Consider the following 88,185-nt stretch of genomic DNA (forward strand, 5'->3'; position numbering starts at 1 on the left):
AGGTGTTGCACTTCAATTTTAAATCGAGGAAATTGATTTAATCATCTCAACGCAACCAAAGTACCCCAACGCCATTTAATTCAGGAATAGCAAGAAGGGCTAATTTATTAGTTATCAGCTAACTTCTGCAATCACTGTTTCACAGCCGCTACCTCTAGCTGAGTTGTGAACTGAAGTCTTGAACGATATCTATTTTCACGGCTTCGTGACTTCCTTACACCATGAACAAGCCCAACAAAAAAGCTGAATCAATCCATCTACGTATGAGTAGTGATTGATCCAGTATTTTAGTTAAAATTAAGTTTTTCATTTGATAATCGCCACAAACTTGTTAATCGCATCTTGGGCTTCAGGAATTGGAAACAGTGGAAAAACACGGTTCATTTTGGCGTAATTATAAGTCGTGACATCCCAAGCAAATTAACGTAACTAAACGAATAAATTTCCTTAAAGCAAAAAATGAAGGTCAAATCCAAAGTGGACTTGACCTTCATTTTTCGAATGTGAGTGTATTTATTCGCTGGGGTGCAAATCAAATAGTCACAAAGTATTGTTACAAAGCTTTATAGAATTCTGACACCTCCTTTTTTGTGCAGTGATAAAGGTACCATTTGTCAACTGTAATCGGGTAGTTTGCCCACTCTTAACAACTGCTTTGATCTTAACGATTGTTCCCTTTTTGAGATATTTCATCCGCTTGGCATTGCTAAAAGTCGGCTTGTTGTATTCGTACAAACCTTTTTTCACAACAGCCTTGTTAGTCGCGTGGTCATAGAACGTCTTGCTAATCTTAACTGACTTCGTAGCCGCTTTCAAACCGGTGATATATTTGCCGTCATTTAGCTGAATTCTTGTTATATTATCCCGCTTAACAACTTTTACGACTTTTAGAACCGTTCCCTTGCGAAGATAGTTGATGCGATTATCTTTTGTAAACACACCATTTTTGTATACGTACAGGCCTTTTTTATTAGTAACGGCTATTGTATTTCCTTTCTTCAAATTAGAACTTGTATAGTACTTATTTGAAGTAGTTGAAACAGATGTTATTGGCTTAACAGACGTATTCGGTTTACTTGGCGTAGCTGGAGCTGTAGTTGAAGGGCTACTTTGTGTCGGAGTTGTGGGTTGAACTGGCGTTACACTGCCACCATTATTATCAGGGACAGGCGTTGGCGTCGGATTTGGTGTAGGGGTTGGTTGTGGGGTCACAGCCTTATCTCCCACATCAATCGTTTCAACCCGAATTGAATTAGCCTTGCCAAAACCACCGCCGTTAGCAATTAACAACATCCCATTTGAGAGTGGTAAGAGTTGACGATTATAAGCTTGACCCGTTTTGGTATCAAAACTTTTACCAGCCCCAATACCTTTAAGCAAATCATCTTGACCATTGAATACAGTGACCCGACCATTATTACTATAGTTGTTAAATGCTAATTGGCCATCATTTAGAGTAACAATATATGGGGAACCACCATTTGTAATTTTTGTTCCAACATCCTTTGAATTCCAGACTTCAGGATTATCACTAATTTTTACGGCAGCACTCCCACCACCATTTTGCTCATATGTCATTGCATATTTGCCGTTGCTCATTTTAGCAACAATCGGCATTCCCGGTCGTTTATCGCCACCATCTTTGGCAAAATCAGCATCAACAAATACCGGATTCCAGCTGACACCATCGTTTGTAGTCTGATGAACGATGGTTTGAGATCCTGGAACGGTATTATCTCTTTCATCCGAATAGAAACAAATAAGTTTACCATTGTTTACCATGAAGAATGGCTCCCAAATCGGATCATCGTTAATCTCGTTTGTAGGATTATTGCCACCCACTGCAATCGTGCTCTTGTAATTCCACGTACTCCCAACATTTGTGCTGGTATACATCTGCAATTCCGTGTTGCTTAAGTCGTTGGGAGTTGCGTCACCTGCAATTAAGATTGTTCCCTTTGGCATATCACCAACCTGTTGGGGCAACTCATACAATTGTGGACAGTTGGCCATTCCCCAACCTTGATATTTAGTTTCAGTAACATTGCTCTTCCAGTTCCAAGTTGCGCCATTATCATCACTCTCATATATTGGAAATACCGGAGTTTGCCCATTTGCTGGTATTTGTTCGAAGGTTAAGAGCAGTTTACCATTATCATTAGGATTTGACTGATGCTCCAATTGAATTACCCGGGGTGACCTTGCCCCATAATCACGATTATTCAATAAGTGGCCACTACTTGGGAGCACTGTTTGATAAACAGTTACTGGTGAAATGGGTTGTGGCTTATCTGCTGCATTTACAGACACAGCGCCTGCAAATGTGATTCCAACAGAGAAACAAATCCCAACAACAATCTTTTTAACTAAGTTCGTCATCTAAAGTTATTCTCCTTTACTAAGACATCACAATAAATGTAACCGGATACATTTATTACATAGAAACAGGGAAATGAATTAGTCTTATTGGTTTATTCATTCCCCCGAATTTTGATACATTTTTCAATTTACATTCTAAAAATAAATCTGAATGAAACTATTGTCATTAATAATTACGCTTCGTCTTTCCCACCAATCTTGGCACGGTCTTCCTTGATGCAAAGAACAAGCAATGCACCAGCAAGAGCGATAACTGAAAGGATTGGTAAGATTGGCATGTATTCCTTTCCAACCATGTCGAACAGGATAGCACCCAAAACAGGGGCTAAAATCTGCGCACCAGTGTTGGCAAAGTTCAAGATACCAAGGTCTTTAGCAGAGTTCTCAGCACTTGGCAAAACTTCAAGGTTCAAAGCTTGGTCAACTGAGAAGAAGATTCCGGCACCGGTACCGGCGATAATGCCGTACCAGATCATTGATGAAGGTACTCGCCATACGAATGGCAAAATTGTACCAATGGCAGTTAACAATGCTGAGAAAGCAACTGGCCATTTACGAGTTTTGATTTTATCTGAAATTCCACCGGCAGTTGATGAGAACACGATGGCGGTAATCATTGTTGCGGTACCCATCCATGAAATGTATTGACCAGCTTCACTACTTGCAAGACCCATTCCACTTGTCAACACGAACACTTGATAAGTACCAAAGGCAGTAACAGTAATGTTGATCATCATCTTACCAAAGAGGGCAAGGTAGAAGTTACGAACATGATGAATCGGGAAGATAAATGCTTGAACAAAGCCACTCCAGTCAAGCTTTTGTTTAGGCATCCCCAAGCTTGATGGCTCACGCATAATGATTGCGGCAACTGGGCCAGAAATTAACATCAGGATAGCAAGTACATAGTAACCAGTGTTAACAAGACCGGGGTTAGCAGTGCTTAAGAAACGGCCACCAATAACTGGACCACCATATTGACCAATAACATAACCAATAGCGTAAATGGATGAAATCGTTCCACGGTGACTAGGAGCAACCCGGTCAGCGATAACAGCGATCAATGGTGCAACAATCATGTTAATGAATGTTTGAATCAAGCACCATAATACGATGAAGATTGGGAGTTGTGATTTGTCATTAACTAATCCAAGACCAACCATAACGGCTGCGGTTAATACAGAACCAACCACGATCCAAGGTGCCCGCCGACCCCAACGTGAACGGGTCAAATCAGATAAAGCACCAATGATGATAGTAGTAATTGTTGATGTAACAGCTCCTAACGTACCAAGTAAAGCAAGGAAGTTGTTAACTTGGCTACCAGGACCGCCAAAAATGTTAGCTAACTTTTGTGGGTTCAAGACTGAGTTCAAACCCATGAATGGTGCTAGCCAGAGTAAAGCACCAAGTCCTACGGCAATACCAATGTATACTGGTGTTTTGGGCTGCTCGGCATTAGTTGTACCTGCATGCCAGGCAACAGCCCCATTATTATTTTCTTTCAATGTTCAATACCTCTTTTTTATTTTTGATTATTACTTTGTAGATTTGAAAATCTTAACAGACCAAGGATCTAACTCAAAGGTGTCTCCAGATGATAACTGCGTACTATCTTCAAGCTCTTTACCAGAATCAGACTTGAAGGTTACTTGTTGCTTTTCTTGTGAGTAATTGAAGTAGAAGTCTAACGTATCGTTATCCTTCGTGACCAATTGCTTGTTGATGATTGGGAAAGTTTGTTCTTGGCGAGCAGTCCACAAGTTGGTGTCCTTTAAAATGTACTTGTAGAGTTCTGTAATTGACTTTTCGTTTAGATATGAACCAGCATAGAAGGCCTTACCCTTACCAAATTGATTTTCAGTAATGGCAGCATACTTACCCCAATATGGATGGTCGTACGTTGCGAGTGCCTTACCAGTGGTTGGGGTTAATAATTCAGCCCAATACTTAACTGGTTGTGCGTCGATTCCCTTCAGTTCGTCAGTTCCGGTAATGGTCATTTCCTTTGCGGGTTTGCCAGTACCGTAATTGCGATCTGGTTCAACAAAAAGCTCATATTCTGTGCCAACTGCTTTTGAAATAATGGCTGGTTGCGTTTCAGTTCGCACTTTAACATCTTGGTTTGAAAATCCAGAACGGAATGAGTAAACGATGTTACCGCCGTTCTTAACAAAATCATTGAGTTGCTCGAGCTGTTCGTCAGTTGCTGAATAAAGCATCGGCACAATTAATAAATCATAATTATCATTGCTAATTCTTGGATCACCAATTTGGCGAATATCTGCTTCAACGTTCAACTTATACAGTGGATCATAGTATGAACGTAAAACATCGTTATATTGGTGTTCCCCAGTTTTATCAAAGATGGTATTTTTGTACGGGAACCAATCAACGGCACTCAGGGCTTGATTGCTGACAACGAATGCTACCCGGTTATTCTTGTGAGTTTCTAGGAAGTTATCACCAATCTTGCTGAGTTCCTTACCAATTGTCTTAGCTTCGTTGTAAACGGGATTGGGTTTGTAATCATGGCCCAGCAAACCTTTCCAATATGTCTCAAAACCATTGGAAGTTGAAGCCCAATGCCAATAGCTAACCATGTTGGCGCCAGAAGCAATGTGTGAAAATGCCTGAAGTTTAAGCTGACCTGGATACGGAACCCAGTGACGGAATGCTTGGGCTTCAGTCTCCATGACGATGTAATTTTTATCTTTCGTTGAGCGGGCAACATCACCAACAAAGGCAATTTCAATTCCTGTCAAGTTATCTTGCGTCGGATGGTAAATATCAACCGCAGTGACATCGAAGGCCTTAGATACTTCAAAATGATTGGAATCGGCATTAAGCCCATATGATTGTTTCCGCCATTCCATGTCAAAGTTGTTGGTAACAAATTGATCGTCACGCTTATAATCGTTGACAATGTTAACCTGCCAATTCAAGAAATCGGTTACAAGAGTTCGTTTAAAAGCTTCAAATGCGGTCCCAAGGCTCCCGTTAATGGTTGAATTGATTGGTGGAAAATCTTCCCAACTATTAATCCGGTTACTCCAGTAATCCAAACCATAAGCATGGTTCAATTTATCAAGGTCACCGTTAAACTTCTTTTTCAACCATTTCTGGAAGGCAATGTATACGTTATTGCTACTCGTATCAAAATGTTTAGTTTCGTTATCAACTTGGAAACCGATTACATTTGGTTTGTTAGCAGTGCGTTCAACCATCTTCCGAATGATTCGTTCAGAAAGCACTCTAAAGGTTGGATTGCTGATATCGAAGACTTGTCGTGGGCCATACTCATGCTTGCCAGTCTTGTCGGTCAACATCACTTCTGGATACTTCTTAGCCATCCAAGTTGGAATGGCGTAAGTAGGCGTGCCAATGATGACATTAATGCCAGCTTTTTGCATGGCATCAACAACCTTGTCCAACTTGGTAAAATCAAAGATCCCTTCTTGAGGCTCATAGGTGCTCCAAGTACTCTCGCCAATTCGAACAACGTTGAGGTTGGCATCCTTCATCATTTGAATATCTTTATCGAGTCGCTCGTATGGCAGATATTCGTAGTAGTATGCGGAACCATACAAAAAGTTTTTGAAATTCATTTAGTGATCCTCCTAAAAATAAGTGAGCAGATCCAGGCGATTAGAAACCGGAGCGTAAGTCTCCTTGGAGAGAAATTCCTGGGTTTGGAATTTTTCTCCAAGGTGCTTACGTGTAGGTTTTTGCCTGGAGGAGCTGTCCTAATAAAGTGAGCGGAGTCAGATTTCTGTCTGACGCAGCTGTCCTGAAATAAAGTGAGCGGAGCAAAGCGGTTAGAAGCTGGAGTCTAAGCTTGCTTTGCCGAAAATCCTGGGTTTGGATTTTGGGTCAGGTAGGCTTAGGTGCAAGCTTCTGCTTTGCACAGCTGTCCTAAATAATGCTTGATGCGGAAAGCGCTTTCTCATCGGTTTTTATTATTGCATTTTCTCTAGCAGTCTGTATATTACCCCATCGACTTTAAATTTATCCAAATATGACATATAATGACTACAAGTGATTGTTTGAACTTACTGTCGCGGCATTGGAGGGCTATCCATGGATTTCTTAAAAAACGCAAAAAGATTGCCAGTCATTGACTGGAATCTGACATTTTTTGGTGCTCATGAACAGAAAGTCGGTGAGGATTGGGTTGTTCCGGTTGAAAAGCACTATGCATTTGAATGTATTTTTGTCTTAAACGGCGAAGAATACGCTAATATTCACTCTGAAGACTATACACTAAAGCAAGGAGACTTTTTTATTATCCCACCTGAGTTTCTTCACCAAGTCTCGGCAGGCAAGGAGCTTAAATACTTTTGTTTTCATTTTGATATTGATGATCCTAATCTAAAGGTTCAATTAATCAATGGTCTAAAGTACTACTACCCCGCGACTTCTAAGTTATGTAAGCAAGTGACCCCACACTTGTTAAAAATGGACTCCCTCATAGCAGATGGCGAATTCAGCTTTGATACCAAGATGATTATTCAAATTGAGCTTTCAAAAATTCTTCAATTTTTCTACCATGCTGCTAGGAAACAAATTGGTAAAAGTACATCCACGCAAGCCGAATATTCAAGAATGATTGCTGACTATATGAAGGGAAAACTGACTAGCCAAGTTCTCGGATATATTAAGAATGGCTATCTACCAGAAGAAAAGCCGGTGATTGTTGAAGACGCCATCAATAGTGTGGGAATTAGCAGTGGCTATGGCTTTAGAATATTTAAGGAAACATATGGTATATCACCAAGAGATTACCTATCCAAGCTAAAAATCAATGAAGCCAAGAAGTTACTCATGAAGCCCCGTTATTCCATCAGTGAAATCGGCTCGTCACTTGGCTACAGTAATCTTGCAAACTTTAGCCGCCAGTTTAAGCGCTGGACCGAAATATCCCCTCATGCATTTAGAAAAAAAGCAAAAGTCGCGATTCGAACCCATTAGATTGAGGTCGGATAAGGATAAATTTATATCATGTCTTGCCTATCAACGCTTGGATTGACGTATATAATCGGCTAAATAATGTATATTTATTAAAGCCCAAGTTAGTCTATAATTTATGCACAAAACAAGGGCCAATATTCCACTCAATTCGACAAGCGCTTACATTTCCTTTAGAATTAAATTATTAAACAAATTATTGGAGGATTATCATGACTGCAACTGAAAAAATGCTCAGCGGTAAAATCTACGATACCAGCGATCCAAAATTAGCTGACGAACGGGTGGCTGCCCATCGGCTCTGTCAACAATATAATAATTTAGGCGAAGAAGAAGTTGATCAGCGCAACGCCATTTTAAATGAGCTGTTACCCAACCATCAAGAAGGAACCTTTATTCAGGGGCCTATGTACTTTGACTACGGGAAATACACTGCGACCGGCAAAAACTTTTACGCCAACTTTAATTTTACCGTCCTAGATTCAGGCCCGATTAAAATTGGCGATGATGTCCTCATTGGTCCTAACGTGACGCTGGTGACCCCCGTTCACCCCTTACGATTCCAAGAACGGAATATAAAAGTCAATGCAAACGGTACCCAGTATGATGACGAATACGCCAAGCCCATCACGATTGGCAACAACTGCTGGCTCGCTAGCAACGTGACCGTCGTCGGTGGCGTGACAATTGGGGACGGCTGCGTGATTGGTGCTGGCAGTGTCGTTACCCGTGATATTCCAGCAAACTCACTCGCCGTTGGTAATCCCTGCAAGGTGATTCGAGCGATTACTGAAAAAGATGATATTCACCTAAAAAAAGACCTCTTTTAAAATAAAGTACCAAGCAAAATTGAGGAAATTTCCTTAATCTTGCTTGGCACTTATTTGGTTTTATCCTAAATTCAATAGACGACCTATTTTTCTATATGTCGTGTGTATCAATTACTTAACTAAATTAGCGATACAATTCCGGTCGCCGATCTTCAAATACCGGCATGAAGCCACGGGCATCATCAGTTTCGTTAGTATCAATCGTTACCGTTTTGAGTTGTGGCCGATCGTCTAACGTCACGATTTCATCGCCCATTGGGTTATAAATGCCTGAATGCCCACCAAATGGATTATCTGGATCACTACCAACGCGGTTCACCGCAACGACAAAGCTTTGATTTTCGATTGCCCGGGCTGCTAACAATCGCCGCCACTGATTCATTCGACTGGTTGGCCATTCAGCGGGAACAAAAATGATCCGACTGTTGTCCAAGCTCAGCGTCCGCAGCCATTCTGGAAACCGAATGTCGTAACAGATCACACTGGTGGCGTCGATTCCTTTTAATTGAAAGTGATCTTCTTGGTGGCCGGCAGCCAGGTACTTATCCTCATTCATTAAACCGAACAGATGTACCTTATCGTATGTCGTCAGTAAATGCCCATCCGAACCAAAAATATAGGTCGTATTGTAAAAGGCCCCATTCTTAGCGGTTGATACTGACCCACCATGAACGGTAATTTGATATTTCCGTGACAGCTTCGCTAATAATGCTTGGGTCCGATCACCATTCTTGTCCGCAACTTTTTCCAGCCGCGTTAAATCATAGCCGGTGTTCCACATTTCAGGAAAGACGACAATATCTGCCCCCGCTTCAGCAGCTTGTTTAACCGCTGGTTCGATTTGGGCAAAATTTTGATCCGGATCACCAAAAAACACATTTAGTTGCGCAAGTGAAATGGTTATTTTCATGTACTGGCCTCCTACTGCTTTTGCAGTATTATAGCACTCATTTCGAATCCATCGTATTCAAGGCCATCACATAATCACCGTAAGCGCTGTCAAAATGCCAAAAATAATTCCCGGAAAGTTAGCAATAATTACCCGCCAATCTTTATGAGGCTTTAACCAACCATACCCCACCCATAGCGCCGCGTTCAGTGATGCGAATAGCGGTTGCATCGGCGACACTGGGTTTCCGTTTAAGTTAGCGATTATTTGACCAATATAGGATACATACATAATTAAGCAGGCAACGGTCGCAAAATCACCCACAAATTTAACTTCTTCTAATCGATTAACTTCCCTTTTAGCTCTCATTAAGCTCACTCCCCGTTATTATTTAGCGGTACTAAGTTTCTACTTGGCGCTGCTGTTTTATTTTGATTGGTTACAATGACTATCGAATAATCAGTATCATAGCAGTAATCAGCTTATATGACCCATCCTCAGTATCTTTGGCGATCAACTACCAGCTGTTATTATTTGTGTTGACAAAGTAATGGAAACGGATACAATACAAGTTGAGTAAACGCTTACGCACATCATACCAATTACCGGATTTTTTGTCAAAATATCAATTAGGGAGTGCAGTCACATGAGAAAATGGTGGGAAAAAGCAGTTATCTATCAAGTTTATCCAAGAAGCTTTCAGGACAGCGATAACGATGGTATTGGGGACCTCGAAGGAATTATTCAGCGGCTACCCTACATCAAAAAGTTAGGAGCAGATGTTATCTGGATGAACCCCATTTACAAATCACCTGACCGCGATAACGGCTACGACGTCAGTGATTATGAGGATATTCAACCCGTATTTGGTGATATGGCTACCTTTGATACGTTACTGACAGCCGCCCATAAGCTGGGAATTAAGATCGTCATGGATCTGGTGGTAAACCACAGCTCCAATCAACAGAAGTGGTTCGTTGAAGCAAAGAAGGCCAAGGATAACCCCTACCACGATTACTATATTTGGGTTGATGGTAAACCAGATAAATACCCCAACAACTGGGGTTCCTACTTTAGTGGCCCAGCTTGGACCTACGATCAAAAATTTGGTCAATACTATATGCACCTCTTCGCCAAAGAACAGCCAGAACTCAACTGGCGTAATCACAATATGCGCCAAGACGTTTATAAAATGATGCGTTGGTGGCTTGATAAGGGGATCGATGGCTTTCGGATGGATTCGGTTAGTTTACTGGATAAACCGGATGGCTATCCAGATGCACCTAATCCTGGTCATGCATTGTACGCAGATGCCCAATCAACGGTCGCTGACGGCAAACGGCTCGGTGACTATTTTAAGGAAATGAATAAGGAAGTCCTTAGTAAGTATGACATGGTGTCGATCGGTGAAATGGACGGCTCCAAGATTGAGGATGCCAAAGAATACACTGACCGTGACAATCATGAATTAGATATGATTTTTCAATTTGAACACGTCACCTTGTCACCAAACAAGGATCCTCGGTTTGGTAAGTGGAACGACGAACCCGTCAAGCTAACCGATCTAAAGGCTTCTCTTTCTAAATGGCAAACTGGGTTAAACAAAACTGGGTGGAATAGCCTCTACTGGAATAACCACGACCAGCCCCGCGCCGTTTCGAGATTTGGCAATGATTCAACGGACTACCGGGCCCTTTCTGCCAAGATGCTGGGATTGACGCTTCACATGATGAAAGGGACACCCTACATTTACCAGGGTGAAGAACTAGGCATGACAAATTGCCACTACACGGCTATTTCACAATACCAAGATCTTGAGTCCGTCAATGCGTACAACGAGCTGGTCAGAAAAGAAAAGATTATTGATAAAAATACGATGATGAAGTATCTTGCAACCATGTCTCGGGATAATGCCAGAACACCGATGCAATGGGATACTTCTGAGAATGCTGGTTTCAGTAAAGGAACCCCTTGGATGGCAGTTAACCCTAATTATCGAACCATTAACGCTGCCAGCCAAGTGGCCGATCCCCATTCAGTCTTTGCCTTCTATCAAAAACTGATCAAGCTCCGCCACACATCCGACCTAGTCGTTTATGGTGATTACAAGGAACTAGATCCCGACGATAGCCAGGTGTTCGCTTATTTGCGGGAATACCAAGGGCAAAAAATGTTAGTTATTAGCAACTTTACAGCCGATACGGTTAACCGTGACTACGGACAAACTCGGGATGATCAGTTGGTTATTTCTAATTACCAGGACGACCAATTAACTGAATTGCGGCCATATGAGGCAAAGACCTATCTTTTGAGCTAACGGGCTTTAGGAATTAATTTCTAAAAATAGGCATCGACCGGAAAAATCCGACCGATGCCTATTGACTGTATCCTAACTTCTCTTAGTCTTGTTTTGTCGTGTTACGCGTCTCTATCTCAAATGGAATCGTAACCGTCTCAATCTTATTATGACTATCTTCAAGCGCCATAAACTCACGCACCGCCCGTGTCCCCATCAACTGAAAGTTCTGGGTGACGCTGGTCATCTTGGGGCGGCTCTGCTCACATAGTTCAGTTCCATCAATGCTAATTAAACCGACTTGCTTAGGAACCTGAACCCCTAAGTCATGAAAGCCATTTAGTAATCCCAACGAGACCTCGTCGCTCGCACCAATGACGGCATCAACTGATTGTTCATTAGTGTAATACGTTGCAGCAGTTATTCCTGAATGATAACTAAAATTACCGGAATGGACGAGTCCTTCAGCTGCTTTCATATTAGCCTCTTTCAATGCTTGGCGGTATCCTTGATATCTTTGCAGGCCGACATAATCACGCTGAACATCCATCCCGGCCAAGCCAATTCTTTGATAGCCCTTATCAATCAAAAACTGAGTTGCTTGATAGCCAATCTGGAAATCATCAGACGAAATATAAGAAACGTCGTGTTCCGTGGCAGAACCAACTACCAGTGCACGAATATTAGCGTGATTTAGAATGTCGATAATTGATTGGCTGGGTTGAATCGACAAGAACAACAGGCCAAAGACCCGCCGCTCAATCATATCCTGAACGATCTTAGTCAAACCCTGTTCATCATCACGCTTACCAATCATGATAATCACGTCCAGCTTATCAGTGGCCGCTTGCCCCATAATCCCTTTAATTAATGGTTCGCTAAAATGGGTCTCTGAATTCGTATAAACCACGCCAAACGTATTATTACTCTGACGGGCAAGGTCTGAAGCCGATCGATTTTTATAATAGCCGATGTCATCAGCGATTTGCCTAACCCGTTTGGCGGTTTCCTCACTGTAGCGGCCCCGGCCGTTTAAAATTCTCGAAACCGAAGCCACTGATAAACCGGCAATTTTTGCGATGTCAGCAATTTTTGCTTTCAATGTCATTGCTCCAATATAATTATTTTGATCCACTCACGATAATTATAGGATAGCAGTAATTGCCGCCACAAACCCAAATATTACTCCGGGAATGTCAGCAATAATTAAGATCCAATCCTTCTTGGGCTTAACCCAGCCATAGGCAACCCAAAGTAACGCGTTGATTGCCGCGCAAAACGGCTGAATAAACGAGGACGGTTGCCCGTTCAGGTTCCCCATTATTTCTCCTATGTATGAAATGTACATGATCATATTGGCGACGGTCGCAATGTCACCAACAATTTTATCCTCACTAAAAACTTGTTTACTTCGATGTAACGAATGGCCGCCTGGGTGGCTCAGTTGATTTTGCACGAAATTCCTCCCTGGATTCTTTCGGGATATTTTCTCCCTTATCCCGTGATAACATTTCTATTAACGAAATACTAGGGAAGATCCAAATTAAATCTAACAATTTGGCGAATCAGACTTTCTGGAAGCGGCTTATCAACTGGTAGTTGAATGGTGCCCTTGCTCGTTTTGTAATCAGCCAGTTGACCAGCAAATTGAATAATCGCCTCAGCCCCTGGGTAAATGCCAATATGATGTTTAAAATTAGCAAAATGGATAATGTTTCTGTGAAAATAGAAGGTTGGCATACCATACGAAATCTTTTCAATTGAACCTGCTGGCATTTCAGCTGTAATTATTTGATAAAGTCTAATCAGCTGTGAACGCCGTTCTACTGGTTGCTTATCAATATAGTCTCCAATTACTTTTTCCATTCGGAGCGCTCCTTTGTTTTGGTTATTCAAATTATTTAATTAAAATCTGTTGACATTTTTATTATAAAGCTCTAATATACAAAGCAACAATTAATTCGTCCATAAAACCGATGAAGTGGAGATCAAGATTATTGTGCACGCACAGAGAGCTGCCGTTGATGAGAGTGCAGCCGGACGCAGATAATTAAATGGACCACTGAGGGTTTTCCCGAAAATTAACGAGTACGGAAAAACGTGTTGGCATACGTCAGTTGCCGGAGGGATGTTAGTCCCTTGCTAAGCGTAATTAATTGGGGAACTTAATAGATGAAGACAACTTTATTTATCTACCCTGATTAATTGAACTAAGGTGGCACCGCGGAATAATCCGTCCTTAACTTGTATCAAGTTATGGGCGGATTTTTTTGTAGAAAAAGTGAGCGGAGCAGTCCTAATCTAGGTTGCCGAGTCGTTCATAATTTTATTAAACACTAACCAACTACTCTTGGAGGTCCCCTAACATGACAAAAGAAATTAAACGATGGCAATTCATATTCTAAACTTCAACCAATCGATAACTAGACACTTACTAGGACAGCTGCGTAAAGCAACAATCTGCGCGTAAGCACCACCAACAAAAATCCCCAAACCAGGATTTCTGTTGGTGGAGACTTACACTCCGATTGTTACCCGCTTTACTCCGCTCACTTATATTTGGAGGAATTTACCATGATAAAACAAGCCATTGAAAAAGTTGTCAACCACGAAAACCTAACCTTTGATGAAAGCCAAACCGTTCTCGATGAAATTATGAACGGCCAAACATCTGAAATTGAAACTGCCAGCCTCTTGACCGCCTTAACTGCCAAGAACCCAACCATTGATGAAATTGCAGGAGCCGCTTCATCAATACGAAACCATGCTTTGAAGTTCCCAGCTGCTAAAGACGTCTTAGAGATCGTTGGAACCGGTGGCGACCACGCCAACACGTTTAATATTTCAACCACGAGTGCAATCGTAGTTGCCGCAACCGGCACCAAAGTTGCCAAACATGGTAACCGCGCCGCATCATCCAAAAGTGGTGCCGCTGACGTCTTTGAAGCCCTTGGATTGGACATTAATGAAAATCCTGAAACGAGCTTTGAAAGCCTGAAAGAAAACAACCTCTGCTTCTTATTTGCCCAAGAGTACCACAAATCAATGAAGTACGTTGCCCCAGTTAGAAAGCAATTAGGCATCCGAACCATCTTCAACATCTTAGGGCCTTTGGCAAATCCTGCGCGCCCAACCCAGCAATTACTTGGGGTTTATGATGAGAATCTCCTCGAACCACTTGCCAACGTCCTGAAAAAATTAGGTGTTAAAAACGCCATGGTGATCCACGGCCGGGATGGTTTGGATGAAATGACGGTTGCCGATGAAACGGCTGTCGTTGAATTAAAGGACGGCAAGCTAACAAAATACATCCTAACACCGGAACAATTTGGTTTTAACCGTGCTAACCGTGATGACCTCGTTGGCGGTACCCCTGAAGAAAATGGTCAAATTACCCGTGATATCCTCGCTGGCAAGAAGGGCCCCAGACGTGACATCGTGCTACTAAATGCCGGTTCAGCCTTACACCTTGCCCACCCAGAATTATCAATTCAACATGGAATTGTCTTAGCAGCCAAGGCCATTGATACCGGCAAAGCCCAGGCAGAATTGAACCGCCTAATCGCCTTTTCAGACAATCGCAAGGACGTGGTCGCATGATCTTAGATGATTTAGTTGCTGCAACCAGGATTCGACTAAAAAGGCACCAAGAAAAGGTTTCGCTAGCCCAGTTAAAGCGACGGGTTGAGCAACAGTCAGCCGATGAGAATCCTGATTTTCTTTCTATACTAAATAATCCAGGATTACACGTGATTGCCGAAGTTAAAAAGTCATCCCCCTCCAAGGGAACGATCGTCAGTAATTTCCCCTACTTACAAATTGCAGAAACTTATGACAAGGCTGGAACGGATGCCATCTCGGTGTTGACAGAACCTGATTACTTTAACGGCCATCTCAATTATTTAAAAGAAATCAGCCATAAGGTAACAGCACCAATCCTACGTAAAGATTTTACGATCGACCCTTATATGATCTACGAAGCCAAAGCCAATGGCGCCTCAATCGTCTTATTAATTGTCGCTATTCTCACTGATCACCAGCTTAGGGAATACAGAGAGCTTGCTGAAGAATTAGGCATGCAAGCAATTGTCGAGGCTTACACAGAAGATGAAGTTAACCGGGCATTGCAATCAGACGCCAAAATCATCGGCATCAACAATCGCAACCTCAAAGATTTTCACGTTGATTTCAATAATAGTTTAAAGCTCAAATCCTTGGTGCCAGCCAACATTCCGGTAATTGCCGAAAGTGGGATTCAAACCCAAGCGGATGTTGCCAAGTTAGCTGGTGCTGGGTTCAAAGGTGTTTTAATTGGGGAAACCCTAATGCGAGCAGCCGACAAACAAGCACTGATTCAAGCATTTAAGGCATCCACTGCTGTGACTGACTCTAAAGCAACTAAATAATGAATCAGAATCATTTGCATCCAAACAGTGAGCTCATTTAATTCCATATAGAAAGCAGGCATGGAAATGGTCAAAGTTAAAATTTGTGGCTTAATGCGGCACCAAGATGTTGAAGCCGTTAACGCAGCCAGGGCCGACTTTGCCGGATTTGTCTTCGCACCCAGCCGCCATCAAGTCACCCTAGCAACAGCATTAGAACTCCGGGCGCATTTAAACCCTGACATTCCAGCTGTTGGTGTCTTCGTTAATGAATCCGTAACCGATATTTTAGCAACCTATCGCGCTGGGGCTATCGACATCGCCCAGCTTCACGGCAAAGGTACGCCAGCAGAAATTGCCAGGCTGCAGGCAGCGGGGTTAAACGTTATCCAAGTGTTTGAACGCCAAGCAATCGATACCACTTCTAAGGCAGACTATCTGATGGTTGATAGTGGCAAAGGCAGTGGTCAGGTCCTCGATTGGCAGCCAATCCCACCGTTAGCCCAGCCACTGATTTTAGCAGGTGGCTTGACCCCCACAAACGTCGGTCGAGCTAGTCGCATCGTCAACCCAGATATCGTTGATGTCTCCAGCGGCGTTGAAACCGACCAAATTAAAGACCCAGTTAAAATAAACGCATTCATTAAAAACGCAAGAGAGGAAGTTGTCCTATGACAAAATTAAAAGAAGAAACCCAAAAGGCCCGCGCTGGCATCTACGCTGGTACATATGGCGGCCAGTATATCCCAGAAACGTTAATGACCGAACTTGAAAAAGTTGATAAGGCATTCCATACATTAAAGGACGATCCTGACTTTAAAGCCGAATTACATGACCTGCTTGTTAACTACGCCAACCGTCCATCCTTGCTCTACTATGCTAAGAACATGACAGAAGATCTCGGCGGTGCCAAAATTTACCTCAAACGCGAGGACTTAAACCATACTGGCGCGCATAAGATTAATAACGTCATTGGTCAAGCCCTCCTCGCCAAACACCTGGGCAAGAAACGACTGATTGCTGAAACCGGAGCTGGCCAACATGGAGTTGCCACCGCCACTATCGCCGCACTATTCGGAATGGAATGCGAAATTTTCATGGGCAAGGAAGATACCGACCGCCAAAAGTTAAACGTTTATCGCATGGAACTCCTTGGCGCTAAAGTTCACCCCGTAACCACCGGCACAATGGTTCTAAAGGACGCCATCAACGCAGCGTTGCAGGAGTGGGCTACCCGTTCCGAAGATACCTTCTACGTGATGGGTTCCGCTGTTGGTCCTTACCCGTTCCCAGAAATGGTCAAACATTTCCAAAGCGTCATCAGCAAGGAATCCAAGATTCAACTTAAAGCCAAGGAAAATACCTTGCCTGACATGGTCGTCGCCTGTGTCGGCGGCGGCAGTAACGCCATCGGCAGCTTCGCCGATTACATTGATGACCCAAGTGTCAAATTAGTTGGGGTTGAGGCAGCTGGCAAAGGGGTTAACACCGATAAAACCGCTGCAACCATTGAACGGGGCTCGGTTGGCATTTTCCATGGGATGAAATCCTTATTCCTCCAAAATGAAGACGGCCAGATCAATCCGGTTTATTCAATTTCAGCCGGGTTAGATTACCCTGGTGTTGGCCCCGAACACGCTGCGCTGGCTAAAGAAGGCCGTGCCCAGTACGTTGGCATCACCGATGATGAATCCGTCCAAGCATTTGAGTACATTGCCAAAGAAGAAGGCATCGTTGCCGCGATTGAAAGCTGCCACGCCATTGCCTACGTCGAAAAAGTGGCGCCAACTATGTCTAAGGATCAGATTATCGTTTGCACCCTTTCTGGCCGAGGAGACAAAGACGTTGCCAGCATCGCTAAATATAAAGGAGTCGATATTGATGAGTAATCTGACAGAAATATTTAAAAATCATAAAGCCTTTATTCCGTTTGTCGTTGCTGACGACCCGGACTTTGATACAACCGTAGCTAATATCGTTGCTCTGGCTGACGGTGGCGCCGACATCGTTGAAGTTGGCATCCCATTTTCAGATCCAATCGCTGATGGAGCCGTCATTCAAGCAGCTGATTTGCGTGCATTTGCGTCAGGGGTCCGTACCAAAACCGTTTTTGACATCATCGCAGAAGCCCGCAAGCAAACAACTGTCCCAATCGTTTTTCTGACCTATTTGAATATCGTCTTCAAGTATGGCTACGACGCGTTTTGTCAAAAGTGTCAGGCGTTAGGGGTTTCTGGCCTGGTCATCCCCGACATGCCATACGAAAGTAAAGCTGAAATCATGCCTGCTGCCAACAAGTACGGCATCGATATCATCCCACTCATCACCCCTACTTCTGGTCACCGAATTGAAAAGATTGCCAAAAACGCCACTGGCTTTATCTACGTTGTGTCATCATTGGGAATTACTGGTGAACGCAACGAATTTTTCAACGGCTTAAAAGACCTGGTAAGTGAAATCAAGAACTATACAGACGTGCCAACCGCAATTGGCTTTGGGGTTTATACACCAGAACAGGCAAAGACGATGGCCAGTATCGCTGATGGGGTTATCATTGGCAGTGCCATCGTGGATATTGTTGCTCGGGAAAAACAGGCGGCACCAAAAGCTGTCGAAGCATTTACCAAGGCCATTCGAAGTGCCATGGATGAAGGTACTAAAGCGAGCGTTTGATGTTGGCCTCCTTAATAGCGTCATTGCACATCACTCATTAACTTCCAAAAACGAAGAGAACCAGACAGCCATTCCTAAGATGGGAATGATTGTGTGATTCTCTTCGTTTTTGCAAGCCTATTGATTCTCCTACCCCTTAGTTCCACTATCAGCTATGATATTGCGCTGAGCCTGCGCCATCTGTAGTAATAGTTTGGCTTCACTTGGATTATTGGTCCTAGCCGCAAATTGCCGTAACAGGCCATCATTAACGTGGGCATCAGTAATTCGCCCCGACTCATCCTGAATTGCTTTGGCCTTCTTGCCAACCTTATTAGCAAGTTTAGGGGCAAAGTCAGCGAAAGTCGTTGCAGCGTACCTTACCGTCTTCGCCTTCTTGCGGATTTGATGAACCCGGCCATAATTGTTAAAATCCAATCGGTCATAATTCCGAATAACCTTATCAGTACGGCGTTTCAGTTCTCGAACAATATATTTATGCCAATCAGTTGTTTTGTCAAACGCGAGTGTTTTTAGATGTTCCTCAATGTTATCTAGGTCCGCCATTAACTGCTGCTGACTTGCTGCCGCCAGCACCTGGTGCATTGCCGCCTCACGTTTATCATGAAAGTCTTGAAATAGACTCTGGTAATCACTTTGACTATCGGGGTGAGCATACGCAAAACTACTAGCTTGTGAAATTAGCACATCGAGTTCACGAAGTGGTCCAAATATCATTGCGGCATCACTCAGCGTTTGGTCAATATCTTCAAAGGTGGTTTGTGGGATTTCCTGCTTTAAAAACTTAAATAGCCCGCGCAATGTTCGAATTGACACTCGCAAATCATGCACCCGGTCAATGGAATATGGATTGTTTTGAAAACGGATAAGTTCAGTTTGAATTAGATTGAATTTTTCAGCTAAAACTTGTTGAACTGATTTCATTTCTTTGCCTCTTCTCATTAACAAACTGTGGCCATAATATCGAATCGAGTCTCTTTAACTACTATTATATATTGGTTAACCGCCCCTATGTATAAACACGTGAATTTTTCTGTTGATTAGTTCATAATGGATTCTAACAGTTTGCTAAATTATCCCAATTTATGCTTGTCTTTTTTGGTATCACGCAGTAATATAGTTCGGTACCTAAATAAGCAAACAATTATCACTTAAAAAGAACCTGGAAGGAGTCGCAACATGCTAAAAATTGCCAAGAACCGGATCTCGTATCTGGCAGTCCTTGGAGCGGTGTTATTCATGGCCGTCCAAGTAATTGCCAACCTAAACCTCCCCAGCTTAACCTCAGACATCGTTAACAACGGGGTAGCCAAGGGCGACATTCCGTGTATTTGGAAGGTCGGAGCCGAGATGGCCGGCTTCTCATTAATCAGTATTTTTGCGGCAATCTGCAACGTCTTTTTGGCGGCCAGAACGTCGCAAAAGTTGGGGCAGAATCTGCGAAGTGACGTTTACCGGAAAGTCATTAATTTTACAAAGGATGAATATGATCAGATTGAAACGTCCTCTTTGATTACCCGGACAACTAACGACGTGGTTCAGATCCAAAACGTTGCCATCATCATGTTACGGATGATGCTAATGGCGCCAATTATGTTAATCGGGGCCAGCTTTCTGGCATATACCAAAGATCACCAGTTAACGATGATCTTCTTAATTGTGCTGCCAATCATGATTGTCTTTGTCGGGCTGCTCCTGTACTTCTCCGTGCCACTCTTTAGAGCCATGCAGACAAAAACCGACAAGATTAACCGAATTTTTCGAGAAGGTCTGACAGGTGTCCGGGTTATTCGAGCATTCCGCCAAGATCAATTTGAGCAAGACCGCTTTGAAGATGCCAACAAAGACTATACCGATAATGCCATCAAGGTTAACACCATTATTGCCTTAGCCTTTCCCGTTATGACGTTAATCATGAGTGGAACCAACGTTGCCATCGTCTGGTTTGGCGCCAAGTTAATCGGCAGCCAAGCCATGCAGGTTGGTAACCTAATTGCATTCATGAGTTATGCAATGCAAATTTTGATGAGCTTCATGATGCTCTCAATGGTCTTTGTCTTCATCCCCAGAGCTCAGGCATCTGCCAAACGAATTCAAACGGTTCTAGCTTTAAAATCAACCATGAAACAGGCACCCAAACCAGCTGTGCTTGACCCCCATGCTAAAAATCACACTTTAAAATTTGCCGACGTCGGCTACCGCTATCATAGCGCCGAGCAGCCAGCGTTAAGCGACATTGATTTTGAAGCTCATAGTGGCCAAACAGTGGCTATTATTGGTGGAACTGGTTCCGGAAAGACGACCCTGGTCAGTCTGATCCCCCGTTTTTATGACGTTGGTAAAGGTAAAATCGAATTAGACGGGCACAACATTAATGACCTTTCAATGGTTGCCCTTCGAGACCAAATTTCATTAGTTCCCCAAAAAGCGACGTTATTTACCGGTACTGTGCGGAATAATTTGAAATACGGAAATGACAACGCCACTGACGATCAAATTTGGCATGCCCTAGAAATCGCTCGGGCAAAGGACTTCATTGAGGAAGATCCAAAGGGCCTAGATCTTCAGGTAGAACAAGGCGGTGACAACTTCTCAGGTGGTCAAAAGCAACGGTTAGCAATTGCCCGGGCCCTCGTTAAAAAGTCCTCCGTTTACGTTTTCGATGATTCGTTTTCTGCGTTAGACTTTAAGACCGATGCCGACTTACGAGCAGCTTTGCGAGCCGATAAGCATATCCAACAAAGCATCACCGTTATCGTTGCGCAACGAATCGCAACGGTTGCTGACGCTGATTTAATTTTGGTGTTAGATAACGGTAAGTTAGTTGGCAAGGGCACTCATGATGAGTTACGGAAAACTAACAAGGTTTACCAAGAAATCATTCATTCACAACTACGAGAGGAGGATGAAAAATAATGGCTGAAAAAGATACAACCTCACAAGCCTCGGCTAATCAAAGTCATGGCGGCCCTGGTCGACCAGGCGGCAGTTTCCAGGGCGTCGTCCAAAAGCCCCATAACTTCTGGGGAACCACTCGACGACTACTGGATTATATGCAAGATCGCCTGATTGGCCTAATCTTGGTAATGGTTTTCGCCATTATCAGTGTCATCTTCCAGATCAGAACCCCCAAGATTCTTGGTGAAGCAACCACTGAAATTTTTAAGGGCTTGATGAAGGGTAACGCCCAACAAAAAGCCGGCTTCAATATTGGTTCACTTCCCATCAACTACGAGAAAATTTTCCAAATTATTCTCATTGTCATCGTGATGTATCTGGCAGCGGCCATCTTCAGCTTCTTACAGCAATACATCATGACCCGAATTTCTCAAAATACCGTCTATAAATTGCGGCGCCAAATGAAGCAAAAAATGCGTCTGGTGCCAATTAAGTATTACGATACCCACAGCAACGGTGATGTTATGAGCCGGGCTGTCAACGATATGGATAACATCGCCAGCACCCTCCAGCAAAGCTTAACCCAGGCGGTTACTAGTTTTGTGACCTTCATTGGAACTTTGTGGATGATGTTTACCATCAGCTGGAAGTTAACCCTCATTGCGCTGGTAACCATCCCGCTTAGCTTAGTTATCGTTGGTATTGTTGCCCCTCGGTCACAAAAATATTTTGCGGCCCAGCAGAAGAGCCTCGGGCTATTAAATAACCAAGTGGAAGAGAATTATGCTGGTCAAATCGTTTTAAAGAGTTTCAATAAGGAAAAAGACACAATTGATAAGTTCGAAGTTCAAAACAAGAAGTACTATCAAGCTGCCTGGAAAGCACAATTTATTTCTGGGATTATCATGCCGTTAATGATCTTCTTGAATAACATTGGCTACGTCTTCGTTGCTGTGGTTGGTGGCATTCAGGTTGCGAACGGGACGGTGACGCTTGGAAATGTTCAGGCCTTTCTCCAATATACGAACCAGTTCTCCCAACCAATTTCACAACTCGCCAACTTGATGAATACCATCCAGTCAACCATTGCTTCAGCCGAACGAGTATTTGAAGTGATTGATGAAGAAGAGATGAAAAATACCAAGGCAAATCGGCCAGTTAAAGAAAATACGGATAACCTAGTTGAATTGGAATACGTCCAGTTTGGTTATGAAGATGAACTATTGATGAAAGATTACAATTTAGCAGTTAAACCAGGCCAACAGGTGGCCATCGTTGGGCCTACTGGTGCTGGGAAGACGACTATCATTAATTTGTTAGAGCGCTTTTACGATGTTAAGGGTGGCAGTATTCGCCTTAAGGGTGTTGATACCCGCGACTTAGACCGCGAAGAATTAAGATCTCATTTTGCAATGGTGCTTCAAGATACCTGGCTATTTACCGGCTCAATCTACGACAACATTAAATATGGTAGAGAAGATGCCACTAAGGATGAGATTATCGATGCAGCTAAAGCAGCTCACGTGGATGAATTTGTCCGTAAATTACCTAAGGGCTATGATACGGTGCTAAACGAATCCGCCTCGAATATTTCTCAAGGTCAGCGCCAATTGGTCACCATCGCCAGAGCATTTGTGGCCAATCCAGAGATCCTAATCTTGGATGAGGCCACCAGTTCGGTTGATACCCGGACCGAAGTTCAAATCCAGCACGCAATGAGTCAATTACTGGAGAACCGGACGAGCTTTGTGGTTGCCCATCGACTATCAACGATTCAAAACGCCGATAACATCATTGTGATGAATCACGGCGCTGTCGTTGAAACCGGAACGCATCATGAGTTGCTAGCAAAGAACGGCTTTTACGCCAACCTTTACAACAGTCAATTCTCAGACGACGTGTCGTTTGACTAGGAGGGGAGAAGCTACCAATGAAAAAAATCATCAGTTTATTATTCGCAGCTGCTTCACTAACACTGTTTCTGAGTGGCTGTGGCAAACCAACTTTGACCGTTTCAGATCATCATTTGAGTGCCAATGCCCTCGCTGTTACTGTTAAGGGCAAGAGTAACCAGGACAAAGTTCACTATGCCATTAATGGTGGCCCTAAGAAATCAGCCAAAACCCAAAACGGCGCCTTTGTCATCAGCGTGCCAACCAAGGATTATCGACAGACTGTCAAGCTAACGGCTGACGGCAAGCATCAAACTGTTCAAGTGGCAAGAGCCAAGGTGATCGCCAGTTACAGCAAAGTCCGAGCTTCGTATAACCAAGCACTGACTGGATCAGCCCTCTCCAAGAAAGACCAAAAGCTAGCGATGGGACTGGCAAAACAAGGTGCTCAATTAAAGAAAGAATCACAGGCATTGAAAGCCAACAAGTCAACGAGCATGGCCGCTATGCAGCAAAAGGCCAAGCAAGCTGCCGCCCTTCAGCAGCAAGCCCAGCAGCTTAAGCAAACCCAGGCCCAATTGGCACCGGCAATGAAACGGGCAAAGGCCAGCGTGGCCGATCAGCTACTGCCAGCCAAGCCAAAGAATGGCATTAGCAATTTAATTTCAAGCCATAAAATGACGTTAAGAGCTAATTTGCACGATGGAAAGACATTGGGAATTGCCATGATGGTTCCCGTATCCAGCTTAAAACATAAGAGGGATCTCAAGCCATTCATCATGTCGTTCTCGATCCTAGCTGACAGCGTTGGTGCAAATGCCAAGCACGTTTTAAAGGATTTCCAAAAATCCGCTAAGGCCAAGAAATCAAGTTCAACGACCGCGCCAACGTTCCATTCAAACGGCATCCAGTTTAGCTTAGGGTACTCGACCACGACACTGTATGTCTTTATTACTAAATAACCCTAATGAAAAGGATCGTCTTATGCCAAATCGGCATGGACGATCCTTTTAAACTATTCACATAAAATTACAACACAAACATCATCGCATCCCACACACAATGCAAAATCGTGCTCGGCCACAAATTCTTCGAGCGGTAAAAGACCCAGCCAAAGATCAATCCAAGCGGCAGAACTGTCAAGGCATTATTCAACCACCCCATCGCTGACAAGTGACCAACAAAATAAATTGGCAAGTGGATGCCTAAAAATAGAAGGGCTTGAATGATGTTCGCGGTCATAAAGTCGTAGCGGTGTAGTAGCCGGTTCATAAAATATCCTCTAAATATGAATTCTTCGGCCACCCCCGCAATTAGTGCAACCCCAATGAAACCGTGACGCTCACGGGTAAACAAATCTGGCATAATGGTTAGCGAATGTTGTTCATAGATGGCCGTCACCAAAAGATACCCGACAAATAAAATGAGCAATATCCAAAACAAGGTTGGAAAGTGACGATTGTACAATTTTTTACTCAACCACAGTTGAGCTTGATCTGAATGAAGCCACCAAATTCCCAGCCCAAGCCAAAGGATGGATTTGATTACCGTATTTACAATGAAGTCAGCATAATTTGCAGTAGCTGGCAGTCTGACGAGTTCATCGTATAAGTAATCTTGAACACCTAACCAAATGAGCCAGAAGATGGCGTATTTGATGGACAGATCTATGAGCCAATTAGTTTGTTTCAATATTTTCTCCCTTAACAATCATTTATTTTGTTGCTGATGGGCTAATCGACTTCACAACGCAAACTTGTCCGTTTACAGAAACAATCGACCCCGTTCTCAGTCACCTGCTTCCAATCATCTATCAGTCTATCGATTGACTTCATCTTACTCCGATTGATTTTAAATGGCGACCCTCCTTCCCAGAAGCATGCTGCCGTGAAAAAAGTTTGGATTAAACTATCAATTATCAAACTAATACTATTGAATTTTAGTACTATGCGTTGTATAGCATTCTCGAAAGGAGGGATAGTGATGAATCCACAGTTAAAAAAAGGCTTTTTGGAATATTGTATTCTGGCAGTCTTAAACAAAGGCGACTCATATGGATACAAGATCATCAAAGATGTGGAAGCAACTTTCCCAATTTCAGAATCAACGCTATATCCAATACTAAAGAGGCTAGAGAAGAACGAATACATTACCAGTCATAACGAAATATATAACAATCGTGTCCGTCGCTACTATCATTTGACGTCACAAGGCATCACCCGGACCAAAGAATTTTTAGCAGAACAAGGTCAGATCGAAGGTATTTATCAATTCGTTAGAGAGGCGTTCGAAAATGAATAAAGCTGAGTTTTTAGACAAATTACAAACTAATTTGAAACGATCGCACGTTGTGGATATCAACCGCTATCTCCAAGATTACCGCGAACTCATTGCGGATGAATCAGAAGCTCGTTCCGTTAGTGAAGATCAAGTTGTGAATGGATTGGATGATCCTAAGACAATTGTCAGGAATATCATGACTGAAGATCATCCCAAGACTCATTTTCCGACCGCGTGGTTAGTGTTACTTATTCTTGCACTAGTTATTGGCTCACCACTCTGGTGTTCCTTACTGCTACTCGGCATTATCCTCATCTTACTTGGATACTTACTGGTTTGGCTAATTCCAGCTGGGCTAATTGTCTTCTCCCTGTCAGCTTTAGTTATCGGCGCTTATGGGCTGCCAGCGGGGATTGTTTCCCTATTTAAAGTTGGCGTGGCAATTGGGGCCGCTGAGCTTGGTACTTCTTTGATTGGGTTCAGCTTGGCACTGTTAGTCGGCGCCATCTCCTGGTGGAGCATTAAGTACTTTTCAATCGCCTCAATTGCTTTTTCAAAGTGGCTCATTAGTAAATTCAAGGAGGCTTATTAAAATGTTATTGATTTGGTTAAAAGAAAACTATTGGTGAATCGCTGGTTTGTTACTGATCTTGGGTTTGGTATTATTTGTTGCTGGACTTGCATTTGGTGGCTTTAGTTTCAATATGTTTAATTATCCTGGAAATATTGATTATCGGCCTTGGTACTGGTTCTTGGGATTTTAATAAGATAAGTAAACCTTAGAAACAAAATGAGGAAAACTTCAAGATAGGTAATTCTAAAAGAAGTGATCCTCATTTTTTATTCTGATATTCAAAAGTCATTGCCACTTTAAAGGAGATAATCATGCCTGGTAGAACTCACAACCTTATTATTAATATTTTGAAATTAATTAGCTGGCTATTTTTTCATAAATTTTGCCGCCATTATTTGGGAGATCTAACCAGTTTGAATTCATCCCCCACCATTAGCAGTGTATACTTGAGTCACAATTTTATCATTAAGGAGCCTTCTATATGAAAAATACGGCACTACTAGTCATCGACCTTCAAAACGGTCTTCGAAACACGTTTAACTTTTCAAACCTTATCGACAAAATCAATCAAAAAATTGATACTTATCATAACGAAGACGCACCCGTTATCTTTATGCAACATGTCGATTCAGACTTAACATATGGATCTACCGATTGGCAAATCGTTAGCGCTGCTCATTGGTCGGCTAGTGATCGCGTCTTTTTAAAATATCATAGTGATTCCTTCTACGAAACCGGCCTGGAATCCTATTTGCATCACCTTGGTGTCACCACCATTGATGTCTGTGGTTTGCAGACAGAATACTGTATCGACACCGCAATCCGAGTCGGCCACGACCGGGGCTTTAAAATGGTCACCACGACTGGTTTGAATTCAACCTTTGATACGAACGATTTGAGTGCCCAGCAGATCATTAAGCATCACGAAGGAATTTGGAATGGGGCGTTTGCGGAGGTTGTGGGGCGTAACAATTGACGCTAATAGGCTAATTTTAAAGAATTAGATATAATAAACCTATAGGTGGTGATAATTATGATTGTCAAAACTAAAAAATATGGGAATTCAATCATGATTCCTATTCCCAAAGGTTTTGGAGTTAGCCAAGGTGCTGAATTCATAGCAGTTCAAGATGATGATGGTGCCATTTCATTCATCCCAGCTCATCACAATATTTTTGAACAGAATCCAGAATACAATGTTCGAGCTGCGCTTCAGGAAATGGCAATTCCAGATAACGGAAATAATACCGGAAAAGAAGACATTTGGTAGCCAATAAGTTCCCAACTTATGAGCTAAAACACCAAAAGCCTTTAGCATTGAGATTTGCTTCTTCAAATACTAAGGCTTTTTGTTAATTTATATGATACTATTTCACTTTTTTAAAGATTGTTCCTACTGGAATGGGCCCAATTCCAGCCCAAAAGCCCCAATAACACCACCGGTCCCAACAGTCCATAAATCACCGCCATCGCAATCTTGAGCACAGCACCATATTGGTCATCATGCATCTTAGAATAAAAAACAGTCCGATCCGCCTGAACGGCTCTTGGATTAGCGATACTCCAATCATTCTTGGCAGCTTGTTTAACGCCAAATTGCTTGATATCCTCACCGTATTGCTTAAGTCCCTGAGTCGCCAACGAATGATATGCTGGGTACAATTGCTTTCGAATACATAGCGACAGCTGGCAAATCCACGAAAGGATCAACCAAATATTAAACCCGTTCCAGTTAAAATCGAACTGGGCATTTTTGTTCAAATTGAAGAAATAACCCAGTATCAGGATAATGGCAGTTTGAAAAATAAATCGAATCGCGATTTTAAGCTTCATGATGCACCACCTCACCGCTAGTAGACTTTCCCATCTCATCGAAATATCATTTATTTCTAATTTTGAGTTACATTTAATATAAAGACCGCCACTATGAATGTCAATATATTTTGGTTTGATGATCATTATATTTTCTGTTACCATTATCTAACCGATTTGACTATGCGCTAATCACTAAATCAAAAACGAGGGATCTCAAATGACAAATAATAACCGCAGTACAAAATTAGAAAATAATCATGCTCACTCTTTGAACCCAGAAAATCAACCAACACCAAATAGCGGCCTCAAGGAAGAAACACTATCCGAAAAATACGCATCCTACAAGAGACACCCTGATGATTACCAACAACCCAACGATCTAAAAGAATGGCTAAATCGGAAGTCAACTGGTAAAGAATTATGGTAACGCAAGTTAGATCTAATGTTGATCGTATTTCCCAACAAAAACTTTGACTAATTTTCAAAATCCCCTTTGGCTACTTTAATAGCCAAGGGGATTTTAACGTAACAAAAACCATTTATTCTCACTGATCATCAAGACTTTTGGGTTCGTAAGATCAAGGCAGCCACGGCCGCTACGAAGCTAATCCAAATCATCAGCCAACTAGCAAGGATTTGAGGCAACCATGAGGCCTATTCAATAACTTATTTAGAAATATTCACTAGTCATTTTGTCGCCTCTTTGTGCCTCAACGAACTAACCAAACAATCCATTCAATCACCACAATCATTGCAACAAAGATAGCCCAAATAAGCAATGCCATTAACTTCATCTTAGGTGTTTGAACAATTCCCGCACCATCGACGCCACGAAGCCAAATCCAGCCGCTAACTCCGATGAAAATAATTGCTAACCATAAGTTTGAAATCCACCATCCTGAATGCTTCATATTGCCCACCTCCAAACTAACAATTGCTAATCTGACATTAAATTCATCCTCATAATACACCCCTCATAAGGCTTTTACCTTCAATGACATTTTTACTTTACCGTGATGTGTTACATAACAGAAAAACCGCTTATGTGCCAATAACCATTCAACACGTAAGCGGATTTTTCGAATTAATATTAAATTGGGGTAACTTATTTGGCTTCCAGCCGATGCTTTTCAATGAACTCACTAAGCCTAAACACATCTGCATCACTTAAAGTTCCGATTTTGACAACTTTTATTTTTTCACTGTTAATCGTAATTGTTTGGCCAACATCAATCCATGATGGCTTTCGTAAATTTGCTTGTTGCCAATCAACGATGTGACAATAAGCCTTCTGAATCCGCGGTGATTTACTTTGATACTTAGAGGTAATTCGAAAGACACTTAACTGCCGGCCCCTTTTAGAAATCAGAAGAACAGGTCGCGTCTTACCACCAGTCTTTTCCTTATAGGCAATGAACGCAACCAAGACATCATTAGTATCCATCATCGTCGTCATATAATCTATCCAATTCTTGAGAGTTATTGATCTTCACATTCGGAAGTGACTTGCTCATTTCCTTTATCTTAAGATTAGCTTGTTCTCGCGGAGTTAGCTTCAAGTCAAAGGGCATCCCACCAACCGCAACAATTCGCTTATAAAATGCAGTTAACGCGGTCGTTTGGTTGATCCCCAAACCATCTAATACTTCTTCAGCTTCATCCGCAAGCTGCCGATCGAGTTGAACCTGAATCCTTTTCTTATTCTTTTCGCTCACAGCCATGAGATTTCTCCACCCTTCTATTCAAGTATATCTACACCCATATTATACTACATTATGAGTTTCCATTTAATATAAATATCATTCAAATGATTTCCTTGTGAGGGATTTGACCAGATCATTGTTAAGACAGAAACACATTTCAAATTGCAATATAAAGAATTTACTTTAAATATGTTCTAAGTGTTCTCTACCCCTTCTCCCTATTACACCCACACGCCATTAAAATAGCAATTTACCCCACTTACTGCTGTTAAGAAGAAAATCCCCCTTTAAATAGTATGTTCGCTATAATGTAAGTGAAACCATTTAAACGTATGATTGGTTACCATATTTTAAGGGAGTGCGATCATTTTGAATAAATCCATTAACTGGAAAGCAGCAATCATTGCAGGCGGTGTCGCTGGTGTTGTTTCAGGGCTCGTTAAATTGGGCTGGGAAAACGTGTTACCACCACGGACACCCGCTCGGAATAAAACCAATCCACCACAGCGACTGTTGGAACAATTTGGTATTCCGGCAACAATCACGCATTCAACTTACACGTATTCAGAACAACAATTGCCTTGGGTAAGTTACATGATTCATTTTGGCTTCTCAACTTCGTTTGCCGTTTTCTACACCGTTGCTGGCCGTTACGTACCATTTATTCGATTAGGTCAAGGGACCTTATTCGGGCTTGGCATCTGGGGCGCATTTCACCTTGGCGTGATGCCCGCAATGGGAACCGTACCCGCACCCAAAGACCAGCCAGCTGAAGAACACGTTTCAGAAGCACTCGGCCACATAGCTTGGATGTGGACTAACCACATTATTAGCGACGCCCTGTATCAACAGCTCACATCAAAGCACAAACAGTAAATTTAATATTTTGGAGGCAGGATTCAATGGTAAAAATTGGCGTTATTTTAGGATCAGTTAGAAGCAAGCTTGGCGAATCGATCTTTAATTACTTACAATCAATGTATTCAGACACTGCAGACGTTCAGTTTGACTGGATTAAGTTAGATGACTTTCCATTAGAACCCTATCATCACGATGAGACACCGTTATCTGAAGGGATTCAAGACTTAAAGGTTAACGAAAAGCGTTGGCTTAATCAATTAAATCATGAGGATGGCTACGTGATCGTGACACCGGAATATGACCATGCCATCCCTGGCACTTTAAAGAATGCCCTGGATTATGTCGGTCCAGAAGTTGATCGCAAACCTGTTCAAATTATTTCCTATTCTTACTATAGCGATGGTGGCATGCTAGCAGCGGAATCGTTTGTAGAAATCCTACAAATGTTGAAAATGATCGTGTTGCCAACGCCAGTTTTACTGTGGAACGCCAATGATAACTTTACGCCAGCCGGCCATTTAATTTTGGATGCCAAAAACAGTGATCATTTTGCTGACCGATTAGATGACGCCTTTCATGAGATTAGTTTTTACACGAAGCTGTTGCATGAGCATCCGTTTAAGTGAGCACTTCGCATATGCAAACAAATCTACCCAACAAAACCACCTTCATCCCCAGCCCACCAGTCAACGAACACGAGATTTTCCGGGCAATGCAGCTCTATCCAGATAACGCCAAGGTCTACCATCCTCACGGAACAATTGACGCCACATCAGTCTTCTGGTTAAATAAACTTCACCCTAACGCCTTAAACTTTGCGGCATTTGTGGATCCTAAGGCCAGTGAACCGTTGGTATTATCAAAACGAATTCTCGGCGATATTCAAAAGCTAGCATGGAAATTTGATGTCAACCGCATCATCACCAGCGACTATGCACCTCAGCACACATTTAATCAGTGGTTAACTCACCAGGGGTTCAGATTGACCGAAAAAGCCGTTCAACCAACGCTAAGGCTTTCTGAAGTGACCATTCCAGAGCCTGATAAGCCTTTGGATGGCCAGCTATTAACAGCTGCCCAGCTTTTGACCCAAGAAAACTTATGGCAGCAGATTGCACAATCTAGTTTAAGTCATTATCAAGCCCAACACCCAAATAATCCGGTCGCTAACATTTCGCTTAATGACTGGCAGCAACTACTATCCGCAAATTTAATCCCCCAAGCACCCGTTGTCCTTCTCGACGCGGATAACCATTTTGAAAGCACTTGTTTTCTCTATCAGCAAGCAAAGGGGCAAGCCATGCTTAATTATCCAGCTGAAGCTAATAATGGCAAACTAATGGTCCTGGTTAATGCGCAACTCCACTGGTTAAAGTCCCATTACCAGGCAGTCACGCTTAGCCTAAGCTCAAATGATCATTTGGGATTGCAGATCTATCATGAATTTCTCTTTGAAAATTCACCGGTTTACGAGACTTATATGAAAATTGTGCAGCATTAGTTAGTTGTTATTGAACCTATCCATGGGTGGTTAACTATCTCAACCCCGTTATAAAGTTTATATTGATTTTGATTCTCAAATTACTCACAAGGGAGGCCTTAGCGATGGGTTCAAGTGGAAACGTCTTTAGCAGTGGTGTCATTGGATCACCAGGCTTTGACGTCACTAAATGGTTTACCAATTCAAATCGCCACGAGTTTATCTTACAATCAACCAAGTCATTTAAAGCCAGGCCATATCATACTGGTGATTCCCCCGTAACCTATTATGTTGCCATGATCAATGGCGATCGCGTGATGCTCACCAAACAGGGCGTGCTTGCGCCAAACACTCATTATGATTTAACTAAATCAATCACTGTAAAAATTCCAGTAACTGGTAAGAGCCAAACTTTTTCATATGTCAGTGATTACGGCTGGATTAACACAACGAAGTGATTCTGAATTTCCAGTCTATTCATGTGACAGCAACCTACTAAGGGGCCCTTGTTCTGTGTTATTTCACACAACAAGAGCCCCTTGTCTATTTTATTCAACATGGCTGAACGTCTCTCTCACTACAACGTAACTTCCAGCAATCATAATCAACGTCGCCACAACTAGTTGTAAAGTAACGCTCTCTCGTAAAAAAATGACCGCGATAAGCGTTGATAAGAATGGTGAAACCGCGTAATAAGCACTGGTTCTGGCAGCACCAATATAACGCTGCGCTAATATATAAAAGAAGATACTGATCCCAAAGGAAAGAAAGCCTAAGACCAGTGCAACAACCATGACGGATAGTGCTGGCCAATTTTCGTGGTCAATAAACGCCACAATTAAAGTTCCAATACCAACTCCAAGCCCTTTGACGATCACAATTTGAATTGGGTTCTTATCAGATAATACCCGGGTAAAATTATTCTCCAACCCCCAGCAAAAGGTTGCGAGAATTACTAAAATGGATCCCCAATTAATTGCTAAGTCACCTACACCACTGATACTTAGAACACAGCTGGCAACAAATACCAATAAAACGCCTAGCCACAGCCGGCCACCTACTTTTTCATGAAAGAACAAAAACGCCAGAATCGTCGTTGCGACCACTTCGAAATTTCCAAGTAGTGAAGCACTTGCCGCGGTGGATAAGTCGATCCCAACGTTCATGAAAATCCCGGCTAAAATGTTCACGATGATCACTGCAATCAACGTGGGAATATCCTTGTTCACTAATGATTTTTCAGCTTTCATATCCGGCAACAACCAATATAGCATTGGTAAGATGAGCACCATTCCCACACCAGTCCCGATATACAACAACGCTGATAGCATGATTGGCGGGCAACTATGCAAAACAACTTTGGCAATTGGGGGATATAAAGCGTATAGGAGAGCGGAAAGCAATGCGATGCCAACCGCTCTTTTAGATTGAGAAGCAGTTAAGGACTTCAAGTTAAGATCTCCAGTTTAATGATATTAATATCTGAATAGCACAGTTTCATCATACCCAAAAGAACTTATATTATCTTGTTAGCCTTAAGCAATTATGAACTGTCCGTTACTACTTTGCCGAAATGTGAAATTGACCTTTTCTGAGGGGCTGAATTGTATATGGCTTACCAAACACCGCCATTGCTCTTTGCAAAGCATTCAGGCTAACGTTTAATTGGCCACTTTCAATCTTAGCAAGCTGACTTTGCCTCATACCAATTTTCCCAGCCAATTCCTTTTGGGTCATATTCATGTGCTGTCTTTGAAGCCTAATCGTATAAGCGGCATCAGCATTTGCTGGCAAAGTAATCGCTTCGTTAAGGGGCGTTCCCTTTTCCTCAGCCTCGATTAAATCTGCAATTTCTTCATTGGTTAATGGTCGTTCAAGTGCTTTTCCAAAAAAATCAACTTCTCGGATACCGATTTTATCCAAAATCATGTGCTGTAATTCTATCGAGGCGTATTGATAACTTTCTGAATCGACCGGATTACTTTGAATTTGATTGTCTAAATAGTCTATTCTTGCAAGAACTTTACGCTTCGTCATTTAAAAATCCCTCCGTTAGGTAAATATTTACTAACCACATACTGGCTAGCTTCTGTATCAAAGATCATCAATTGCTTAGTCCGCTGCTTTGCTCCTAAATGAAGATAAAAGTTTTCTGTGCCATCACTCTTGCTAGTCAAAGCGACAAAACCTTCAAACCCATCATTAGAAAATGAATCCATCATGACAAATGCCATTAACATTGCACCATAACCCTGTCCTTGATATTCTTTCATAACCTCAATACTTTCAATCCGATTATATCGACTACTGAATTCACGAGAAAATTTTACCAAGCCGACTACTTTCCCGTCTATCAATAGTCCAACAATCCGTTCACGCGGATCATTAACTTGCCATTCAAAAATAAATCCATCTGTTGTGACGGTGTCTAGCTGATTCGTAAATTCCTTAAAAGCGGGTGCTTTCATAGTGATATTATAGCAAAATATTCCATATTTGAATATTAATGTGATGTTCTTAGACAATGTGAATAATCTTGCTTCCTCCTCAATCTATACATACGAAAAAAGCGGCCGATTTATTGGCTGCTTACTGGAAATGCTTATATCGAAAGTACTTATACCCAATTTTACGATCAAAAATAATTCCCGACAAACCACTGTGATTTGCCATGAACAGATAAATCAACAATGCCACTAGGCCAAAGACACAGCAGAATACAAAAGCCGTAATCAAGCCAGCTGGCACATACAGTTGGTGAATTCCCATTGCTAATGCGATGACAATCGCAAAGAAAATAATATTAACTAGAACCGTTACCCTCAACTTTCCAAACGGTACATGGAACTCACGACGAACCTCGCCATAACTTAGCAAAATAACGAAGCCAAAACCAATTGCCGTTGATAAAATGGCGCCGAATCCCTGCATCAAAATAACCAGTGGTGGCTGGAACAAAAGTTTGGCGACCAGGCCAACACACAAATAGTACATGGCTTTTTTACTGTAATGAAGTGCTTGAAGTAAGGTTAACCCATTGATTGCAAGCCCGAGAATCAAGCTCTGAACAATATTCCAGAAGAGATAATCGCCACCTAGTGTGCTAAAGCTGAAGAAGATCCCGTTAATTTCATAGGATAGCGCGCCTAAGATCGCAACGATCGGTAATAGCGTGAATAGTAACATATTGATATTTTGAAAGATAAGCTTGCCAATGTCAGTATCCCTAGCAGCCAAACTATGTGCTAACAGCGGCAAAGTGGTCTCGGCAACTGCCAACGCCAGCGAAACAACAACCGTCGTAATCTTCGTTGGATTGGCTGAAAACAACGTATAGATATATTGGGTGTACACAGCAGAATAGTGCTGGACGCCCTCCATAACCTGCTTAAAAAATAACTGGTCAATTAATTGACTAAGCGTAATGCCTGAACCAACGATCACAAACGGAATTGACTCATAAGCAATCATCTTAAAAATGCTTTGAATGCTTGATAGGTCATAAGGCTTACTTTTCGCAGCCATTTTCGCATAGGTGGCCGATTGCTTTTTATAGTAGATTCCTAAATAGAGATAACTGGCTACCGCACCAACAAAAGCTGCCATAACGCTAAGGTACACCGCCTCAACGTAGCTGCGGTGGAGCACATAAATGACCACGTAAGTCGATACCAGAATGAAAACAATCCGAATAAATTGTTCCCAAAGTTGGGATACCCCATAGGGCTTCAAATCTTGATTACCTTGAAACCAACCTCTAATACTGCTCATTGAAGGTAAAATGACGATTGCTGGAACTAGTACCCGAATGGAAGTGACAGCACTACTAGTGGAAACAACCGGACTATTTTTGGCAATAATTGGGGCAATCACCCACAAAATTGCGCCACAAAGGATCCCGGACATGAGCATCACAAGGGATCCCACTTTCGCTAATTGTTTAGAATCCAAAAACTTATTTTCACCATTATAAATAGCCACTCGCCGAGCAATGGCGGAAGGAAAGCCAGCCGTGCCAAGCGCAATAAACAGGCCATATGGATTGTACGATGCATTAAATAGCGCCATCGCAACGCTCTTATGTGCCGGTGAGCCAATCATATATAGCCATGGAATTAGATAAACAATCCCAAGTACCCGTGAAAAGATACTGCCAAAGGACAGCCAGAAGGACCCGGACATGATTTTCTTGTTCATAAGTTGAGATACACACTTTCTAAATAAGGATAACTGTTTACTTTGATTATAGTGTAAATGTCTTTAGTTTACCCTGTATTATTAGAGTAAAGTTATTAATCATAAAAACGTTGTTCTGTAAAATAAAAAGAGACAATTAAACATTAATTATAGCAGGAATCATTTATTGTTGGGCAACTTTTGGGGATTAATATTTTTCTTATCCTATCTCACTTAAAAAATAGTTAAGTATCCAATTTGTTGTAAACCCCAATAATACTTCCCTTGTTACTACAAAACAACAATAATAGTCCGTAGAATCAGCTTTGGTCACGGAACGCTTGAATATGATGATATGAAACAACCGATAGCAGGATCTATCCCTACGTATGTGGGGAATACCCAAAAATAATTCCCTTTACACTACAAGCCACAGGATCACCCCTACATACGTGGGGAATACATCGCCCTTGCTGCTGTGGCAACCTTAGTAAGAGGATCACCCCTACATACGTGGGGAATACAACCTTCCACTGCCCCCGCCGTCATCCGCCCGAGGATCACCCCTACATACGTGGGGAATACGTCATTGGCTTGGTACGTGAGGGTTAACGTTTAGGATCACCCCTACATACGTGGGGAATACTTGCAATAATGACACAAAGCCTTTGCAGTTTCGGGATCACCCCTACATACGTGGGGAATACATGATCCTGGAAGATCCAGAGGACATCGAGATGGGATCACCCCTACATACGTGGGGAATACCCTTGTAAATACGATTTACATTCCGTGCATTGAGGATCACCCCTACATACGTGGGGAATACGCCCATGTCATCATCTTGGTGCAGCCGCAGTTGGGATCACCCCTACATACGTGGGGAATACTAATCGTGAAGCAAACGAGCTACTAACGGGCTAGGATCACCCCTACATACGTGGGGAATACTTTTGAGCCTTTGTGTACTCTTGCTTTGCCATAGGATCACCCCTACATACGTGGGGAATACTCTAACTTCTTTTCAGCATAGGGTGCTGGACTAGGATCACCCCTACATACGTGGGGAATACCGTTGCTGTCCAGGCGCTAATGTCGCGGCAAAAGGATCACCCCTACATACGTGGGGAATACTTTTGGTCTGCTTACTTCAAGTCGGCATACCAGGGATCACCCCTACATACGTGGGGAATACATTTCCAACGCCAAGGCTTCCAAAGTGCTAGCGGGATCACCCCTACATACGTGGGGAATACTTTGATGATTGCTGGTTTTGTCGCTTTGCTTTGGGATCACCCCTACATACGTGGGGAATACGATAATCTTTCAGTGATGGTAGGTCGCCTAAAAGGATCACCCCTACATACGTGGGGAATACTGAAAAGGCAGACGACTCTATCAAAGCCAAAGGGGATCACCCCTACATACGTGGGGAATACCTGGTACAAAAGCATTCTGCTTCCCTATAAGTAGGATCACCCCTACATACGTGGGGAATACATTCGGCGAAAGTTTTAGCTGGCATCCCCAATAGGATCACCCCTACATACGTGGGGAATACACTAAACAAATCCCGCCATTACACCATTCTCAAATCCACAAATAACCATTTTTCATCAACTTCGATTTAACTCAGATAGCATTTAAAAAATAGCACAATCCCTTCAACTGATCAATCAACATAAATAGGCCGCGGAAATTCATTCCCAATTAAGTGATTAGACTAACCAGAAATTTTCTCCACGACCTACATCAATTTATTCTTCGCTCACATTTGCGCTTTTTTGAATCTCTGGCGACAAGTCGTACATCTTTGCCGCTTCTGTCAATAAGGCGTGGTATGCATACGCGCCATCTCGATATGGTTCAACGACCACTTCATCAGCAATCTTTGAGAACGGCTTTTTGCCATCCTGCTTTTGAACAGCGTCCAAATCCGCTATAATTTTCTTCTCAACATCGGAATAACTACCTACGATTTGTTTCGTTTGCAAACTGCCACGAATAGAAATTTTGTTCATATAAATTCCTCACAATCTGTCGGTTTTATTTGATGCGCGTATATTGCCTTAACACTTCTCACGCAATATATCTAACTCTATCATACCAAATTATTCCATCCAAATATCATCTAGTTTTTCAAATGCTATAAAATTCATTCGCTTATTTTTTAAACAGCTAAATAGTGTTAATAACATAGCAAAAAATCGTCTCTTGAACCACCAAATAACATCATTATTTTGTAAGTAATGTCACTATCTTGCATGGTGCCGGGTACATATTTACCCCCATATTTACAGATGGTATACTGTTGGAAGGGCTTACGATAGCCTAGAAAGAGGCTTCTTCTCATGAAACGGTTACCATTACAAATGACATTTTTTTCACAGGTCCATCCTGTAGCCTCAACCATTTATTTTACCGAATTAATCGTCTGCTTACTCCTATTCAATCACGTTATTGTTGCCCTGGCAGAAATCGTCAGCTTGATTATTTGCGGATTCTATTATCTAGGAGTCAAGTCAATGACCCAACAATTAAAGTTCGGCGGTTCTTTTCTAATCATGATCCTGTTCTTTAATACGTTACTTAACCAAAAATTCCAACCAATCCTGTGGCACTTTCACTGGGGCGTAATAACCTATAAATTCTCATACCCCGCATTTTTATATGGAATGGCAATGGCCATCGTGCTAATTTCGATGCTTTTTATTTTTGCTCTCCTAAACAAGATTCTAACCCCTAACCGGTTAATCTATGTATTCTCCCCAATTGCGCCCAGGCTGGCAATGCTTGTTTCCATTTCATTTAGCCTGGTTGCCAATTTCATCATTAAATTCAGGCGACTAATAACTTTGCAAAAAACGCGAAATGTCGATACTACCAGTGGTTCATTGATCATCCGTACCAAAAAAGTTCTCCACATATTTGAAATTATGCTCCAAGATTCTCTGGCTTCAGCAATGGAGACCGCTAACTTGATGGATGCCCGAGGCTTTGGGTCAACTAAGCGGACGCACTATCGGTCGTATCATTGGCAGGTTGCGGATATCTTTTTCATTTCAACTTCAACATTACTATTACTAGTTACCGTCTATATCCGGTGGTTGAAGATTGGCTGGAGTGGCTCAGTGGCTAACTTTACGACTATCTTCCAGCCTACCGACGTGCTGCCAATTGGCTTTTTACTCGTTCTATTTTTATTACCAATAATTTCTGAAGGGATCTACCGCGCATGCACAAATTAGTTTCCATTAAGAACCTTTCATTCGCATATCCCGATCAACCTGACAAGGTCTTGGATAACATCAATTTAACCATTTATCCTGGTGATTTTTTGATGATTGCTGGTAATACTGGCAGCGGCAAAACAACCCTCCTTAATCACCTAAAAAAGGAACTGATGCCGCTTGGCAACCGTCAGGGACAAATTCTCATCAACGATACCCCAATTGACAATCTATCTAAATTAGAAAGTGCCCAAACCGTTGGCTACGTTGCTCAGGATCCTCAACTCCAGCCAGTCATGTCAAAAGCCATTGATGAATTAGCCTTTCCACTTGAAAACATTGGCTGTCCCAGCAATGAAATTGAACGCCGAATTACTGAGTTAACAAATTTCCTAGCGCTAGACCAATCATTAAATCGCGCTATCAACGAGCTTTCTGGTGGTCAGCTGCAACTCGTTAACTTGGCATCCGTGCTGATTTTACGACCCAAATTAATTTTGTTAGATGAACCTACTTCTCAACTAGATCCCCTAACTGCTCAGACCTTTCTTAACGTATTAAGTCGAATTCAACAAGAGCTTGGAATTACGATCGTGATCACGGAGCACCGACTGAGTACCATTTCTGGATTAGCGAACCGAATGATCTTACTTCAAGACCATACCATTAGCTTTGATGGTTCCCCAACCAAGGGAATTGAAAAGATGTTCCAAGATGAGCGGTTGAGATACTTTATCCCCTCAATTCCAAAACTCTTTTTAACTAATCACATCCCGATTTCGACCTTACCAATTTCAGTTTCTCAAGGGCAAGCGGCGATTCAAACAGATCACTTAAAGTTTACGGCTGCAAAACCCAAACAATCCCTTTTAAGTGAGACAAGCAAACCACTATTGCAAGCTAAGAACATTTCCTTCACATTCGATCAAACTAGAAACGTCATCGATCACCTTAACTTAACGGTTAACCGTGGTGATTGGCTGTCAATTATCGGCAAAAACGGTTCCGGTAAATCTACCTTATTATCCTTACTAATTGGCCTAACAACGCCACAACACGGCAAAATCCGTTTTGAAAACCAACTTGTCTGGAAATTGAAAACTGTCGATCGAATTAAAAAGATTTCGTTTCTTTCACAAACCCCGAGTCTCCAGTTCACCGCAGACAGCGTTCGCCAAGAACTGGTAGTTCAAGCAGATCAACTGCAGTTATCCGACCCGGCTTCAGCAATCAAGCGGGTTACTAAGCAATTTAATCTCACTAAGATCCTGGATCACAATCCATTTGACATCAGTGGCGGCCAGCAGCAATTACTTGGACTGGCAATCGCCTTAATGGCAACCCCTGATCTCCTTATTTTAGACGAAGCAACTAAGGGACTCGACCCCTACACCAAAGTCTTTATTGGCAAAATTCTAAAGCAATACCAACAAGACGGGGTTACAATAGTGATGGCCAGTCACGATATGGAGTTTTGCGCCGAATTTTCAGATCATTGTGCGTTTATGTTCGATGGTCACCTTAACACATTACTGTCGACCACGGCGTTCTTTGCGAATAACTTTTTCTTTACAACCCCAATCAATCGAATTGTCCACGATCAGGTTCCCAGCGCCTTGTTATTTGACGATATCAACCTGGCATCTGAAGGGAGGTGATCATGAGTTGAAAAAAATCATGGATTTTACCTATGTTTACCGGCTACTTATCGCTGTTGTAATCATGGCAGCCTTTCTTGCCTTAGTTTTATTATTGAAGGGTCAGCACTACTTATTATTTAGCTTTATGATTTTAATCTGCAGTATTTTACCGGCCTACTGGCAATTCGAGCGCGATACCGTCAGTACCCAAACGTTGATGTTCATCGCCGTCCTGATTGCGTTAGCAGTTGCCGGCAGAGTCCCACTCGCTGCAATCCCTAGTGTTCAAGCAGCCAGCTTTGTCATTATTTTAAGTGGCATTAGCTTAGGGCCTGAACTGGGATTTATCACCGGGTCAACCACCGCCCTGGTTTCAAACATGTTTCTCGGCCAGGGACCGTGGACACCTTGGCAGATGGTTGCTTGGGGGTTAATGGGATTAACTGCTGGTTTGCTTACAAATACTAAAATCAGTCGAAGCTTAATCTTTATGATCGTTTTCTCGTTTGCCTGGGGATTTGTATTTGGCTGGATCATGGATCTCTGGTACGCCCTAGCCTACGTATCACCATTAACAATTAAAAGCTTCCTATTAGCTTATGCATCAAGTTTTCCATTTGACCTTAACCATGCGTTGTCAAACGCCGTGTTAATTGCCCTATTTTACAAAGGGTGGCTGAAACTATTTAGTCGCTTAGTCAAAAAATATCGAATATTACCTACCAAATAATTTAAATAAAGGAATGACTCATTCATGAAGTTTACAAGTAAGTTACTATTAATTTCTGCTTCTACGCTATTAACTTTTGGTGCCGTTAGTCCGGCCATTACTGCTGGGGCTGCCAGTGTCAAAACTGCTAGCCGTAGTTACCAAAATACCAAAATTAAGGCCAGCTATCGTTATGCTAAAAAGATGTTAGCTGAAAATAAAACTGGTTTGTCTGGCAAAACTGCCTATATCTTCAATAAAAAAGCATATCCAACAACTGGGGCTGCCGGCGGTTACGCTGACTTCTTACTCAGCTTAAAGGGCTGGGGCTACAAATTTACAACTAATCAAAAGAAGCGCGTGGCCTCAAGCCTGGTTCTTAACAGTAAGAGTACGCCCGCTGATTTAGCCAATGCCATTGAAGGCCTCAAGTCGATCGGTATGAACCCAACTAATTTCCGGCGTTCAGGAACCAAGAAAGCCGTTAACTTAGTTTCTGTTTTATATCGCAAATCAATGAACAAGCAAACGGTTAACGTTCAAAGCCAAGTTTTACTTGCCCTCACGATGAGCTCATCATTTAAACGACCAGCAAACGCAAAGTTCTCAACCACTAGTTTAAGTAATGCGATTGTTAAGAACCAACAGAGCAACAATGGCTGGGCATATAATAACCAGGTTGCGAGCGTTGATTCAGACACAACTGCAATGGCCGTTACTGCTTTAGCCCGTGGCAAGGCCAACACAAGTGCCACGACCAGTGCCATCACCAAGGGGCAATCATACTTGAAAGACGCTGTTTATCCTTCAGGCGCCTATGGCTACACCTTCAATGGTAAGAATATTCCAAATGGTAACTCAACCGCTGAAGCGATCATCGCCTTATCAACTAAACAAAATACATTGAAATACGTTAACGGTACCAGTAAAACTGGCCAAACAGCTTCACCACTAGCCGCAATGTTCACTTATGTTAATAAGACTGGCTCAGTTAAAGGTGCAGTTAGCCAAGTAATCGGCGTTGGCCAAATCAACTTAGCAACTGCTGCATACCGGCAAGCATTAAACCACAAATCTGTTTATACCATCAAATAATTTACGCAGGACAGCTCCTCTAGGCAGAAGTCTGCGCGTAAGCACCTCAGAAACAAATTCCAAACCCAGGAATTTCTTCCTGAGGAGACTTACACTCCGACTTCTAACCGCCTGGATCCGCTCACTCAACTAAGGGGGAAGGGCTTCTATGAAAAAGGGACGCATCGTTGGCATTATTTTGGCTTTTATTTTAGTAGTCGGAATTGGCTTTGGTGTTCAGCAGGTCATGTCAACCAGAGCTGATCACAAACCGGTTTCTGCCATCTCACCCAAGTCGGCTGCTTCATCATCAAGTCAAGCAGCCAGCAAAAGCTCAAATGTCAAACCAAATTCTAAACAACATCATGCCAAGAAACAGTCACATCAGCCTAAGACCTCTTCAACAACTCATCATTCAAATAGTACCAACAGTACCAATAACAGTTCTGTCGTGAAGTCCGCAGCGAGTTCAAACCAGCCTACTCAGGATAAAGTAACTACTTCAACTAAATTCCAGGCAGCTCAGACTACCAAACGGTCAAATACAAGTCCTGCTAGGAAAAATCACCGTGCTAAAAAAGCCGCTGCCAAAGATAATTCGATTGGCACCGCTTATATCAAAGTCTCTGGTTACAAAAAAACGTTATACGCTGGCCATGTGAAGATTAGTAAGTCTGCCACTGCATTTTCTGTGCTTCAACAGACCCATTTAAAGCTTGTTTACCAAAGCAGTCCCCACGTTTATGTCAGCTCAATCAATGGTTTGAAGCAAAATGATATTAAGGTCGGCAGCGGCTGGATGTACTCAGTTAACAGCAAATTTGTCGACAAGGGCGCTGATCAGAAGCGAATTACCCCTGGTGATAAAGTTCACTGGTACTTCTCAGTTAACGGCCTCAATGGCAAATAATGAATGAAAAGGTGAGTTCTTGTGAAAAAGGCAATTTTTATCGGCGCAATCGGTTGTGGCAAAACCACGCTCATTCAACGGATGGATAAGTTAAAGATTAAATACAATAAAACGCAAACACTTGAGTTTCACTCAAACATTATTGATACGCCCGGTGAATACGTAGAGCATCGTGCGATGTATTCAAATTTAATGACTTCAGCAATTGATGCCGATGTGGTTGTTCTCATGCAAAGTGCCACCGATCCCCGAATTGTTCTACCAACTGGGTTTAGTACCATGTTCACCAAGCCAACCGTTGGAATCGTGACAAAGATCGACGCTGCCACGCCTCACCAAGTTAAGCTAGTTAAGGACCGGCTAATTGATGCCGGCGCCAACAAGGTGTTTGAAATATCCGCGGTGACCGGGAAGAACGTCGATGCAGTTACCGACTATCTAAATAATTAGCAACCCTGAATCGGGGTAAATGACGTTATGATTCTGAACAAGGTCCCGATCCAACTGCTACTCAGGGCTAACCTGAATTTCAACCAAAAATGCGTTGAATCAGAAATTGATTTTCTGACTCAACGCATTTTTGTTATGCATAAACAATTATTATTCAAGATAAATCTTTCTCAGTCTTTCACAATCTATATCTGACAGGCCAACAACATCCCTTAAGTACGCCTGAATACCACCAAATTCGTAGTTAATAATCGCCATCGCCTGATCCAAATAATCAATTGAAACTGACGACAAATCTTTAAGCGACGCAATGAATGAACGATTCATATGCGCTTTTTTTGCTAACTCGATCCGGTGGTTAATCCGGGGAACCGAAAACTTATTCGTTAACAAGTAGTCTGTCCGGATAATTTCAGGGCTAACCCCAAGGGCACTCAACAGCAGTACCGTCAGCATCCCCGTTCGATCCTTCCCTGCTGAACAGTGATATAAAATCGTTTCATTTACCCCACTATTGATCAAGCATGAAAAGAATTGTTGGTAGGCACGCTGCGGTTGCTCATTAACAACCAGCCGGCGATAGGCATAAAGCATTCTTAAATAACCGCTATGCGGATCCTTAGAGTACGCCTTCTGCAGTCGCTGGTTAGTTGTCCGGCTCTCAGTTTCATCGTTATCAAATAACGGTAAAGCAACGAATTTCATCCCATCAGGAATTCTGTCTGGAAATTCTTTGCTCTCTGCTTTTGAACGGAGATCAACGTCAACCGTAATACCATAATCTAGAAGGGTCTGCTGATCACCTTCAGAAAGTTCTGAAAGATCACCAGCCCGGATTAGTTTATGCCACTTCGTCATTCGGCCATCAAGGGTTGGGTAGCCACCAAGATCGCGAATATTGACGCTATGAGAAACTTCAATATGTCGATTAGCCACCACCATTTTTAGCCCTCCACGAAATTTAACTTACTTTGGCCAAATATTGCTGTATGGAACTCCACCAGTAATTGGTGCCCCTAAATGGGATTTACCTGTAGCGAGTTCCTCTGGCCACATCGGATCCACAAAAAGCTTACTGCCAACAGCCATTAAATCAGCGTGAACATCTTCCAAGCTAGCTTTAGAATTAATGGCGCCAGACGCCATCAATGGTAGTGACTGTCCAACTGCTTTTCGGAAAACATCCGGCATTGAAAATGCTTGCAACTTATCACTCGTCAACGGTAATTGATTATACTGATGAAGCGACAAGCTGAGGTAATCAATGCCAACTTCCTTGAGAACCATTGCCAACATCAAGTTATCCTTGATCTTCAAGCCACCAGCTTCAACTTCTTCTGGTGACATGCGATAACCGATAATAAATGGCTTCGGTGCCAATTGTTTAGCGACCGCCTTCACTTGATTTACGAGGAAAATTGGAAACTTCATTCGCTTAGCAAGTGACCCACCAAACGAATCTTGACGTTGATTCGATAACGGTGACATAAACTGTTGAATCAAGAAGGTATTAGCACCATGGAGCTCGATGCCGTCAAACCCAGCCTTGATTGCCCGTCTAGTTGCAGCCGCAAAATCATCAATGATATCGCTGATCTGCTCAGTTGTTAATTCTGTCGGGGTATCAACATTTCCATGAGTAGCTTTAATGGCACTTGGCGCCACAACGGGGTGGCCCTGAGTAATGTGCCCATTTGTCATTCGACCAGCGTGAACCAATTGAAGGATTGCCTTGCTGCCGCTGCTATGAATTGCCTTGGCTAGTTGCGTAAGACCAGGAATCTTTTTGTCATCAGCAACACTAATTGAACCATAGTCTGTGTTCCCCGACGGTGAAACATAAGCGGACCCAACAATGTCCATGCCAACTTTTGATGCATGCTGTTGATGAAAAACAATATCATTAATGCTGACACTGCCATCAAATAGAGACGATTGGATATTCAACGGGGCGAGAACGATTCGATTATTCAATCGGCAATCTTTCTTGATTTGATAATCATTCAAAATTTGTTCTAATTGCATAATACAGTTCTCCACCTTTACGTTCTTGTGATTTTTGGAATATCAAAATCCAACAGATCGTGAAGCTTTTCAATTACTGCTTTGAGTGCTGATTCTACTTCTGAAACTTCGCCGATTATGACCACTGAACCACTAAACCGATCAATAAACCCTAGGGTTACATTACTTGACTTAGTGGCAATATCACCCGCAATAATTGATGCTTCACTTGGCGTAATTGTCAAAATTCCAATGGCATTCTTATCAGCTTGCAGGCCAAGCTTTTCATAAATATCAGATGTAGGGTTGGCAACGATGTGAGCCAGCGTAACCTGTTTACCAGGAACGTATTCTTGAATGCTCCGTTCAATATCTCTAGCCATTTTTACCACCCCATCCTGTTTTTCATCAGTTCAACCGATTACTTTTGCCGTCTCACGAGCAATAATTAATTCTTCATCAGTTGGAATCACAACAACTTTCACTTTACTATCTGAAGCTTGAATTTCGATATCATTTGCTTGATTCTTTGCTTCGTCTATCTTAATGCCTAAATATTCAAGTCCCTGACAAACCCGGGCCCTGATTGGTGCTGAATGTTCACCGACACCCGCTGTAAAGGCTAATACCTTCAAACCACCAAGGTCAGTCGTGTAAGCACCAATGAATTGCTGGATTTGATGTGCGTAGACATCAAGTGCCAGCTTGGCTCGTTTATTGCCGTCAGCCTCTGCTTTTAAGACATCCCGAATATCATTTGAAACCCCAGAGATCCCTAACACACCAGACTCATGGTTAAGCATGCTTCTGATATCTTCAGAATCCAAGTGTTCTTTTTCTTCGAGAAACGGTAGAATTTCTGGATCAATATCACCAGATCGGGTTCCCATCACTAGCCCAGCTAGCGGGGTAAATCCCATTGAGGTATTGACCGATTTACCATCCTTAATTGCACAGATACTACAGCCATTCCCTAAGTGACAAGAAATGAGCTTGTCAGCTTCCTGCTCACCAAACCGATCAGCAACAACGCTATAAATATATTGGTGTGATTGGCCGTGGAATCCATAACGGCGAATATGATACTTTTCAATATACTTGTACGGTAAGGCGTATGTGTATGCCTTTGGTGGCATTGTGCTATGAAACGACGTATCAAAGACAGCAACTTCTCGCGCTTCTGGCAACAACTTCTCAAAGGCTTCAATTCCTAATAAATTAGCTGGATTATGCAAGGGAGAAAGCACTGATAATTCAGAAATTCGTTTGGCAACGTCATCGTTTATCTCAACGGACTGCGTATAATAGTTTCCACCATGGGATACTCGGTGGCCAATCCCAACAATTTCTGATTTATCCTTAATAACACCACTTTCGTTCAACGCTTTGATAACCAGTTCAGTTGCTTCGGTATGATCCTTAACGGACTCGGTAGTGTCATGTTTAGCACCATCTTCTGTCTGATAGGTAAATACAGCGTCTGAATGACCAATTCGATCGACCATTCCGTGAATCATAACCTGCTCATCAGGCATCAAATATAGTTTAAACTTCAGCGATGAACTCCCAGCGTTGATTGCAAGAATTTTCTCTACCATACTGTGCTTCCTCTCCGTCTTTAATTTAATTATTTGATGACTTTATCATAAATTGCTTTCAAATCATCATCAGTTGGTACGACAGGATTTCCTGGGAAAGTACCATCCTTCTTTGCATCAGCAACCACAACGTCAGTCTTCTTTTCAGCTTCGGCAGGATCGATACCAAATGCTCGTAACGTTTGTGGGCAATCCATTTGAACCATCATTTGACGAATCTTAGCTGCAATTCGTTGAACGGCGATTCGGTCACTCATTCCCTGTGATACCAAGCCAGTCTTCTTAATTGCTGCACCGTACTTGTGTAAAGCAGTCTCTGAATGACTTGCATTGTATTCAACAACGTGTGGCAAAAGCATTGCGCAAGCCAATCCATGCGGAACATGGAAGTTAGCGCCCAACTGGTGGGCAAGTGAATGGCAAATTCCCAGACCAGCATTGTTAAACGCAATTCCGGCAGCACATGATGCTTCGTGAACCACTTTACGAGCTGCTTCATTATCACCATGTTTGTAGCATTCTACCAAGCAGTGGGTAATAACATCAATTCCCTTTTCAGCCAAAGCATCAGTGATGGTATTGGCATCCCGTGAAACTAATGACTCAAGTGAGTGGGTTAAGACGTCCAAGCCAGAGAATGCCGTGACACTCTTTGGGGCAGTCATAACCAACTGAGGATCAAGTAACGCAATATCTGGGGTTAGATAATCCTTCATGATGGGCATCTTAGTATGATTCTTAGTATCTGAAACCACACTGGTGTTGGTAACTTCTGAACCAGTTCCACTGGTAGTTGGAATTGCAACAAAGGTTTCAATCTTATGTTGATAAACTTTTTCACCAAAGAACCGGATGGCTTTTCCAGTATCAATGGCAGAACCGCCACCGATACCGACAATAACGTTTGGTTGAATCTTACCAAACTGTTCAACACCCTCCATGATATTAGTCAATGGTGGATCAGGCTTAACGTCTGAGAAAATTGAAACGTCATTATTGCCGTCAACTTCACCCTTAATCTTATCTAATGTCGGGGTATTCGGTAGGAAGGCATCACAAACCATTAAAATCTTTTTACCTTTTAAGGTTTGTAACCAGTCTAGGCTATCATTACCCGAAAAAATTTTAGTTGGAATTCGAATTTGTTCCATATTCTACTAAACCTCCCATGAACGTAATGAGAATCCTTCTGGGCAATTGAAGCGACGACGACGGGTAAATGTCTTGGCAGTTGTTGTTCCTTCACCGGTTGGGGTAGCAATCGTCAGTGCAGCGTCTCCACTCCAATAACCGTTATCACCAACACCTGTCGCAGCAAATGTTGGGCCATTGGCAACAAAAATTGAAGTATTCATCCGATGAGCCGCCTTGTTGATGTGAGGAATGTTTTCTGAGTGAATTGAAGCTGTGTGGTGATTGCCGCCTTCAACTTCAACCGCTGTCTTCAAAACATCTTCAAACGTTGGGCAAGAAACAATCGGCAATAATGGCATTAACATTTCGGTTGTTACTAATGGGTGATCCTTCTTGGCTTCAAAGATAACAACTGTTGGGTGACCCGTGTATGAAACACCAGCTTCATCCAAAATGAAGGTTGCATCCTTACCAACAAATTTACGATCAGGGGTACCATTTTCTTGGATGGTCATGTGAGCAATCTCATCAATTTTACTTTGATCTTTCAATAAGAAGGCACCATCTTGTTGCATCTTTTCAATGAGTTGATCCTTAACGTCGTCTTGAACAACAACTTCCTTTTCAGCCGTACATAAGATGTTGTTATCAAAGCCACAAGAAGTGACAATATCATGAGCAGCTAAATCAATATTGGCTGTGTCGTCAACCATTGCAGGTGGGTTACCAGCACCAGCACCAACAGCTTTTTTACCACTAATTAATGCTTGGTGAACAACAGCGGGACCACCAGTTACGGCTAACATGGCGATATCTGGATGATGCATCATCTGTTGAACGGATTCAATGGATGGTGTTGCCAGTGACACAACCAAGTTACGAAGACCCGTTGCTTTGTATACAAATTCGTTCAAATGTTCAATCATCCAACGGGTAATATTCTTTGCACCTGGATGAGCACCAAAGAACAATGCGTTCCCGCCAGCAAGCATCATAATTGAATTGTTGATAACAGTTTCACCAGGGTTTGTACTTGGGCCAACGCCACCAATAACACCAAATGGCGTATATTCATACATAACCATGCCGCCATCACCAGTTTCAACGTCTGGCTTCAGGCTATCTGGACCAGCAGTGTTGTAAAGAGCATTTTTCAGCTTTGTTTCCTTAGCTTCAACAGTTCCCATGCCGATTTCATCACGAGTGGCTTGGGCAATATAATGAATCTTTGGGCCAAAACCATCTTGAATTGCTTTAATAACTTTCTTACGGAATGCCATAGGCTTGTCAGCGTAAATTTCTTGAGCTTGTTTTGCAGCTGCAACGGCTTCATCAACAGTTTCAAAAATTCCGTTTCCTAGACCTGTAGGTTGTGCTTCACTATTATTATCGGAACCAGATTGCGATTGTCCGCTTAATTCTTCTTTTAGAATTCTTCTGATTGCTTCTTCAATATTCTGTTCTTGCATATCTCACATACGCTCCTTAGAAAATTCTTGAACGGCTGCTTCACAGATAGCTTGATCTTCTTCAATTAAGCCACCACTGCAACCAATAGCACCAATCATCTGTCCATCCTCGATAAGTGGAATGCCCCCTGGAAATGATACGAGCTTTCCATCAAGCATTGTCTCCATCTGGTATAAAGGACCACCAGGTTGAATATCTTTACTAATATCTTTCGTTGGTTCCTTCATCGCAATGGCAGACCATGCTTTCTTTGGTGCTAATGTGGAGCTAACAAGGTTTGCATTTGGCATGTGGTACAACATCTGAACCGTGGTTGTAATATCCATAATGCAAATCGTCACCCCAACGTGTAACTCGTCTGCCTTGGCAACAGCTGCATCAATCACTTTTTCCATCTTATGCCGATCAAATGTATTTGAAGCGGTTGCATTTGATCCCTTAGATAAAACTTCTTTTACGATTTGATTGATTTGTTCTTTATCCATGGTCATTTACCCTTCTATCGCTTTACAGTATCGTTGAACAACTTTCTCGATAACCTTTTCCAGATAGTCCTCATGGTCTTCAGAACGCGCCATGATATACATGAAATCTGAAAGTCGATTGACGTATCTTTCAATTTCAGGTCTCACAGGATTAACCTTCATAAACGATACCAATTGCCGTTCAGCTCTTCTACATACTGTTCGGCATACATGAAGTTGCGCACCGGCAAGGCTTGAACCTGGCAAAATGAAACTATTAACTTTTGGCAATGTTGTCGTATATTCGTCAATGATTGACTCAAGATAATGGACATCATCATCCGTAATAATTCTACTCTTGGATCGGAACTTCTCGCCATCTTGAGAAGCAATTTCCCCTTGAAGGAAAAACATCCGATATTCAATTCGCTGCAATATCTGTTTGTTTCGGTCACTGATACAAAACTTTTCAGCAAGCGAAACATTGGCATTGAGTTCATCAAACGTGCCGTAGGTTGATACCCGCAAAGAATCTTTAGATACGCGCTTACCGTCAAAAAGACTCGTCGTCCCTTTATCGCCGCCCTTTGTGTAAATGGCCATTTAAAATCCCTTCTTTTTCATTTATCGAATCGATCAATAATTCCTACAATCGAACAATCATTCACATCGTTTTGGACTTGACTGACCGTTGCTCTTCGGGCACCAGCACCACGCACCAAGAGTACGTATTCGCCGATCCCCGCACCAACTGTATCAGCAGCAACTTCTTCGGACCTTGTTGGTTTACCTTCAGAATCTACTGGCTGAACAATCATTAGCTTCCGGCCAATCAGTGAACGATCTTTTTGGGTTGCAACAACGCTTCCCATCACTCGTGCCATATACAATTTCCATCACTCCTCATCTGTATTATCATTTGCTTAAGCTGGCTAATTTGCTTAGCCTCATCTGTAATCTTTTGATTTGGAGTTACAACAATAATTGATTTATCCGGCAGTATAGCAAGATCTGAACGACTGATTGCCTTCTGATAAAATGCAGTGACAGACCGTTTTTGATCAACTACAAATGATACAGGCCAGTCAAGCAACATTTTTTTCGGAATAAAGTTGACCATTGATGAACTAATCTGAAAAGTAAAGTTTACTTGAAAACTAATACCCTGTAATACCCACTTTGTCCAAGGATCATTGAGATTCAAGCGATAAATATTTGCCAGTAGCGGAATTGTCACATTATCAATTGTGACATTCGCATAATCCGTATAAACACTTTTGTCAGGTACTGATTCCTCACTGGAATAATCAACTTCGTAAGATTGGTGTTCGCGCTGCCTTATTTTAGCCAGTACTTGCTCAACTATATGATCCATTTTGGCCACCAACCTTCATTGTTTGTTCAAAACCTTAATTTTCCTTTGGGAGAATGATGTGACCAAACGTATCATCACGAACATTGGCCGCACTTGCTTCATCAGTATCGAGATGCATTTCCAAAACAAAGTCTTTTCTTGGCCGGCAAACAACATCATCATAAGTTGTTCGGCGATCCTGAGATTCGATTTGAACGGAAACAACATCTCCCATTTTGACACCAAACCGTTTACCATCTTCCAAACTCATGTGAATATGTCGTTTGGCAACGATAACGCCTTGAACACTAATTTCGGCATCAGGTGTTTGAATCTTAATTGAAGGCGTGCCGTCTAAATGACCTGACAAACGAATTGGAGCATCAATTCCAAGACCGAAACATTCTGAACGGGCAATTTCAACCTGTGAATGTGAACGAACAGGTCCGAGAACTCGAACGTGTTCAATTTTGCCAGCAGGGCCAATAATATTTGCTGTCTGCTCTGTCGCAAACTCACCAGGTTGTTTTAATTGCTTCTTAATCTTCATCTTCTGACCAGGATAAAGTTTATCAAAATCTTCTTGGCTCAGGTGAATATGATGATTTGATACACCAATTGGTACCCGATACGGATCTGATTGTTCAGTGATCACTTGACGGATTAATTGCCGGATCTTATCTTCACTAATTTCCATAAATCGCTAACCGTCCTTATATTGAATTTGAATTACTTTTTGTCAATATCTGGCAAGATACCTTCAACTTCTGAATGTGGACGAGGAATTACGAATGAAGTTAATACTTCACCAACGTTTTCTGCGGCAGAAACACCTGCATCAACGGCAGCTTTAACGGCACCAACATCACCACGAACCATGACAGTTACCAATCCACTACCAATCTTTTCTTGACCAATTAAAACAACGTTGGCTGCTTTAACCATTGCATCGGCTGCTTCAATAGAACCAACTAATCCCTTTGTTTCGATCATTCCAAGTGCGTTATTCATAATTAATTCCTCCTAATTTGTTTACTTCTTAGTTTGTTTTCTAGGTGTTCGTCGAGTATTTGACCGCTTAGTACGTGCTGCCTGACTCGTAGACTTACTAGTTGTTTTAGAACTAGTGGACTTCGTGGTGGCAGCTTTAGTAGTTGTTGGCTTACTATCTAACTTATCGGCAGGCTTCGTTGCCGCTTGAGCTGTCGGCTTTGTTTCAGGCTTTGACTCATCCTTCTTAGTAGAAGAAGCATTAGGCGTGGTACTTGACCCACCGTTAGAACCGCCATCTTTTGGTCCATTATCTTTCGGACCTTCACTAGCAGCACCGCCATCTGGTCCATCATCGTCTGGTCCGTCATCATTAGAATCATCATATTCGGTTGCGGCATCAAATTTACTCTTAATGGCATCATTTTTGCCCAACTCACTAATTCCAGGTGCCGGATTGGCAATAACCATTGAGCCGGCAACACGGTCTCCCATTTCACCTTTCCCAGCGTCAATTGCTGCTTCAACAGCGGCAACATCGCCAGTAACCGAAACGGTAATCCAACCATTACCCTTTGTATTCTCAAGAACCTTCAATTGAACTTGAGCAGTTTTAAGCATTCTATCAGCAGCAACGATCGCACCAGACAGACCCTCGACTTCTAGATATCCAATTGATTCCATAAATCACTCACCTGTCCTTATTTCTTAAATGGTACTCCTTTGACCAACCTTGCAGCATTGGCGCCTATCTTTCTAATATTTGTCGGATTGTCGATAGGAACCACAAAAAGTGGCTCATTTGGTTTTAAATTTTTGTAATGAACCACAATTTGTTGATCGTCAAACGAGATGCCAACCGATAAACGTGAGGCCACTGCCGCTTGATAGGCTCGATCTATAGCTGAGCTACCATCCGATTCAATCATCTTAAACGGAATTTGTTCTTCTTCAATTCCATTTAGGATAGGTGTTAAATTTTCAGGAAGCTGCTTATTTAGTTTCTCTGGCATTCCTATACAAATTGCCGGCCTTTCGTCGTAGATTGACATAAGTTAACCTCTTTTCTCGCTGGCATATGAAAGTATCAAGCCAGTGGCAACCGCATTTCTAGGTCCTTCGACTGCTCGAACATTTCCTCGCCCAGCAACCAAATTGTAATGAGATAATGCATCGGTTACTAATTGCGGAATTTCAAAGTCGAGTGCTGACCCACCGACTAAGACAACAAACGGAATATCTCGAATGTTTCCAGTTGGGCTAACATGTTTTAATGCCCGAATAGCATTTGTAACAAACACTCGTTTCTTAGCGGTTTGCCGAACCAGCTTGACTTTTTCAATACTTAAATTGCCAGGCAACGGCTCGTAACCTTTTGGTTTAATTGCCACAACTCTTGCAAACAATTCAGCAGGAAGTGGTTTGTCGAAGAATTGAACAGATCCATCTTCATGACGCAACTGGAACAGATTGTCCACCTTGGCAAGTGGATATCTCTTAATATCCTCTGCTAAATAAATATCAGATAACCCAAGTTCCGAATTGATAATCATTGAAACCATGTCGCCTGCACCCGCTAGATGAATTGCAACCTTTTGATCTTCTTTGTTAATAATTGACGCATCGGTCGAACCAGCACCAAGATCCAGAATCGCCATCGGCTTATTCGTCCCCGGAGTCGTTAATGCTCCTAAGATTGCCGCTTCTGCTTCTGCACCACCAATTTCAACCGGAACATGAAGCTGTTCCTCAATAAGGTTTGCAATCAATTGCATTTGGAGATGATCTGATTTAACCATCGCCGCAATTCCAACCGCTTGCTCCATTGAAAACTCACCCGCTAGACCGCCGGTAACTTTGACTGGAACTGAGGTGTCGACCGCCAGTAAATCTTGAATGGCAATGTCTTTATTGTGTTTATCAGTTAAATCCGCCATTGTCTGACGAACTTTCTCTAACATACCACCAACATTGGTCCCTGATTTCCCAGTAATATCATCAATTGAATCAAATTCATTAACGGCCTTCATAATGGCCTGAGCACCCGCAGATACATTAACTTGAGCTTTCCCTTTATTGCCTTGAATATATATTGTTCCAGCAGGAATTACTCGCGCCTTAACGTCACCTTTAGGTGTTTTGATAACAACCGCAGAACGATTTCCAATCAATGCTCGGGAAACAGGAACGATATTCTTGGTCTCATCAGAAGTCAACCCGAATAACGTTGCAATGCCATATGGGTTTGATAATTGAGAAATTACTCGTCCTTGTGGTGCAACTTCGACAGCTGCCAACATTCCAACTGGAACCTTATCAATTCCAGCAACCTCATCAACAATTGGAATCTTGTGATTTAACCGGTTATCAACTAAAACACCATCATCGCTCTGCAAAATAGCTGCAGTAATCTTATAACCTGATTCCGAATAAGCATCGATTAACTTTGCTGCATCAGCAAAGTCAACCCCTTTCGGAATTAGAACGATATAATTTTTCGAACGGTCATTTTGTTTGAGCAAATCCAACAGTTCAACTGTATAACCAGTACCAGTTCCAACACCACCTGGAGTACCTGGGTTATGTCCAATCATCGTAGATTCAGTGATAATCGTCTCTGTAATGGTTTCCATTGCAACATCGCCAATAACTGGTGTTGCTTCGTTGATTCTGATCAAATCAATCGACGACAGTTCGGTGTTAGTAGACTTCAAAACGGAATTGATTGAGTTTTTAACCCCAACAAGATTTCGCTTCGTTCCTTTAATTCCTGTGGTTTCAGCAATTCCTGATCCTATGAAGTTGACTTCACCTGTATCAGATACATCAGCCAACGCAACTTCAGTTGAGGAATTACCAATATCAACACCAATTACACGTGTCATACTAAAACCCCTTACTCGTTTTTAATTATCACCCTTTAACTTCTTGTGCTTTTCATAATTGGTGGCAGCTTCTTTGAACCAATTGGAGCAAATAGGTGCGTTATATTTGGTCTTCAATTCTTCTGAAATATCCAATAACTCCTGTTTAGTTGAACGGAATGGTCGCAGTGCACCATACATTTCAAGAACCCGGTCATCAGGAACTTGGGTTAATTCAGCAGCACGCTGGAAGTTCTTTTGAATTTGAGTTCGCCCAGCTTCAGCAGCAAGCTTACCTTGTAGCCGAAGTGTCGACGGTGCAATTCGTAATTCTTTAGAATCAATTTTATTATCAACAATATCTTGAAATGTAATGTCTTTGACAGGCTTGCCACCTGGTGATTTGATCATTTCAGGATGATTTTTGAACAATGGAAAGTCTTTTGCTGTTAAATCGGGATCAGAGCTGTTAGAACTTGTAGCAGTGGCGCTACTAGAAGTATTACTGCTACTATCCCCAGTCTTAAGCTGTGACATGATTTTCGCAACTAAATCGTCTACTTCGCTCATCAATAATGCCTCCTATCTTTCTAATTAAAGTTAACTTCAATTTCTTCCGCGGGTTTACCAGTTACAACTTGCTTAGTTTCCTTAATGTGCATTAAAGCTGCAAGTGCCTGATAAGTTGGTCGTGACATTTGATCATTCACCGTTGGAACAGGATTAGGAGACATCCCCTTAGCATACTGCGCAGCATTCTTACCAACTGCTCGGTACGTGTCAAGTGTCATTACAGGTGCTTGTGGGAACAGTTCAAGGTTATTTAAAGGATCTTGATCCTTTTGGTGAATAATAGTTGTTCCTTTGGATTGAATTCCAATCGCAACTCCTGATCCTGATAATTGATCAGCTTCAGCTGCCATGAATGAAACATCTGAGGTTCGATAAACTTTGATGACTCGAGCCTTAAGACCTTCTTCTTCAATACCAGCAATAACTTGTCGTAAAACATCTTTATGTGAAAGCTTGATCATCGTCTGTGTCATAATCTCAGCAAATGCTGGTCCAACAGCAACAATAACTTCGTCCTTCGAAGTACCTGGTTTAGCAATCCCGACATGCTTAAACCAATCGACAGGGTGAACTGCATCACTTTGAGATGATGTTGATGAAGCCGATGGCGTTGCTGTGGCAGTTGAACTACCGCCAAACGATACGGGCTTTTCAGCTCCTTGAACTTCGTTTAAAACGTCTCGAATGATACCTTTGAGTAGCGTCTCATCTATTTCTTGACTCACTGCGCTTACCTCCTTTTTAAATAACTAGAACTCAACCTTTTGAGGATCCAAAGCCCATGGAATATTCTTAATCTTGTCCCATTGCTCTTTGTGCTCCCATACACGGTAACCGGTACCTGGTCCTTGATAATCATTCCTATCATTAATTGCAGAAATGCAGTTCCAATCTTTATCAAAGATAGCTGATGTCTGTAGATAATCACCACAGATCTTTTGTTGAGCAAGTTTGAAGACGGCTTGAGCAGTGTCATCAATTCCGTGTTCGGCAAGTGCACGAATAACATCAGAAACAGTAATACCACGATCCATTAAGTCTTGAGCGGCTTTCATATCTTGGATCATATCTCGTTTTGGCATGTCGCCTGAAGTGCTACCATATGTTGCGGCTTCAACTTCTTCATCAGAAATTGCCGGTAATCCTAACCCATCAAATACCGCTTGGATTGCTTTAGCACCCTTGTTACGAATCTTAATTGATTGCTCTTCAGTGATTGGCAGAATACTACCATTAACACAAAGGTCACGTTCCAGTGTCTCGTAATCATCGTAATCCAATACATCCATATTTGATCCAGCAAATGTGTTATCTGAGTTTTCCTCGGCAGCATATCCAGATGAAATGTAATCAGTACCGGCAATGAATTGTCCAAGCATACGAGCAGTACGACGAATGTCTGAATGAGAGAATGTTTGGTCATTACTTGATGCACATTCAAGGTCCATCATCATGCACATTAAGTTTTCGCCAAGAACTTCACGAATACCACTTGGAACAGCACCGGGAATACCAATACAACTTACAGAACCATTTTGAAGTCCTTGAACACCAGAGGCTTTGGTAATGTAAATGCAACGTGATTCAAGGTAAAGCATTGATTTACCTTCAGTGTAGCCCATCAGAACTTCAGAACCTGAACCTGAACTGAATCGCATCTTTAAGCCACGAGAAGCGTAACATGATGCTAAGAATCCTTTGGACCAAGGCGTATCATCACCATCGGTAAAGACTTTATCAGTCCCATAAACTGAAATGGTTTCGGCATATGCGGTGAATCCTCGCATCCCTAATCCTAATTCAACGGCTTCCTCAACAGAACATTGGGTAATAACACCTGGACGTCCTGCTTGTGATCCAACCATAATTGAAATGGCATTCATAGGGGCATACCGAGCAACAGCGGTGGTTGTTTCCAACTCAGGGAATCCACGCAATGCAGCTTCAGCAGCATCAGCAGCAATTTCAACTGGGTTATCAAGTGTGTTCGTGACATGAGCCTGAGTAAACGGTGTTCGACGTGGACGCATTTTTTGAACCGCTTGAATCATTTCACCGAAGTTTAATTTGTTAATAACATCGGAAGCCTTCATAGGAGTTAAAGCAGTTGTAACTTTAACAACATCAGTCCGTGATACATTTGGATCAATTAGCATCTTCGCAATTTCATTAGAATCCATTGCATTTGCTTTTTCGGCATTATCAACATTGATCCCATATTCTGCGATGTATTGATCAATTAAATCAAAGTCAGCTTTTTGCTTACCATCAAGTTCAGTAATTTCCCCATTTTCAACCTTAACGCTTGGCTCTGGGTCGTTCTTACTGTGCATGGCGACTAAACCTTCGTCGTCCCACTCTTGAACAAAACCATCTTTATGAACTGGACGCTTTTCCAGTTTTTCAAATCTCTTTTGACGTTTCAATTGTGTTCCTCCTTCCGACTACTTAATGTATGATGGAAAATCATTAACCGGTTTCTCACCCATATCGCCAAGTAACTTCAGTCCAACTTCTCGACCGGCCTTGACGGCTTGTCTAACAGCACCAGAATCACCACTAATATGAACCATACCTTCGTTTGAGAAGCTGGTTCCATGTGCAGGTGATGCAAACGACAAGACATTAACACTAGCTGTTTTAATCGCAGTATCGGCCATCACAACACCAATTCCGGCAGGAGCGCCACAAATTAATCCGTATGCCTTTCCTTCTGGGGCACCAAATGCTGCATGACAGGCACCGGCTGCACGGGCAGTGAATTGTAATTCCAAATGCCCAGCAGCTGAATTATAAACGTCACCAAACGTTGTGCTTAACGTATCAAGCGCAACGTTAATTGCTGAACGTACATCTGATGGGTCGTACCCACCAATTAAAATCAAAGAACCATGTCCAGCACCGCCCTTAGTATCACGGGGAAGTTCAATATCGATGACTTCTGTATTTGTTGCTTTAACAGCTTCATCCATTGCCATAATATGTGGACCAGCACCAGAACGAGCACTTAATACACCCAGTACTGAATATCTCTTGGTTACATGAAGTTGATCTAACAGCAAAGAATCAACGCTTGGAATACACATTCCAATTGTGTCACCGATTTTCCTAGTCCCAACTAATTCAGGAACGGCACTAGTAGAGTTTAAGAAATCATTCATTTGTAATCCTCCCGACGACTTTGACTGATCCTCGCCTTTAACAGAGATGCCTTTTTTCATCATTTCGTTAAGGACTTTCTCAACTAACGCATCATTATTTTTATCCATAATTATTACCTACGATAATCATAAAATTTTTCCTAAATTAACGGCTTATTTTGAAGCAGCTTTCTTCAAGTCATCTGGATTTGGGAGAATCTTCTCAACATCCGTATGTGGACGTGGGATTACATAGTTGGAAACAACTTCGCCAATGTTTTCAGCAGCTGAAACTCCTGCGTCAACAGCAGCCTTAACAGCACCAACATCTCCACGAACCATAACCGTTACCAATCCGTGACCGATTTTTTCTTGACCAACTAAGTTCACATTTGCTGCTTTAACCATTGCATCGGCAGCTTCAATGGATGCTACAAGACCTTGAGTCTCAATTAAACCTAAAGCTTCTTGTTCCATGTGAAATTCCTCCTAAGTGTGTTGAACCAATCCCTCGGCCCGCGAAATTGTGAACAAACGGACTAATTCAATTGTTTTTGAAAACACTTTCAGTATAAGGAATTTGCATTATGCTATCTTAATCAAGTTGAATTTAAAACCGCAATATTTGAAAACGTTTACACAACAAAAGATAAAATAACAAGAAAGTATCAATTATTTTTCAAATTTATCTTGTAATCGTGAATTGATTATCATAAAATTAGCTGTAGGTGGAAGCGGTTCCACTATACAATTGTAATTAGCTTCATCTATGACTGGAGGAACGGTAATGATCACGTATTCTCTCGAACAAAAGGGCTATCAGACACTCGCTGAAGCAATCAATACTTTCTCAGGTATCACCCAAATTGATACAGCGTTCTATACTTTGGATGGTCAACTTTTGAAAAATGGTAGTATTTTTCAAAAACCAGAGGAAGTTCAGCACAGCCTCAGTGGCTACTCTGATGAAATCTTTTCGATCTTTCCGGTAACCATGAATTACAAACTTTGGGGGCTCGTTATTTGTAATTCGGTAAATGTTTCACAACAACGTATCTCGTTATCAAGAAACTACTTAGAAAACATTATTGGTCAAATATTTGAATCTGACAGCGATGTTAAGATCGTCGTTTGGGACGCGCTTGGCAGTGAGGGACTATCCGCGATTCGTAACTTTGATACGTATCTTCGAAATGAAACCAGCAAAAAGATTTCTTCAGCACCAATTGAGTCCATGCCCGCAATTGACGGCCATGAACGATCACATTCGACGTCTCTCAATGATGATACTTCAGGCAACATTTACCATAGTTTGCAAGCCTGTCTCAATTACATTAAAAACAATATTGATCAAACCATCTCTTTGGATGAGGTTGCACAACATGTCTTTTTATCGCCATCTTATTTAAGCAGGATCTTTAAAAAAACAATGCATGTCAACTTTATCGATTACATTAACAATCAAAAAATTGCTATCGCAGGTGAACAGCTTTGCTTAACCGAATCACCAGTAAGCCACATCGCTAAGCAGATTGGTTTTGCTCAAACCAGCTACTTCACAAAGATCTTCAAACAGCATACTGGCCTAACTCCTTCTGAATTCAGACAGCGTAACGCTTCTATCCAAAAAATTGTCACCATTCATCGTGACCTCACTTGGAACGACAGTGACAGTGTTTACGATATCTCAAAGCAATATTTCCAAGATCATGACATTAGCTATTATTCACAACCCGTTAACGGTTTCCCATACATCAATAGTATTGCTGGACTGGCCGATTCTTCTGGACAACGCGGTTGGATCTTTACCGTTGATTGCAAACAACCTAACGCTTCATCCATGCTTGTGCCCATCAAAGGTAAGTCCGTTATTCAATGGATTTATACGGAATACCCGGGCGATTAAAAATAATTTACTGATATCAAAAAATCCTTCAACCGCATTTTACGACGCGTTGAGGGATTTTTAATTGACATTTTCCGTTGCGAAAACGTGCCTCGACCAACTGATGCTTAACATGCAAGAAAGGCCCCGCCTATAACTTCAAAAACCGGCTGCTTTCTTGGCTGCCGTTGCGAAAAAACGTGCCTCAACCAACTGATGCTTAACATATAAGAAAGACACCCTCTATAATCCCAAAAACCAGCTGCTTTCTTGGCTGCCATTGCGAAAACGTGCCTCGACCTACTGATGCTTAACATATAAGAAAAGCCTCTCCTATAATTCCAAAAACCAGCTGCTTTCTTGGCTGCCGTTGCGAAAACGTGCCTCAACCAACTGATGCTTAACATGTAAGAAAGGCCCCGCCTATAACTTCAAAAACCGGCTGCTTTCTTGGCTGCCGTTGCGAAAAAACGTGCCTCAACCAACTGATGCTTAACATATAAGAAAGACACCCTCTATAATCCCAAAAACCAGCTGCTTTCTTGGCTGCCATTGCGAAAACGTGCCTCGACCTACTGATGCTTAACATATAAGAAAAGCCTCTCCTATAATTCCAAAAACCAGCTGCTTTCTTGGCTGCCGTTGCGAAAACGTGCCTCAACCAACTGATGCTTAACATGTAAGAAAGGCCCCGCCTATAACTTCAAAAACCGGCTGCTTTCTTGGCTGCCGTTGCGAAAAAACGTGCCTTAACCAACTGATGCTTAACATATAAGAAAGACACCCTCTATAATCCCAAAAACCAGGATTATAGAGGGTGTCTTTCTTATATGAACGCATCAACCCGTTGGTCTCGGCACTCTAACCCTTTAATGCGAACTGAATCGCTGCCGCTAAGATACCGCCGGCTAATGGGCCACACATTGGTACCCACGCATAATTCCAATAAGCATTTCCCTTATTTGGAACTGGCAAGATTGTGTATGCCAAACGAGGACCCCAATCCCGGGCTGGATTGATCGCGAACCCCGTGGTCGTACCTAATCCAGTACCAACAACGAAGATTAACGCACCAACAATAAATGGCTTAAGCCCTAAAGTAAAGTTACCTAAGTTCAATAGAATAAAAATAAATGCAAACGTTGCAAATAATTCTGAGATAAAGTTGAATAATGGTGATTTGATTGCTGGCCTAGTTGCAAAGATACCAACTTGGTTTCCTGATGCTTCATCAGGCGTTGCCTTGAAATGCGGTGCAAATTGTATGATAACCAATGCTGCACCAACAAAAGCCCCTAAGAATTGACCGGCAAGATATGGCAATACTTGACTCCATGGGAAGAATCCAAAGCATGCAAATCCAATTGTGACAGCGGGATTTAAATGCCCCATTGATCCAAGTGATCCGGCAACATAAACCCCCATGGTAACGGCCATACCCCATGACAAGCAGACAAACGTCCAGTTGGCACCCTTGGCGTAAGCCTTGTTTAAATTAAATCCGGCACCGGTACCGGCACCAAGCATAATCAAAATCATTGTGCCAAAAAATTCACCAATAAAACCATCCATAAATATACACCTACCCTTGTATTTGATAAGCCATAATCGACGCATTAAGAATAGCATATGTTCAAGTGAAAATATTCACCTATTTGTTTTTCTCTTTGACATCAAATTGGTTGTTTGGTGCAAAATAGTGTAATTGGTCAAAATGTTATAAGTGGATTTTCGAATAAATATCGTTTAAATCCGATATTAGTTGCTTAAATTTCCACTTTTGAGATAAAAATCGAGGGATAAAAATAAAGTTACAATCCTGAATTGAATTCAAAATTGTAACAGTCGAGGCTTGCAAACATAATTTTAATATTTCAAACTATTCCGAAAACGTTATCAAACGTTTAACTTAATTAGCTTAACTTTGGCACCAGTTGCTTCATACAATGAATAGTCCCCAGCATTAAACTTTACTGACCACCAGTCAACATCCGGATACCAATGATGATGAAGCGTTCGGAGAACTCCCAAATGCGCAACCAGCAATATGGTTCCATCACTAGGCAGGCTCATTAAGTAGTGGTCAATCGCTTTAATAACCCGCTTTTCGAAATCATGAAAGGGTTCAGCCCCTTCAGGCGTTACATCAAACGGTGCTTTAAGCCACTTCTCCCAAACATCTGGATAAGCTGCTTCGACTTCATTAGCGTTTTTACCTTCCCAATTACCAAACGGCATTTCGTCAAATTCCTTGTCAACGATCACCTTCATTACAGAATGATTTCTTTCAACCGCTTTTAATGTTTGCTCAGTCCTTTTCAAATCACTCCGGATAGCAAAGTTAATTGGGACCGTCTTCAACTTTTCTGCCAATTGGTCTGCTTGCTGCAAACCGGTATCATCTAACTCAACATCGGTTTTCCCGTAATATTTCTTTTCTCGGTTATACGTGGTTTCGCCATGTCGGCTGAGTAGTAATTTCATCAGATCACCTTCACTAATGCTGCTAATACTAACAGAAAGACAATTTGGCCAAGTTCGCCATAGGCCCCAATCGTATCACCGGTAAAACCACCAAGTTTACGGTTAATGTAGTGCCGATAAATCCAGGCACAAGCAATTAACGCAACGTAAGCAATTAACCCACTAACGCCTAAAATCAAGCCAATCACAACGATCGCAAATAACTGTGAAATGGCAATTCGCCACGGCGAAACCCCAGTCCATAGCGCACCCAAGCCTTTTGTCTTGCCTGCATAGACCATTTTATAGAACAAGAGAACCATGCCAGTCTTAGCAACCATTGTGGTGACAGCAGCCAACCCAACCATCTGCCATAACTTTAAATAAGGAGCCGTCACAATTCCGGCGCCCATTACAATCGCATAAAAATACGTTAATGCTAAGCTACCCATGGTTCCAATTCGACTATCCTTCATGATCTCCTTAATTCGATCAATGGTTCTAGAAGAATATAAGCCATCAGCCGTGTCCGCAAGGGAATCCAAATGAAAGCCACCAGTGATCAGCCCGTCAGAAATCCAATACAAAATCCAGGCAAACCAAACCGGAAAGATCATGGTCATTAACCAAAAAAAGAGCGCCTCAATGCAACCGATTAAAAATCCAAACAACGTAAAATATTGAATGCTCTTTTTAAATCGGCTCGTGGCATCTTTTATTTCAAACGGAACTGGAATTCTTGTAAAAAATTGTGTCAATAAAATCAACGACTTAAACATTAACTATCATCCTTAGTAATTAGAATTTATATTTATGAGACTCGCAACTTGGCAAGTAATGTCATTTTCGGAAACGCCTGCTCAAATTGCTTCTGTTTTGACTCGATAATCGCAACTAAGACAACCGTTGCCGGCCCTGCCGACTGATTTTTATCAGCAGTACCTAAATCAGCAATTTCTTCGATTTTAGCCCGATGAGTTTCAGCCATCTGAACCATTTCGTAACGCACTCCTCGTGACCCAACTGGCAGCATGTCCACCACGGCCCTATTTCGGCGAATTTTGCAGACAACGTCGTATGAAAAAATGGTTGCTAAGTGCTTTTTGACTTCCTCACCAACGTATGGTTTGCCCAGCTGGTAAACCAACAACGTGCCCGTTACTTTGGTTGTCGCGGCGTTAGTTTGATGGGCTTTGCCGATTACCGTCACACCAACTGAAGTCGTCTTTGTTGGCATATTGTCTTCCGTACTGCCATTCAAAGGGATATCGGCCACCCCAGCTTTTTCGAGTTCTTTTTAAATCCCCCAAATCACGCGCTCAGCTGTTGGCGTCATTTCATTACCAATTGTGTCGACCACCGTTAGCGGGTCAGCCCCAAAACACAGCAGCTCCAGTAACGGTGCCCGAACAGAATATGCCGCTGATATTGCGGGGTCAATCAAAACCGTATCAAGTTCTTTTTCACCAATTCCAGCACTGCAATCACAGGCAATTACCAACGTATTGTGAGCATCTAACTCAACGATTGAAAGATCACGGAATCGTTTACCAGCCATAGAAACATGCCTCTTTTCATACTACCTTTTCCAATATGAATTCACTTCAAAATTAATGTTTGCTGAATAACCATTCTGTATTTATGAATGAAGTCTTAAGAATGGGGCTTCCTTTACCCGCTTTGGTAAGGCCGCGTAGATAATTTCACAAACAATTAGGTTCAAAACTGTCGCAATCGTTAACGGGACAAAATAGACGTACACCGCTTGTTTCAGCAATGGATACATGAACACCAATTCAATCGGTACGTTAATAGCATAACCCACGATATCCGCAATAATGACGCCCTTAATGGTTCCCTTGCCAAGTCGTTGTCGAAGCCATCCAAACACAAGCATGCAGACCCCCATTGCCACCGCAATAATGAGATGAATTGGCAGTGTCAACGGAAATCCTGCTAAGGCAGCAGATACCAAATGGCCAAACACGCCAAGAAAGCCACCAAAAATCGGTCCTAATAGGATCGCTCCCAGAAAAGCTGGTGCGGAGTCAAAAGCAATTGACCCCATAATCTTAACGTTAGCCCCACTCACACAAAGCGCCAGCAACATGGCGGCCAACACCACCCGCTTCAAACTATTTGAACTATTCATAAAATCCGCTTCCCATCTTAACAATCGTATAATTTCAAATTCAAGAAAATCATAACATTAATTGTGAACCATTCAACATGATTAATAAGATCGGTAAAGAATGTCGTATAAAAGAACAAAAGTGAGCGGAACAAAGCGCTTAGAAACCGGAGCATAAGTCGGCCTATTCAGAAATTCCCGAGCTTGGAATTTTTGAATAGGTTGCTTATGCGCAGGCTTTTGCTTTGTGGAGCGGTCCTAAAATCAGTGAGCGGAGCAAAGCTCACCCACAAATGCTTCTCGGTACAACCCGGTTTTAGCTAGCACATCCAAAACAAAAAAGGCTAAGACAAAACCACTACTTTGCCTTAGCCTTTATCCTAAATTTCGTATTAATCACTTATTCTGATAGTAATAATTAATTTGTGCTTTTTTGCCAGCACCATCCGTATTGAGATACGAATACATTTTCAACGCGGTCTTACCATTATGGTTAACTTTCTTAAAGTATAGTGGGTTATTTACATCAATCAGAGTCAACTTCCAATACCCGTTTCGATTAACCTTACTAGCTACCTTAAACAAATACTCACTATCCTTAGTATTAGTGTATTTATCAACGTTATCATAGAAAGTAATTGCCTGATAGTTATTGCCAGCTATTTTGGCTGCTCCCTGCTTAAAGGTATACTTTGTCAACTGATATTTAACGGCATTTTTACCAGTTATGCCATCAGAATAACTGCCGTACCAAGTCCCTTGTAGTGCCTTTGGAATTGGGTTGGCGGCTGCCTTAGCATTGGCCGTAGCGGCTGGTAAAATTGCTGCTAAAGAAGCAGCGGTAGCGAGAACGGTTAGTGTCTTACGAATGTGCATTAATCTATCCTTTCTTTTCCGTAAAAAACAATTGAGGGTAGTCTAACAGAAATCAATGCACTATGCAAAGCAACCCTATTTAGCTTGATTGTTCTTCTGCATAAAATCGGCCCGCTGCAGTGCTTCATCCTTCTCTTTAAGTGCCTCGTCCTTTTCATTCAAGTTAAATACCTTCCAGCAAATCAGCGCAACACTCCACGTGATAATGAATAGACCAACTAGCATGATCCCTAGAATATTAAAATTCAATGCCTGCGCCCATTTGATGATGAAAAAGTGGGAATGAATATCAGATCCAAAGGCCTGCAAAACGTCAACGATTCCCACAAAGAAAGCGGCGGTTACCGACAAGCCAGTTAACGCCAAATTATAATAAACCTTGCGATAAGGTGATGAGAACACCCAACTGTATGCCGTGCTCATGAACAGACCATCGCTTGAATCCATTAAGCACATCCCTGCGGTAAATAATAATGGAAATGAGAAAACGGCAAACCAGGGAATTCCCTTGCTGGTGGCAACGGCTGAGGTTGCCAGAACAGCAATTTGCGTGGCAGTATCAAATCCCAGTCCAAACAAGAAGCCAACACAGATAACTTGCCAGTTGTGATTAATCAAATTAACACTCTTTTTAAAGAATCTGAAGATCCTGGTATCAGTTGATTTGTCAGCCTGCTCAGTATTACCAGCATTAATTGCCTTAAATGACTTCCAAATACCAACCAAAATAACTAGATTAATGGTCCCTAAGAGAATTAACATGAACCCAGCAAATAACGTTCCAAAAATCCCCCCAACGTTTTGTAAAGCTGGTAATTTAGTTTTTGACCACTCGACAAAGAAAATAGTAATTAACGCCATGATAATGACAACCAGCGAATGCCCTAGTGAGAAGTAAAAACCAACACCATGGGTATTTTTGCCATCGTTTACCAGTTTTCGGGTCATGTTATCAATCGCTGAAATGTGATCAACGTCAAACGCATGCTGAAGGCCAAACGTAAACGATAAAAACGCCATCCCTAATAACGCGGGATATTTATTAAGATAAGAAAATACCAGAACCCATCCAATCACAAAGATTGATAATACATAACCGCCAAACTTAGCAATGTCTGGCTTAAGTGCGTAATGAACCATTGGCCCATTTGTTGAACTTTCCAAAACGACCCCTCCTTGAAATAAGTGAGCGGATCCAGGCGGTTAGAAACTGGTGCATAAGTCTCCCTGAACGTGAATTCCTGGTTTTGGAATTTGTGTTTAGGGTGCTTATGCTCTGATTCCTGATCTGCGCAGCTGTCCTTGATTCCGCTATATTATCAAGATAAGCAATATTCAATTATGAAACGAAACGATTAGTTATTGTTTATGGTGATTGTGTATACTTTTACAAGCGCACAAAGTATAGCACCAGGGAGACCCATTTTATTAGTAAATTTTCGTGATGTTAGTTTGGTGTTGCGGGAAATTGTAACTATTTAGAGTGAGCGGCGTAAAGCGGTTAAAAGCCGGAACATAAGTCGACCTATTCGGAAATTCCCGGGCTTGGAATTTTTGAAGAGGTTGCTTATGTACAGGCTTTTGCTTTACAGAGCTGTCCTAAAATCAGTGAGCGGCATAAAGCGATTAAAAGCCGGAACATAAGTCGGCCTATTCGGAAATTCCCGGGCTTGGAATTTTTGAATAGGTTGCTTATGTTCCGGCTTTTGCTTTACAGAGGCTGTCCTAAGACAAAGTGAGCGTAGCAGAGCGATTAACAATCGGAGTGTAAGTCTCCTCTACCGAAAATCCCTGGTTCTGGGATTTTTGGTAGAGGTGCTTACGCGCAGATTGTTGCTCTGCGGAGCTGTCCTAAAATCAGTGAGCGCCATAAAGCACTTAGGAACTAAACCAGCCATCGCTTAATGCTTGGCCAACTGCTCGTATTCACAATTACTCTAGGTGTTTGTTTTAAGTTACTGTGGCTAGTCACAATACCATCGTTCAAAGTTAAAACGACTTTTAATCGGCGCTGTTCGTCCAAGAACTTTTGAATCTGCGGGGTTCCACTTCCGTATGGGTACGTAAAGATTGGTGACTGATAACCAATCTTTTCTTTCAACACTTCTTGGCTAGTGGCGTAATCGTGTTTGAATCTCGTATAGTTTCGTGGCAGGTTGAACACAGGCGTGCCATTATCTACTAAGTAATGCATCCGGTTTGTATGAACCCCAAAGGTCACTAAGTTGCCCGCTTGTTTCTTCATTTTTAGAATTGCCGGCCAGGTTGCCAACTTCGTCCCCTGCTTGTACCAACCAGTATTACCTGTGATAATCGAATCGGTAAATGGATAGTGATGCTTTAATAATACCGGAAAGGCATTATCGATCATGGTTCGATCAATATCGTCAAAGGTAATCACAACTGATTTTCCACGAATCGGTTCATGATCGTTAACCTTCTCAATCAATTCAGGCATTGAGATAACTTTGATATGGTGAGCCTGAAGGTAATTCATCTGTTTTTTAAACTCCGGCAAATTGACATTAAAGTCATGAAATTGGCTATTTGGTGAAACATTTTCATCAAATCTCACCATTTGATTGCTACTCAAAATTCGGTGGTAGCAAAGGACCATCACCCCATTTTTAATGTGATCATCATGGCTTGAAATGGCGTAGCTAGGGCGATTACCAAGTTCGTATTCAATGTTGTGATGGGTACTAATTGCGAGTAGCGCTAAAAAGACGGTGATCAAACCAGTTAAAATCCATTTGCGACTTGTCTTACTCATGGTCCTTCGCCCTCTTTTCTAATTGATGAATCCGCCACCAGCCAAAAACAATCATAATGATCGCAACAGCTAAGACTAACAGTGCAAAGATGGCGTACGAGTGAAAGGAAAGGTTCAAAACCAAGTAATCTGAAACCAGGGCATCTGAGTAAACGTTAAACAAAAAGCAGACATTGATATAAATGACATAGCCGGCAACTACCCATAACGCAATTAAAATAAGTGCTCGTCGTAAATTTGTTAATAACGAGGAACGTCTTCGAATAATCAACCTCGAAAAACGATTTTTCTTCTTCATGGTCAAAGCCCCCTATCCGGACTGCGCCAGCTGCCAACATGGGTAGGATCCAGGAAGAATGAGCCAAGCGCGGTCAAACAGCTTACCAAGTTAATGAACCAATAAAAAATAACGTATAGCGGTAATAGAAGAAGATCATGCCAGCTAATAAAATCAGATTGCTTTGAATCAGCATACCCGATTAAAAATTGAACCAAACTAATTAATAATAGAAGAAACAGGATAACGCCATCCATAATGAGATCACCAGTAAACAGCACGGTAATCAGATAAAATAAGGTCACAAACGCGCAGCTAATTGCCCAAAGATCACTTAATACCATGTCCATCAGTAACCACTGTTCACTCAGTGTCCCGGTGACAAACATTTTTCGATTCCGAAATAGAACTTCAAATCCGCCACGGGCCCACCGACGACGCTGATGAATTAAATCCTTAATCCGCTCCGGAACGAGAATCCAGGCAACTGACTGCGGACAATATGCGACCTGCCAACCGTGATGATAAAGTCGCCAGGTCACATCAATGTCTTCAGTAATCGCGTCAGCATTCCACCAACCAGCATCCGCCAAGGCTTTCTTTCGATAAGCCACGACAACGCCGGAAACCGTTGTAATGTGACCAGTCACAAACGCCTGACCACGCTTAATAATGTCAATAACCCCCACGTATTCAAGCAGTTCAAGCCGACCAAGAATGCTCGTTCGGTTACGAACAATCGGTTTGCCAGCAACGGCGCCAACACGGGGGTCATTGTAGAACTGAGTCAGCATCGATCCCAAAACATTTTTATCGACGTAACAATCAGCATCTAAGCACAGTAGAAACTTGCCCTCAGCTAACTTTGCGCCATTATTAAGGGCATTGGCCTTCCCCTGGTTTTTTTGAATATTAATGATCTTCACTGGGAAACGTTGCGCATATTTATCAGCTAACTGGTGCATAACTCTCAGCGTATCATCCTGGCTACCATCGTTGATCAAAATTAGCTCGATTTTGGCATACCTAATGTTGGCAACCGATTCAACGACATTTTCAAGAGTATCCGCTTCATTATGAGCCGGAATGAGTACGGATACCAAGTCAGTTGGCTTACCATGATGCAAATCTTTTAATGGGACACGGTGCTGTTGAATTGAGAAAAATACTGATCCAATTATCCAGACCGTTGACACGATGACCGGATACAAAATAACAAACGAGCTAAGTGTATTCATCGCCTTTCCCCCCTATGCTGGCTTTCTAGCCAGTACGAAAAATTCTTTGACAAATTTTTGACCCGCCGAATAAATTTGGTTGTCAGAAATTCCCCCGGCAGAATCCGCCCAGAACGATGCGCTACTGCCAACAATGCCATGAAGCGATTTAAGCTTAGTAACGTGATCCGTGTGCCATAAAGTTGGCTTCCAGTATTGCTTCATATCCTTGATCATGTAAGACACGTTATGGGCTTTAAGATTATCCTTAGAAATATTGAAGTATAAATAATAATCGTTGTAGTTAAACACCTTGAAATGGTTACGAATCAATCTAGGCATTGAAGCCCAGGCTTTCTTTCGTTGAGCACCTAACTGACCTGACTGATCGGCTGTCCAATTCCAATAGGTCACTTGAATATGATGATTTAATTGGCTTAATTCACTGTTCAAAAAGCCATCGTTCCAGGCTTCAGGAGTAAATCCCTGATTTTCAACGTTTTTACTAGTAGCGTTCAAGTAATTAATGTACGCTGTGTTTTTGCTGAGCTTATCGGTAAATTCATCGCCCCCCAAGTGGAAGCGGGCATTGGGCTGATTAGCAAACTGCTTGCCAATTTCGTTATCCATTTTTTCAACAAACGCAATGCTAGCTTGATTAAGATGTAATTCACCACCGTAGCTCTTTGACTGCCAGCTAAGTTGGCTCGCTAGTTTACTTTTACCGTTAGCCTTCATTGTGTTCACCAAGCCGGTAACGTGAGCAGGCGTATCAACTTCCGGGATCAAAGTAACACGGTGTTTCTTGGCATCATTTAGTAAGTATTGAATCTGGCCCTTACTATAGAAAGCTTGGTGGGTCTTTTTATTTCGCCAGATCCCGTTTTTCTTAGTGGCATTTTGAATTGTTTGACCGACTGTCTGGCTTTCGATTGCAAAGTCCTTGTCATCCGTTAAGTGCAGCTGAATAAAGTTACCATGATTAGCCGCAACCAAGTCAACAAATTTCACTAAGGTCGAAACATGGTAATGGTGCCGAGAAAGATCTAGCGTTACCCCGTTGAACTTGCCGTCATTTTCCTGATGAGTTGTCTGAGCCGGCTTAGCTTCTGAACTGCATCCCATTAATAGCAACAGTAACGGTAATAAAAATAACCAACGTTTATCCCCCATTAAATCATCCCCTATGTAAAGTGAGCGGATCCAGGAGGTTAGAAGGCGGAGTATAAGTCTCCGTTAACGAAAATCCCTGGTTCTGGGATTTTGGTTAACGGTGCTTATACGTAGACTTCTGCCTGGAGGAGCTGTCCTAAAAAACAAGTGAGCGGAACAAAACGGTTAGAAAGCGGAGCCTAAGTTAGGCCGTTCAGAAATCCTGGGCTTGGATTTTTGAACGGAGTGGCTTAGGTGCAGCTTTCTGCTTTGTGCAGCTGTCCTATGTAAAGCGAGCGGCGTCAGGCGTTTAGAAGCCGGAGTGTAAGTCTCCTCTGAGAGAAATTCCTGGTTTTGGAATTTTTCTCGGAGGTGCTTACATGTAGGTTTCTGCCTGACATAGCTGTCCTAACATAGTGAGCAGAGCAGAGCGGTTAGGAATCGGAGCGTAAGTCTCCACTACCGGGAATCCCTGGTTCTGGGATTTTTGGTAGTGGTGCTTACGCGCAGGTTCCTGCTCTGCGCAGCTGTCCTAAAAACTGTTACAGTTTTGAAATCTATTTGTAACATTTAGGTAGGTCTATCCTAACAAATTTCTTCGAAAATGCCATCAACATTTACGCGATTGTTAGAAATATTAGAATGTCTTAATAATTAATTAGAAAGACTATTAAACCAAATACGATTTAGAAAAGTGATTAATGACACAATAATAACTAGTACTCTTTTCGTATTTACTATTGTAGGAACATGGATTTATTAGAAAAAAGCAACACCTTTCATGACACTCAATAATGGATAACCCTGAAACCAATGTCACTGTGCCGATACCCATTTACACAGAGAAATTAAAAAGAAGATCCCATGGTTCAATTCCAGAATAATTGGTAAAAACGGAAAAAGGCCAAAATATTAACTTTTCTGAGGGATTAACCCGAGCTTTGGCGGAAAAACTGCTAAAATGATTAATGTGTATCATCATTAATAAAGGAGAACATGCAAATGCCAACGCTGAATCAACCAAAAATCAATTCGCAACTTCTGACCCCTGCTGAAACAAAAGTAGCCGAAGTCTTAACTTCCCTGCGTTCAGAACGAATTAAACGGGGAATTTCCCAAACTGATCTCGCCGACCAAATTGGTATGAAACAACCCCAATTAGCTAGAATTGAGCGCCTTGACTCAACCCCGTCACTTACGACCATCGACCGCTACGCCCGCGGACTGGGCTTTGAGATTGGGCTATCATTGATTACAAGGGGTTAGAAAAACCAATGAAAGACTATTGCAGGTGCTCATAAGTAATTCCCAGATTAATCATCAAGTTGGTAAAAATAAACAGCCTAGAAAAGAGCCATTCAAAAACATTGAGAATTTTTTGAATGGCCCTTTTTTAGATTGTTATCCTCTGTCAGTGTTTAATTTAGGCGCGATGATCATTTTATGGCATTACAACGCATCAACTATCTATTCTTAATTTCTCGTTAACCTCACCACGTCAATCATCATTCTAGCACCATCCAAAATCGACTCACGTTCAAACGTCATCCCAGGAATGTGCAAGCCAGGATTCAAGTTGCACCCCAACCCTAACATCGTCGTCTCATCCGCAATCCCATCATAAGCATAAAAGTGAAAATCATCGCCACCGGGTGTATCAAGAGCATCTATCAAACCGGCTGGCCCCAAAACATCCGTGATCGCTGAACTCATATTGGCAATTGCTTTTTGGCTTGGAATAGCTGCTGGTGAAAAATCATTACCATCCAGCGTAACCTTAATGTCGTCGGTTTGGACACTATCCATTGCCTCGAACGCCCGTTGTTGTAACTCATCCATCAAGTCGTTTGTCCGCGCCCGCAAATCAATCGCGAAAGTGCCGTAATCTGGAATAATGTTAGAGGATTTGCCAGCCTGAAACATCGTCGTGGTGACCGAGTAGGGCAATTTAGTATCCAGGTTAATTCGCCGCAATTTTTCATTCAACTCACTAAACGCGTCAATAACATTAGCCCCTAACTCGGGAGTTCCGGCGTGGGCTGTCTTGCCCTTAATCGTTACCCAGTATGTTCTAGTAGCGGCAGCTGGAATAATTGGCTCCGCTTGCTTGGCCCTCACCTGGACTTCTGGGCAAACGTGGAGACCATACAAATAGTTCATGTGAGGCAGCCTACCGCTTTTAATGACCTTTTCCGCTCCAGTAACCGTTTCTTCGGCTGGCTGAAAAATCAATTTCAACGTCCCAGTGAGGTCCGCAGGGTTATCAACGTAATATTGGGCAACTGCCAGTACAATTGCCATATGCGCATCGTGACCGCAGGAATGAAAGACACCTTCCTTACCTTGATAAGTCTGCCTCAAGGCGTCAATATCGGTTCGCATTCCAATTACTGGCGACCCGCTCCCCAACGTGGCAATTAAACCGGTCATATTCTCGAACTGCTCATATGGGATACCCATCTCATCGAGTCGCTTCGCTAGATATGCTGTTGTGTTAACCTCTTTGAAGGCCGTTTCACCATGTTCGTGTAACCAATCAAAGTCTGTGAAAATTTGCTTGTCATTTAACGTGATTGTATTTTGCATATTAGATATCCTCCTAGTCCCTGAGACGACTTCACTTTAAAATTTGCTGCATACGTATTTATCATAAACACCAAAAATCTCAACCCGGGGATTTCTGCTGCTGAAGACTTTTGCTCCGATTCCTAATCGCTTTGATACGCTCACTATTTTAGGACAGCTTCTCAAAGCAGAAATCTGCGTGTAAGCACCTATCGAAAAAATTCCAAGCCCGGGAATTTCCCCGATAGGAGACTTACACTCCGATTTCTAACCGCTTTGCTCCGCTCACTATTTTAGGACAGCTATGTCAGGCAGAAACCTGTATGTAAGCACCTCCGAGAAAAATTCCAAAACCGGGAATTTCCCTCGGAGGAGACTTACACTCCGGTTTCTAAACGCCTGACTTCGCTCACTACTTTACCTTATACGCATTCTTCAACGTAATTCCCTGTGCTGCCGCGTAGGTAATTCCCTTCAACTTAGGATTATTTAACCGGGCAATCTGTCCCTGGTTGACCGCTAAAATTGCCTGATCCTTCATTGCAATCTGCTGGGCCTTTTGAAAATCAGCGTACCGTTTGGCTGCATTTCTAGAGTCAACGCCATTTGCCTTAGTGTAATAGTAATCGTATTGCTTGTTGCTATAATTACCAGCATTATTAGCGTTGTCGGTATTTAACAGCTGGAAGAATTCGTTTAAATCAGGGTGAGATGCGATCCAGTTGCTAAAGCCGAGATCATAGCCGGTCTTATTTTGCATCGTCGTAATCGCTTGAACCTTAGGCTGAACATCAATGTTAATGGTGAGTCCCTTAAGGTTCTTCTCTGCGGACGATTGAACGAACTCGGCTGAATTTCTAAATGAATCTACGTCGTAGCATACCAAGCTCAAGTTGAGCTTCTTAATTCCTAACTGCTTCAACCCTCTTTGCCAGTATTCTTTAGCAAGCGTTGGGTTATAGGCAACACTTTGAGCAACCTCAGAATCCTTTGCGAAATCTTTACCCGTCCTTGGATTCTTAGAAATTGCTTCTGGGGCAACCCCATAAGGTGCCTTGGCGCCGTTTTTCAAAACGTTGTTCACTAACGCTTTGCGGTTAATTGTCAGTGAGATGGCTTTCCGAATATTGAGATTCCGTAATGCCTTTGTCTTGAAATTATAAGCAATGTAGTCCGTTTCACCACTTGGATAACTTAAGTACCCCTTGTTATTCCTTTCGTGGGCGGCTTGTTGGCCAGCTAAGGTAATATTATCGAGCTTTCCAGATTGATATAATGACAGCGCCGTTTGGGCATTTTTAGTAGTCACAAATTTAACCTGATCCAATTTAACGGCTTTCTTATCCCAGTAGTTTGGATTTTTCTTAAGCGTCCAACTTCCCTTGGCAGCTGACCAACCGCTAACGGTGAATGGCCCATCGTAGACCATTTTGGTTGATGACGTCCCATAAGCCTTACCGTACTTTTCAATTGCGTTTCGATTTTGTGGCAAAAACGGGACTAACGCACATAAATATTTAAACGATGGAGTCGGTTCAGCTAACGTCACTTGGAAAGTGTTTCGGTCAAGTGCCTTAACACCTAACTTGTTGACGGCCATTTTCCCCTTTTCAATCTCCTGTGCGTTTTTAATTGGTAAATACATATATGAATCAGCAGCCTTGGTAGCTGGGTTAACCGTGCGACGCCAGGAATAGACAAAATCATTGGCGGTAATTGGATCACCATTGCTCCACTTCAGGTTCTTTCGTAGCTTGAATGTATACACCGTGCCGTTAGCAGTTGGCTTGACTACCTTCTCCGCTAACCCTGGTTCAACCTGAGTACTGTTCTTCATGCGATACAGGCCCTCTTCGGAATTATTAACCGTCCCTAACGCGCCCACGTCGGTGATCATTGATGGATCTAATGACGAGATATCGGCCTGCTCCATGATGGTTGCGACCCTTGGCTTTTCTTTAGCACTTCCGTTAGAACAACCAGCTAACCCTAACCCCAATATTCCGATAGTAATCGTGATAATTTCTAATCTTAATTTCATCTAGATACACCCCTTGATTTCCCAATAAACGCTACGATATAAAAAAAACCCTCTCAAAGCACAATGCTTTGAGAGGGCGAAGAAACGCTGTTCCACCTCTGATTTACAATAGCCTCACGACTACTGCCTCAGTAAGTTCAATGACTTATCATGATAACGGCATGATCCGTGCCAACCTACTAAACGAGAGTCGTTCCGCTGGCCTGCGATTAGCTGTGGTTCGTTTCTCTATTCATTCTTTCAGCCAAATGAATGATCTCTGTAAATTAGAAACTACTTAGACTAATCCCTGCTTTTTAATGTGGCTATAATTTATCTCGTTTAATTAAAAATGTCAAGCTATCTTTTTGTCATCTCAAAAATTCTGTAATCCGATGCCGTAACTCACCGTCTCGTTCAGGGTTATAAGCGTATCGCTCATTAACCCAATGATCAGGACTATACAGCCATACCGGTTTCTGTAGTCTTTTGGCCGGTTCAGTTTGATAGCGTGGAAATACATGGGCGTGCAAAAAGTTATCCGTGTTACCTAAAATATCATAATTAATTCTCAAAGCACGGGTCGCATCAAGAACCGCGTCACCTAAGATACTCATATCAAGCAGGAAAGCCTTCCGTTCGGAAATTGAGAGATCATTAAGGGACGACACCTGTCGCTTGGGCAATAAAACAGAATATCCTGGCAAAAACTGAGTGTCACCAAAAACAGCAAAGCCACCTAGGAGTTCTGCCATCACCATTGGATTAGTCCCGTTAATAGCTGATTTAATGCGATTATCTTGCCAATTTATCATGCCACTCTCCTTAATTTGAAAATTACTTAATTATAAAAACCACTGTCGCAATTATGATCTCACCCTGCTTGATACCTAAACGTTAACATCACCACAAAATAACCATCCTCGTGTTGAATACGAAACCTGCCACCCAAAGTTGTGATTAACGACCGCACGATGTCCAATCCGAGCCCAACACTTTGATTTGTTTGGGTAACATCTTCCGTCACAAACCGATTGGTTGATTGGCGATTTGCCAACAGTGGCCTGGCCGTCTGATTTTTAAATGTAATCTGAAAATGGGTTGCATCCTTCTCTTGCAGTGAAATCACCACCTGCCCATCCGCATATTTCAGTAAATTGCTAATCAAGTTCTGAAACACCCGCTCCAACAACGTCTTATCCGTTTGAATGGTAACCGCTGGCTTAATATTAATTGTCATTTCCAACCCTTTGGCCGTTAAGTCATCATAGTAGTTAAATAGTTCCCCTTCCAGGGCTTTTGAAACGTCCACCTCAGAAAGTGATAACTGGGCGTTTTTTTCTTGAAGTAAATTAAAATCCATCAAATAATGCAAATAGTAATTCACTTCCAACAAATTGTTCTCAATTCGCTGATACTGATGGTGGTTGTCATTATTCTGACGATTCTTATCCAGCAACTGAATATAGCCGATTGCCACGGTTAACGGTGTCTTAATATCATGGGTCAAATTGGTTAGCATCTGCTTAATTTGTTTTTCCTGCTCAACCTGCTTTAATCTGGCCGCCCGGGTTTTAATCAGACTAAAATTAACCGACTGCGCCAACCGACTAAACAGCGGCCATCACGTATTGGTTGTCACTTCAGCGTTGGTATCATGGGCATTGATATAGTTGAGCTCCCGATTAATCCGCCGAACCTCAGTTATCATAATCCCGATGATTCCCATCAAGACGATACATATCATGATCAATACAACTGTCATTTCCTCAACTCCTGACTAAACCAAGCGAACCCCAATCCCCCAAATCGAAATGATGTACTTATTTGGGGTTCCTGCTAAATCGTTCACCTTATTTCGGAGGTTACTAATATGGACGTTCAAGGTGTTTTCGGCGTTTAAATATGGTTCACCCCACACCGTTTCGTACAGATTTTCTTTTGTAAATACCTGCTTTGGATGTGCTAATAGTAACTGCAGGATTGCGAATTCCTTTTTGGGTAAGGGCAGCTTCTGACCATTGATCACGACTTGATGATCGCTGGGATTCAGCACAATTGCGCCATAGGTTAACTTGTTTTGTTCATTGAGTGGCTTCGTTCGTTGCCGTAATTGCACTTGTACCCGAGCAAGAAGTTCATCAATATCAAATGGCTTGGTAAGATAATCGTTGGCCCCCTCTTCCAGCAAGGCGACAACCTTTTGCTTATCCTGAATTGCCGTCAACACCAGCACTGGTACGGCTGACGTCTTACGAATTGTTTTCAGCACACTTTCACCGGTTACCTGAGGCAACATCAAATCCAAAATGATGAGATCAGGCGCTTCCGTGTTAAATTTGGCTAGCGCACTGACGCCATCAACAGCTTCAACAACCTGATAATCATTGGCAAGAACATCCCTTAGTAAGTCGCGGACATCTCGATGATCTTCCACAATTAAGATTTTAGTATTTGTCATCAGTTTTACCCCTTGTCTGTAAGTATGCGGAGCCAGGTTTCTACCTGACACGGCTATCTTATTACTGTTAAGTTTAACTTTAATTATCTCTCACCACAATTTAGGATTAATTAAGGTTTTGTTATTCCCTGACTTAATATCTGCAGGTTATGATTAATTTATCAATTAAATCAAGGAGGCATAACCAAATGCCAGAGGCTATTTTAAATTTTCAAAACGTTAGTAAAAAGTTTGGCCACTTCCAAGCCCTAGATTCAGTGTCATTTCAAATTAACCGAGGTGACATCTACGGCTTGATCGGTGAAAACGGTGCCGGTAAAACCACCATTATGAAGCTCATCACCAAATTATCACCACTACGGAAGGGATCAATTTCATTATTTGGTGAAACAAGTTCCCACTATCAGCAGGCGCTTAAGCGAACCGGGGCCATGATTGAATCCCCAGCCGCTTTCAAAAATCTAACCGTCGTTGAGAATTTAAAAATTATCGCAAAGCAAAATGGCCTACAGTCAAAAAAGGCTATCGATGACGCCATTGATTTTGTCGGCTTGACTGCAAAGAAGAAGACTAAAGCCAGACACCTTTCATTAGGCCAGCGACAACGACTTGGGCTCGCAATGGCCGTCTTGCCCCATCCCGACTTTTTGATTTTGGATGAGCCAATCAACGGTCTGGATCCAGCTGGCATTATTGAAATTCGGCATTTACTTTACAAATTAAATCATGAGCAGCAGACCACCATTTTGATTTCCAGCCATATCTTGTCAGAGCTTTATCAAGTTGCCACTAAATTTGGCTTTATCCATCATGGCAAGTTTATTAAAGAGGTAACTAAAGAGGAACTCGATAAAGAAAAAACGGCCGGGATTACGCTTGAAGTCAACGACGTTTCCAAGGCCGCCGAAGTCCTTGATTCTTCAAATATCAAACCTTTCTCAGTTCCAAACGACCACAGCATCTTCATTCAAAAGGCTGATTTAGATACTGGTCATCTCAGTCAACTATTAGTTATGAATGGCGTTGTCTTGAATGGGCTAAGTAAGCAAGAAGGGTCATTAGAACAATATTACACGCAATTAATGAAAAAAACGGATGAAGGTGACCAACGTGATTAATCAATTAAGGGCAGACGCTTATCGCCTTACCCGTTCAACGGGCTTTTACATCATGCTAGTGTTAGTGGTTAGTTATAACGCGTTGATTACTAAAACTAAGTGGTTTGGAGGCATTGTAGGTAACGTTAGCGAAAAAGCATCGGATCACTTAACCCACACAAGTTGGTCAATGATTGACGGTGTTCAAGGTTCAACAATATCAGCAGGTTTACTGATGTATGTCCTTATGGGATTATTTGTGATCATCATTGGCTATGAATTTAGCCAGCAAACTTACAAAAATACACTGATCTCTGGTATCTCAAGGCTTCAATTCATTTTATCTAAGTATGTTGCCATGCTCATTAGTATCCTTATGACCATTGCGGTCTATTTTATAACCACTATCGTCACAAGCTTAATTTTTGGCAGACGAGTTGGTACTTCGTGGATCCATTTATTAAGTGTTGGCTCATCAGCAACCATCGCCATTACTTTTTTCATTAGTATTGTATTTAGCATGGCAATTTTGCTACTAATGTTCACAAATTCAGTTATTATTAGTTCGTTTTTTATCGTTATTTTTCCAGTTGCAGTTATGATTCTTCATACACGAGCTAATTGGAAGTGGTTAAAATACATCGATTTCTTTAGTGCCAGTAATAGAATTAGTCTTGGTAATATGTCCATTGTGGAGTTTAGCCCCTATGTCCTAACTTGTGGCATTATTTTAATTGTTTGCATCGGACTGTCGTTACTTATAATTAGAGAGAAGGAGCTTTAAAGTGACGTTTAGGTATACCAAACAAATTTTATATAGAAAAAACTATTGGAGCAATTTTATACACAATCAATTAATGAAGAGGTGATTAGCATGATCAATCAATTAAGGGCAGACGCCTTTCGCCTTACCCGTTTAACTGGTTTCTACCTAACGTTATTATTGGTGATCGGCTACAGTGCGCTAATTACCAAGACTAAGTCCGTCGGTGGGATTATGGCAGACGCCAACGAAAATGTCTTGCATCATCTTGCTCACAGTAATTGGTCGATCATTGACGGTATTCGTGGCTTAACAATGTCGGCCAGTGTCTTAATGTACGTCCTCATGGGGTTATTTGTAATCATCATCGGTTACGAGTTTAGCCAACAAACTTACAAGAATACGTTGATCTCCGGAATTTCTCGCTTCCAATTTATCCTGGCGAAATATGTGATGTTATTACTCACCATTTTGGTCAACATTACGATATACTTCCTCACCGTGATCGTTACCAGCCTCGTTCTCAATCGAAAGTTGGGAACCTCTTGGGGCCACTTATTGCAAACTGCTTCCATAACCACCGTCACAGTTGCTTTCTTTATCAGCATTGTATTTAGTATTGCCATTTTAATACTAATGTTAACGAGTTCCGTTATCATCAGTTCTATTTTTATCGTGATTTTCCCGCTAGCCATTTCTATGTTTCACGTCGATGCAAATTGGAACTGGTTAACCTACGTTGATTTCTTTGGTGCCAGTAATAAAGTCGCTATGGGAACCCTTAGTCCCTCACAATTTGGTCCCTACATTCTAACTTGCGGCATCATTTTAGTTATTTGTATTGGCTTTTCATTGCTTGCAATTCAGGAAAAAGAACTCTAACGCTTCAGTCAGGAAACATTTCTGCTTAGCTCATCTCGGCTTGTAGAGCCCCAGCCTCCTCGTTATAATAGCTACTAGAAAGAAGGCCAGGTAACATGATTGATCAAACTGAATTGATGAAGCAATTACGGGCTGCCTTTGAAGACTATAATCAAGTGATCGCCAAACAGCACCAGGCAACTTACCAGGTGAAAAGCCAGAATGATGCCGTTATGGTATCTGCCGGTAACTCCCAAGCTCACTGGGAAATTCCTGGTGACCTCTTCGACTTAATGACCCATCTAAAAAAAAGCGCGCAAAGCAACGAATGTACCATTGGGACGTTGGCTGATTTAGAGAAAATCGAAGTGGAAATGAATGCTACCAAGGGTAATTCATTTTAGCTATTACTGTAATTGCCCATTACAGGTTTCAACTAAAAAGCGGCCATCTTAACCTTGAATGTCAAAGTTAAGATAGCCGCTTTTCAATCTCATGTTACTCAATAAGTCTTACTGCTAAATTCTATCTCACTAGTTCTAAAACAACTCACTATGTGTTCCAATTTCCAGTAAGTAAACAAGCTTAGCAACCGTGTTTTTAGCATAGATTAACAGATGGTCACCATTATGACCGTCAAAATGCAACTCTAAACACTCAATCTTAGTGTATGTATCCCCAAAAGTTGATTTTAATCTTTGAATCATCTTTTTGGGAAGTGTTATCGGATGGGCATAGAAATATTTTGGAATGGTAATATCTTTTTCAAGACAGGTAATAACGAAATCAAAAGAGATGAATTCTTGTTTTGTCCATGTAATTTCTATTGATATTTTATCATGAAAAACTTTTCGCCACCCTGGGTCTTTTGAAACACGCTTATAATGCCGTTTAAACTTTGAGGAATATCTAATAATATTAGTCATCGTCATTTAACCGCTCTTTCAGTTCCTTCAAACTATGGGCTTCAGGCATCCGCTTCTTTCCTGTTGCATCATCAATCATTTCACCAACTGCATCTAGAACATCCGCATTTGGAATACCAAAATACTTTGGCAGGCCGTCATTAGCAACGCTCGTAATAGCAATCCGGGTATAGTCAGATAATGATAATCCCGATTTTGCCAATCGCTCGATTGCTCGCTTTTTGATATCGGGATTGATTCGAACAGACACAGTCGCAGGCTTTAAATCAGTTTTTGACATTTTATCACCTCATGTATGACAAGTGTAATACAGTTCAAATATAGAATACCAAATTCCCATTAAAAGTCAATGATTATCCCTCAATCTAAGCTTTGTCGAATCACTTTTTCTTGTTTCATCATCTGAAATGTACCCAAATCCTCAAAAGCATTCCTGCCAAGAAATATCGTGCTAAATATTCTCTATCTATATAGACGAGTAGTGCTCCGCGAAGTAGCTGTTAGCACTGTACAAGACCCATCCTAAAATCCTGGGTTTAGTTTTTAGGATGGGTCTTGTACATTACCACAGCTAAATAATTCTTTCTGCACACTTATTCATCAAACCGCTTTTTCAGCTTCTCCTCACTAAACGCCATCAAACTATCCGGATCCACATCGTACTTGTCACAAAGGATAAGCACTTGATCCATCACGTCAGCCAATTCTTCATGAAGATTATAGTTGCGGTCCTTGGTCGAAGTGCTTTCACCCGGATGATCCCGGCCAATTTCAATTGCTCGAATGGCCCTAGAAAGTTCCCCCACTTCTTCGGTCAAAAAGTTAAGTCGAATAATGATGAATATTGGTACCAGCCACGAGATTTATAAAAATCGACCAGCCAATCCTGATGTTGTTTTAAAGCCATTTTCTCATTCTCCATTTCATTGAAAGTCAGTCAACAGCTGCTTGGTGGGTTGCCCGCTGATTGTACAGATTACCCCAAGTTTCCATCGCGGTAATAACTGGGCGCAAAGTTTGACCAAAGTCAGTCAGTGAATATTCAGTCTTAACTGGAATGACTGGATAAACTTTCTTTTGAATCACCCCATCTACCTGGAGTTCGTGAAGCTGCAGCGCCAGCATTCGTCTTGAACAATCAGGCATCTGTTTTTGTAAGTCATTAAACCGTTGGGTGCCAGCCATCAAATGATAAATGATGACGCTTTTCCATTTACCGGCAATGATTTGCAAGGTGCTTTCAACCGGGCACCCATTTTGACAATCGTAAACGTGTCTTTTCACAAGTATCAGCCTTCTTTAAAATCCCTTTTCTCTATGATAAGCCTTTCAAATCAGCGTTTCAATCAATTCACTAGGTGAATAATTTGTAACCTTGTTATTAAAAATTCACGTCTTGTTATTGTAAAATCAACGCCCTACACTGAAATTGAAGTTGAAAGGAGAAAAATAAAATGTCGCAAATGAAAATAATTGGTTTCACCAAACATTTACCAATCACTGACCCAAGTAGTCTTGAAGAATTCACCGAGGAAATCCCAACTCCCAAGGGACATGACTTACTCGTAAAAATCATCGCTACCTCGGTTAACCCCGTCGACGTTGGTGTTCGTGGGCATGGCCGTGGAACGCTAAAACAACCGAAAGTGATTGGTTGGGATGCTTACGGAACCGTCATCCAAATTGGCAATCAGGTATCATTATTTAAGCCAGGTGATCAAGTGTTTTACGCGGGTTCCTTTATCCGGCCGGGTTCTGACAGCGACTATCAGCTCGTTGACGAACGCATTGTCGGTCACGCCCCCACCAAGCTAAGCGCCGCCGAAATCGGCGTCATGCCTCTCACCAGCTTAACGGCATGGGAAGCTTTGTTTGAACGCCTTCGGATTGACCCACAAGCTGACAACTCAGATCAGACCATCCTCATTATTAACGGCTCAGGTGGTGTAGGCTCAATTGCTACCCAGCTAGCTCACATGGCTGGACTCAAAGTCATCGCCAGTGCCTCTCGCTCAGAAACAATCGCCTGGGTTAAGAAAAACGGCGCTGATTACACCGTAAACCATCGCGAAAACTTAGTTACTGAAGTTCGCAAACTTGGTTTCCATTATGTCGATTATATTTTAAACTTGAACGACTTAGATGGCCACTGGAATGAGATTGCTGAGCTTATCAAACCAGAAGGTACGGTTTGCGCAATCACCGAAAACAAACTCGGAATCAATTTGCAAAAGCTCACCAAAAAAGCAGCGTCATTTAACTGGGAATGGATGTACACCAAATCCTATTATCACACTGACGACATGATCACTCAGCATCAAATCTTAGATAAAGTCGCTGATCTTTTGGACAACGGTGATATTCACTCAACCGTTACAAAAGTATTACGACCAATTAATGTTGCCAACCTTAAACAAGCCCATGCATTGGTCGAAACCAATCACGAAATCGGCAAAGTTGCCATTTCAAATGAATGAATCGAGTTTGACAATTTCAAGTTCTAGCCGTATGTTAGTTCTATGGATATCGAACAAAGCAAAAAAGATAATCAGTTATCGGCAATCTTTAAGACATTGAGTGAACCCAATCGAATCAGGATTTTACGGATCCTATACCATTCGGGTCGAGAATTAACCTGTTCTGAAATTAGCGATCAGCTAAATATCAGCAAGTCCACCGTCTCGTATCACTTCAAAGCCCTTCGCCATGCTGGATTAACCACAACCCGTCAGGTGGCCCAAACAAAGTATTTGTCAATTAACCAGAAAACCTTCAAGGAATATCTTCCTGCGTTTCTAGATTCCTTGTAGGCTTTTCTTTTTGAATTGTATTTCGATAACAATCGAACAAGGAGTGATTACAATGCTGAACTTATTTTATGCATCAGGAACCAGTGCCATGGCACCCCATATTTTATTACAGGCTAGCGGTTTACCATTCACTATCGAAAAAGTTAATTTGGATCAAAAGACATGGGCAAATGGTGACTATAATCGAATTAATGAGAAGTCTTACGTACCAACACTTCAAACCAGTCCTAATACATATCTCACAGAATGCGCGGTAATTTTGGAAGTCATCGACTCGTTGGCAGACAATCAATACGCATTTAACTATGGCACGGATGCCTACTGGCAACTTAGAACTTGGGTTAACTACATCGCCACCGAATTGCATAAGAACTTTATTTCTCCATTCCGGAAGGGTAATTGGCTGCCGAATACTGATGAATCTAAACAATTGGTTTGGCAACGAGTTGCGCCTCGATTAAAATTCGTTGAAGCTCATTTTGCTGGTCCTTGGTTACTGGGGCAGAAGTTCACGTTTGCCGATCCCTACTTGTTCGTCATGACCAACTGGATGAAGCGGCTCGATTACCCCCTTGCTCAGTTTCCTAAGCTAGCTATATTCGATGCTCAAATGCGACAATTACAAAGTGTCAGTGAGGTCCTTCAAATTGAAGGTGCGCCCCACTCACTAACGGACAAGTAACCCCGAAAATTCACCCCCCCATTGAAAGGAAACCAACTATGATTAAATACAAATACGATACTCAGTTACTAATAGAAGGCTGTACAGTTAGCGAAGACGATCTTAATGACCAAATTCTCGCCAAATTTGAAGGCGATTCTTTGTTGGTTGTTGGCGATGAGTCGCTCATGAAAATCCACTTCCATACCAACTACCCATGGAAAATCCTGGAATACTGTTCTACTCTGGGCTCAATTTTTGACATCGTGGTTGAAGATATGGACCGGCAAGCACGGGGATTGAAGGGGTAACTAACTTTTCTAATTAAAATTAACCCTCTAAGTCAGTCTAATTCTCTGGCTTAGAGGGTTAATTATTTAAAGTTGCTTTTTAGTTTTTCTTTTCAGCATCAACTTTTCAGGTAATAACACAATAATTAGCCCCGCCAACGTCAACACAGAAATCATCGCCGTCAGCAAGCCATTATGATAACTCACCCGAACCGTATGCTTACCCACTGCTAAGTTGTTAACGGTCAACACATGATCCTTATTGGACTTGAGTGGATAATTTTTACCATCCACCTTCACGGTATAGTGGTTATCGTACACCACCATTGGCAAAGCTAACCGGTTTAACGGGGCGCCAACTTCTACCGTCATTTGCTTGCCATCTGGCAAAGCTTTGCTGGTTACTGGAATATTAACGGCTGGTTTATCATCTACAATCGCCCGTTGCATCGACAGCGTATGGAACGTGTCATCACTCATCTTAGGGAGATAGTCGGCGGTATCAATGTACGTCATTAAATGGCGGTACTGCTTCAAATTAGTTACCCGGTACCAAACCATCCCCTGAACAAACGGGATCTGATTACTATTAGGATAAAGGTCGGCTTTCATTTCTGGCGACTTTAATTCGAAGTTAACCCGCCCCGACTGCGAATTAAGCGATAATCCTAAGACAATCAGGGTAAAGACGCCGACAATTCCCAATTTGTAATAATTCTGTGGAACTTTTTTCAATAGGGTCGATCCTAATACACTAAACAAGTACGTAAACCCAAGCTGTGGCAAAATTAGAAATCGCCATGGGAACTGTAGGAGAACAATCGGGGTATTTTGAAACAAATGCCAAGGAAATAGGCTGCTACTCAAAATCACAAACCCAATCCCGATCCAAAAGATCTCCTTACTAAAATGCGATAACTGACGGTACATGATAATCGCCATCACAAACCCAACCAACGCCACAATCGTAAAGCCATAAGCAATACTGTTGCTAAGTGCCGCAGTCGTGTACTGTAATAAGCTAATGCCATTTAATTGAAACGTGAACGGCTTCGTCATTTCAACACTCGTTCCAAAGTGTAATGCGGGCAGCCAAAAAGTACTACTCAATAACACGGTAATCCCAACAGCCTTGCCAAGGTTGACCCACTTTCGACCTGTCACTTTCTTGATATCAACTAACAGAAAAACGATAAGGGCAATCAAAGTGACGATGATATTTAAAAACAATCTAAGATTAGATCCAGTTAGAAA

At 42.1% G+C, this 88,185-nt stretch carries 95 protein-coding genes, 3 pseudogenes, 1 CRISPR repeat array and 1 other annotated feature; of the genes and pseudogenes, 37 read left to right on the forward strand and 61 right to left on the reverse strand.

Going from position 1 to position 88,185, the window contains the following annotated elements; translation table 11 throughout:
* Positions 1 to 540: 540 nt before the first annotated feature.
* The 3 genes from FC98_RS05970 to FC98_RS05980 all read right to left on the reverse strand — a co-directional run bounded on the left by FC98_RS05970 (position 541) and on the right by FC98_RS05980 (position 5,987).
* On the reverse strand, positions 541 to 2,379 hold the full coding sequence (locus FC98_RS05970) for a DUF5776 domain-containing protein (RefSeq protein WP_056949317.1): 1,839 nt from the start codon (positions 2,377 to 2,379) through the stop codon (positions 541 to 543).
* 173 nt (positions 2,380 to 2,552) lie between these two features.
* Positions 2,553 to 3,887: an MFS transporter gene (locus tag FC98_RS05975; RefSeq protein WP_008857539.1), complete on the reverse strand. Its 1,335-nt coding sequence runs from the start codon at positions 3,885 to 3,887 to the stop codon at positions 2,553 to 2,555.
* 30 nt (positions 3,888 to 3,917) lie between these two features.
* A complete protein-coding gene (locus tag FC98_RS05980; protein ID WP_008857538.1) occupies positions 3,918 to 5,987 on the reverse strand; it encodes a beta-galactosidase in 2,070 nt (689 codons plus the stop codon).
* A 472-nt stretch (positions 5,988 to 6,459) separates the two neighbouring features.
* Between FC98_RS05980 and FC98_RS05985 the strand changes: the two genes are divergently transcribed.
* Positions 6,460 to 7,350: a helix-turn-helix domain-containing protein gene (locus tag FC98_RS05985; RefSeq protein WP_008857497.1), complete on the forward strand. Its 891-nt coding sequence runs from the start codon at positions 6,460 to 6,462 to the stop codon at positions 7,348 to 7,350.
* Between the two features lie 209 nt (positions 7,351 to 7,559).
* Positions 7,560 to 8,177 carry a sugar O-acetyltransferase gene (locus FC98_RS05990; RefSeq protein WP_008857496.1) on the forward strand — a complete coding sequence of 206 codons (618 nt, stop codon included), beginning with the start codon at positions 7,560 to 7,562 and terminating at the stop codon, positions 8,175 to 8,177.
* A 124-nt stretch (positions 8,178 to 8,301) separates the two neighbouring features.
* Here FC98_RS05990 and FC98_RS05995 read toward each other — a convergent pair whose 3' ends face one another.
* Positions 8,302 to 9,087, reverse strand: a complete 786-nt coding sequence (locus FC98_RS05995; protein WP_008857495.1) for a carbon-nitrogen family hydrolase — start codon at positions 9,085 to 9,087, stop codon at positions 8,302 to 8,304.
* A 66-nt stretch (positions 9,088 to 9,153) separates the two neighbouring features.
* Complete coding sequence (locus FC98_RS06000) at positions 9,154 to 9,435, reverse strand: SemiSWEET family transporter (RefSeq protein ID WP_054655635.1); 282 nt, start codon at positions 9,433 to 9,435, stop codon at positions 9,154 to 9,156.
* Positions 9,436 to 9,712: 277 nt separating this feature from the next.
* On the opposite strand from FC98_RS06000, the gene FC98_RS06005 reads away from it, so the two are divergent.
* On the forward strand, positions 9,713 to 11,383 hold the full coding sequence (locus tag FC98_RS06005) for a glycoside hydrolase family 13 protein (protein ID WP_056949318.1): 1,671 nt from the start codon (positions 9,713 to 9,715) through the stop codon (positions 11,381 to 11,383).
* Between the two features lie 82 nt (positions 11,384 to 11,465).
* On the opposite strand, the gene FC98_RS06010 is transcribed toward FC98_RS06005, so the two are convergent.
* The 3 genes from FC98_RS06010 to FC98_RS06020 form a co-directional block, all read right to left on the reverse strand.
* Positions 11,466 to 12,470: a LacI family DNA-binding transcriptional regulator gene (locus FC98_RS06010; RefSeq protein ID WP_373878905.1), complete on the reverse strand. Its 1,005-nt coding sequence runs from the start codon at positions 12,468 to 12,470 to the stop codon at positions 11,466 to 11,468.
* A gap of 36 nt (positions 12,471 to 12,506) precedes the next feature.
* Positions 12,507 to 12,818, reverse strand: coding sequence for a SemiSWEET family transporter (locus FC98_RS06015; protein ID WP_008857489.1), 312 nt, complete (start codon positions 12,816 to 12,818; stop codon positions 12,507 to 12,509).
* A 71-nt stretch (positions 12,819 to 12,889) separates the two neighbouring features.
* The gene (locus FC98_RS06020; protein WP_054655633.1) at positions 12,890 to 13,228 is read right to left on the reverse strand and encodes an iron chaperone; all 339 of its coding nucleotides are present in this window, start codon (positions 13,226 to 13,228) and stop codon (positions 12,890 to 12,892) included.
* Between the two features lie 101 nt (positions 13,229 to 13,329).
* Positions 13,330 to 13,606: a binding site (T-box leader), on the forward strand.
* 330 nt (positions 13,607 to 13,936) lie between these two features.
* Between FC98_RS06020 and trpD the strand changes: the two genes are divergently transcribed.
* The 6 genes from trpD (at position 13,937) to FC98_RS15330 (ending at position 18,517) form a co-directional block, all read left to right on the forward strand.
* Positions 13,937 to 14,962 carry an anthranilate phosphoribosyltransferase gene (gene trpD, locus FC98_RS06025; protein WP_056949319.1) on the forward strand — a complete coding sequence of 342 codons (1,026 nt, stop codon included), beginning with the start codon at positions 13,937 to 13,939 and terminating at the stop codon, positions 14,960 to 14,962.
* On the forward strand, positions 14,959 to 15,768 hold the full coding sequence (gene trpC / locus FC98_RS06030) for an indole-3-glycerol phosphate synthase TrpC (RefSeq protein WP_008857486.1): 810 nt from the start codon (positions 14,959 to 14,961) through the stop codon (positions 15,766 to 15,768). Before trpD ends, trpC begins: the two co-directional genes overlap by 4 nt.
* Positions 15,769 to 15,834: 66 nt before the next feature.
* Positions 15,835 to 16,422, forward strand: coding sequence for a phosphoribosylanthranilate isomerase (locus FC98_RS06035; protein ID WP_040471730.1), 588 nt, complete (start codon positions 15,835 to 15,837; stop codon positions 16,420 to 16,422).
* Entirely contained in the window at positions 16,419 to 17,636 is a 1,218-nt protein-coding gene (trpB, locus tag FC98_RS06040; RefSeq protein ID WP_054655631.1) for a tryptophan synthase subunit beta, read from the forward strand. The genes FC98_RS06035 and trpB overlap by 4 nt, the downstream gene beginning before the upstream one ends.
* On the forward strand, positions 17,629 to 18,420 hold the full coding sequence (gene trpA / locus FC98_RS06045) for a tryptophan synthase subunit alpha (RefSeq protein ID WP_056949320.1): 792 nt from the start codon (positions 17,629 to 17,631) through the stop codon (positions 18,418 to 18,420). Before trpB ends, trpA begins: the two co-directional genes overlap by 8 nt.
* Positions 18,395 to 18,517 (forward strand): hypothetical protein, encoded by a 123-nt coding sequence (locus tag FC98_RS15330; RefSeq protein WP_008857481.1) that lies wholly within the window; start codon positions 18,395 to 18,397, stop codon positions 18,515 to 18,517. Before trpA ends, FC98_RS15330 begins: the two co-directional genes overlap by 26 nt.
* A gap of 32 nt (positions 18,518 to 18,549) precedes the next feature.
* On the opposite strand, the gene FC98_RS06050 is transcribed toward FC98_RS15330, so the two are convergent.
* Positions 18,550 to 19,344 (reverse strand): CHAD domain-containing protein, encoded by a 795-nt coding sequence (locus tag FC98_RS06050; RefSeq protein WP_040471729.1) that lies wholly within the window; start codon positions 19,342 to 19,344, stop codon positions 18,550 to 18,552.
* A 255-nt stretch (positions 19,345 to 19,599) separates the two neighbouring features.
* Between FC98_RS06050 and FC98_RS06055 the strand changes: the two genes are divergently transcribed.
* The 3 genes from FC98_RS06055 to FC98_RS06065 are packed head-to-tail and all read left to right on the forward strand — an operon-like array spanning position 19,600 to position 24,172.
* Positions 19,600 to 21,336 (forward strand): ABC transporter ATP-binding protein, encoded by a 1,737-nt coding sequence (locus tag FC98_RS06055; protein ID WP_056949321.1) that lies wholly within the window; start codon positions 19,600 to 19,602, stop codon positions 21,334 to 21,336.
* A complete protein-coding gene (locus tag FC98_RS06060) occupies positions 21,336 to 23,231 on the forward strand; it encodes an ABC transporter ATP-binding protein (RefSeq protein WP_056949322.1) in 1,896 nt (631 codons plus the stop codon). The genes FC98_RS06055 and FC98_RS06060 overlap by 1 nt, the downstream gene beginning before the upstream one ends.
* A gap of 17 nt (positions 23,232 to 23,248) precedes the next feature.
* Positions 23,249 to 24,172, forward strand: coding sequence for a hypothetical protein (locus FC98_RS06065; protein ID WP_054655629.1), 924 nt, complete (start codon positions 23,249 to 23,251; stop codon positions 24,170 to 24,172).
* Positions 24,173 to 24,239: 67 nt separating this feature from the next.
* Here the strand turns inward: FC98_RS06065 and FC98_RS06070 are convergent, their stop codons facing one another.
* The gene (locus FC98_RS06070; RefSeq protein WP_050806284.1) at positions 24,240 to 24,902 is read right to left on the reverse strand and encodes a CPBP family intramembrane glutamic endopeptidase; all 663 of its coding nucleotides are present in this window, start codon (positions 24,900 to 24,902) and stop codon (positions 24,240 to 24,242) included.
* 291 nt (positions 24,903 to 25,193) lie between these two features.
* Here FC98_RS06070 and FC98_RS06075 point away from each other — a divergent pair, with 291 nt between their 5' ends.
* The 4 genes from FC98_RS06075 (at position 25,194) to mazE (ending at position 27,334) form a co-directional block, all read left to right on the forward strand.
* Positions 25,194 to 25,511: a PadR family transcriptional regulator gene (locus FC98_RS06075; RefSeq protein WP_040471727.1), complete on the forward strand. Its 318-nt coding sequence runs from the start codon at positions 25,194 to 25,196 to the stop codon at positions 25,509 to 25,511.
* Positions 25,504 to 26,082: a DUF1700 domain-containing protein gene (locus FC98_RS06080; protein ID WP_054655627.1), complete on the forward strand. Its 579-nt coding sequence runs from the start codon at positions 25,504 to 25,506 to the stop codon at positions 26,080 to 26,082. Before FC98_RS06075 ends, FC98_RS06080 begins: the two co-directional genes overlap by 8 nt.
* A gap of 463 nt (positions 26,083 to 26,545) precedes the next feature.
* Entirely contained in the window at positions 26,546 to 27,040 is a 495-nt protein-coding gene (locus FC98_RS06085) for an isochorismatase family protein (RefSeq protein ID WP_008857472.1), read from the forward strand.
* Positions 27,041 to 27,097: 57 nt separating this feature from the next.
* Positions 27,098 to 27,334: a type II toxin-antitoxin system PemI/MazE family antitoxin gene (gene mazE, locus FC98_RS06090; protein WP_008857471.1), complete on the forward strand. Its 237-nt coding sequence runs from the start codon at positions 27,098 to 27,100 to the stop codon at positions 27,332 to 27,334.
* A 110-nt stretch (positions 27,335 to 27,444) separates the two neighbouring features.
* On the opposite strand, the gene FC98_RS06095 is transcribed toward mazE, so the two are convergent.
* Positions 27,445 to 27,897, reverse strand: a complete 453-nt coding sequence (locus FC98_RS06095; protein ID WP_050806283.1) for a hypothetical protein — start codon at positions 27,895 to 27,897, stop codon at positions 27,445 to 27,447.
* Between the two features lie 199 nt (positions 27,898 to 28,096).
* Here FC98_RS06095 and FC98_RS06100 point away from each other — a divergent pair, with 199 nt between their 5' ends.
* The gene (locus FC98_RS06100; RefSeq protein ID WP_054655623.1) at positions 28,097 to 28,306 is read left to right on the forward strand and encodes a hypothetical protein; all 210 of its coding nucleotides are present in this window, start codon (positions 28,097 to 28,099) and stop codon (positions 28,304 to 28,306) included.
* A 283-nt stretch (positions 28,307 to 28,589) separates the two neighbouring features.
* Here the strand turns inward: FC98_RS06100 and FC98_RS06105 are convergent, their stop codons facing one another.
* The 3 genes from FC98_RS06105 to FC98_RS06115 all read right to left on the reverse strand — a co-directional run bounded on the left by FC98_RS06105 (position 28,590) and on the right by FC98_RS06115 (position 29,600).
* Positions 28,590 to 28,790: a DUF3923 family protein gene (locus tag FC98_RS06105; RefSeq protein ID WP_040471725.1), complete on the reverse strand. Its 201-nt coding sequence runs from the start codon at positions 28,788 to 28,790 to the stop codon at positions 28,590 to 28,592.
* Between the two features lie 194 nt (positions 28,791 to 28,984).
* Positions 28,985 to 29,335, reverse strand: coding sequence for a type II toxin-antitoxin system PemK/MazF family toxin (locus FC98_RS06110; RefSeq protein WP_081467828.1), 351 nt, complete (start codon positions 29,333 to 29,335; stop codon positions 28,985 to 28,987).
* Positions 29,313 to 29,600 carry a type II toxin-antitoxin system RelB/DinJ family antitoxin gene (locus FC98_RS06115; RefSeq protein ID WP_008857466.1) on the reverse strand — a complete coding sequence of 96 codons (288 nt, stop codon included), beginning with the start codon at positions 29,598 to 29,600 and terminating at the stop codon, positions 29,313 to 29,315. The genes FC98_RS06110 and FC98_RS06115 overlap by 23 nt, the downstream gene beginning before the upstream one ends.
* Before the next feature lie 351 nt (positions 29,601 to 29,951).
* On the opposite strand from FC98_RS06115, the gene FC98_RS06120 reads away from it, so the two are divergent.
* The 4 genes from FC98_RS06120 to FC98_RS06135 all read left to right on the forward strand — a co-directional run bounded on the left by FC98_RS06120 (position 29,952) and on the right by FC98_RS06135 (position 32,381).
* On the forward strand, positions 29,952 to 30,458 hold the full coding sequence (locus FC98_RS06120) for a DUF1440 domain-containing protein (RefSeq protein ID WP_008857465.1): 507 nt from the start codon (positions 29,952 to 29,954) through the stop codon (positions 30,456 to 30,458).
* A gap of 26 nt (positions 30,459 to 30,484) precedes the next feature.
* Positions 30,485 to 31,069 carry an NADPH-dependent FMN reductase gene (locus tag FC98_RS06125; RefSeq protein ID WP_008857464.1) on the forward strand — a complete coding sequence of 195 codons (585 nt, stop codon included), beginning with the start codon at positions 30,485 to 30,487 and terminating at the stop codon, positions 31,067 to 31,069.
* 11 nt (positions 31,070 to 31,080) lie between these two features.
* Entirely contained in the window at positions 31,081 to 31,944 is an 864-nt protein-coding gene (locus tag FC98_RS06130; protein ID WP_008857463.1) for a hypothetical protein, read from the forward strand.
* A gap of 104 nt (positions 31,945 to 32,048) precedes the next feature.
* The gene (locus tag FC98_RS06135) at positions 32,049 to 32,381 is read left to right on the forward strand and encodes a hypothetical protein (RefSeq protein ID WP_050806282.1); all 333 of its coding nucleotides are present in this window, start codon (positions 32,049 to 32,051) and stop codon (positions 32,379 to 32,381) included.
* Positions 32,382 to 32,471: 90 nt separating this feature from the next.
* Here the strand turns inward: FC98_RS06135 and FC98_RS06140 are convergent, their stop codons facing one another.
* The 5 genes from FC98_RS06140 to FC98_RS06160 form a co-directional block, all read right to left on the reverse strand.
* On the reverse strand, positions 32,472 to 33,374 hold the full coding sequence (locus FC98_RS06140; RefSeq protein WP_235803589.1) for a DMT family transporter: 903 nt from the start codon (positions 33,372 to 33,374) through the stop codon (positions 32,472 to 32,474).
* A gap of 109 nt (positions 33,375 to 33,483) precedes the next feature.
* The gene (locus FC98_RS06145; RefSeq protein WP_008857460.1) at positions 33,484 to 33,960 is read right to left on the reverse strand and encodes a helix-turn-helix domain-containing protein; all 477 of its coding nucleotides are present in this window, start codon (positions 33,958 to 33,960) and stop codon (positions 33,484 to 33,486) included.
* Entirely contained in the window at positions 33,957 to 34,448 is a 492-nt protein-coding gene (locus tag FC98_RS06150) for a GNAT family N-acetyltransferase (protein ID WP_054655616.1), read from the reverse strand. Before FC98_RS06150 ends, FC98_RS06145 begins: the two co-directional genes overlap by 4 nt.
* A 64-nt stretch (positions 34,449 to 34,512) precedes the next feature.
* Positions 34,513 to 36,120 carry a putative polysaccharide biosynthesis protein gene (locus FC98_RS06155; protein ID WP_008857458.1) on the reverse strand — a complete coding sequence of 536 codons (1,608 nt, stop codon included), beginning with the start codon at positions 36,118 to 36,120 and terminating at the stop codon, positions 34,513 to 34,515.
* Between the two features lie 414 nt (positions 36,121 to 36,534).
* A CRISPR array of direct repeats spans positions 36,535 to 37,660; the repeat unit is 28 nt; unit sequence GGATCACCCCTACATACGTGGGGAATAC.
* A gap of 196 nt (positions 37,661 to 37,856) precedes the next feature.
* Positions 37,857 to 38,120, reverse strand: coding sequence for a hypothetical protein (locus tag FC98_RS06160; protein WP_008857457.1), 264 nt, complete (start codon positions 38,118 to 38,120; stop codon positions 37,857 to 37,859).
* 330 nt (positions 38,121 to 38,450) lie between these two features.
* On the opposite strand from FC98_RS06160, the gene FC98_RS06165 reads away from it, so the two are divergent.
* The 6 genes from FC98_RS06165 to FC98_RS06190 all read left to right on the forward strand — a co-directional run bounded on the left by FC98_RS06165 (position 38,451) and on the right by FC98_RS06190 (position 44,112).
* Positions 38,451 to 39,347 carry an energy-coupling factor transporter transmembrane component T gene (locus FC98_RS06165; RefSeq protein ID WP_008857456.1) on the forward strand — a complete coding sequence of 299 codons (897 nt, stop codon included), beginning with the start codon at positions 38,451 to 38,453 and terminating at the stop codon, positions 39,345 to 39,347.
* Entirely contained in the window at positions 39,335 to 40,987 is a 1,653-nt protein-coding gene (locus FC98_RS06170; RefSeq protein ID WP_008857455.1) for an ABC transporter ATP-binding protein, read from the forward strand. Before FC98_RS06165 ends, FC98_RS06170 begins: the two co-directional genes overlap by 13 nt.
* 19 nt (positions 40,988 to 41,006) lie before the next feature.
* The gene (locus FC98_RS06175; RefSeq protein ID WP_054655755.1) at positions 41,007 to 41,699 is read left to right on the forward strand and encodes an ECF transporter S component; all 693 of its coding nucleotides are present in this window, start codon (positions 41,007 to 41,009) and stop codon (positions 41,697 to 41,699) included.
* A 24-nt stretch (positions 41,700 to 41,723) separates the two neighbouring features.
* Positions 41,724 to 42,773: a prenyltransferase/squalene oxidase repeat-containing protein gene (locus tag FC98_RS06180; protein WP_008857453.1), complete on the forward strand. Its 1,050-nt coding sequence runs from the start codon at positions 41,724 to 41,726 to the stop codon at positions 42,771 to 42,773.
* A 148-nt stretch (positions 42,774 to 42,921) separates the two neighbouring features.
* Positions 42,922 to 43,662 (forward strand): DUF4430 domain-containing protein, encoded by a 741-nt coding sequence (locus tag FC98_RS06185; protein WP_056949323.1) that lies wholly within the window; start codon positions 42,922 to 42,924, stop codon positions 43,660 to 43,662.
* 21 nt (positions 43,663 to 43,683) lie between these two features.
* Positions 43,684 to 44,112 (forward strand): EutP/PduV family microcompartment system protein, encoded by a 429-nt coding sequence (locus FC98_RS06190; protein WP_054655715.1) that lies wholly within the window; start codon positions 43,684 to 43,686, stop codon positions 44,110 to 44,112.
* A gap of 150 nt (positions 44,113 to 44,262) precedes the next feature.
* Here FC98_RS06190 and FC98_RS06195 read toward each other — a convergent pair whose 3' ends face one another.
* From FC98_RS06195 to FC98_RS06290, 20 genes are read right to left on the reverse strand one after another with little or no spacing between them, the layout of a single operon-like run.
* Positions 44,263 to 45,054 (reverse strand): tyrosine-protein phosphatase, encoded by a 792-nt coding sequence (locus tag FC98_RS06195; protein WP_054655717.1) that lies wholly within the window; start codon positions 45,052 to 45,054, stop codon positions 44,263 to 44,265.
* Between the two features lie 24 nt (positions 45,055 to 45,078).
* On the reverse strand, positions 45,079 to 46,137 hold the full coding sequence (locus FC98_RS06200) for an oxidoreductase (protein ID WP_054655719.1): 1,059 nt from the start codon (positions 46,135 to 46,137) through the stop codon (positions 45,079 to 45,081).
* Between the two features lie 17 nt (positions 46,138 to 46,154).
* Positions 46,155 to 46,499: a BMC domain-containing protein gene (locus FC98_RS06205; RefSeq protein WP_054655721.1), complete on the reverse strand. Its 345-nt coding sequence runs from the start codon at positions 46,497 to 46,499 to the stop codon at positions 46,155 to 46,157.
* Between the two features lie 30 nt (positions 46,500 to 46,529).
* Positions 46,530 to 47,714 (reverse strand): acetate/propionate family kinase, encoded by a 1,185-nt coding sequence (locus tag FC98_RS06210; protein WP_008857446.1) that lies wholly within the window; start codon positions 47,712 to 47,714, stop codon positions 46,530 to 46,532.
* Between the two features lie 29 nt (positions 47,715 to 47,743).
* The gene (locus tag FC98_RS06215) at positions 47,744 to 48,865 is read right to left on the reverse strand and encodes a 1-propanol dehydrogenase PduQ (protein ID WP_054655723.1); all 1,122 of its coding nucleotides are present in this window, start codon (positions 48,863 to 48,865) and stop codon (positions 47,744 to 47,746) included.
* A gap of 6 nt (positions 48,866 to 48,871) precedes the next feature.
* Positions 48,872 to 50,317 carry an aldehyde dehydrogenase family protein gene (locus tag FC98_RS06220; RefSeq protein ID WP_056949324.1) on the reverse strand — a complete coding sequence of 482 codons (1,446 nt, stop codon included), beginning with the start codon at positions 50,315 to 50,317 and terminating at the stop codon, positions 48,872 to 48,874.
* 3 nt (positions 50,318 to 50,320) lie between these two features.
* Entirely contained in the window at positions 50,321 to 50,803 is a 483-nt protein-coding gene (locus FC98_RS06225; protein WP_054655725.1) for a GlcG/HbpS family heme-binding protein, read from the reverse strand.
* A gap of 6 nt (positions 50,804 to 50,809) precedes the next feature.
* Positions 50,810 to 51,385: a cob(I)yrinic acid a,c-diamide adenosyltransferase gene (locus FC98_RS06230; protein WP_056949325.1), complete on the reverse strand. Its 576-nt coding sequence runs from the start codon at positions 51,383 to 51,385 to the stop codon at positions 50,810 to 50,812.
* Positions 51,386 to 51,402: 17 nt separating this feature from the next.
* Positions 51,403 to 51,666 carry a EutN/CcmL family microcompartment protein gene (locus FC98_RS06235; RefSeq protein ID WP_275452776.1) on the reverse strand — a complete coding sequence of 88 codons (264 nt, stop codon included), beginning with the start codon at positions 51,664 to 51,666 and terminating at the stop codon, positions 51,403 to 51,405.
* Complete coding sequence (gene pduM / locus FC98_RS06240; RefSeq protein WP_056949326.1) at positions 51,654 to 52,157, reverse strand: PduM family microcompartment protein; 504 nt, start codon at positions 52,155 to 52,157, stop codon at positions 51,654 to 51,656. The genes FC98_RS06235 and pduM overlap by 13 nt, the downstream gene beginning before the upstream one ends.
* Positions 52,158 to 52,191: 34 nt before the next feature.
* On the reverse strand, positions 52,192 to 52,827 hold the full coding sequence (gene pduL / locus FC98_RS06245) for a phosphate propanoyltransferase (RefSeq protein ID WP_054655757.1): 636 nt from the start codon (positions 52,825 to 52,827) through the stop codon (positions 52,192 to 52,194).
* 38 nt (positions 52,828 to 52,865) lie between these two features.
* Entirely contained in the window at positions 52,866 to 53,150 is a 285-nt protein-coding gene (locus FC98_RS06250; protein ID WP_275452777.1) for a BMC domain-containing protein, read from the reverse strand.
* Between the two features lie 18 nt (positions 53,151 to 53,168).
* Complete coding sequence (locus FC98_RS06255; protein WP_054655735.1) at positions 53,169 to 53,810, reverse strand: BMC domain-containing protein; 642 nt, start codon at positions 53,808 to 53,810, stop codon at positions 53,169 to 53,171.
* Between the two features lie 17 nt (positions 53,811 to 53,827).
* The gene (locus tag FC98_RS06260; RefSeq protein WP_082602789.1) at positions 53,828 to 54,178 is read right to left on the reverse strand and encodes a glycerol dehydratase reactivase beta/small subunit family protein; all 351 of its coding nucleotides are present in this window, start codon (positions 54,176 to 54,178) and stop codon (positions 53,828 to 53,830) included.
* A 3-nt stretch (positions 54,179 to 54,181) separates the two neighbouring features.
* On the reverse strand, positions 54,182 to 56,011 hold the full coding sequence (locus FC98_RS06265) for a diol dehydratase reactivase subunit alpha (RefSeq protein WP_054655737.1): 1,830 nt from the start codon (positions 56,009 to 56,011) through the stop codon (positions 54,182 to 54,184).
* Between the two features lie 21 nt (positions 56,012 to 56,032).
* Positions 56,033 to 56,560 (reverse strand): diol dehydratase small subunit, encoded by a 528-nt coding sequence (locus FC98_RS06270; protein ID WP_054655739.1) that lies wholly within the window; start codon positions 56,558 to 56,560, stop codon positions 56,033 to 56,035.
* A 20-nt stretch (positions 56,561 to 56,580) separates the two neighbouring features.
* Positions 56,581 to 57,288, reverse strand: coding sequence for a propanediol/glycerol family dehydratase medium subunit (locus FC98_RS06275; RefSeq protein ID WP_054655741.1), 708 nt, complete (start codon positions 57,286 to 57,288; stop codon positions 56,581 to 56,583).
* A 24-nt stretch (positions 57,289 to 57,312) separates the two neighbouring features.
* Positions 57,313 to 58,989, reverse strand: a complete 1,677-nt coding sequence (locus FC98_RS06280) for a propanediol/glycerol family dehydratase large subunit (protein WP_056949327.1) — start codon at positions 58,987 to 58,989, stop codon at positions 57,313 to 57,315.
* Between the two features lie 18 nt (positions 58,990 to 59,007).
* Positions 59,008 to 59,832 carry a propanediol utilization microcompartment protein PduB gene (pduB, locus tag FC98_RS06285; RefSeq protein ID WP_082602792.1) on the reverse strand — a complete coding sequence of 275 codons (825 nt, stop codon included), beginning with the start codon at positions 59,830 to 59,832 and terminating at the stop codon, positions 59,008 to 59,010.
* Between the two features lie 45 nt (positions 59,833 to 59,877).
* Complete coding sequence (locus FC98_RS06290) at positions 59,878 to 60,180, reverse strand: BMC domain-containing protein (RefSeq protein ID WP_008857428.1); 303 nt, start codon at positions 60,178 to 60,180, stop codon at positions 59,878 to 59,880.
* A gap of 310 nt (positions 60,181 to 60,490) precedes the next feature.
* Between FC98_RS06290 and FC98_RS06295 the strand changes: the two genes are divergently transcribed.
* Positions 60,491 to 61,609 (forward strand): helix-turn-helix domain-containing protein, encoded by a 1,119-nt coding sequence (locus FC98_RS06295; RefSeq protein WP_056949328.1) that lies wholly within the window; start codon positions 60,491 to 60,493, stop codon positions 61,607 to 61,609.
* An 840-nt stretch (positions 61,610 to 62,449) separates the two neighbouring features.
* Here FC98_RS06295 and FC98_RS06310 read toward each other — a convergent pair.
* The 12 genes from FC98_RS06310 to FC98_RS06360 form a co-directional block, all read right to left on the reverse strand.
* Complete coding sequence (locus tag FC98_RS06310) at positions 62,450 to 63,160, reverse strand: MIP/aquaporin family protein (RefSeq protein WP_056949331.1); 711 nt, start codon at positions 63,158 to 63,160, stop codon at positions 62,450 to 62,452.
* Positions 63,161 to 63,484: 324 nt separating this feature from the next.
* Positions 63,485 to 64,072, reverse strand: a complete 588-nt coding sequence (locus tag FC98_RS06315; RefSeq protein ID WP_054655749.1) for a histidine phosphatase family protein — start codon at positions 64,070 to 64,072, stop codon at positions 63,485 to 63,487.
* Positions 64,072 to 64,830: an adenosylcobinamide-GDP ribazoletransferase gene (cobS, locus tag FC98_RS06320; RefSeq protein WP_056949332.1), complete on the reverse strand. Its 759-nt coding sequence runs from the start codon at positions 64,828 to 64,830 to the stop codon at positions 64,072 to 64,074. Before cobS ends, FC98_RS06315 begins: the two co-directional genes overlap by 1 nt.
* Positions 64,831 to 64,862: 32 nt before the next feature.
* Complete coding sequence (locus FC98_RS15145; RefSeq protein ID WP_235803590.1) at positions 64,863 to 65,312, reverse strand: hypothetical protein; 450 nt, start codon at positions 65,310 to 65,312, stop codon at positions 64,863 to 64,865.
* A 36-nt stretch (positions 65,313 to 65,348) separates the two neighbouring features.
* Entirely contained in the window at positions 65,349 to 65,609 is a 261-nt protein-coding gene (locus FC98_RS15150) for a hypothetical protein (protein ID WP_235803591.1), read from the reverse strand.
* A gap of 81 nt (positions 65,610 to 65,690) precedes the next feature.
* On the reverse strand, positions 65,691 to 66,203 hold the full coding sequence (locus FC98_RS06330) for an ECF transporter S component (protein WP_054655751.1): 513 nt from the start codon (positions 66,201 to 66,203) through the stop codon (positions 65,691 to 65,693).
* Between the two features lie 375 nt (positions 66,204 to 66,578).
* Positions 66,579 to 67,058, reverse strand: coding sequence for a hypothetical protein (locus tag FC98_RS06335; protein ID WP_054655753.1), 480 nt, complete (start codon positions 67,056 to 67,058; stop codon positions 66,579 to 66,581).
* A gap of 75 nt (positions 67,059 to 67,133) precedes the next feature.
* Positions 67,134 to 68,198, reverse strand: coding sequence for a HoxN/HupN/NixA family nickel/cobalt transporter (locus tag FC98_RS06340; RefSeq protein WP_008857418.1), 1,065 nt, complete (start codon positions 68,196 to 68,198; stop codon positions 67,134 to 67,136).
* A 745-nt stretch (positions 68,199 to 68,943) separates the two neighbouring features.
* Positions 68,944 to 69,831: a polysaccharide deacetylase family protein gene (locus FC98_RS06345; RefSeq protein WP_056949333.1), complete on the reverse strand. Its 888-nt coding sequence runs from the start codon at positions 69,829 to 69,831 to the stop codon at positions 68,944 to 68,946.
* Positions 69,824 to 70,129: a hypothetical protein gene (locus FC98_RS06350; RefSeq protein ID WP_008857413.1), complete on the reverse strand. Its 306-nt coding sequence runs from the start codon at positions 70,127 to 70,129 to the stop codon at positions 69,824 to 69,826. The genes FC98_RS06345 and FC98_RS06350 overlap by 8 nt, the downstream gene beginning before the upstream one ends.
* 2 nt (positions 70,130 to 70,131) lie before the next feature.
* Positions 70,132 to 71,346 carry a glycosyltransferase family 2 protein gene (locus FC98_RS06355; protein ID WP_056949334.1) on the reverse strand — a complete coding sequence of 405 codons (1,215 nt, stop codon included), beginning with the start codon at positions 71,344 to 71,346 and terminating at the stop codon, positions 70,132 to 70,134.
* A gap of 12 nt (positions 71,347 to 71,358) precedes the next feature.
* Entirely contained in the window at positions 71,359 to 72,498 is a 1,140-nt protein-coding gene (locus FC98_RS06360; RefSeq protein WP_008857411.1) for a family 20 glycosylhydrolase, read from the reverse strand.
* A gap of 975 nt (positions 72,499 to 73,473) precedes the next feature.
* Here FC98_RS06360 and FC98_RS06365 point away from each other — a divergent pair.
* The gene (locus tag FC98_RS06365) at positions 73,474 to 73,743 is read left to right on the forward strand and encodes a helix-turn-helix domain-containing protein (protein WP_008857409.1); all 270 of its coding nucleotides are present in this window, start codon (positions 73,474 to 73,476) and stop codon (positions 73,741 to 73,743) included.
* 207 nt (positions 73,744 to 73,950) lie between these two features.
* On the opposite strand, the gene FC98_RS06370 is transcribed toward FC98_RS06365, so the two are convergent.
* The 5 genes and pseudogenes from FC98_RS06370 to FC98_RS06390 all read right to left on the reverse strand — a co-directional run bounded on the left by FC98_RS06370 (position 73,951) and on the right by FC98_RS06390 (position 79,523).
* A complete protein-coding gene (locus FC98_RS06370; RefSeq protein ID WP_054655975.1) occupies positions 73,951 to 75,063 on the reverse strand; it encodes an amidohydrolase in 1,113 nt (370 codons plus the stop codon).
* Between the two features lie 391 nt (positions 75,064 to 75,454).
* Positions 75,455 to 77,083: a peptide ABC transporter substrate-binding protein gene (locus FC98_RS06375; protein ID WP_008857405.1), complete on the reverse strand. Its 1,629-nt coding sequence runs from the start codon at positions 77,081 to 77,083 to the stop codon at positions 75,455 to 75,457.
* A gap of 350 nt (positions 77,084 to 77,433) precedes the next feature.
* The gene (locus FC98_RS06380) at positions 77,434 to 77,877 is read right to left on the reverse strand and encodes an HIT family protein (RefSeq protein WP_054655969.1); all 444 of its coding nucleotides are present in this window, start codon (positions 77,875 to 77,877) and stop codon (positions 77,434 to 77,436) included.
* Positions 77,878 to 77,936: 59 nt separating this feature from the next.
* Positions 77,937 to 78,827: pseudogene (locus FC98_RS06385) on the reverse strand (sensor histidine kinase).
* 15 nt (positions 78,828 to 78,842) lie between these two features.
* Positions 78,843 to 79,523: a response regulator transcription factor gene (locus tag FC98_RS06390; protein WP_008857402.1), complete on the reverse strand. Its 681-nt coding sequence runs from the start codon at positions 79,521 to 79,523 to the stop codon at positions 78,843 to 78,845.
* Between the two features lie 188 nt (positions 79,524 to 79,711).
* On the opposite strand from FC98_RS06390, the gene FC98_RS06395 reads away from it, so the two are divergent.
* The 4 genes from FC98_RS06395 to FC98_RS06415 all read left to right on the forward strand — a co-directional run bounded on the left by FC98_RS06395 (position 79,712) and on the right by FC98_RS06415 (position 82,648).
* Positions 79,712 to 80,641 carry an ABC transporter ATP-binding protein gene (locus tag FC98_RS06395; RefSeq protein ID WP_008857401.1) on the forward strand — a complete coding sequence of 310 codons (930 nt, stop codon included), beginning with the start codon at positions 79,712 to 79,714 and terminating at the stop codon, positions 80,639 to 80,641.
* Positions 80,634 to 81,404, forward strand: a complete 771-nt coding sequence (locus FC98_RS14215) for an ABC transporter permease (RefSeq protein ID WP_040471768.1) — start codon at positions 80,634 to 80,636, stop codon at positions 81,402 to 81,404. The genes FC98_RS06395 and FC98_RS14215 overlap by 8 nt, the downstream gene beginning before the upstream one ends.
* Before the next feature lie 90 nt (positions 81,405 to 81,494).
* A complete protein-coding gene (locus tag FC98_RS14220; protein WP_008857399.1) occupies positions 81,495 to 82,265 on the forward strand; it encodes an ABC transporter permease in 771 nt (256 codons plus the stop codon).
* A gap of 95 nt (positions 82,266 to 82,360) precedes the next feature.
* Positions 82,361 to 82,648, forward strand: a complete 288-nt coding sequence (locus FC98_RS06415; protein WP_008857398.1) for a hypothetical protein — start codon at positions 82,361 to 82,363, stop codon at positions 82,646 to 82,648.
* A gap of 135 nt (positions 82,649 to 82,783) precedes the next feature.
* Here the strand turns inward: FC98_RS06415 and FC98_RS06420 are convergent, their stop codons facing one another.
* From FC98_RS06420 to FC98_RS06435, 4 genes and pseudogenes are all read right to left on the reverse strand, one after another.
* Positions 82,784 to 83,176: a type II toxin-antitoxin system RelE/ParE family toxin gene (locus tag FC98_RS06420; RefSeq protein ID WP_050806280.1), complete on the reverse strand. Its 393-nt coding sequence runs from the start codon at positions 83,174 to 83,176 to the stop codon at positions 82,784 to 82,786.
* Positions 83,163 to 83,450, reverse strand: a complete 288-nt coding sequence (locus FC98_RS06425) for a type II toxin-antitoxin system RelB/DinJ family antitoxin (protein WP_008857396.1) — start codon at positions 83,448 to 83,450, stop codon at positions 83,163 to 83,165. Before FC98_RS06425 ends, FC98_RS06420 begins: the two co-directional genes overlap by 14 nt.
* A 313-nt stretch (positions 83,451 to 83,763) precedes the next feature.
* A pseudogene (locus FC98_RS06430) lies at positions 83,764 to 84,077 on the reverse strand (MazG nucleotide pyrophosphohydrolase domain-containing protein).
* Positions 84,078 to 84,103: 26 nt separating this feature from the next.
* Entirely contained in the window at positions 84,104 to 84,454 is a 351-nt protein-coding gene (locus FC98_RS06435) for a winged helix-turn-helix transcriptional regulator (protein ID WP_008857394.1), read from the reverse strand.
* Between the two features lie 179 nt (positions 84,455 to 84,633).
* Here FC98_RS06435 and FC98_RS06440 point away from each other — a divergent pair, with 179 nt between their 5' ends.
* From FC98_RS06440 to FC98_RS06455, 4 genes are read left to right on the forward strand one after another with little or no spacing between them, the layout of a single operon-like run.
* A complete protein-coding gene (locus FC98_RS06440; RefSeq protein ID WP_040471766.1) occupies positions 84,634 to 85,647 on the forward strand; it encodes a zinc-binding alcohol dehydrogenase family protein in 1,014 nt (337 codons plus the stop codon).
* Between the two features lie 42 nt (positions 85,648 to 85,689).
* The gene (locus FC98_RS06445; protein WP_008857392.1) at positions 85,690 to 85,980 is read left to right on the forward strand and encodes an ArsR/SmtB family transcription factor; all 291 of its coding nucleotides are present in this window, start codon (positions 85,690 to 85,692) and stop codon (positions 85,978 to 85,980) included.
* Positions 85,981 to 86,032: 52 nt separating this feature from the next.
* On the forward strand, positions 86,033 to 86,662 hold the full coding sequence (locus FC98_RS06450) for a glutathione binding-like protein (RefSeq protein WP_008857391.1): 630 nt from the start codon (positions 86,033 to 86,035) through the stop codon (positions 86,660 to 86,662).
* Between the two features lie 38 nt (positions 86,663 to 86,700).
* A complete protein-coding gene (locus FC98_RS06455; RefSeq protein ID WP_008857390.1) occupies positions 86,701 to 86,952 on the forward strand; it encodes a hypothetical protein in 252 nt (83 codons plus the stop codon).
* 66 nt (positions 86,953 to 87,018) lie between these two features.
* Here the strand turns inward: FC98_RS06455 and FC98_RS14855 are convergent.
* Positions 87,019 to 88,185, reverse strand: a pseudogene (locus FC98_RS14855) (hypothetical protein); the annotation flags it as partial.

The sequence above is a fragment of the Lentilactobacillus kisonensis DSM 19906 = JCM 15041 genome, from assembly GCF_001434135.1.
GTDB classification, from domain to species: Bacteria; Bacillota; Bacilli; order Lactobacillales; family Lactobacillaceae; genus Lentilactobacillus; species Lentilactobacillus kisonensis.

Excerpts from the sequence above, each read along its gene's own strand:
- FC98_RS06315 (WP_054655749.1), bottom strand. The coding sequence starts at position 64,072 with ATGAAATTACTACTCAGCCGACATGGCGAAACCACGTATAACCGAGAA.
- FC98_RS06115 (WP_008857466.1), bottom strand. The coding sequence starts at position 29,600 with ATGGCTGTGAGCGAAAAGAATAAGAAAAGGATTCAGGTTCAACTCGAT.
- FC98_RS06110 (WP_081467828.1), bottom strand. The coding sequence starts at position 29,335 with ATGACGACGATGATGGATACTAATGATGTCTTGGTTGCGTTCATTGCC.
- FC98_RS06365 (WP_008857409.1), top strand. The coding sequence starts at position 73,474 with ATGCAAATGCCAACGCTGAATCAACCAAAAATCAATTCGCAACTTCTG.
- FC98_RS06155 (WP_008857458.1), bottom strand. The coding sequence starts at position 36,120 with ATGAACAAGAAAATCATGTCCGGGTCCTTCTGGCTGTCCTTTGGCAGT.
- FC98_RS06425 (WP_008857396.1), bottom strand. The coding sequence starts at position 83,450 with ATGTCAAAAACTGATTTAAAGCCTGCGACTGTGTCTGTTCGAATCAAT.
- FC98_RS06175 (WP_054655755.1), top strand. The coding sequence starts at position 41,007 with ATGGATTTTACCTATGTTTACCGGCTACTTATCGCTGTTGTAATCATG.
- FC98_RS06345 (WP_056949333.1), bottom strand. The coding sequence starts at position 69,831 with ATGAGTAAGACAAGTCGCAAATGGATTTTAACTGGTTTGATCACCGTC.
- FC98_RS15150 (WP_235803591.1), bottom strand. The coding sequence starts at position 65,609 with ATGGCTGGTAAACGATTCCGTGATCTTTCAATCGTTGAGTTAGATGCT.
- FC98_RS06360 (WP_008857411.1), bottom strand. The coding sequence starts at position 72,498 with ATGGGGGATAAACGTTGGTTATTTTTATTACCGTTACTGTTGCTATTA.
- trpA (WP_056949320.1), top strand. The coding sequence starts at position 17,629 with ATGAGTAATCTGACAGAAATATTTAAAAATCATAAAGCCTTTATTCCG.
- FC98_RS06225 (WP_054655725.1), bottom strand. The coding sequence starts at position 50,803 with ATGGATAAAGAACAAATCAATCAAATCGTAAAAGAAGTTTTATCTAAG.
- trpC (WP_008857486.1), top strand. The coding sequence starts at position 14,959 with ATGATCTTAGATGATTTAGTTGCTGCAACCAGGATTCGACTAAAAAGG.
- FC98_RS06195 (WP_054655717.1), bottom strand. The coding sequence starts at position 45,054 with ATGGTGGTGGCTAATCGACATATTGAAGTTTCTCATAGCGTCAATATT.
- FC98_RS06270 (WP_054655739.1), bottom strand. The coding sequence starts at position 56,560 with ATGAGCGAAGTAGACGATTTAGTTGCGAAAATCATGTCACAGCTTAAG.
- FC98_RS06215 (WP_054655723.1), bottom strand. The coding sequence starts at position 48,865 with ATGGAACAAATTCGAATTCCAACTAAAATTTTTTCGGGTAATGATAGC.
- FC98_RS06200 (WP_054655719.1), bottom strand. The coding sequence starts at position 46,137 with ATGCAATTAGAACAAATTTTGAATGATTATCAAATCAAGAAAGATTGC.
- FC98_RS06335 (WP_054655753.1), bottom strand. The coding sequence starts at position 67,058 with ATGCACATTCGTAAGACACTAACCGTTCTCGCTACCGCTGCTTCTTTA.
- FC98_RS06265 (WP_054655737.1), bottom strand. The coding sequence starts at position 56,011 with ATGACACGTGTAATTGGTGTTGATATTGGTAATTCCTCAACTGAAGTT.
- trpB (WP_054655631.1), top strand. The coding sequence starts at position 16,419 with ATGACAAAATTAAAAGAAGAAACCCAAAAGGCCCGCGCTGGCATCTAC.
- FC98_RS06330 (WP_054655751.1), bottom strand. The coding sequence starts at position 66,203 with ATGAATAGTTCAAATAGTTTGAAGCGGGTGGTGTTGGCCGCCATGTTG.
- pduB (WP_082602792.1), bottom strand. The coding sequence starts at position 59,832 with ATGGATAAAAATAATGATGCGTTAGTTGAGAAAGTCCTTAACGAAATG.
- FC98_RS06005 (WP_056949318.1), top strand. The coding sequence starts at position 9,713 with ATGAGAAAATGGTGGGAAAAAGCAGTTATCTATCAAGTTTATCCAAGA.
- FC98_RS06295 (WP_056949328.1), top strand. The coding sequence starts at position 60,491 with ATGATCACGTATTCTCTCGAACAAAAGGGCTATCAGACACTCGCTGAA.
- FC98_RS06235 (WP_275452776.1), bottom strand. The coding sequence starts at position 51,666 with ATGGCACGAGTGATGGGAAGCGTTGTTGCAACCCAAAAAGATCGTTCA.
- FC98_RS06075 (WP_040471727.1), top strand. The coding sequence starts at position 25,194 with ATGAATCCACAGTTAAAAAAAGGCTTTTTGGAATATTGTATTCTGGCA.
- mazE (WP_008857471.1), top strand. The coding sequence starts at position 27,098 with ATGATTGTCAAAACTAAAAAATATGGGAATTCAATCATGATTCCTATT.
- FC98_RS05990 (WP_008857496.1), top strand. The coding sequence starts at position 7,560 with ATGACTGCAACTGAAAAAATGCTCAGCGGTAAAATCTACGATACCAGC.
- FC98_RS06180 (WP_008857453.1), top strand. The coding sequence starts at position 41,724 with ATGAAGTTTACAAGTAAGTTACTATTAATTTCTGCTTCTACGCTATTA.
- pduM (WP_056949326.1), bottom strand. The coding sequence starts at position 52,157 with ATGGATCATATAGTTGAGCAAGTACTGGCTAAAATAAGGCAGCGCGAA.
- cobS (WP_056949332.1), bottom strand. The coding sequence starts at position 64,830 with ATGTTTAAGTCGTTGATTTTATTGACACAATTTTTTACAAGAATTCCA.
- FC98_RS06380 (WP_054655969.1), bottom strand. The coding sequence starts at position 77,877 with ATGATAAATTGGCAAGATAATCGCATTAAATCAGCTATTAACGGGACT.
- FC98_RS06445 (WP_008857392.1), top strand. The coding sequence starts at position 85,690 with ATGGATATCGAACAAAGCAAAAAAGATAATCAGTTATCGGCAATCTTT.
- trpD (WP_056949319.1), top strand. The coding sequence starts at position 13,937 with ATGATAAAACAAGCCATTGAAAAAGTTGTCAACCACGAAAACCTAACC.
- FC98_RS06100 (WP_054655623.1), top strand. The coding sequence starts at position 28,097 with ATGACAAATAATAACCGCAGTACAAAATTAGAAAATAATCATGCTCAC.
- FC98_RS06375 (WP_008857405.1), bottom strand. The coding sequence starts at position 77,083 with ATGAAATTAAGATTAGAAATTATCACGATTACTATCGGAATATTGGGG.
- FC98_RS05995 (WP_008857495.1), bottom strand. The coding sequence starts at position 9,087 with ATGAAAATAACCATTTCACTTGCGCAACTAAATGTGTTTTTTGGTGAT.
- FC98_RS06160 (WP_008857457.1), bottom strand. The coding sequence starts at position 38,120 with ATGAACAAAATTTCTATTCGTGGCAGTTTGCAAACGAAACAAATCGTA.
- FC98_RS06420 (WP_050806280.1), bottom strand. The coding sequence starts at position 83,176 with ATGACGATGACTAATATTATTAGATATTCCTCAAAGTTTAAACGGCAT.
- FC98_RS06205 (WP_054655721.1), bottom strand. The coding sequence starts at position 46,499 with ATGGCTAGAGATATTGAACGGAGCATTCAAGAATACGTTCCTGGTAAA.
- FC98_RS06355 (WP_056949334.1), bottom strand. The coding sequence starts at position 71,346 with ATGAATACACTTAGCTCGTTTGTTATTTTGTATCCGGTCATCGTGTCA.
- FC98_RS14220 (WP_008857399.1), top strand. The coding sequence starts at position 81,495 with ATGATCAATCAATTAAGGGCAGACGCCTTTCGCCTTACCCGTTTAACT.
- FC98_RS06260 (WP_082602789.1), bottom strand. The coding sequence starts at position 54,178 with ATGTCAATCTACGACGAAAGGCCGGCAATTTGTATAGGAATGCCAGAG.
- FC98_RS06450 (WP_008857391.1), top strand. The coding sequence starts at position 86,033 with ATGCTGAACTTATTTTATGCATCAGGAACCAGTGCCATGGCACCCCAT.
- FC98_RS06415 (WP_008857398.1), top strand. The coding sequence starts at position 82,361 with ATGATTGATCAAACTGAATTGATGAAGCAATTACGGGCTGCCTTTGAA.
- FC98_RS06310 (WP_056949331.1), bottom strand. The coding sequence starts at position 63,160 with ATGGATGGTTTTATTGGTGAATTTTTTGGCACAATGATTTTGATTATG.
- FC98_RS06080 (WP_054655627.1), top strand. The coding sequence starts at position 25,504 with ATGAATAAAGCTGAGTTTTTAGACAAATTACAAACTAATTTGAAACGA.
- FC98_RS06230 (WP_056949325.1), bottom strand. The coding sequence starts at position 51,385 with ATGGCCATTTACACAAAGGGCGGCGATAAAGGGACGACGAGTCTTTTT.
- FC98_RS06340 (WP_008857418.1), bottom strand. The coding sequence starts at position 68,198 with ATGGTTCATTACGCACTTAAGCCAGACATTGCTAAGTTTGGCGGTTAT.
- FC98_RS06065 (WP_054655629.1), top strand. The coding sequence starts at position 23,249 with ATGAAAAAAATCATCAGTTTATTATTCGCAGCTGCTTCACTAACACTG.
- FC98_RS05980 (WP_008857538.1), bottom strand. The coding sequence starts at position 5,987 with ATGAATTTCAAAAACTTTTTGTATGGTTCCGCATACTACTACGAATAT.
- FC98_RS06055 (WP_056949321.1), top strand. The coding sequence starts at position 19,600 with ATGCTAAAAATTGCCAAGAACCGGATCTCGTATCTGGCAGTCCTTGGA.
- FC98_RS05985 (WP_008857497.1), top strand. The coding sequence starts at position 6,460 with ATGGATTTCTTAAAAAACGCAAAAAGATTGCCAGTCATTGACTGGAAT.
- FC98_RS06105 (WP_040471725.1), bottom strand. The coding sequence starts at position 28,790 with ATGAAGCATTCAGGATGGTGGATTTCAAACTTATGGTTAGCAATTATT.
- FC98_RS06125 (WP_008857464.1), top strand. The coding sequence starts at position 30,485 with ATGGTAAAAATTGGCGTTATTTTAGGATCAGTTAGAAGCAAGCTTGGC.
- FC98_RS06000 (WP_054655635.1), bottom strand. The coding sequence starts at position 9,435 with ATGAGAGCTAAAAGGGAAGTTAATCGATTAGAAGAAGTTAAATTTGTG.
- FC98_RS06350 (WP_008857413.1), bottom strand. The coding sequence starts at position 70,129 with ATGAAGAAGAAAAATCGTTTTTCGAGGTTGATTATTCGAAGACGTTCC.
- FC98_RS06010 (WP_373878905.1), bottom strand. The coding sequence starts at position 12,470 with ATGACATTGAAAGCAAAAATTGCTGACATCGCAAAAATTGCCGGTTTA.
- FC98_RS06135 (WP_050806282.1), top strand. The coding sequence starts at position 32,049 with ATGGGTTCAAGTGGAAACGTCTTTAGCAGTGGTGTCATTGGATCACCA.
- FC98_RS06060 (WP_056949322.1), top strand. The coding sequence starts at position 21,336 with ATGGCTGAAAAAGATACAACCTCACAAGCCTCGGCTAATCAAAGTCAT.
- FC98_RS06455 (WP_008857390.1), top strand. The coding sequence starts at position 86,701 with ATGATTAAATACAAATACGATACTCAGTTACTAATAGAAGGCTGTACA.
- FC98_RS06220 (WP_056949324.1), bottom strand. The coding sequence starts at position 50,317 with ATGCAAGAACAGAATATTGAAGAAGCAATCAGAAGAATTCTAAAAGAA.
- FC98_RS06185 (WP_056949323.1), top strand. The coding sequence starts at position 42,922 with ATGAAAAAGGGACGCATCGTTGGCATTATTTTGGCTTTTATTTTAGTA.
- FC98_RS06050 (WP_040471729.1), bottom strand. The coding sequence starts at position 19,344 with ATGAAATCAGTTCAACAAGTTTTAGCTGAAAAATTCAATCTAATTCAA.
- FC98_RS06170 (WP_008857455.1), top strand. The coding sequence starts at position 39,335 with ATGCACAAATTAGTTTCCATTAAGAACCTTTCATTCGCATATCCCGAT.
- FC98_RS06165 (WP_008857456.1), top strand. The coding sequence starts at position 38,451 with ATGAAACGGTTACCATTACAAATGACATTTTTTTCACAGGTCCATCCT.
- FC98_RS06255 (WP_054655735.1), bottom strand. The coding sequence starts at position 53,810 with ATGGAATCAATTGGATATCTAGAAGTCGAGGGTCTGTCTGGTGCGATC.
- FC98_RS06390 (WP_008857402.1), bottom strand. The coding sequence starts at position 79,523 with ATGACAAATACTAAAATCTTAATTGTGGAAGATCATCGAGATGTCCGC.
- FC98_RS06290 (WP_008857428.1), bottom strand. The coding sequence starts at position 60,180 with ATGGAACAAGAAGCTTTAGGTTTAATTGAGACTCAAGGTCTTGTAGCA.
- FC98_RS05970 (WP_056949317.1), bottom strand. The coding sequence starts at position 2,379 with ATGACGAACTTAGTTAAAAAGATTGTTGTTGGGATTTGTTTCTCTGTT.
- FC98_RS06095 (WP_050806283.1), bottom strand. The coding sequence starts at position 27,897 with ATGAAGCTTAAAATCGCGATTCGATTTATTTTTCAAACTGCCATTATC.
- FC98_RS06130 (WP_008857463.1), top strand. The coding sequence starts at position 31,081 with ATGCAAACAAATCTACCCAACAAAACCACCTTCATCCCCAGCCCACCA.
- FC98_RS06085 (WP_008857472.1), top strand. The coding sequence starts at position 26,546 with ATGAAAAATACGGCACTACTAGTCATCGACCTTCAAAACGGTCTTCGA.
- FC98_RS06440 (WP_040471766.1), top strand. The coding sequence starts at position 84,634 with ATGAAAATAATTGGTTTCACCAAACATTTACCAATCACTGACCCAAGT.
- FC98_RS06395 (WP_008857401.1), top strand. The coding sequence starts at position 79,712 with ATGCCAGAGGCTATTTTAAATTTTCAAAACGTTAGTAAAAAGTTTGGC.
- FC98_RS06035 (WP_040471730.1), top strand. The coding sequence starts at position 15,835 with ATGGTCAAAGTTAAAATTTGTGGCTTAATGCGGCACCAAGATGTTGAA.
- FC98_RS06020 (WP_054655633.1), bottom strand. The coding sequence starts at position 13,228 with ATGGAAAAAGTAATTGGAGACTATATTGATAAGCAACCAGTAGAACGG.
- FC98_RS06145 (WP_008857460.1), bottom strand. The coding sequence starts at position 33,960 with ATGACGAAGCGTAAAGTTCTTGCAAGAATAGACTATTTAGACAATCAA.
- FC98_RS15330 (WP_008857481.1), top strand. The coding sequence starts at position 18,395 with ATGAAGGTACTAAAGCGAGCGTTTGATGTTGGCCTCCTTAATAGCGTC.
- FC98_RS06210 (WP_008857446.1), bottom strand. The coding sequence starts at position 47,714 with ATGGTAGAGAAAATTCTTGCAATCAACGCTGGGAGTTCATCGCTGAAG.
- FC98_RS06370 (WP_054655975.1), bottom strand. The coding sequence starts at position 75,063 with ATGCAAAATACAATCACGTTAAATGACAAGCAAATTTTCACAGACTTT.